Here is an 87,568-nt window from a genome sequence, read left to right as displayed (position 1 = left end):
AGTAGGGCTCGGGGATGCGCCGGAAACGGCGATTACGACGGGGGCGGTATGGGGGATCAAATCTTCACTAATTGGCTTTGGCGCTCGCTATGTGCAGATGACGGCCAAACCGATGGTCAACGTCGTGCCCTTATATAACCAGAAGCAATTCGCTACGGAGCTTCATATGAAAGGGCGAATCCGGATGTGGTGGGTGCTCAAAGCCGGCATACGGTTAGTTGTCCGTGCGGCGAAGGTAAAAGGCGGGCTCCGCACATGGGTACAATTGGTGCTGAAAACGAGGGCGAGATTTAAACCCGCATCCTAGAAATCACGTACATAACAGAATTCTTCTAAGGGCATTCTACAAATGAACCATGTTAATGTTTTGTCGATTGCGCCGCATGCAGCGGTTAAAACAAGCCAAGGAGGAATTGCACATGTCCGAACATCCGATTGAAGGCCTCATGAAAGTCGCCATGGAAAACATAAAGGAAATGGTCGATGTGAATACGATTGTCGGCGACCCCGTTGAAACGCCGGATGGCAGCGTAATTATGCCGATCAGCAAAGTGGGATTCGGTTTTGCGGCGGGAGGCAGCGAATTTGTGACTGACTCCGAAATTGAGATTGAAGGTTCGTCTGTCAATCGCGTGGATTCGCTGAACGCCAAGGTAGCTCTGCCCTTCGGCGGCGGCAGCGGCGGCGGTGTGTCGATTACGCCGATTGCGTTTCTTGTGGTCGGTAAACAGGGCGTGAAGGTTGTTCCGCTTGACAATCAAACGCACATTTTGGAGCGTCTCATCGACTCCGCCCCGCAAGTCGTTGACAAGATTCAAAGCATGATGAAAGGTATGGGCGCGAAGACGCCTTCCGCTGCTACCAACATAACAAATGTCGAGAATCAAAATTTCATTGTCTAAATATGGTCTCGTTCGAGCTGCCCTTAGTGGGCAGCTTTTTTTTATTTATGAATGCTCTCACCGTGCCCCCAAATATTCGCTGTCCGACATATCCCTTGTCCGCGCGCATATACTTGTACAAAGTTTTGTACAGGCAATGGACCAAAGTTCGCAGGCGTAGGGGGATTCCAATGAAATCGAAATGGTTATATTTGCTCGTGTGCTGTTCACTGCTCGGGATGCTGCTGGCACCGGGAACGTACGAGAAGGCGGAAGCGGCTCCGCCGGGCATCTCCACGAACGCGGTCGGTGCTTCCCTCGTAGATGTGGCTTCCGGGCGGGTTTTGTATAGCGTCAAAGGGGACACGCCTATGCGCATTGCTTCTTTGACGAAAATTATGACTGCCATCATCGCGATTGAAGAGGGCAATCTGGACGATATGGTCACGGTGAGCCGCAACGCCGCAGGCAAAGAAGGCTCCTCCATTTATCTCAAGCTAGGCGAAAAAATGCGGCTGCATGATATGCTGTACGGTTTGATGCTCCGTTCCGGCAATGATGCGGCGACGGCGATCGCTGAGCACATCGGCGGCAGTGTGGACGGCTTCGTCTATTTGATGAATGAGAAAGCGAAGATGCTGGGCATGGATCATTCGCATTTTACGAATCCGTCGGGTCTGGACGAAGGGGAGGGGCACCGTTCCTCGCCGAACGATATGGCCAAGCTGACGGCGTATGCGCTGAAAAACAGCGTCTTTCAGGAAATTGTCTCCACGAAGCTGAAAAAAGTGCCCAATCCGAACGAAGCCTGGGACTATTCATGGCTGAATAAAAACAAGATGCTCTCGCTCTTCGAAGGCGCTGACGGCGTGAAAACCGGGTACACGAAGCTTGCCAAGCGCTGTCTGGTGTCCTCCGCTACGCGCGGCGGCCAGCAATTAGTCGTCGTAACGCTGAACGATGGTGATGACTGGGCCGATCACGGCCGGCTCTTGCAATACGGTTTCACCTACTTCCCGCTGAAAACGGTTGTGAAGAAAGGTGACCCGATTGAAGGAACGAATTTCGTCGCCGGCAATACATTCATGTATCCGCTCGCAGAAGGGGAGACGGAAAAGCTGACATTCCGTACAACGCTTACGGATCCGCTGTCCACGAACTATCGCTTGGCGGAGCGCGGAACGGTGCAATTTTCCCTTGGCGGGAAGCCAATTCAATCCATCCCATTGTATGAGAAAGGCAGCCCCTTGTTGGAAAAGCCGTCCCAATCCTCGTTTTCTTTTCAACCAAGCCAGCCCTACAAGGAAAAATGGTACACCCAGTACGGCTTTGCGATACGCGCACTCATCGAGCATTTATTCAGTATTTCCGGTTCTCCGTGGGCGGACTGATTCCGCTGCCGGAAAGCTGTGAGAAGGAGGAATATCCATGGTCAATTGGATTTGGCTATTTTTCATCGTGGTCGGCTTCGGGTTTGCTGCAATCAACGGCGATGTGGAGGCCGTTACGCAGGCTGCCTTCGACGGGGCCAAGAGCGGCGTAACCGTCTGCTTCGGTCTGATTTCCGTCCTCGTCTTCTGGATGGGGATGATGCGAATCGCCGAAGACGCCGGCATTCTCAGCAAAATGGCCCGGCTGCTGCAGCCGGTTGTACGCTTTTTGTTTCCGAGCGTTCCGAAAAATCATCCCGCGATCGGCTACATCATGTCCAATATGAGCGCGAACATTCTCGGGCTTGGCAACGCGGCGACTCCGATGGGGATTAAAGCGATGCAGGAGCTGCAGAAGCTGAATCCGGACAAGGATACGGCAAGCACGGCGATGTGCACGCTGCTGGCGCTCAATACGTCCAGTATTACGTTGATTCCGACGACGCTGATCGCGATCCGAATGAATTTTAATTCCATGAATCCTGCGGAAATTGTTGGGACGACGCTGATGGCGACGATCATTTCGACGGCTGCCGCAATTTTTGTGGATCGCTGGTACCGGCGTTCCCGTTCGCCCATCCCTCCGCTGAAAGGATGATCTCCTATGTATGGCATCGTTTCCCTCATTTCGGCCTGGGCGATTCCCGTTATGATCGTATTCATTCCGTTGTATGCCGCGTATCGTAAAGTACCAGTCTACGAATCGTTCGTAGAAGGTGCCAAGGACGGCTTCGATACAGCGGTCAAAATCATTCCCCATCTCGTCGGCATGATGGTGGCGATCTCCGTCTTTCGCGCTTCGGGCGCGATGGATTTCGTGATCGGTTGGATGCGGCCGTTCTTTGAACGCATCGGTGTACCGACGGAGGTGCTGCCGCTCGCGATTCTCCGCCCCATTACAGGGGCGGGCTCGTTGGCGTTCACCACCGATCTTATTGAACAATTCGGCCCGGATTCGATGATCGGGCGCATCGCGTCCACCGTGCAAGGCAGCACGGATACGACGTTGTACGTGATAACCGTCTATTTTGGAGCCATCGGCATTCGAAAAGCGGGCTACGCCCTCAAGGTCGGCCTGATCTCGGACGCCGTCGGATTTATTGCTTCCATCGTCATCTGCTATCTCGTTTTCGGGACCTGACCGCCTTACCCTTGTGATTTGCCGTTAAGTCCGTTATCATAAGCATGAGGTGAAAGCGGACAATGGAAAGACTGCAAAAAGTATTAGCGGAAGCGGGGATTGCTTCCCGCCGCAAATGTGAAGAAATCATCTTGGCGGGGCGTGTCCAGGTGAACGGAGAAGTGGTCACGACGCTGGGTGTGAAAGTAAATACAGAGGAAGATGAGATTAAAGTAGACGGCCGGGCGATTGGGCAGCAGCAGAAAATATATGTGATGCTGAACAAGCCGAAGGGCGTGATCACGAGTGCGACGGATCCGGGCGGCCGCAAAGTGGTGACCGACTATTTGCCGGGGATCAAGGAACGGGTGTATCCGGTCGGTCGGCTCGATTACGATACGGAAGGGCTGCTTCTGCTCACGAACGACGGGGAGTTTGCGCATTTGCTGACCCATCCGAAGCATCACGTGCCCAAGACGTATTTGGCGACAGTCAAAGGTGTTCCGCACGGCTCGTTATTAGACAAGCTCAAAATGGGCATACAGTTAGAAGACGGCATGACAGCGCCTGCCGAAGTGGAATATGCGGACGTGAATCCGGATAAGAAGGAATCGGTTATTCAGATTACGATTTACGAAGGTCGCAACCGTCAAGTCAGACGGATGTTCGAAGCGATTTCGTTTCCTGTCGTCAAGCTGAAGCGCGTTAAGTTCGGTCCGATCTTCCTGACGGGGCTTCCGAGAGCCAAGTATCGGCATCTGACGCCGAAAGAAGTCGAAGAGCTGAGAAACGAGGCGCTCAAGTCACATAACGTTCAAAAAGGCCAATAAGAATTGGCCTTCTTTTCGTTATAATAAGGGTATAAAATCATGGAAAAAATAACATTGTCCAAAAAGTGAAGGTGATTCTTTCGTGGGTCGGCATAAGAAATGGGTACAGATCGGGATTTTTGCCGTCGTGCTCATTATTGGCGTGTTTACGATTATTACAAATTTATCCGCTTCCAGCGGCAAGAAGTATCCCCAAGAGGGGGATAAGGCGCTCAACTTCTCCTTGGTTGGCTTGGACGGGAAGACGCATGAATTGTCGGAATATAAAGGTCAGCCGGTGCTGATTAATTTCTGGGGGACGTTCTGTCCGCCGTGCAAAGAAGAAATGCCGGATCTCCAGAAACAGTACGACAAATGGGCCTCCAAAGGCGTCGTTTTCCTGGAAGTGAATATCGACAAAAATAAAGTGACGGTTCAAGGCTTTATGGATCAATACAAGCTGAATCTACCGGTGCTGCTCGATGCGAACGAGGAGGTTCGGAGAGCTTACGGCGTCATGGACTATCCGACAACGTTTTTTATCGGGAAAGATGGCAAGGTCGCTGTGAAAAAAATCGGCCAAATGACCGAAAGCTTTATTGAGGAAACGTTAACCGGCCTGGTCGGCAAATCTTAATTCGCAAGTTCGTTTAAGGCAGGGAGGTCAACATGTTTTACAATACAAAATGCGACTGTGGGCATCAGAACCCGACAGGTACAACGCTTTGCGAATCTTGCGGGAACCCGCTGATTGATGCGGACGGACGTGATATTCTGGAGATGCGGTATGACGGCATGGCTCGCCGCTCCCAGAAATCCAATCCGTCCATGCTGGATAAAGTCTGGAATTTCTTTTCTTCGGTAAAAATAGCGGTATGGATCATCGTGTTTACGCTTCTCGCTTCAGCTGTCGGCACGATCTATCCGCAAGAGAATACGTTTCTGGATATGGACCCGGTCCAGTATTATGCGGACAATTACGGGACACTCGGCAAAATTTATTACGCCCTCGGCCTCTCGCATACATTCAGTTCGTGGTGGTTCATTACGCTGCTCTTCATGATCGGGACGTCGCTCGTCATTTGCTCGCTCGACCGCGTGCTTCCGCTGTACCGGGCGCTGTCCAAACAGCAAATTCGCAAGCACATGAACTTCCTGACCCGGCAGAATGTGGCGCTTACGACAGAACTTCCGGCTGGCAGCGACGAAGCGGGTTGGACAAGCAAGATGGGCGATGTGCTGAAGAAAAAACATTACCGCGTACATACGGACGGTTCGGCGCTGCTCGCCGAGAAATATCGATTCAGCCGTTGGGGCCCTTACATCAACCACATCGGACTTATCATTTTCCTGATCGGCGTTCTGATGCGCAGTATCCCGGGGTGGCACATGGATCAGTACATGGGCATTCTGGAGGGCGAGACAAAGCCGATTCCGCATACGTCCTACTACATCAAGAACGAGAAGTTTACGCTCACCTTGTACGATGACAACGAATTGCCGGAAAGCATTAAGGAGAAAGGGCAAATCGTTCCGAAAACGTACGAAACGCAAGCCGTGTTGTACCACTGTACGGCAAATTGCGACGATGCGACGAAGGAGCCGGTGCTCGAAGAAGTGCACCGTTCCGATATTTTGGTCAATCATCCGTTAGATTACAAAGGCTTGCAAGCGTATCAATTTAATTATAAGGTATCTCCGCTCCTGATTTCGGTGAAACCGACGCTGAGCAATCCGGCGACGGGGGAGAGCTACGGTTCGTTCGATCTTCCGATGACGAATCCGAAAGACGAATATCAGGTGGGACCTTATAAGCTCAAGCTGAAAGGCTACTATCCCGAGTTCGGAATCGAGAATGGACAGCCGATATCCAAATCCAACGAGCCGAATGCACCGGCGTTTATTTTCAGCATCACAGGCCCTGGATTGGCGGACAAAGGCGAGCCATACATGTACTTCCCTCGCCAGATCGATCAAGAGACATTTTCCCAAGATACGATTAATGGGGAGATGAGTAAAAAGCTGAAAATCGCCGTCGGCTCCATGGAAGGCGTGAAATTCGCGAATTATACGACGTACCTGAACATTCGCGTCGATAAAGCGATGCCGTACATCTGGGTTGGCGCTGCGATCTTTATGATCGGTGTCATTATGGGCTTCTACTGGCAGCACCGCCGTATCTGGATTCGCATTGACGACGGCAAGTTGACCCTGGGTGGGCATACGAATAAAAACTGGTTCGGCTTCCGCAGTGAGGTCGCCGCAGCCTTGAAGAAAAACGAGATTGAGATTTCACCGAAATCATTAGCAAATGGAGGAACCCAGAGGTGAACGTAAACTCTGTCAGCAGTACGTTTTTATTAATCGCATTTTTTGTTTACTTGCTTGCTTTCTTCTTGTTCGTTCTGGCGATTACCGGCAAACGCTGGAGCAATCGCGATCCGGAAAAACATACAAAGCAGTGGGGATTTGTCGCCTTTCTTACCTCCGTGGTCGGTTTTGCCTGCCACGTCACGTTCTTCTTTACCCGATGGGCGGAAGGCGGACACATTCCAACGTCCAACATGTATGAATTCATGACGTTCCTTGGTATGATGATCATGTGTGCGTTCCTGATTGTTTATCTGATTTATCGTACGCCGGTGCTTGGCGTGTTCGCGCTGCCGGTCGGCTTTATCATTATCGCTTACGCTTCCGTGTTTCCAAGTGAAGTGCAACCGCTCATTCCGGCGTTGCAAAGCTACTGGCTCAAAATTCACGTAACGACAGCGGCCACAGGCGAAGCGTTCTTCGCAGTAGGCTTCGCAGGAGGTTTGATGTACCTGCTTCGCTCCGTGAGTTATGAAGGAACGTCGAAGACGGACAAACGTGAGCAAAGAGGGCTGGAGCTAACCCTTTTCTTCATACTCATGCTGGTTGCTTTTATCGCTTCCATTTTTACATTCAACGGCAGCGGCTACAAGGCACTTTTCGTCAAAGAAGTCATCTCGACGGATACGCAGGGCGCGCAAGTGACGAACCAAGTGAACGAGACGTATGTATTGCCCCCAATCGTTCAGCCTTACGATATGAAAGTGGTGGAAATGAAGCCTTTCCTCGGTATGAAGGAGCCGCTCTTCACAGCGCCGTCCTGGATGGAAGGGGCAAGTGCAGGACGTAAGCTGAACACGGTCATCTGGTCGGTGCTCGGTGGTCTTGTTCTGTACGGCCTTGCTAGGCTGGTAACCCGAAAACCGCTGGGAGCTTCCATCGGATCGGCGGTTAAAGGCATGGATCCGGATGATCTGGATGAAATCTCTTATCGAGCTATTGCGATTGGTTATCCGATCTTTACGCTGGGCGCTTTGATCTTTGCCATGATTTGGGCACAGGAGGCGTGGGGCCGGTTCTGGGGCTGGGACCCCAAAGAAGTATGGGCACTCATTACGTGGTTGTTCTATGCGGTCTTCCTGCATTTACGTCTATCCAAAGGCTGGCAGGGCAAGAAATCGGCTTGGCTGTCCGTTATCGGTTTTATCGTCGTAATGTTTACACTTGTCGGGGTGAACCTTGTCATTGCGGGGCTCCACTCCTATGCAGGCGTTTAAGTAACCTAAACGGTTCGGATATTTTATGGAGAAGGATGTGACGAGTGATGGAAATGAAACCTAGTATTCTCGTTGTGGATGATGAGGAACGGATTCGCCGCTTGCTTCGTATGTACCTGGAAAAAGAAGGCTATGCGATCGAGGAAGCCGAAGACGGCGAAACCGCGCTGCGCATGGCGACGGATACTGATTTCGACCTTGTCCTGCTGGATGTCATGCTGCCGGGCATCGACGGCATCGAAGTGTGCTCACGGCTGCGCCAGGTGAAATCGACGCCGGTCATTATGCTGACGGCGAAAGGCGAAGAAACGAACCGCGTCAGCGGTTTTGAAGTCGGGGCCGACGATTATGTCGTTAAGCCGTTCTCGCCGCGCGAAGTGATCTATCGCGTGAAAGCAATTCTTCGCCGCTCCTCGGCGACGGCGTACTTGTCGAAGGATGCGAGCTCGAGCAACAACATCGTGTTCCCGAATCTTGTGATCGAGCACGATGCGCATCGCGTGACTGCGGCCGGACAGGAAGTGGCGCTGACGCCGAAGGAGTACGAGCTGCTGCACTATTTGGCGGTGTCGCCGGATAAAGTGTTCTCTCGCGAAGAACTGCTCAAGGATGTATGGAACTACGAATTCTTCGGCGATCTGCGGACCGTCGATACGCACGTCAAGCGTTTGCGTGAAAAGCTAAACAAAGTATCCCCGGATGCCGCCGCCATGATTACGACTGTGTGGGGCGTAGGCTATAAGCTCGAGGTGCCGAAATAGTGTTTATTCTTAGAAGCGTAGTAGGTAAACTGTGGTTGACCATTATTGGCCTGGTTGGAGTCGTTTTGCTCATACTGGGCTTTTTTCTTGTCAATTATTTGGAAAATTATTTCTCGCAGGCCAAAGATCAGCAGGAAAGCTTGCGCGCCATGGCGTCGAAGTTTTCGGCCGAAGCGACGCAGCATATGTACAATGAGCAGTTCTATGAGCTGAGCAACGAACTGCTCAGTTTCCAGGATGCCCGCCTGCTGGTCGTGAATCTGGAAGGCAAAGAGATGATTATCCCCGATACGCCAGGGAGTACGTTAATCGATTTCCACGTTTCGGATTTTTTTACGCAGGCTGAGCTGCAGGAGGTGTACTCCGGCAAAACGCTTAAGAAGACGGTGAATTCGGCGACGAAACGGTTCGGCAGCGGCACGGAGTATCTCGTCGTCGCTGTACCGCTGTATAACCTCCAGGGCGTACCAGCAGGCGCGACGTTGGTCTATCAATCGCTGCAGTCTTTAGAAGCGACGCAGAACTACATGCTCAAGTTGTTTGTGTATGTGTCTATCGTCGGGTTTCTGATGACGACTTCCTTTGCCTTTTTCCTTTTTTCCCGCATCACGCGACCGCTCCAGCAGTTGAAAAAAGCCGCGGACTTCATCACGATGGGGGAATACGGCACGCGCGTGCCGATTACGTCGAAGGACGAAATCGGTGAGCTGGCGAAGACGTTCAATCATATGGGCGAGAAAATGCAAGACAGCATTAACGCCTTGAGCGAAGAGAAGGAGCACTTGTCGAGCATTCTCCGCAGTATGACCGACGCGGTCATCACGGTCGACAGCAACGGCTCCGTCATGCTCAGCAATCCGCAAGGCGAGAAGATCGTTGAAGAGTGGAGCGTAATCGAATGGGACGACGCCGACGGCGAGCCGCCGCGTTATCCGAAGCCGGATCCGTCTTTGGGCGATTGGGGGCTGACCAGCTACCGCAATCCGTACTTGACGCCGATCCCTGTGCCGCTGATTCCGCTCTTCGAAGCGGTGGTTGAGTCTTCATCAGAATGCGCGACCAAGCTTCATGTGCAAAATAGCGTATGGTCCGTTGCGATGACGCCGCTCTATTCGTCCCAGGACCATGTGCGCGGCGCCGTCGCCGTTCTCCGGAATGTAACGGAGGAAGAGCGGCTCGATAAGCTGCGCAAAGATTTCGTGGCGAACGTCTCGCATGAGCTGCGTACGCCGATTTCGATGCTGCAGGGTTACAGCGAAGCCCTGCTGGATGACATTCCGACGACGCCGGAGGAGCGCGTCGAGCTCGTGCAGGTCATCCACGACGAGTCGCTTCGCATGGGGCGCCTCGTCGGGGACCTGCTCGACCTGGCCCGGATGGAAGCGGGCCAGATCGAGCTTTCCCTCAGGGAGGTCGAGCTCGACTCCCTGATGCGGCGCATGCACCGGAAATTCTCAGTGCTGGCGAAAGACCGCGGCATTCTGCTGAGCGCAGAATTGCCGGAAGAGCCGCTCATCCTGCAGCGCGCGGATGAGGATCGTTTGGAGCAGGTGTTCACCAACCTGCTCGACAATGCGTTCCGGCATACGGCCGCTGGGGCGCGTATTGCCTTAACGGCACAGTCGGCGGTCTACAAGGACCGGCCTTCCATCCGCGTCGATATCAGCGACGAGGGGAAGGGGATTCCGGCCGACGACCTGCCTTACATTTTTGAGCGCTTCTACAAGGCGGACAAAGCGCGCACGCGCGGCACGACGGGCGGCACAGGCCTCGGCCTCGCCATCGTCAAAAACATCATCGACGCGCACAACGGCAGCGTCACGGTGCACAGCGTGCTCGGCCAGGGTACGACGTTCACGATTTACTTGCCAAGCGAAGCAGGATAGCCGTTCGCTTCGGAGCAACACCGCATTTCGACATAAAGAAAAGGCGTTTGCCGAGATTCCTCTCAGCAAACGCCTTTATTTGTAGAATATTCAGTTAAAATCTTGTTGCTCGTGAAACAATTTGAGCCTAGTCGTCTTTTGATCACGAAGCAAGTCAAGAAGCGAATTCGGCATCGAATCTTGCGTTCACCTTTCGAAGTGCGGTGCTCATGTAGGTTTTGCCTACACTCCGCGCCTCCTTCTTCAGATTCTCGCAACCTTCTCGGTGCTGAAAACCCAACTTTTTGAACTTTCTATTTGATTTGCTTATAAAGTAAGAGCGCGAACATTCACGATTTCAGCTTGCTCCACGAGGGATTCCAGCACCTCGGCAGGAGCTGCTTTATCCACAGTCAGTACCATGATCGCAGAGCCACCGATCACTTTACGGCCTACTTGCATCGTTGCAATGTTAACGTTATTGCTGCCGAGCAGCGTACCTACGCGGCCAATGATGCCTGGTTTATCGTTATGGGAAATCAAGAGCAGATTGCCTTCGGCTGCGAAGTCGACCGGATATTGATCGATGCGCACGATGCGCTCGCCAAAGCCGGCAAGCAGCGTACCTGCAAGTGTTTTCTCTTCTTGTTTGGTTTTCACCGTTACCGTCACCAGGTTGGTGAAGGAGCTCGAAGCGTTCGATTGTTGAACGACGATGTTCACGCCGCGTGTTTTAGCAAGGTGCATCGCGTTAATAATGTTGATCGACTCGAGTTGGTTCTGGAACAGGCCTTTGACGATGTAACGAGTCAGCGGGCTTGTATCGACGTCTGTCAACTCGCCGGCATAGTTAATGACGATTTCGGAAACAGCGCCTTGCGCGATTTGTCCGAGCATGGAACCGATCTTCTCGCCAAGACCGAAGTATGGCTGCAGCTTGTTCATGACGTTCGCCGGTACAGGCGGCATGTTAACCGCATTTTTGAACGGCTCGTTGCGCAGGATGTGAAGCACTTCTTCGGATACGTCAATCGCCACGTTTTCTTGGGCTTCAATCGTGGAAGCACCAAGGTGAGGCGTAACGATTACTTTCGGATTGTTCAGGAACGGATGATCTTTTTGTGGGGGCTCAACTTCGAACACGTCGAACGCTGCGCCGGCTACAGTGCCTTCTTCAATCGCTTCGATCAACGCCATCTCGTCGATGATTCCGCCGCGTGCGCAGTTGATGATGCGAATACCTTTTTTCATCAAGTCAAATTGTGGTTTGGAGATCAGATGGCGCGTTTCCGGTGTCAGCGGCGTGTGAACCGTAATGAAGTCCGCTTGCGCTGCGATTTCATTGACGGTACCGAGCTTCACACCCATTTTCTCAGCGCGTTCTTCGGTGAGGAACGGATCGTAGCCGATGACATTCATGCCGAATACTTTCGCGCGTTTCGCCACTTCGCTGCCGATACGGCCCATCCCAAGGATACCGAGCGTTTTGTTGCGAAGCTCAACCCCGATGAATTTGCGGTCCCATTCGCCGCCGACCGTTTTCTTGTAAGCTTGCGGGATCATACGGGCTGTGGACATCATCATGGCAAAAGTCAGCTCGCAAGTCGCGATCGTATTGCCATCCGGTGCGTTGATGACGATAATGCCGCGTTTGGTTGCCGCTTCAAGGTCGATGTTGTCAACGCCGACGCCTGCGCGGCCGATGACTTTCAGCTTGGAAGCTGCGTTCATGATCTTCTCGGTCACTTTCGTTTGGCTGCGAACGAGCAGGGCGTCGAATTCGCCAATGATGGCAACGAGTTCATCCTCGGAGAGTCCGGGCTGTTTCACTACTTCAACATCGGCAGCATCGTAAAGCATTTGAATTCCCATGTCACTAATTGGATCGGATACTAAAACTTTGTACATGATTTCGTTTCCTCCTTAGAATTGAACATAAAAAAACTCCCAACCCGCGGATACAGACATTACGCCTATAGCCAAAGGGACGAGAGATTGCTTTCGTGGTACCACCCTAATTCGCTGCCCATTCGCACGGGAAGCCTCAGTTGGTCTTGCGACCTGGGACGATAACGTGTCCCTACGACGATTGCATCTACTTCCGTTCAATGCAATAACTCTGGAGTGCTCCGCAAAATGTTCACTGCCGATTCCCACCAACCATCGGCTCTCTGTAAGCTACTTAGCTTGCTTGGCTCCGTCAACGCTTTAACTTGCTATAGAATTTTCATTAGATTACCATGCGTATGAAGTGGTGTCAATACATGTCGAACGGAATTCACACCGAAGTCATAATTGTCTAAAAGTAATCTTTAAATCGTGCTTGCCCTTAATCTTAATGCATCAAACAAGAGAAATCAATAACCGATTGGTTGAATTTTCGCCTCTTTTTACGGTATGGTAGAAAGGAAGCGAGCGATCGGGCTTTGCAGGTCAGAGGAGGGGTAACTATGGACGTGAAGAGCATACATCCGGCGGAATTTCTGAAAGCTTTGGATAATCAAACCATTGATCATGTGGGCATTATTGATGTGAGGGAGCAGCACGAGTGGGAGTACTACCACCTGGAGGAAGCGAAGCTTGTGCCGATGGGGCAAATCCCTTATCGGATGGGCGAGCTGCCGGAGAACAAACCGATTTATGTGGTGTGCGCGCATGGCGTTCGCAGCTACCGTGTGGCGGAATATTTACTCGAGAACGGCTTTGAAGACGTCATCAACGTCGACGGCGGTATGGCGGCACTGGCTTTGTTGCGGGGCTTTCAGTACGATTAACGGCAAAGAGCAGCTTGTCCGGACGTGTCCGAACGAGCTGCTCTTTCTGTTAATTGACACTTAGGAAAAATGGCAATTGCGGAAGCGTTTCGTTTCCATACCATTTTGCTTTGCTTTTAACGAAGTCGCCTGCTCTGACGGCATTTGTACTTAGCAGCAGGTCCATCGTCTGATTGACGTCGTTCACATTTAGCTTCTTGGCCTGGCCATTGGCGATAAACTCATCAATGCGAGCAGTCAAATCCTGCGGATAGAAAGGAACAAACGACTTACTATTCAGAAGCTTTGCTGAAATGTACACATTTTTTACATTCAAATTCATGGCCCGCCATTGATCCAGATTCGCTGTGTTCACCGGATCGAAGTATTCGATGTCGGGATCCAGCGTGCCGTTCCAAGCCAGAATGGCTTCAAAGTAATTTTTCTGTGCCGTCAAACTCTGGGTCTTGGCTTCCAGGAAGTAGGGATCTTTTTGAATCGTGTCCAAGAGCTGCGCTTGACTCATGCCATTGGCTTTGGATTGAAAGCTGCCAAGGGCGTCGGAGAACAGCTTCAAGCTTTTTAAATAACCTTGCAACGACTGAACGAGCAGGGGCGACGAAGCGGGCATCGTTTTGCCTTGCAGAGCCGCGTATTTCTCGTCGGCAATCTTGCTCAGCTCCTTAAGCACCGCAGCGCTGTCCGTGGCGGCGTTGCCCGCCTCGATTTGACTCATCTGTTCGAACCATTTATTCTGAAATTCCCTAAAGGGTAAAAAGATGGTATGGTAATAAGATACGAGCACTTGCTGATCGTAGGCGCCGATTTCCGGTGCCGCCGCTTTGTCGGCGTGAATGATTTTATCATATTTTTCATCGGATTTGAGTTGACCTAGCTTCAGCCCGTAGAAGAAGGCCCCCAGGATACAGACCAGCATAAAGATAAACATGAGTGCGAATAAATAATCGGTGCGGGTAAGACGCTTATCCATAATTCAAGCTCCTTGTTGTCTCTTTTATATTTACCTAGTATAGGCGATCCGGAATTAAAAAGGAATATGTGAGGAAATGAGGCGGCTTCCTTGAAAAAATTCGATTTTAAAAACTTCCGCATCGGGAAAGTCGATCTGAACGAGTTAAACGATCGCGTCCTGCTGCTTAATCTTTACTTTACACAGCTGCTTACCCTTATTATCGGACTGGCATTGGTATTTTTTCAGAGCAATTTGAAGTTATTTTCGATGTTTACCGTCACGGGCGGCTGGAAAATTGTGATCTGGGGCTTGTTGTTCGGCATCGCCGTGCTCGGGTTCGACTTGCTCATCTCCCGTTGGGTTCCGAAAGAAGTTGCGGATGACGGCGGCATTAATCAAATGCTTTTCGGCAACCGTCCAATTTGGCACATTGCTCTGATTTCTTTCATTGTGGCCATGTGCGAGGAAATTTTGTTTCGCGGGGCGATCCAGCACGCTTGGGGACCCTACTGGACGAGTATTTTGTTCGCCGCTATCCATGTTCGCTATTTGCAGCACTGGCTTATGACGGGGATGGTTTTCTGCATTTCTTATGGCTTAGGTTGGATTTATATTCATACAGGAAGCCTATGGACACCGATTATTGCCCATTTTATTATTGATATGGTGATGGGTTGTATACTTCGGTTCAGCAAGGAGGAAGAGCAAGCTTCATGAAGGAAAGTGAATTCCAACGCACACCGCTGCGATCGAGAGCGCAGCAAGAGGCGTCGAAGGATGAGACATATTTACCGCCTCGCGGGACTGTGCATCCTTCCGAGAGAGGCAAATGGACGGTACGTTTTTATTTGGCCCTCGTTTGGCTTTTTGTTGCTTTAGTTGCCGGGCTAACCTTTTGGGGGATCAAGAACTATTATTAGAAATCGAGGTGCTTGCCATGGGAGAGGGAATGGCATCGATAAGAAAGTTCAAATTTCAGCTGCTGCTTGTCAGCGTGATGATGGCGGTCAGTCTATTGCTTGTGGCCAAGCCGTCTTACGCGCTCAGCTATGGGTATTTGGCCTATCCGCAAGGCAATGTCGGACTGGTGCAGCCCGAGATTGGGATAAGTCTGGAACTCAGCGAAGGCATCACGCCGGAAAGCTATCAATTTTATTTGAATAATAAAGCAGTCAGTGCGCACTATGACCCCGTATCGGTCAAATTTACATATACACCGCCAGCGGACTTAGCTCCGGGCGATTACAACGCCCAGCTCGTGCTCAACTACAGCGGTTATCAGCCGGTTTCCATCAGTTGGAAGTTCACTGTTGCTATGGACGCCGTCAAGCAGACGACGACTGTGACCAAAGAGCAGGAAGAAGGGCTGCGCGCTATTAACGATTACCGGACCAAATTGGGGCTCTCCACGATAAAATGGAGCGATACGCTGGCGACTGCCGCGCAAAAGCATGCCCAGTATCTGGCCCTCAACAAGATCGACCCGATTCGGACGAGCGTCTCCCTACATGACGAGGATCCGGCGCTTCCCGGCTATATAGGCAAAACGCTTCGCGAACGGGTACAATTCATCGGCTACGCGCGCTCCAGCAGCGAGGACGTCGCGTACACCGAGTCCTCGTTGGTCGAGGCGATCGACAGTCTTTTCGATGCACCTTATCACCGTTCACCTTTCCTGGTGCCGACATTAATCGAGATCGGTCTCTATAAAGAAGGCAACTACGACGTCGTCGAGTTCGGATTCGCCGAGAATGCATCGCCGGAGCTGATCGTTTCCCCGGGTCCTAATGATGTCTACGTGCCGATTGCCTTTGACGGCCATGAGACGCCGGATCCGATTCGCATGCATAAGGACGCATCCTACCCTGTCGGATATCCCATCATGGCTGCGCTGTACGGCTCCGATATTAAGAGCGTCAGAGCGGAGCAAGCCACTTTGAAGGACGAGAAAGGCGCAACAATTCCTTTGTTAACGAACGATGCCGGCAACGACGATCATTTGGACAATGAAGTGATTTTGCTGCCTTCGAGCCCCTTAGCGCCCGACACCACCTATAAAGTGGACATTTCGCTGAAAGCGACGATGGAAAACGGTGACGAGAAAACATTCACCAAAGCCTGGTCGTTTCACACAGAACCGCTGAAAGGAATAGGCGTACGGAAACTGCATCAAAATGCGATCGAATATAAGCTGTTAATGGGCAATATGGGCATGAACCGCTCGCATACGGTTTCGATCGGATTGAATGGCAACACGTATACGCTGGATCAGATCTCGTATCCGCTCACGCAAACCCCTTCACTGATAGACGGCTCATCGTATCTATACATTCGTGATTTGGCCGCGGCGCTCGGCGCCACCGTCAGTTGGGATGATGCGGCGAAGGCAGCGATATATGTAAAAAAGGGGACAACGATCAAGTTTTTCACGACACGCGATGCCTACAGCGTGAACGGCGTTGAACATTTGACGACTACGCCGGCAAAGCTTGTGAACGAACAGACGATGATGCCGGTTCGACTTCTGTCTGAAGCGCTCGGGGCGAACGTTACGTTCGACGACACTACGAAAACGGTTCATATCGCCTACTAAAACGAGAAAAGAGACTTGCCCTGACGGCCGATACGGCTGCAGGGCGAGTCTCTTTTGCAAATTAGCGCATTTCCAGCTCGATCGCACCCGGGTCGATGAAGGAGTAGCCTTTTTCTTCAAGCTTGGTCAGCAGCTCATCCAGTGCCGATACGGTCCAAGGCAGTTCATGCATCAAAATGTTGCTGCCGCTGTGAAGCTGTTGCATGACGTTCTCAATCACTTTTTTCGGGTCGTTATTTTTATTCGTCATTTCCCAATCCAGCGAGCCGTTGGACCAGGTCATGTAGAGCATCTTTTCGGATTTGATCTTGGCTTTCAAATAATCGTTGCCGGAGCCGAATGGCGGGCGGAAGAACTGCGGCGTAACGCCGATCAGGCTTTTGACGATGGCTTGCACGTCGTCAACCTGCTTGTCGATTTTCTCATTCGTCATGTCTTTCAAATTATCGTGATCCCACGCGTGGTTGCCGATATAATTGCCGTTGTCATACACGAGCTTGACGAGCTCCGGCTTTTGCTTGATGCGGTACCCGTTCATAAAGAAGATCGCTTTCGCCTTGTGTTTATGCAAAATATCGATCAAGGACTGGTTCATCTCCAGTTCCTTCGGGCCGTCATCAAACGTCAGCAAAATGACTTTTTTGTTGCCTGCGGGATCGTTCGGCACGATGTCATAATTTTTGTTCATATGATACGTCTTCGGCACTTCGGCAGCCTCAGATGGCGTCGGCGAGGGGGAAGGCGTAGGTGTCGCCGTAGGCGTCGGGCTTGGTGTGGCTGTAGGCAGCGTCGTGGCGGTAGCCGCGGCTGTGGCCGGTGCAGGAGATACCGTGGAAGTCGTTTGAGCAGGATCGGCCGAGCAGGCAGCCAGCACAAACGTAAGCGTTAGAAGCATAATCGCTGCTTTAGATTTCATTTTTGCGTCTTCTCCTCAAATACAGTAAATAGTAACGCTCTTTATCGTACCACACTTCATGGAGAAATTCTCTGCGACTGGCTTCCCATGTTTTCCTAGCAGGTCATCGCGTATGGCTCCTCTACATCCCGCACAACCTATGAAGGATTCCTAATACGTATCATGGAGGGAGAGCCAATGAAACTAGGTACATTTTTGCTCGGCGGAATTGCCGGCGCTGCTGCCGTCGTGTATTTGAACCGGAAAAGCAAATCCATGCTGTTTTCCGCATTCAGCTCATCCAACAATTCGATGGGCAGGATGATGGACAAAGTGGATAAAGCGAAGGATTCCTTTATGAGCAAGTCTCATGAAGCCAACAGTGCGAAGGCGTTTAATTCTGCGCCGCCGGCTTCCGGCGGACTCGATCAAGTGGAAAAAATCGTGAAAGACGATGCCCATTTAAAATCGACTGTCAACGAAATTTTGAATGAAAACAAGATGAACAGCACGGCTTTTCAATAAGGTTGCTCTAAGCCCAGCAGTCCGGCTGTTCGCACAGCCGGCTGTATTTTTTAGTTTATACATAACTTGCACGTGCATTTGCCAGCAATTAGTGATAACATGATAGGTAACAAGGAGGAAGAAGGGATGCCCGTCCATTTCTGACTTCTTGGTTCACATTTTCATCTTACCGACATATTCTGTTAATAAGATGACCATGCTTTCGATGCATGCTTTCCCGCTGGAAAGCTCAAAGGAGGATCCTATCATGAAAATAGAACGCTTAAGTCAGGATAAGATACGGATTTTCCTAACATTCGATGACTTAACTGAACGCGGAATTCAAAAGGACGATATGTGGAGAGAAATTCCGAAAGTGCACGATTTATTCAGCGAAATGATGGATCAAGCTTATTCCGAGCTCGGATTTGACCCGTCCGGCCCGCTTGCGGTAGAAGTGTTTGCGCTTCCTGCCCAAGGAATGGTTGTTATTGTGACCAGAGGAAAGCTTGATTTGTATGCGAGCTCCGACGCGTACGACGATCAGGAAGCGGAAGAAGTGTACGAAATGGAAGTGACGCTTGAGCAAAGCGATCTGATTTCATATGCGTTCAAAGATTTTGAAGATCTGCTGCGTGTTTCCAAAGTAATCAATCCCCTTTTGATGGAGGGCGGGACCCTTTATTCCTACAAAGGGAAATATATTTTACAGCTCGAGCCGGTTGAGCTTGAAGAAACCAAATATCAGGCGCTGATTGCGGTCCTGTCTGAATTTGGGGAAGCGGCTTCCGTCACGCAAGCTGTACTAGAGGAATATGGCAAAACGATTATTGCGGATGACGCCGTCAAAGTGCTTTGCCGCCATTTCAAATAAGTACGATCTTTTTAATCCAGAATGGAACAAGCATCTGTCAAAAACGTCCGTTTTTGCAGGTGCTTGTTTCTGTTTCCAGCAATCCGGATGATAAAGCTTCAGTCAAATGCATAGCAAAGTGGGAAGCGAACGTTTATAATAGGGATACATCTGTCAACAAAGGGGGAAGGGCTGATGCATATAATGCCAATTGTCTTGGCAGCCGTAGCCCCGGGACTCGCACTGCTCTCGTATTTTTACTTGAAAGACCGCTATGCGCCGGAACCGATTCACCTGGTGATTCGCATGTTTGTTTTCGGCGTGCTGCTTGTTTATCCGACCATGGTTCTCCAGCAGGCGCTAATCCAAGAATTTGGCGAAGGCACGCTAGTTTCGTCCTTTTTCTTATCCGGCGGCGTTGAGGAGTTTTTGAAATGGCTGATCCTGTACCACATTATTTTACGGCATGAAGCCTTTGACGAACCTTATGACGGGATCGTGTACGCCGTTGCGGTCAGTCTTGGTTTTGCAACGCTCGAGAATATCATTTACGCGTTCCTGAACGCTTCTTCATTTTCTGCCTTATTGATGAGGGCGCTTTTGCCGGTTTCCGGTCATGCACTGTTTGGTGTAATGATGGGCTATTACATGGGCAAGGCCAAGTTTTCGCCAAATCACAGATACCGGTATCTGTGGTTTTCCATGCTGCTGCCGATGCTTTGGCATGGCGGCTTTGACTACATTTTGCTCGTGTTCAAGACCAGTTGGGTCTGGGTCATGCTCCCGTTTATGGCGCTTCTCTGGATTCGATCCTTGTGGAGGGTGAACCGGGCCAATTCGTATTCGCCGCTTCACACTGTAACGGTGGACGAGAAGATTAAGATGAACGAAATTGGGTCATAATGACACTTGAGAGGTAAATCCTGTCAATCAATTCGCAGGCTGCCGGAAAGGTGGAATTTATGACGACGCTGTCACCCCGTGTAAAAGTGAAGATTCGCTGCCGCATGTGCGGAGAGAAATTTGTGCTGCGCGGCAAAAGAGAAAAAGACAAAATCGAAACCGGTTTTCGGCAATGCATTTGCAGCAACGAGCACGATTTTGAAATTGAGACGGACGTGTAGCAAGAGGCTATTCTTTCAGAATAGACCTCTTTTTTTGTCTCCTTTTCTGCATAATCCTGTCTCCCCGCGCAAAAACTAAGCGCAAGATTAGGGTTGGAAAGGAGCAGCAGTGTGTATAAAAGACTAAGTATCGTCATGTTTCCATTTTTGGTTATTGCTCTGATCGGGGCGTGCGTCTGGGGGTATCTGGAGCACCAGGAGAAGAACACCATTCTAATTAAAGCCGAGAACCAGTACCAGCGGGCTTTTCACGATCTCTCCTTTCACATGGATAAATTACATACGGAGCTCGGCAATACGCTGGCGGTGAACGAGACGTCCTCCTCCTCTTACCGGAAGGGACTGGTCAACGTCTGGCGCCTGACCAGCCAGGCGCAGAGCGATATTACCCAGCTGCCGCTGATGCTTCTGCCTTTTAACAAAACCGAGGACTTTCTGGCGAACATGGCGAATTTCTCGTACAAAATGTCCGTGCGGGATATGACCAAACAGCCGTTGACGCAGGACGAAGTCAAAACGCTGAACACGCTTTATAACCATTCGTCGGAGATTACACAACAAATTCGCGGTGTTCAAGAGAAAGTAATCGCGAACAATCTTCGCTGGATGGATGTGGAGTCGGCCCTCGCTTCTGAGAATGAGGTGCACGATAATGCGATCATCGACGGTTTTACCATTGTGGACAAAAAGGTTGGCGCCTACGACGAGCTGAATTGGGGAACATCAGGTGTGACGGTGTTTTCCAAGCATGATGTGAAAATGCTCTCCGGTAACGAGATGACGGCCGATCAGATTAAGCAAAAAGCGATCCAGTTCCTCGGTGTCCCCGATTCACCTAGCATCAAAGTCGTTCAAAACGGCGGTAACGCCCCGGAGCATCAAAGTTATAGCGTCGTCGTGCCAAGTCCGGATAAAGCGCAAGCGGATATTCAACTCGATTTTACGAAAAAGGGCGGTCATCTCGTGTACTTCATGAAGTCGCGCGACGTGCCGACGGCGAAATTCAACTTGCGTCAAGCGCGCGACGTGGCGAACGAGTTTTTGGACCAGCACGAGTATAAGAATATGAGCGCGGTCAGCTACGACCAGTATCAGAACCTGGCAACGATTCATTTTGCAAAACGTGAAAAAGATGTGACGATCTATCCGGAGCAGCTCACCGTGAAGGTGGCGCTGGATAACCTGGAAGTGATGGGCTTGCAAGCGACGGAGTACATCTATAGTCAGAAAAAACGCGAGATCGGCCAACCGAAAATGACGGCGGATGAAGCGCGAAAACAACTTAGCGCCAATATGAAAGTGTCGGGTCAGACGCTGGCCGTGATTAAAAATGATTTGGATGAAGAAGTGCTGTGCTACGAATTCATCGGCACAATGAATAAGAACATTTACCGTATCTTTATTAATGCGGATATGGGCCTTGAGGAAAAAATTGAAACGATCCGGCAGGAGCAAGCTCAGGCCGCGCAGGATCAGAAAAAGTCGATGTAAAGAAGCGGGGGGATGCCCCTGCTTCTTTTTTTAGTGCGAGTCGAAGTCCGCTCGTGATATAATCGAGTCATATTATGTCGCGGGGGTGCGAATTTTGCTGCCTAATGTCAACCAGATTTTACATATGCAAATGAATTCCATTGATGATGAAGAAGCCAAAGTGGAATATAAAGCGAGAATTACCGATGTGACAGCTGAATCCATTCTGATCGAAGTTCCGATCAACGAGAAGACGGGCCGATTGAAGAAGCTGTTCCAGGGCGATGAAATCAGCGCGTTTTACTTGTCGCAAGACGGGGTCAAGCACTACTTCTCAACGGTTGTGACCTCTTTCCGCGAGGATGTGATCCGTCAGGTGGAGCTTCGCAAGCCGGAGCCAGATGCGATTACGCAAGTGCAGCGCCGCAATTTCTTGCGGGTGTTGGCCGAGCTGGAGATTGCGGTAAAAGTGTCCGAGCAGCTCCAATTTATTGGCATTACCGAAGATGTCGGAGGCGGCGGGATTTCCTTTATCTGTGAAGGAAATATCCCCGTCGGGCTCGGCGCCAGTGTGTCCTGTTGGCTGCTTGCTCCGTTCAAAAACGGCTTGATCGAGCACATCCCATTCGTTGGTGAGGTCGTGCGCGTGAAGGCGCTAGAGACCGGCAAGCAGCTTGTAATGGTGCGTTTCTCGGACATCGCGGATCGCGAGCGGCAAAAGCTGATTCGCTTCTGCTTCGAGCGGCAGATGGATTTCCGCAAGCGCTAAGGTTTGACGCTTCACGGGAAGGGTATACTGCTATGCATAATGACGATGCTGGCAGGTGAAGAGCAATGTCGCAAGATGCGGATGAGAAGTCGAAAACGTACGAGCGGATGTTTGTGCAATTCTCGGCAAAGGTCGAGAAGGTGATCATTCGAACTGCAATCGCTTGTTTGGCGCTGCTGATTCTCGTGCAGGCGCTGCTGCAAAATACATACATCAGAAGACATGTGACCCGCGTAGACCCGTTGGAAGGGCAGCCTTATTTGCCCGCGCCGGCCCCTTCCAGGAAGGAACCTTAAGGGGCGGCACTCCTTCATGGGCCAAACCCAGGTTTTGCATATAGACGGGTAGTGTGGTATAATTTTTAAGGAACTAGCAGGCAAGTGCCTGCTTTTTTTACTTAAGTTTGTAAGCAGGTAGTCTGCAATTCGTTAGGGAGGAACAGCAGCTTGGATAAGTTCAATATTGCCATAGATGGTCCAGCTGGAGCCGGTAAGAGCACCATCGCGAGGCTAGTCGCCGGAGCGCTTGGTTTTGTTTACGTGGATACAGGGGCCATGTATCGGGCAGTAACGTGGAAAGTGCAGCATGAGGGGCTGTTACCCGAGCAAGAAGATGAAGTAGCCAAGCTTGTGAATCGGATGGACATCAAGTTGATTCCGGGCGAAGGCGGGCAACAGGTATTTGTGGACGGCACCGATGTGACGAAAGAAATTCGTTCGGCGGCTGTGACGACCCACGTTTCCCTGATCGCAAGCTATGCGGCCGTGCGCCAATCGCTTGTCGCGCTGCAGCAGCAGATGACGAAGTCCAAAGGCGTTGTCATGGACGGCCGGGACATCGGTACGCACGTCATACCGGATGCCGAAATTAAGGTATTCTTAACCGCAAGCGTATCGAAGCGGGCGGAGCGCCGGTTTAAGGAGCTGCAGGAAAGCGGTACTGGCACCATGACGTTGAGCGAGTTGGAGCAGGATATTGCGCGCCGGGACCAACTGGATGAAGCCAGAGAAATTTCGCCGCTGCGCCGTGCCCATGACGCTGTGTTGATGGACAGCACTTCCATGACGATCGAAGAAGTTGTCGAGGAAATCCTTGGACTTTGCAAGGACAAAGTCGGAGGTGGCAAATAAGTGCTTTACCGCATCGGAAGATTCTTGTTTCGTCTGTTTTTCGGCTTGTTTTTTCGATTGCGTGCAATCGGTGTGGAGAATGTTCCTGCACAGGGCGCAGTCGTGCTGTGCGGTAATCATACAAGCTTGCTGGATCCTCCTATTTTAGGTACGCCGCTTCGGCGGATGGTACATTTTATGGCCAAGGCCGAGCTGTTCGATATTCCTCTGTTCGGAACTTTGATTACGAAAGTCGGCGCTTTCCCTGTGAAGCGCGGCGGCGTTAGCCGAGAATCGATCCGATTGGCTGTACAATTGCTTAAAGACGGCAATATGCTTGGCGTATTCCCTGAAGGCAGCCGCAGTAATGCGGGCGGCATGGGGAAGAAAGGCGCGGCTAGCCTAGCGCTGAAAGCCGGAGCAGCGGTCGTGCCAGTTGCGATTATCGGCAACTACAGCATTTTTCGCCGGATGACGATCGTATATGGCAAACCGCTTGATTTGAGCGCGTATGCCGGGGCAAGCTCGGAAGATTTGGAACAGGCGACGGACGTCATTATGAAAGAGATTCGTCGTTTACATGCCAGTTACAAGTAACAGGTACGGGGATGTATGGAATCGAGCCCTTGGAATTATACTATCCATATAACGTTAGGAACGTCCCATTGTTTGAAACAGAGTAGATGTCTTCCATTTGCTTTGTGACTTATAAATTCTTTTATTTAAGTTTTGGTAGTCAATTGAGGAGGGTAATCCATGTCAGAAGAAGTAAAAGTTCAAGATCAAACGCAAGAATCTCAAGAGGCGGTTTCTCAAGCAGATGCCGAGCAAGCGCTGAACAACGTGCCTGTACTGAAAAGAGGCGCAACGGTTAAAGGTAAAATCGTGAAAGTGGACGCCGATCAGGCTTTGGTTGACATCGGTTATAAATATGATGGCGTTATCGCGGTTCGCGAGTTGGCTTCCGCTGAGCTTGGACAAGAAGTGGAACTGAAAGTAGTTTCGATCAACGACGCGAAAGAAACGCTTGTTCTTTCTGCGAAAAAGGTTGTCGACAACTCCAAAGCGTGGGAAACGCTGCAAGGCCAACTGGACAGCAAAGAAATTATTGAAGCGGCTGTTACAGAAGTGGTTAAAGGCGGTCTGGTCGTGGACATCGGTGTTCGCGGTTTCGTGCCGGCTTCCATGGTTGAACGTCAATTCGTCGAAGATTTCTCCGACTATAAAGGCCGTACATTGCGTCTTCGCGTGAAAGAAATCGACCGCGAGAAAAACAAAGTTATCCTTTCCCAAAAAGATGTGTTGGATGAAGAATACGAAGCAAACAAAAAGAAAATCATCGAAGGTCTCTCCGTTGGTCAAGTACTCGACGGAACGGTTCAACGTCTGACGCAATTCGGCGCATTTGTTGACATCGGCGGCATCGACGGTCTGGTACATATTTCCGAGTTGGCATGGCATCATGTAGCTCAGGCGTCCGACGTTGTCAAAGAAGGCGACAAAGTCAAAGTACAAGTGCTGAAGCTGGATCCTGCCAACGATAAGATCTCTTTGAGCATTAAAGCTACGCAAGAAGGTCCTTGGGCGCGCGTTGAGCGTGAGTTCAACAGCGGAGACATCGTTACAGGAACGGTTAAACGCTTGGCGGCTTTCGGGGCATTCGTTGAAATTGCTCCTGGCATTGAAGGCTTGGTGCATATTTCTCAAATCGCGCACCGTCACATCGGCACACCTCATGAAGTGCTGAAAGAAGGCCAAGAAGTTCAAGTGAAAATCTTGGAAATCAATGCTGGCGAGAAACGCGTAAGCCTGAGCATCAAAGAAACGGAAGAGGCCCCAGAAGCTCCTGCAGCACCGGCGGCTTCCGCGAAACCGGAAAGAGAAAGACAACCGAGAGGCGATCGTGATCGCGGGAACAGCGCGAGCCACCAAAAAGAAATCGCCGGCAACGAAAACGTATCGCTTAACAACCAAGGTATGTCTTTGACACTTGGCGAGCGTTTCGGCGACAAATTGTCCAAATTCAAAAACTAATCGGATTCCTATTGCTGAGGAGGACATCGATATGCGCATCTCACGCAAAATGGAGCATGTCCATTACGCGCTGGAGCTTGGTCAATCCCGCCGGCAAGGCTTAGCGGACATCAAGCTTGTGCATAACTGTCTCCCCGAGTCATCTATGGATTCCATCGCATTAGCTACGACAATCGGCGATCTCGTTATGAGATCGCCGATTTTAATTAATGCGATGACCGGCGGGGCTCATGAGACAGCACGCATTAATCGGGAACTGGCCATTCTCGCTCGGGAAAAAGGGCTTCCGATGGCTGTCGGTTCCCAAATGTCGGCCATCAAGAATAGCGAAGTTGCGTCGAGCTATCAGGTTGTGAGGCAGGAAAACCCGAACGGCGTTATTTTCGGAAATTTGGGAAGCGAGGCGACTGTCGAACAAGCGCTTCGGGCGGTCGATATGATCGAAGCTAACGCTTTGCAGATTCATTTGAATGTGATGCAGGAACTGATCATGCCGGAGGGCGATCGCAGTTTTGAAGGTATGTTGAGAAGGATTGAAGCGATTGTTCGTCATGTGTCCGTTCCTGTTATCGTCAAGGAAGTCGGGTTCGGCATATCACGCGACAACGCTAAGCAGTTGCAGGAGATCGGCGTTCGTATCGTGGACGTTGGAGGCTATGGGGGCACGAACTTCGCTGCCATCGAAAATGCTAGACGGCCGGCCGCTTCGGCACTGGAGTGGCTGAACGATTGGGGGACGCCGACCAGTATGAGCTTATTGGAGACGCTGTCCGTGTATCCGCGCGGAGCCGTTATTGCCTCCGGCGGGATTACGAACGCATTGGAAGCCGTGAAGGCATTAGCCCTTGGGGCTTCGGCGGTGGGCATGGCAGGCGTCTTTCTAGGCGTTCTACAGAAGGAAGGCACGGAGGCGCTTCATCGGTTGGCTGATGACCTGCATCAAGGACTCATACTCATTATGACCGCATTAGGCGCAAGCACGGTCGAAGCTTTAAGCGACTGTCCCGTCGTGATTGGCGGGGAAACCGCCGGATGGTGCGAAGCGCGAGGGATCGATATATCCCCATATGCCAGACGTGGAAATCGGAGTAAATAAACAATTTCTTGCCATACTAAGGATCAGTAAGGGCTTCCTTCCGAAGTGGAACGAAGCCTGAAGATCCGAGGGAGCGGAGAGAGCGGACTGTGCCGCTTCCGGAGGTAGGGTGGTTGGATTATGAATTCCGGTTATTTGTCGTTCATTTTAATGAGCATCACGTTGATCTTGTTGGCCAGCGGCTGGAAAACGCTGTATGTCGGCGGTGTTTCTCATCAACGCTTGCTTCTTTTTTTTGCCTCATGGATCGTTAGCGCAAGATTAACCGTGACGGTGGAGAATGTCCATGTCAGGCTGGTGTATGCGCTGATTGCAGCCTTGAGCTTCCTCATTTTATATAGGACGCAAGGAATTGTTCACAAAGTGCATCTGCTCTCCATTGGATTATTGCTAGGTTCTTTACATTTTTTGCTGCAGCAGCTCCTGGAAATGGACCCGATTCTGATTATCCGTAACCCGGCATGGGAATCGGCTGCCATCATTGCGGTCGTTGCCGTCGCGGTGCAGCGAAATTGCTGGGAGCAATTCGCTGCCATTTCATTGGGTTATGTGATCGGTGATCTGTACCAGGCAGGCATTCGCGAGATCGACGGGTATCACCGATTAGGCTACGCAGCCTTTCAGGATCAATGGTGGTTGTCCATATTCCTTGCGCGCACACTTACGATTGTACTGCAAGCGGCTTATACGGGCTGCAGATCCTTATTACGTAGTCTATTTGAACGAAACGGAGGCAGATAGCATGATGGATTGGTTTCTTGCGCACCGGTATACCGTTGGGATTGTCATTGGCGTTGTGCTGGGGATAGCGGCGAGATTAAATATGCTGCGGACGGATTATCGGCAGTATCCGACCTATCCGCATGGGAAAATCATTCATATTTCTCTTGGTGTTATCGCGGCCGGTTTGGGTGCTGTAGCCGTACCGGCACTGCTGGAGAAAAACTATACGGCTGTGACGTTCCTTACCCTTGCGGCGCAGCAGTTCCGCGATGTACGCAATATGGAGCGTCAAAGTTTGAGCAAGGTTGATGAGCAAGAGCTCGTCCCCAGAGGTGCTACCTATATCGAGGGCATCGCCATGGTGTTTGAAGGGCGCAACTATCTCGTCATTTTGACGGCATTCTTGGCATCGCTGTTCAGCATTGTGTTCCCTTGGTACTGGGGAATTGCCGCAGGCGCAGCTTCGATCCTGGTGTCGAATCATTTTAAATCCGGCAGCAATCTGGCGGAAGTGGCCGACATCGAGCCTGTACCTATTCGGCTTGAGGGGCCTGACGTTTATGTTGGACCTGTATATATAATGAATGTCGGTCTGGAAGACAGCCGCCAGAAAATCATGCAGCACGGTCAAGGCTTTCTCCTGAAGCCGAAAAACCGCAACGCCCGCGTCACCTTGTCGCATGTCGGCCAGCGGCAGGCGATTATGCACGACATCTCTACGCTCTTTGGCGCGTATCGCGATGAAGGAGAGCCGTCCCTGCGGCAAATGGCGAAGCTCGACATGGACTCGGGAACGGTTGGTCTTCTTCTGCTGCTGCAGGAAAAAGATGAAGCGAAAACGCTTACGGCGCTGCATCGCATTCCCGTGCTGGAAAGCGCTGTGCGTATGCCGTCCGAAGCTGGCGTTAATGCAAGGAAAGGAAGCTGAAGCCCTATGGCACAGATTATGGCGATCGTGACGATGGAGAAGGATCGGGTAGGAGGCGGGGCGCCGATTTTCGTCGTAGATAAGGAAGAGGAACTTCAGCGGCTCTCCTTTCTGCTTGAGAAAACGCTCGATGCCAACGCTCACGATTTGAAAAACGGTACAATGATTCTGGTGAAACACTGATTTTACCAAAAGTGATTAGCCAAGTCGTTCCTTTTTTGTTATGATGTAAGTTGCGTAATTTTCCATGACTGCATGGAAGTCGAAGGAGTGAAGGAAATTGGCTAGACCTGTACTTGCTATAGTAGGCCGACCGAATGTCGGCAAATCCACCATTTTCAATCGAATCGTAGGGGATCGGCTTGCGATTGTAGAAGATAAACCAGGGGTGACTCGCGATCGTCTTTACGGCGTTGGCGAATGGTTAGATACATCCTTCTCCGTCATCGATACCGGTGGTATTGAAATTGAGGGAGAAGACGCGATTATGAAATCCGTGCGCGTTCAAGCGGAACTTGCGATTGAAGAAGCGGACGTCATTGTGTTCATGGTCGACGCCAAGGCAGGCGTTACTCCATCGGACGAAGAGGTCGCCCAACTGTTGTTCCGATCGAAGAAACCTGTTGTCCTCGCCGTGAACAAAGTGGATAATTTGGCACGTCAGGACGATATTTATGAGTTCTATTCCTTGGGCTTCGGAGATCCGGTCGCGATTTCGGGCTCGCATGGCATCGGCATCGGCGACTTGCTTGAAGCAGTATGCCATCTGTTCCCGGACAAAAAGGACGAGGAGTATGGCGACGAGGTCATCAAGTTCGCGTTGATTGGCCGTCCGAACGTCGGCAAATCGTCCATGACCAATGCGATTCTTGGCGAGGAACGCGTCATTGTCAGCGAGGTGGCGGGCACGACGCGCGATGCGATTGATACGCCGTTTGAACGCGACGGACAGAAGTTCGTCATCATCGATACGGCTGGCATGCGCAAGCGCGGCAAAGTGTATGAGAATACGGAAAAGTACAGCGTAATGCGCGCCATGAAGGCCATTGAGCGCGCAGACGTCATCCTGGTTGTTATCGACGGCAAAGACGGCATCATTGATCAGGACAAGCATATTGCCGGCTATGCGCACGAAGCAGGAAAAGCTGTCATCATCGTTGTTAACAAATGGGATATTGTGGAAAAAGACGATAAAACGATGCAGCAGTTCACCCAAACGATCCGCGATCATTTCTTGTTCCTCAGCTATGCGCCGGTCGTATTCGTCTCGGCCAAGACGACGCAGCGCCTGCACAAGCTGCTGCCGGTTATTATTCAGGTGGCGGAGAATCATGCGCTTCGCGTGCAAACGCATTTGCTGAACGATGTCATCTCCGATGCGGTTGCTTTTACGCCGCCGCCAACGGATAAAGGCAAGCGCCTGCGAATCAATTACGCGACGCAAGTTGCCGTGAAGCCGCCGGTGTTCGTGCTGTTCGTGAACGAGCCGGAGCTCATGCATTTCTCATACGAGCGTTATCTCGATAACAAAATTCGCGCTGCCTTCGGCTTCGAAGGGACGCCGATTCGTATTTTGAGTCGCAGAAAATCATCGGATAAAGAATAGGAGCTGTTGCACAATGCTATCCATCCTTGCCATTGTTGCAAGTTATTTGCTGGGTTCCGTCAGTTTTAGTTACTTATTTGGCAAATGGTTCAAAGGCATCGATATTCGCAAGCACGGGAGCGGCAACGCAGGCGCGACCAATACGCTACGTGTGCTTGGCAAAGGGCCGGCGATACTGGTGCTCCTTTTGGACGGCTTTAAGGGCGTCGCCGCAGTGCTGCTCGGCGTATGGGCCGCATCGGGGCCGGATCATATATGGATCCGCGTCCTCTGCGGTCTCGCAGCGATTATCGGCCATAACTGGCCGGTGTATTTCGGGTTCCGGGGAGGCAAAGGGATTGCGACAACGATCGGCGTAATGGCGACCTTGGCGTTCCTTCCGACCCTGATTGCCGGCATCACGGCGATTGTAATTATTGCAGTCACTCGATTCGTCTCGCTCGGTTCCCTCATTCTTACAGCTCTTTTACCTTTCTTGCTCTGGGGAATGGACCGGCCGATACCAATCGTGTGGATTAGCATTCTGCTTTGCGTGTTTGCCTTCATTCGTCACCGTACGAATATTGTCAAGCTGATTCAGGGGAAAGAGAACAAGCTGGGTCAGAAAAGAGCTTAATGCGTCAGGAGGAAACCTATGTTAAAGAAAGTTTCGGTTCTTGTAGCGGGAAGCTGGGGGACGGCGCTTGCTTCCGTCTTGGCGGAGAACGGACGGCATGTGCTGCTCTGGGCTCGGAGCGAAGAGCAAGTGCAGGAAATTAACGATAAACATACGAATCATCGTTACGTCAAAGACGTAGTACTGTCGCCGCTTATCAAGGCGACCTCTTCGTTGCAGGAAGCCGTGGAGGATGCCGACGCGGTCATCATGGTTGTGCCTTCTTCGGGCATGCGGGACGTAGCTTCGCAGATTCGCCCGTTTCTCAAAGCGGACGCGCTGCTGATTCACGCGACGAAAGGGTTTGAGGCGGGCTCGCTCAAACGCATGAGCGAAGTGATGGCGGAGGAACTGCCGGAGTGCGATCCGACACGTTTTGTCGTGCTGTCCGGACCGAGTCATGCGGAGGAAGTCGTGCTGAAGCGGCCGACGACCGTCGTCGTGGCGGCACAGGATTTGCAGGCTGCGGAGGCTGCGCAGGACCTGTTCATTAACGGGTATTTCCGTGTGTACACGAATGCGGATGTCACCGGTGTCGAGGTCGCCGGCGCGCTGAAAAATATTATCGGGCTCGGCGCCGGCCTCACCGACGGCCTGAACTTTGGGGACAACGCCAAAGCGGCGCTCGTCACGCGAGGCCTCGCGGAAATCGCGCGCCTTGGCACCGCGATGGGCGCGAATCCGCTGACGTTTGCGGGCCTGGCGGGGATTGGCGACCTCATCGCCACTTGCACAAGCAAACATAGCCGCAACTGGCGGGCGGGCAACCAGATCGCGCAGGGTATCCCGCTGAGCCAAGTGCTTAACGATATGGGCATGGTCGTTGAAGGTGTAAAAACAACGAAAGCGGCATATGAACTGGCGAATCGTTTTGAGGTGGAGATGCCGATCACCCGAGAATTACATAACGTGCTTTTTGAGGATAAATCACCGCGGCTGGCGGCGATGGATCTGATGGGCCGCGTGCGCACGCATGAAATGGAAGAACTTCCGAGCGACACGCTCACAAATGGATGGAAGTAGCCTACACCAGATCTTCTCCGCATTCATACTATACCTTATAAGTGGTTGTCATTTATAGGGAGGCGGATGAAGTGGCGAATAAGGACTTGTCGAAAGACGTTCTCAATGTGGTGAAGAAAAAAACGGGGAAATCCGTGACCTCGAAGGATATTGAAAGATTGGCGAGCGGCGTGAAGCCGTCGACGATGCAGAGCGAGACGCAATTGCGTCAATTAATCAAGCAAGTGTCGGGCCTCGTCAATGTCAAAGTATCCGAAGAAACGGTGAACGATATTGTGCAGGCTGTGAAGAGCAGCAAGCTCGATACGAACAACATGCAGCAATTGATGAACATGATGCTCGGCAAGAACAAGTAAGCATAAGGGAAGCTAGCTTCCCTTATGCTTTTTTTCTTGTTGTGTGCTATACTTACAGGTGATCTATTTTTACAATGGTTACATAAGGAGTTAAGACGATGTCAAGTATGGACAAAATGTGGGCCTCGTTAGTGGCCATGGGACTCATGGTGGTCGCCTGCGTGCTCATTACTTACGCAAGAACGAGAACAACCGGCGTATGGCGCGGGATTTTATCTTTTATCGCCTTTATTCTGTTCGTTCCGATTATAATCCTAATGCTGCTGTCGATGTTCTAGCGGGAGGGATAAGCGAAATGTTGGTATTGAAGACGCGCAAAGGTCAGAAGGAAGTTGCGGTTGATACGGGCCTGACCCTGCTTGACCATGCGCTGAAGGAAAATGTGGAATGGGGCTTCTCCTGTACGCGAGGAACCTGTGCGCGCTGCCGCTGCTATGTGGCGGAAGGCCGTGAGCTGCTGGCGTTGCCGACGGAAGCAGAGGAGGATCGGCTGGAGCCCGAAGAGCTTGAACAGGGCTTTCGATTGGCGTGCCAATGCGTTGTGAGACAAGAGGGGAACATTTCCGTGACCCATAAACCTTATTTTTAAAAAGATAGTTTGAAAGGTGTGGGCATTGTGGATTTGCTGGAGCCTATTCTCCCTGCGATCTCGGTCATTTGTACAAGGCTGCAGCGCGATCATGGCCTGCCATGGTTAATCGGGGGAAGCTGCGGGCTGCTGATGCAGCATGTGGATATCGGCAGACGTCCAAGAGACTTGGACATTTATATCGATGAGGCAGCCGTTATGCCGGTGCACGAGCGTTTAAAGGCGTTTGCAACGGATACGCCTTGCTTCAACGAGTCGCCGATCTACGCCTCCAAGCTAAGCCATTATGCGATTGAAGGCACGGCTGTTGAAGTGGTCGGCGATTTTCAAGTGAAGGCGCTGTCTTCGCGCTATCAGGTGGAAGTTTCGTACTTGGCCGGGCATCTCGCGCGGCGAATCCAGCTCAGCGGCGTAGAGATCGGCCTTATGCCTCTCGCACATGAGCTGCTCTTTAATGTGCTGCGCGAACGTCCGGACCGCTATGAGCCTATCGCGAAGTCGATGATGGCAGAACCGGAGAAACATCGGCCTGCGTTGGACGCGCTGCTGCAAAGGAATGCGTGGAGCCACGAATTTATGGAACATTTGGAGCGAGTGTTGGGGGCGAAGGTGTAGCCATCGGCACTTTGCGGAGAAGGTGAACGAATGAAAGAGACAGAGGTGCACTTCTTACCCGACGACAAGCGTATCAGCGTGAGAGCTGGAACGACGCTGTTGGATGCGGGGCGCAGAGCTCGCGTAAATATTCGGACGCGCTGCGACGGCAAGGCCGCTTGCTTGATGTGCAAGGTTCAGGTGCACGATCAAAGCGGCCTCGCACCGATGAATGTGAACGAGCGGCTGAAGCTCGGCACGCTGGCGGACGACGGAACGCGTCTGGCGTGCCAGGCGCGCGTGATCGGTCCCGTACAGGCCATCGTACCGGAAGACCCGCTGAAAGCGGCCATACGTGCGCAGCTTGCGCGGCAAGCGATGGATGACGACCTATTTTAACAAGAAAAAGTAAGGATGGACGCATGTTGAAAAGGAGATTAAGCAGAAAATGGCCTGGGCTCGTTCTGACTTTGCTGGTCATGCTCGCGATAAGCGGGTGTATGTACCCGCAGGAGCTTCGCAAAGAGAACCAGATCAATCCCGGTGAATTTATAACGGTGGTTCAGCAGGCGATCGATACGTATCATAGCAAAACCGGCGTGCTTCCGATCAAAAACAGCGAGATGAATACGCCTTTATATGAAAAATATGTCATTGATTTCGGCAAGCTGCAAAAATCAAATCTACTAAGCACGGTGCCGGCCAATAGCTTTGAGAGCGGCGGTATTTTCATGTATGTGCTGGTGGATCCCGAGACGAAGCCGACAGTGAAGCTTATGGATCTATCGGCCTACCAAAGCGTCGACGACGTGCAGCAGAAGATGAACGATTACATCGTGAAGCACGGCGGCAATCAACCCGAGGGCGTTGCGATCAACGAGTTGTTCAATTACGTAGATGTGACGAAGCTCGGTCTGAAGGCGAAAGAGATCAAGTCTGTCTACAATCGGAAAAACCTTATCTCGTATATCGTCAATAAACAGACGGGCGAGGTGTCCATCGACTATGCCATGGATATTAACCAGGCAGTGCAAAGCGGCAGCTTGGCGAATACATTGAAGCCCGATGAAGATTTGCGCCATATTTTGGTAGAACAATCCTATTTTGTGCCGATTCGCAGCACGGCGTACGTCTGGAAGAACAACCAGCCGATGCCGATGGCGCAGCCTTAAATGAAGATAGAGAACCTTCTATGCTCCTTCTGGAGCAGGAAGGTTTTTTTCTTGCGGGGAGAATAACGGTTCTGCGACAATCATATATTCATTCAATGTGGTGAGTTTTTGGTTCAGGTGAACGTCTGCCTGCGTGTGTGCTTCATAAAAATATGAGCGAAAAAAAAGTTGGTTCGCATCTATCATATTTCTATCGAAAGTACATATATTTCTTACTAGTCCAAATGAATGTACGAGTAGTCAATTGTTACCGTCTCTAGCGTCAGTTGACGACCAAACTGTAGGAGGGATTCTCTTGGAGAAAGTGGATATCTTTAAGGACATTGCAGAACGCACAGGAGGGGATATTTACCTGGGGGTTGTCGGCGCAGTCCGCACAGGCAAATCAACCTTTATCAAACGTTTTGTGGAATCTGTAGTGCTTCCTAACATTCAAAGCGAAGCGGATAGGATCCGGGCTACCGATGAACTCCCGCAGAGCGCTGCTGGCCGCACGATCATGACCACGGAGCCGAAATTCGTTCCGAATACGGCGGTGCAAATCTCTGTGGCGGAGGGGCTGAACGTAAACGTTCGCCTTGTGGATTGTGTCGGTTATGCAGTCGATGGCGCCAAAGGCTATGAAGACGAGAACGGACCTCGCATGATTAATACGCCATGGTTCGATGAGCCGATTCCGTTTCAAGAGGCGGCGGAAATCGGTACGCGCAAAGTCATTCAAGAGCATTCAACATTAGGCGTCGTCGTTACGACAGACGGCACGATTTCGGATATTCCGCGCTCTTCCTACGTGCTTGCGGAAGAACGCGTCATTAATGAACTGAAAGAAGTCGGTAAACCGTTCATTGTGATAATCAACTCGCAAAAGCCAAACAGTGAGCCGGCGCTGGAACTTCGCAGCGAGCTGCAAAGCCGTTACGACGTGCCTGTGGTGACGATGAGTGTCGCGAGCGCAGGGGAAGAGGAAATGGTTTCTGTGCTTCGTGAGGTGCTCTACGAGTTCCCTGTGCACGAAGTGAATGTGAATCTGCCGAGCTGGGTCATGGTGCTGGAAGAGAAGCACTGGCTGCGCTCGCAATTCGAAGCTTCCGTGCGGGATACGGTTCAAGATATTCGTCGTCTGCGCGACGTGGACCGTGTGGTCAGCCAGTTCGCCGACTACGAATTCATCGATAAAGCGGCACTTGCCGGGCTCAACATGGGGCAAGGGGTTGCCGAAATTGACCTCTTTGCGCCGGATGAACTGTACGACCGCATTCTGATGGAGGTTGTCGGCGTCGAGATTCGCGGCAAGGATCATCTCCTCCAGTTGATGCAGGACTTTACGCACGCGAAGCGGGAGTATGATCAGTTCGCCGAGGCGCTTGAAATGGTCAAGACGACAGGCTACGGCATCGCGCCGCCTACGCTTGCGGAAATGGCGCTGGATGAGCCGGAGCTTATCCGTCAAGGCTCTAGATTCGGCGTGAGACTGCGGGCGACGGCACCTTCCATTCATATGATCCGCGTCGATGTCGAGTCGGAGTTCTCGCCAATCATCGGCACCGAGAAGCAAAGTGAAGAGCTTGTGCGCTACTTGATGCAGGACTTTGAAGACAACCCGCTGAAAATCTGGGAGTCGGATATCTTCGGCAGATCCTTGCACTCCATCGTGCGCGAGGGCATTCAAGGGAAGCTGGCCCAAATGCCGGACAATGCCAGATACAAGCTGCAGGAAACACTCGGACGCATCATCAACGAAGGTTCCGGCGGACTTATCGCGATTATTCTTTAACCCTAGATCGATTAAAAACACTCGAAAGAGTGTTTTTTGTCGTAAAATAGCAGATTTGCACACAGATTATGGAATTTGATACTTGAAATTGACTACTAAGTATATTACTATGAATTTATTCGTCTGCTTTCAAGAAGTTATTTTACTAGCAAAATCAACGTTTTTTCTGAGGTTGATGTATAATTTCCGAAGAAACGGTGAAAACAGGAAGTAACAGGAAGCGAGATTTATCTTAGGGGGAGGTGAATGGCATGAATAAATCTGAATTGATTAATAAGGTTGCTGAAACCTCTGAGCTTTCCAAGAAAGATGCAACGAAAGCGGTTGATGCTGTTTTCGACGCAATTTCCGAAGCACTGCAAAGCGGGGACAAAGTACAACTGGTTGGATTCGGAAACTTCGAAGTTCGTGAACGTTCCGCTCGTAAAGGACGTAACCCACAGACTGGTGATGAAATCGAAATCCCGGCTAGCAAAATCCCTGCGTTTAAACCAGGTAAAGCACTGAAAGACGGTATCCAATAAGTAGCGGGTACTTCGCGATATTTCTGTTACATAAGCATAAAGCCGTAATCGCTTTCGAGCGGTTGCGGCTTTTTTGAGCTTTGGTGGAAATTTCTTTACAATTTCATGAACTGATTTTATAATTACAACAGATTGCATCTGACGGGGTATGGCGCAGCCTGGTAGCGCGCACCCTTGGGGTGGGTGAGGTCGCACGTTCGAATCGTGTTACTCCGATTAGAAGAAGACATCGTATGGGCGATGTCTTTTTCTTTGGTTCAAGAAGCGAACATCAAAGAGAAAGATATGGGGGAAGAACATTGATTAGTGGAAAGCGACTAGACTATGTAAAATCATTAGACTGGACGATGTATGGCACGATCGCTTCGATTTTTCTAATTTGGCGGATCGGAACGGTCGGCAACTGGAGCACCGAATGCTGGTTGCTGTTGATGATCTGCTTGCTTGGCGTTCGGAGGGATCAAATTGATGTGGATTGGAAGCGTTTTTTTCTGTTTGGCATTCCGCTGCTCGGCGTCTTTTATTACTTCTACGGCACAGGCAACGGCTTCTGGTGGAAAATAGCGAACTGGATGTTTGAAAATAACCGTCACCCATGGCATTGGGATGCGTACATGAACGCGATTCCGCTGAATACCGGCGGTTGGGCCAGATGGATCGCCAATCCGTTTCTGGATCGCGCGATGGTTTGGATTTATAACTACGGTTTCGTACTCTCGCTCTGGATTTGTATCGTCCGAAGCTTCTGGACGCGCAGCATCAAAAAAATGCTGTCGTATGCACTTTCAGGCCATATGCTGCAATTTCCGCTCATTTTACCGTTCTACAACTTGATTCTGCTGCACGAGGTTTGGTATGTGAACAAGCAGCCTGATCTGCTGCACCGGGTGTTTGCGGATGAGAATTCGCTGTTGGTCGCGGTGATGAATTGTTTTCCAAGCATGCATACGTCGATTTCTTTTGCGATGCTGCTGCTCGCCCTGCGGGAGAAGGACCGCATTTTCAAGACGATGATGGTGACTTACTGTGCGGCGATCATTTTTTCAACGCTGTACCTGCAAATCCACTGGCTTATCGATGTATTCGCGGGCATGCTCTTTGCTTACGGGACTGTTAAGTTGTCCGATTTGCTGATCCGTGTGGCCACGAACAGGGCGTTGCCGGCCAAATTCAAGCAGTTTTACGCAGCCAAACAGCCTAGCTCATCGGCCAAAGCTTCGATGTAAGGCGTCATTTCACAAGATCGGGTTGACTTTGGGCGCCTTTTTTTGGCATCATTAGCATAAGCGGTTGTGTGAGGGAAGAACGGAGGATGGCTATGGAACAATCGAATAAAACCAATCAAATGAATGCGAACGGCAACGAATATTTCGTGATCAAAGCCAAGGACAACGGCGTGCATGTCATCGGCCTGACGCGCGGGCAGGATACACGGTTTCACCATACCGAGAAGTTGGATAAAGGAGAAGTGATGATCGCTCAGTTCACCGAGCATACTTCCGCAGTCAAGGTTAGAGGCAAGGCTGTCATTATGACGAAATACGGCATTGTGGATACGGAAGAATAATAATCGCAGGTTAAGCGGACAAAGCAGGCATAGCCTGCTTTTTTTCTTTGTACAATGGTGTATAGGGCTTGTATGCGGGCGCACCCTGCGAACGAGAACAAGGAGGTAGGGACATGAAGTGGACCATGCGTATTGTTCTGACGATCGGAATTTCCACGGCGATGGCGCTGGGGCTTTCCTTGCTGTCCAACATGGAGCTAAATACGGAGAGCAGCTCCCCATATACGTGGTCGAGCCACCGCGGCGGCCAGTTGACGGATAAGAATTTGGCGGATATGCTCGTGCAGGTTCCGCTGCAGATGCGAATACGCAGAGTCGAACTCAGTATGTCGCGGCTCTCTCTCGACCTCAGCCTTCCAAAAAACGCAGATACCGTCACGGTCTATCGCGATCTGTATACGCTCTCGCAGGCGATGCTGAATCAGACGAAAAACGTCGATCAGGTGTTCGTGCGCGTGATGGATTATTCCGGCGGCTCCGACGCGGCGTCTTCTCAGCTTGTGCTTGCCATGGTTGCTCAGCGCGAGTTTGGAAAAGATATGGAGAAGCGTGCCGGCGACCTCAGTCTCATTCAACTCGAGCAGGAGCTGCAAAATCGGTTCCGGATCACCTACACCTCCAAATGGCAGCAAAAATATCCGCTATAATTATGTGCTTCCGTTTCCGTGTTATGATATAATGATTTGAATTGAGGTAATCGAGCATAGACGAAGATATTTGGCATACGGCTACGGAGGCTTTTGCATGAATTCTTATCGGATCCCAGAGATCGCCAAGCAGTACACGGAATATGACATGATTCAAATTCACACGGATTTGCCGGAGTTTCCTGAAATGCGTACGCGTCTGCTGTACGCCTTCTTGAACGAATACAGCAAACTTCGTGCATCCAGCGAGCTTTTTACTTTAGCGGCATCTCTTGTCCAATTAGGTCTGGATACACACGACATGGTCACGGTGACCAACGACGTCAAGGAGAAGAAAGCCGCGAGATCACGGCAGCTGAAAGTACTGGCCGGGGATTATTTCAGTTCGCGGTTCTACAACCTGCTGGCGGGAGCGGGTCAAATTGAAATGATTAAGCAGCTTTCCGGCGCCATCTGTGAAGTAAACCGTGTCAAGATGAACGTGTATACGAAAATGAAGCAGCTTAAATTGACGGCAGAAGATTACCTTCACCATATGGTGGAAATCAAATCTCAGCTGTTTTTGTCTTTTTCAGAAATTTTGACCGAAGCGCACGGACATGCTTGGCCGCAAATTATGCGCAGCTATGCAAGATGTGAGCAACTGCTCGAAGAAATTTTTCGTTCGGAATCGATTGCCAATTTCAAAGGCAGCTGGGGCTTCTGGCATATTCTTCAGCACGGTGCCAAGGACGAGCGCAAGCAATTGCAGCAGGATCAGCTCGATCCAGCGAAGGTTCGGACGCTGTTGAACAAGCATCAAATTACTTCACAGCTTGTTGAACTGCTGCGCGTGCAGACGGAGCAATTCCATGCCGCAGTAAAGCTGCTTGCGTCGGATAAGCTTATTAGTGAACTCTTTCACATAAGCGAGCCGTTCCAGCGTATCACGGGGAAACAGCCGAAAGTACTGGAAGAAATTTGAGGAGAGTCCGATATGACTGCAACGAAATCGAATGTGAGTACGAAGAAAAAATCGAAGGAAGAGTTTGTACACGGCGTTTTCGAGAGTATCGCGCCTAAGTACGACTTGATGAACAGTATTCTTAGCTTTCGCAGACACAAAGCGTGGCGCAAGTTTACAATGCGCAAGATGAATGTGAAGCCGGGGCAAACGGCGATCGATTTGTGCTGCGGCACGTGCGACTGGACCATTTCTCTGGCACAGGCCAGCGGTACGGGCCGAATGATCGGGCTTGACTTCAGCCAGAACATGCTGGATGTCGGCGCTCGTAAAATCAAGGAGCTGCATTTGGAGAAGCAGATCGAACTCGTCCAAGGCAATGCGATGCAACTGCCGTACGAAGATAACACGTTCGACTACGCGACCATCGGGTTTGCGCTGCGGAACGTGCCGGACCTCGAGCAGGTCATTCGCGAGATGAGGCGTGTTGTGAAGCCGGGGGGGCTCGTCGTCTCCCTTGAATTGTCCAAGCCGACGTGGCAGCCGTTTAAGTCGATTTATTATTTTTATTTTCAGCAGGTGCTGCCGTTTTTGGGGAAAATTCTCGTAAAACGCTACGAGCAGTATAAATGGCTGCCGGAATCGTTGGTCAGCTTCCCCGATCATAAGCAGCTTGCGGCGATTTTTGCCAAGAACGGGCTTGATCACGTACAAGCTTATCCGTTGACAGGCGGGGTCGCGGCGCTGCATATCGGCACAAAAGGCATAACAGAATCAGGAGTGTAGTCAGCTATGTTTACGAAACTAAAAATATTTTTGGAAATGATCAAGTTTGAGCACAGCGTATTTGCGCTGCCTTTTGCGTTCATGGGGGCGATCCTGGGGTCGGTCGTGCTGAAGGACCAGCTGCCAAGCTGGGCGCAGATCGGCTGGATTACCCTCGCAATGGTAGGTGCCCGAACTGCTGCAATGTCGCTCAATCGAGTCATCGACCAAGCGATCGACAAGAAAAATCCGCGGACAGCGGGCCGGGCGATTCCAGCCGGACTCATCAGCGTGCCGCAAGTTATCATTTATATCGTTATCTCCTTTTTGTTGTTGTTCTGGGCGACGTCGCATCTCAGCTCGCTATCGATGAAACTGCTCCCGATTGCGGTGTTTTTCCTTGTGTTCTATTCGTATACCAAAAGATTTACTTGGACCTGCCACTTCGTTCTTGGCTTGACGCTCGGCCTTGCGCCGCTTGGCGGCTGGATTGCCGTAACAGGTCAGTTCACATGGTCGTCCGTCATCTTCTACTTGACTGTCGTGTGCTGGAGCACTGGCTTTGACTTGATCTATGCCTGCCAGGACGCAGACTTTGACCGCAAGGAAGGTCTGTACTCGCTGCCGAGCCGTTTCGGCATCAAAGCGGCTCTGAATACGGCGCGCGTCTTGCACGCTCTGACAGCCGTTGGCTTGGTGACGTTGTTTTTCATGACGCATCTGAGCTGGTTCTATTTGCTCGGTCTTGTCATCGCCTATGTCATTTTGTACAAAGAACACCGTCTTGTCTCGCCGCAGGACTTGTCCAAGCTGAACACCGCATTCTTTACGATGAACGGTATTTTAAGTCTTGTGATGTTTGCTTTCACGCTGCTTGATGTGTTGGTGAGTCCACACCTATGAGCGGAAATTGGGTAATTGGTTTAACGGGAGCGAGCGGTGCGCAATACGGCGTGCGGCTCGTTCAAGTGCTGTTGGACATGGCCTTTGACGTTCATCTCATCGTTACAGATGCAGGCTGGCGAGTGCTTCAGGACGAGCTGGATTGGTCGGCCAGCAAGCGGGCGGATGAATTGGAGAAGCATTTTGGAGGAAGAAAAGGCAAGTACGAATATCATCCGATTGCGAATATCGGCGCGACGGTAGCAAGCGGTTCGTTTCGCACGAAAGGCATGGTCGTGATTCCGTGCTCGATGGGCACGCTTGCGGGAGTCGCGCGCGGCGCGTCGGATAATTTGCTGGAACGTACGGCCGACGTGATGTTAAAAGAAGGCAGAAAACTAATTATGGTGCCAAGGGAAACGCCGCTGCACGCCATTCATTTGGAAAATATGCTGACGCTCGCCAGAATGGGTGTTCGCATGATTCCGGCGATGCCGGCTTTCTACAATCGTCCGGCGTCCTTGGAGGACATGATTGATTTTATGGTAGGCAAAGTCATGGACAGCATGGACATTGAGCATTCCTTGTACCGCAGATGGGGAGAGAACAATGAGCAACCTAGACCCTAAAATTCGCATTGGCCGCATCAATTACACGAATGTATGGCCGATCTATTACTATTTTCCGCAGCTGATGAACATCCCGGAAGTGGACATTATCGAACAGGTGCCCAGTTCCTTGAATAAAGCGATGGCCGAAGGCAGCATTGACATGGGCCCGATCTCGTCCTTCTCGTTCGGCGAACATTTCGAAGAGTATGTGCTGTATCCGGATCTATCTGTCAGCGCGTTCGGTGAAGTCAACTCGATTCTCCTGTTTCATGAGAAGCCGCTGCGCGAGATTGTAAACGGACATATTGTGCTGCCTTCTACGTCCGCGACGTCGATTAATCTGCTGAAAATTATCGTTGAGAAATTTTACGGTGGCAAACCGACCTATTCGACGCAGAAGCCGAATCTGGACGAAATGATGAAGAATGCGGACGGCGCGCTGTTGATCGGGGATGATGCGATTAAGGAAAGCTGGCGGGATCCAAGGTATATGATTACGGATCTTGGGCAAGAATGGGCGAAATGGACAGGACAATGGATGACGTTCGCGGTATGGGCGATCCGCAAGGAAGTGATTCGCAAGCATCCTGCACTGATTGCCGACATCTACGCGGCCTTCAAAAAAAGCAAGGAAATGGCTCACGCGAACCCGGATAGTATGATCCGCGAAGCGCAGGAGAAGGTTGGCGGGACGCCTCAGTATTGGCATCATTATTTTCATTCGTTATGCTACGATTTTGCGGCTGAACAGCGTGCCGGGCTCTCCAAATATTATCAGTATGCCTATGAGCTTGGTTTTCTGCCGAAGCCGGTCAATATCGGTTTATGGGAAGAGAATAACGTAACACGGGTGACGGAATGAAAAATTTAATGGACATATATGCAAGAAAAAGGAAAGACGTCGCAGCTATTGAAAAAGAGCTGGAGGAGAGCGTATACAGCGATCACCCCCTGCTCAGGGAAACCTCCACGCACCTGCTCAAGGCGGGCGGCAAGCGAATTCGTCCGGTGTTCGTGCTGCTCGCCGGCGAGTTCGGTACATACAAACTGCAGACGATGAAGCTTGTCGCAGTGCCGCTGGAGCTGATTCACATGGCCTCGCTTGTGCATGATGATGTGATCGACGATGCCAATACGCGCCGCGGACAGCTGACGGTGCGCTCAAAGTGGGACAACCGCATCGCGATGTTTACCGGCGATTATATTTTCGCCAAGGCGCTTAGTGTGATCACGGATATTCCCAAGCCGGCGGTTCATAAAATCATGTCCAAGGCGATCGTGGAAATGTCCATCGGCGAGATGGAGCAGATCCGCTTTTTTTTCAACACGGATCAGACGGTTCGCGACTATTTGCTCCGAATTCGGCGGAAAACGGCGCTCCTTATCGCGATTTCGTGCCAGCTTGGCGCGATGGCGGCGGACAGCCCAGACTGGATAAGTAATAAATTGTACACATTTGGCTATAATATTGGTATGACTTTCCAGATCAGGGACGATATTCTGGATCTGATCGGAACCGAGAAACAGATCGGCAAGCCGCCCGGCAGCGATGTAAAGCAAGGCAACATTACACTGCCAGTCCTGCTGGCGATGAAGGACCCGAATCTGCGTCCGCACATATTGACAGAATTGGATCGAATACATAAACTGGATGGACAAACGGATGTCAGCCTATTCCTGGACATCATCCGAGGCAGCGCCGGTATCGACGAGGCGGATCGGTTATCGCAGCGGTACCTCGATAAAGCGATTGCGGCACTCGACAAGCTGCCGAATATTCAAGCGAAAAAAGATCTCATCGAAGTCGCTCACTTTATCGGTAATCGATCTTATTAACGAGAAGGAGGTAGACCTAAGGATGGAACAAACCTTTTTGATGGTCAAACCGGATGGCGTTCAGCGCGGTTTAATCGGTGAAATTGTCAAGCGTTTCGAACAGAAAGGCTTTCAGCTCGTCGGAAGCAAATTGATGCTGATTACGCGAGAGCAGGCGGAGTATCATTATGCGGAGCACAAAGGCAAAGATTTTTTTGAAATGCTCGTCAATTTCATTACGTCGGGTCCAGTCTTCGCCATGGTCTGGGAAGGCGATCAAGTCATTCAGCTGTCCAGAACGATGATCGGCAAAACGAATGCGCTGGAGGCGACACCAGGCACGATTCGCGGAGATTTCGCGGTACATACGAGATTAAACCTGATTCATGGCTCCGATTCGCCGGAAAGCGCGGAGCGGGAAATCAATAATTTCTTCCGGCCGGAGGAAATCATGAAATACGAGAAAAACGTGCAGCCTTGGATCTAAACGGGCGCAGCTGGGACCTTTCCACTTGGGAAGGTTCTTTTCATTTTCTATGAAGGAAATTGCAAGGCCTCCACAGAATGTATGCAGTAGACTATGTTCAAAGTGGAGGACGACATGGAAGATCAGGATTTTTTAAGTTTTATTAAAAAGATTAAGGACCACACGTCCATCGATCTTGCCCTTTACAAAGAAGCGCAAATGAAACGCCGATTAACGACACTGCGAATGAAACGCGGATATACGACGTTCGTTGCCTTTTTTGATGCGATGATGAAAGACAAGGAATTGTTCTACGAGTTTCTGGATCGCATGACGATCAACGTCTCAGAATTCTGGCGCAATCCGAACCGCTGGGAAATCGTGGAGCAGAAATTCGTGCCGGAAATGCTGCGCAAGAACAGAAGGCTCAAAGTATGGAGCGCAGCGTGCTCCACCGGCGAAGAGCCGTATACGTTGGCGATGATCTTAGCGGAGCAGGGAGCTTTGCAGGAAGCGACGCTGCATGCAACGGATATTGACGACGGGGCGTTAGAGAAGGCACGCAAAGGGTTGTACCTGGACCGTTCGGTCAGAGACGTGCCGGAGAAGTATGTGAAGAAATATTTTCGCCAGGAGCAGCTCATGTTCCATGTGTCGGATGAATTGAAGAGAGCCGTCAAATTCAAGAAGCAGAACTTGCTGGTCGACACCTTTGACACCGGGTACGATTTGATCGTGTGCCGGAACGTGATCATTTATTTTACGGAAGAAGCCAAGCATGTTTTGTATCAAAAGTTTGCCAAAGCGCTTAAGCCGGGCGGCTTGCTGTTTGTTGGCTCGACCGAGCAAATTTTCTCGCCTGCACAGTACGACCTCGAAGCGGCAGATACGTTCTTTTATCGTAAGAAGGGGGTATAAGAACTTCCAAAATTTCCAATACTAAGATGTAGAACGTTGCGGCAGACAAACCATTGCATATCTTATTGCTGCAAGGGTACAGCTTAGGGGGCTAACATGGATAAACGCAAGGTGATTACGGCTTATCGTAGAGGCATGCTGTCGATTCAGGAATGTGCGCAAATTCTCGGCGTCGATACGTCCCAAATTGCGGGTTTGATGAGCGATCCGCAGCTGAGTGAACTGCCAAGATTGATCCATAAGCAGCCGATGCACGGCTAATCTTGGCTTCGAACGAGAAGATGACACGCTTTGGCAAGGGGGAAATTCCCTGATGCCGGGGCGTGTTTTTGCATTTGTGTTGTTGCCAAACCTGAGTACCTATACTATAATGGAAAAAATAATCGCGCGTCAAAGCGCTAAAGTGCTGCGTGTCATTGATGCCACAGGGCAGAACGTTCTACGATACGAAGAAGATTTCGTACTATTTTTAGGAGGTCATTCATAGTGAGATACTTAACAGCCGGGGAAACCCATGGACCGCAGCTTACTGCGATCATTGAAGGGTTTCCAAGCAATGTCACCCTTAACTTTGAAGAATTGAACCATCAATTACATAGACGTCAGCTAGGATATGGCCGCGGCCGTCGCATGCAGATTGAAAAAGATACCGCGCAAATCGTCGGGGGCGTGCGTCACGGCAAAACGACCGGCGCTCCTATCGCGCTGGTTGTTGTCAATAACGACTGGAAACATTGGACAACTGTTATGGGCATTGAGTCCGTGGAAGAGGACAACGAAGGCAAACGCCGCGTGAACCGTCCGCGCCCTGGACATGCCGATCTGAACGGCGGTCTCAAATATAATCAGAAAGATTTGCGCAACATTCTGGAGAGATCCAGTGCGCGCGAGACGACGATGCGTGTAGCGACAGGCGCAGTTGCCCGCCAATTGCTCGCTGAGTTCGGAATTAAAGTCGCTGGACAAGTCATCCGCATCGGCGACGTGGAAGCGAAGCGTCAAGAACTGCCGCTCGACGAACTGATTGCCGTGACAGAGGCATCCCCGGTTCGCGTTGTGGATAAGGAAGCGGAAGCGCAAATGATCGCTGCCATCGATGCAGCCAAAGAGGACGGCGATACCCTGGGCGGTATCGTGGAAGTGATCATTGAAGGCGTCCCTGTTGGCCTTGGCAGCCACGTGCAATGGGATCGCAAGCTGGACGGGAAAATCGCGCAAGCGGTGCTTTCGATTCAAGCATTCAAAGGCGTGGAATTCGGGATCGGTTTCGAAGCGGCGGAGCGCAGAGGCTCTAATGTCCACGACGAAATTCTATATTCGGCAGACAAAGGCTTCAGCCGCAGAACGAATCGCGCAGGCGGCTTTGAAGGCGGTATGACGACTGGCGAGCAAATTATCGTGCGCGGCGTCATGAAGCCGATCTCTACGCTGTACAAGCCGCTGCAAAGCGTCGACATCGACACGAAAGAAGTGTTCACGGCGCAAGTGGAACGCTCCGATACATGTGCGGTGCCTGCGGCGAGCGTGATTATGGAAAACGTTATCGCCTGGGAAGTGGCGAATGCGTTCCTGGACAAGTTCGGCGGCGACTCCATTGAGGAAATCCGTGCGAACCTGAACAACTTCCTAGCCCAAGTGGAGAGCTACTAATATGAGAGAACTGACCGTAGAGCTAGGCGAGCGCTCTTATCCTATTTATATCGGCCAAGGGATCCTGGCCCAGATTACGGCACTGTTCGACCGTGCGAAGCTCAGCCGCAAGTCGCCGCTCCTGATCGTCACCGATGAATCGGTGGCGGCGCTTCACCTGGAGCGCGTGCTGTCGCTGCTCCAAGCTGGCGGCTATGCCGCCACTGCCTGCGTCGTGCCCGCAGGCGAAACATCCAAATCCCTCGCGCAGCTCGAGGGAATCGTCACCGCCGCCCTCCAGGCCGGCCTCGATCGCAGTTCTGCGATCGTTGCGCTTGGCGGGGGCGTGGTCGGCGACCTCGCCGGCTTCGCGGCGGCGAGCTTTATGCGCGGGATCCGCTTCGTACAGATCCCGACCACGATCCTTGCCCACGACAGTTCCGTCGGCGGCAAGGTCGCGGTAAACCACCCGATGGCCAAGAACATCATCGGGGCGTTTCACCAGCCGGAGCTGGTCCTGTTCGACATCGACCTGCTGCTCACACTGCCGCCGCGCGATGTGAAGGCAGGGCTGTCGGAAGTGATCAAGCACGGCTTGATCTGGGATGCCGCTTTCACGCAGTGGTGCGATGAAAACGCAGCGAAGCTCCTGGCTTTGGACCCGGAGGCGCTTAGCTACGCGCTGTATATCGGCTGCGAGGTCAAAGCCAAAGTCGTCTCGCAGGACGAACGGGAAAACGACCTGCGCGCGATTTTGAACCTCGGACACACGATTGGCCACGCGCTGGAAGCGGTCGCAGGCTACGGCGAGCTGCTGCATGGCGAAGCGATCGCGATCGGCATGGTCGGCGCAGCGAAGCTGGCGCAGCAGTTCGGGTACAGTGAAGAAATTCATACTGTAACCAAGCGTATTTTTGAAAAATTCGGGTTGCCGGTGACGATTCCGCCGCATCTCGATACAGATGAGATCATGAGCGCAATGATGCATGACAAGAAGTTCAAGGAAGGCACGATGGTGTACATCATTCCGACGGAAATCGGCAAAGTCGAGATCCGCAAGGACGTCACCGCCGTTCAGGTCAGACAAATTGTCGACATGCTAAAAGGGGAGAGCTGACACATGTTTGTTAGGGGAATTCGCGGCGCGACGACCGTCGAGCATAACGAGGCAGACGAAATTTTACAGGCAACCGGGGAACTGCTGCAAGCCATAGTTGAAGCGAATGATTTCCGTCCGGAAGATATTGCTTCCGTCTTTATTACGGTGACAGCGGACATTACCGCGATCTTTCCGGCCGTTGCCATCCGTTCCTTAGTCGGGTGGGAGCTGGTGCCGCTGATGTGTTCGCTCGAAGTGCCGGTAGCCGGTGCTCTGCCGAAATGCATTCGTTTGATGGTGCAAGTGAATACAACCAAAACGCAAGCTGAAATCAATCATATTTATTTAAAAGAGGCCAAAGCGCTTCGTCCGGATATTGTGAAATTGACAAATGAAGCCGCTCGGTAGTATAGTGAATTTAGATGAGTGCAGGTAAGTAGAGCAGAGTTTAGTGAAGTAGAGCAGAGCTGAGTTGAGAAGAGAAAAAGCACATATCCGCCTTATGCCGGTCTAGCGTCCAAGTTGACGTTCGTCTGTTTGCATATTTCGTTTGATTCGCTTTTTTTCAGCATCTTCCTCATCGTCTACTGAAACTAAAGTCAACCTCTACCCTGGGTAGAGGTTTTTTTGTATTCAATTAGAGTTTGGAGCACCGAATGAGGCAGCTCGCAAACTGAGAGGGGATGTTTCCATGTATACACCTGAACTGCAAGAAGTGATTCGTTTGTCCCGTAGTTATAATCTGATTCCAGTTGTGCGCCACTTATTAGCCGATACCGAAACACCGATCCGTGTATTCCAACATCTATACCAAGAACCGCGCGCTTTCCTACTGGAGAGCGTGGAGGGCGGCGTGAAATGGGCGCGTTATTCCTTTATCGGCACCGATCCGTTCTTGATGATCACGTCGAAGCATGGAAAAACGACGGTAGCGTCCCATGACGGCGACAAAGTCACCGACGAGAAGCCGATTGACGTTCTGAAAGCCTACCTTCGGTCCTACTCCAGCCCTCAATTGCCGGGAATGCCTCGCTTTACAGGCGGTGCTGTCGGATTCTTCGGATACGATCTGCTGCAATACTACGAGAAGCTGCCTGCCCATCAGGTGGATGATCTGCAAATGAACGATATTCAATTCATGTTCTGCGATCAAGTCATCGTGTTCGACCATTTCAAACAGCAGATGATGGTCATTGCGAACGTGCACGTTCCGAAATTTGCGACAGATGCCGACATTGCCGAAGCGTATCAAGCCACTTGCGACAAAATCGACGCGACGATCGAAAAAATCAAACGTCCGTTGAGTGTGGATACGATGACGCACAATCCGATTGTGAAGGAGCCGGAGCTCGGCGAAATTCGCTCCAACATGACGAAGGAAAAGTACATCGCCAATGTGAACAAAGCGAAGGAATACATTCGCGCGGGCGACATTTTCCAGGTCGTGTTGTCTCAACGATTTGAAATCGAGACGACGGTTTCGCCGCTGCAGGTGTATCGCGTGCTGCGCACAATGAATCCTTCTCCGTACATGTACGTGCTCAAAATGGACGACGAGGTCGTCGTCGGCACTTCGCCGGAGCTGCTCGTACGCGTCGAAGAAGACAAAGTCGAGACGCGGCCGATTGCCGGTACGAGACCGAGAGGGAAGACGCCTGAGCAGGATCTTGCGCTGGAGCAAGAGCTGCTCGCCGATGAGAAGGAAAGAGCCGAGCATTTGATGCTCGTCGATCTAGGGCGAAATGACATCGGACGCGTCTCCGAATTCGGTACCGTCAAATGCGACACATTCATGGACATTGAGCGCTACTCGCATGTCATGCATATCGTGTCCAACGTGTCCGGCAAAATTGCGAAGGATAAAGACTTCTTCGATGCCTTCCTCTCCTGCTTGCCGGCGGGAACGGTGTCCGGCGCACCGAAGCTTCGCGCCATGGAAATTATTGCGGAGCTGGAGCCGGAAGCACGCGGCGCTTATGCCGGGGCGATCGGGTACTTGGGCTTCTCGGGGAACCTCGATACGTGCATTACGATTCGGACGATTATTTTCAAGAACGGCAAAGCGTACGTGCAAGCGGGCGCAGGCGTGGTCTGGGATTCCGTGCCGGAGAACGAGTATCAGGAGACGGTGAACAAGGCGACGGGGATGCTGAAATCCATTCGGATGGCGGAAGCGATGTTCAGTCCGGAGCCAAGACCTGTCAGCGACATCAACAAAGATTACTTTGTAAACTCATAGGAAGAAAGGAGATTGACTACGATGAGCGGATTGATTACGATGCAGCAAGCTCTGGGAAAAGTAATTAATGGCAGCCACCTGACACGCGAGGAGGCGCGCGGCGTGATGTCCGAAATTATGGAAGGCGCAGCGACCCCGGCGCAGATCGGCAGCTTACTGACGGCGCTTCGGTTCAAAGGTGAAACCCTGGATGAGATCACCGGATTCGCCGAGACGATGCGGAGCAAAGCGGCGCAAATGAACGTGCTGCAGAGCGATTTGCTGGATACCTGCGGCACCGGCGGGGACGGAGCGGAGACGTTCAACATCTCGACAACGGCGGCCATTATCGCAGCGGCCGGCGGCATTCGTGTAGCGAAGCACGGCAATCGGGCGATGTCGAGCAAAAGCGGCAGTGCCGACGTGTTGGAAGCGCTGGGCGTCAATATTACGCTGACCGGCGAGCAAGCGGCCAAATGTTTGGAACGCACGGGCATTTGCTTCATGTTCGCCCAATCGTTCCACCAATCGATGAAGTACGTGGCGGCGCCTCGGCGCGAGCTCGGCTTCCGGACGGTGTTCAACCTGATCGGGCCGCTGACGAACCCGGCTGGCGCCGACCGTCAAGTGTTGGGTGTGTTCGATCGGGAGAAAACGGAACTGATCGCACAGTCGCTGCAAGCGCTGGGTCTCAAACGCGCTCTGGTCGTTGCTAGTGAAGACGGGCTTGATGAATTCAGTATTTCGGCGCCGACCAAAGTGACCGAACTCAAAAACGATACGATCGCTACGTACTCGATTACTCCGGACGACCTGGGTTTACGCGCACACAGTATCAAAGATGTCGCTGGCGGCGATGCGCCGTTGAACGCGGAAATCATTCGTCACATTTTCGCCGGGGAGAAAGGGCCTCATCGTGACATTGTGCTGGCTAACGCAGCGGCTTGCTTCTATGTGACGGGGCTGGTCGGTACGATGCAGCAGGGCGTCAAGCTCGCTGCGAATGTGATCGATTCGGGCAAAGCGGAAAGCAAATTGAACGAACTTATTCAATATACAGGAGAACTGAGCCATGTTTCTTGATAAAATTGTTGCCACTAAACGCCTGGAAGTCGAGGCGATGCAGAACTTTTCCATTGCGGAAGCGGAGAAGGAAATCGCTCAGCTTCCGCCTTGCCTAGGCTTTGAACGCTCCTTGTCTTCCGGCCGGAACCGTGCCATGGGCCTGATTGCGGAAGTGAAGAAAGCGTCGCCGTCCAAAGGCTTGATTCGCCCGGATTTCGAACCCGTTGAGCTTGCCAAGTCGTACGCGGCGGCGGGAACCGACTGCATCTCCGTGCTGACGGATGTGGACTATTTTCAAGGCAGCAACGCTTATTTGCAGGCAGTTCGCCAAGCGGTAAGCGTGCCGTTGCTGCGGAAAGATTTTACAATTGATCCGAAGCAGATTTATGAGGCCCGCTTGCTCGGGGCGGATGCGATTCTTCTCATTGCGGCGATCCTCACGACGGAGCAAATGAAAGCCTATCTCGCGCTGGCTCGCGACCTCGGCATGGATGCGCTCGTTGAGGTGCATGACCGCGAAGAATTGGAACGCGCGCTGGAACTGAACACGACGTTCATCGGCATCAACAACCGGAACCTTAAAACTTTCGTGACCGACCTCGCGACCACGGAAGAGCTGACTCAATTGATTCCGGAAGGTGTGACAGTCGTCAGTGAAAGCGGCATTTCTTCCGTCGAGGATCTGGCCTTCGTTCAGAAAGCCGGTGCGAAAGCTGTGCTGATCGGCGAGCACTTTATGCGCCAACCGGTTGTCGGCGACGCGATTGAGGCATTGATGGGGCCGCGTGTGAACGCAGCAAAGTAACGGAAAAGAGGCGACGAACATGACTGTGACGACAGCGCCAACGGTAAAAATTTGTGGACTTCAAAGCGTTGAAGTGTTAAAATCAATCGTACATTTGCCGATAGCTCATATCGGTTTTGTTTTTGCACTCAGCAAGCGCCGGGTGACGCCGGAGAAGGCGGCAGAGCTGATTGAGGTGCTGCATGAACAGGGCGTTAACGGGCAAGAGAGGCCGCTGGCTGTCGGTGTTTTTGTGAATCCGGCCGAGGATGAGTTGCAGGGCATTTTGTCGGTTGCACCGCTGGACGTTGTGCAGCTTCATGGTCAGGAGACGCCGGTGTTTTGCCAGTGGGTTCGGGATACGTTTGGCGTAAAAGTGTTTAAATCCGTGTCCATATCGAAGACGGAAGCGAATCCTCCAACGCCAGAGGCCGTTGCCGCTCAGCTTGATCCGTATATCGGATCGGTTGACGCCGTGCTGTTAGATACATTTGACCCGGTATACGGCGGGGGTTCTGGCACGACTTTTGCCTGGGACTGCATCCCTGTGTATCAAGCTTGGGCGCGTGAAGTCGGCGTTGCTTTGCTTGTTGCAGGCGGGCTTAAGCCGGAAAACGTAGATCAATTAATCGAGACGTATCGTCCGGATGGCGTCGATGTATCAAGCGGCGTGGAGACGGACGGAGTTAAAGATATTGCTAAAATTACAGCATTTGTGGAAAGGGTGACTCGGAAGTGACGCAAGTACCTGACCAGCATGGCAGATTCGGCAAGTTCGGCGGCCGTTATGTCCCTGAGACACTAATGAACGCGCTGATTGAGCTCGAAGAAGCTTATGCCAAATATAAAGATGACCCTGATTTTATTGCGGAAGTCCGCTATTTGCAGCGGCAATATTCCGGCAGACCGACCCCACTGTATTACGCGGAGCGTTTGACGGAGCTTTTGGGCGGCGCTAAAATTTATTTGAAGCGGGAAGATTTGAACCATACCGGTGCGCACAAAATCAACAACACCATCGGACAAGCGGTGCTAGCGAAACGGATGGGCAAGAAGAAAGTGATTGCCGAGACGGGTGCCGGGCAGCATGGCGTCGCTTCTGCGACGGTTGCAGCCCTCATGGGATTGGAATGCAAAGTGTTCATGGGCGAAGAGGATACGAAGCGTCAACAGCTTAACGTGTTCCGCATGAAGCTGCTAGGCTCGGAAGTGATTCCGGTTACGTCCGGCACGCGTACGCTCAAAGACGCGTGCAATGAGACGCTGCGTTACTGGGTAAGCCATGTGCAGGATACGTATTATATCCTGGGTTCGGTCACAGGCCCGCATCCGTATCCGATGATGGTGCGGGATTTTCAGCGCGTTATCGGCGACGAGTCCCGGGAGCAAATCCTGGAAGCGGAAGGCCGACTGCCGGATGCTGTTGTCGCTTGCGTAGGCGGCGGCAGCAACGCGATGGGCATTTTCTATCCATTCGTGCAGGATGAAGGCGTGAAGCTGATCGGCGTCGAAGCGGCTGGACGCGGTGTCGAAACCGAGGAGCATGCAGCGACGATGACGAAGGGAACGCAGGGCGTTTTCCAAGGCTCGCTCAGCTACTTGCTGCAGGATGAGTACGGCCAAGTGCTGCCGGCGCATTCAATCTCCGCAGGGTTGGATTACCCGGGCATTGGGCCCGAACATGCGTACCTCAAAGACATTGAGCGTGCGACGTACTTCCCGATTACGGATCAGGAAGCGCTGGATGCGTTACAATTGCTGAGCCGTACGGAAGGCATTATTCCTGCGCTGGAGAGCGCGCATGCGATTGCGCAGACGTTGAAGCTGGCTCCGACGATGGCGAAGGACCAGATTATCGTGGTTTCCTTGTCCGGACGCGGCGATAAAGACGTAGAATCGATTATCGGCTACTTGGGCAAGGAGGAGGAATAAGCGATGAACCGTATCGACAGCCGCTTTGCAGAACTGAAAGAGCGCGGAGAAACTGCGCTGATTCCTTTTTTGACCATTGGTGATCCTTCGATTGAAGCGTCTTTGGAGCTCATTCTGGAGATGGAAAAAGCAGGTGCCGATCTCATTGAGCTTGGCGTGCCTTACTCCGACCCGCTTGCTGACGGACCGGTGATTCAGCGCTCTTCCGAGCGTGCGCTGCAGCGCAAAATCTCGATCTTCGACGTCATCGGCGTCGCTCGTGAAGCGCGAAGCCGTGGCTCCAAGCTGCCTTTCATCCTCTTTACGTACTATAATCCGGTGCTGCAAATCGGCCTGGAGCGCATCTTCAAGACGATGCAGGAAAATGAAATCAGCGGCATTATCATTCCGGATCTTCCGCTGGAGGAAGACAGCGAGGCGCGCGCGGTTGCCGAACGATACGGCGTGCACTTGATCCCGCTCGTAGCGCCGACGTCTAATGAGCGCGTGAAACGCATCGCGGCAGGCGCTCGCGGCTTTGTGTACTGCGTGTCCTCGCTGGGCGTAACCGGCGAGCGTGCGGAGTTTTTCGGCGGCATTGAAGATTTCCTGTCCACCGTACGCGAAGCGGCGACCGTGCCGATCGTCGTCGGCTTCGGGATCTCGAATCGCGAACAGGTGAAGCGTTTTGAGACGCTGTGCGACGGCGTCGTCGTGGGCAGCGCGATTGTAAGAACGATTGAGGGTGCGCTTTCGCACCTCACTTCGGACGCTGCGCATCCGGAAGGCCTGGGACAAATTCGTCAATTTGTAGGACAATTAAAAGGTTCGGACAACATTTAATGAGGTGACTTCATGCAACCGAAACAGTCGATTATCCATTTACCCGTCTATCAACCTGGCAAGCCGATTGAAGAAGTCAAGCGCGAGCTTGGCCTCACGGAAGTGATTAAGCTTGCTTCCAATGAAAATCCATTTGGCTCGTCTCCGCGCGTCAAAGCCGCGATCGAAGCCGAAATCGCCAACATCTCCCTGTATCCCGATGGCGGCGCTGTGCATTTAACGGAAGGTGTGGCGAAGGAGCTTGGCGTGGAAACGAACCAGCTTATTTTCGGTGCAGGCTCGGACGAAGTCATTTTGATGCTGGCGCGCGCTTTCCTTGTGCCTGGCGACGAGTCCGTGATGGCTTCACACACGTTCCCGCAGTATAAGCACAACTGTGAAATCGAAGGCGCGATTTCGATTGAGGTGCCGCTCAAAGACGGTACGCACGACCTGGATGCGATGGCTGCTGCGATTACGGAAAAGACGAAAATCGTGTGGATCTGCAACCCGAACAACCCGACCGGCACGATGAACACGGATGCGGAAATCAAAGCGTTCCTGGCGAAAGTGCCTGCCAGCGTTATCGTTGTCCTTGATGAGGCTTACTGCGAGTACAACACGACGGGAGAATTCCCGAACAGCATCGAGCTGATCGGGCAATACAAGAATGTGATTTCGCTGCGGACGTTCTCCAAAATCTACGGATTGGCGTCGCTTCGTATCGGCTACGGTATCGGGCATCCGGATGTGATCCGCTCGATCAATCAAGTGCGCGAGCCGTTTAATACAACTCGCTTTGCACAGGCTGCCGCGCTGGTATCGATTCAAGATAAAGAGTTCATCGCCAACTGCCGCGAAGCGAACACAGCCGGTCTTAAATACTTGAACGAACAGTTCCAAGAGCTCGGTTTAACCGCATTCCCGGCTCATGGCAACTTCATCATGGTTGATGTCCGGCGCCCGGCCGCTGAGGTGTTTAACGGCTTGCTGCGCCGCGGCTTGATCGTGCGCGGAGGCCATATGCTCGGCTTCCCGACATCGCTCCGCGTAACCATCGGTTCTCGCGAGCAGAATGAAAAATTCATCGCCGCACTGAAAGAAGTGCTGGCTGAAGTGCCTGTTGAGGCCTAATTCCATTTACAAAGGTTGATTTCATGACGAAGATAGCGATTTTCGGTGTAGGGCTGATCGGTGGATCACTGGCCTTATGTTATAAAGGAAAGCCTGGGTATACGGTCGTCGGTCATTCGCCAAACCCGAAGTCCGTGGAGAAGCTGCTTAAGCGCGGCGTCGTGGATATTGCCACGACGTCGATGGCGGAAGCTGCACAGGACGCAGATTATCTATTCCTGTGCGTGCCGGTAGGCATGTTGGAGGATTATGTGAAGCAGCTTGTGGAGCTGCCGCTGAAGCCAGGCTGCATCATTACAGATGTTGGGAGTACGAAAGCGTCCGTGACGGAAAGCGCCGCAGCTGTAGTGAGAGAAGGCGTTTATTTCATCGGCGGTCATCCGATGGCGGGTTCGGAGCGGCATGGTGTAGAAGCTGCATCATCCCATTTATTCGAGAATGCTTTCTATGTGCTAACACCGGCAGAAGGCACGCCGGAGCTCGAAGTAGATCGTTTGACAGCTTTCCTCAGTGAGACCAAAGCGCAGGTCGTTCGAGTCGATGCTCGCGAGCACGATGAAATCGTCGGCGCGATCAGCCATCTGCCGCATATTATTGCTGTCGCCTTAGTGAATCAAGTCCGCGTGTATAATGAAACGAATCCGCTCTACCAAAATCTCGCGGCAGGCGGGTTCCGCGATATTACGCGAATCGCAGCCAGCGAACCGAGCATCTGGCGTGACATTCTCGTGAACAATCGCGAGGTGCTGCTGAAGCTGCTCCAAGACTGGAACGGCGAGATTGCGCGTTTTATTCAATTGATTGAGCAAAGCGACGGAGAGGGAATTGCCGAACAATTCCGTCTCTCCGGTGAATTTCGCGGTAAGCTGCCTGAGCGTCGCAAAGGCATGCTCACGTCCTTATATGATATTTATGTCGATGTACCGGATCATCCGGGAATTATTGGCTCTATTGCAACACTGCTGGGGAATGCCCGGATTAACCTCAGCAATCTTCAAATTATTGAAAGCCGTGAAGATGTTCCGGGCATACTTCGCTTGTCCTTCCGCAATCAGGAGGAAGCGGATCGGGCTTCCGAACTTCTCGGCGAGCAATATGCAGTTCACGTATAAATGACATTCGAAATAAACCGGCATGCGCAGGTAAGAGCTACTTATCCGCGGCATGGCGGTTTATTTCATTTTCTTAATAAAAGACGTATTCTCAGGTCTTAAGTCGCATGCTATAATAAATCGCTATCCGTTTTTTTAACTTTTAAAAGTCATGGGGCGAATGATGTGAAAGCAAGGATTTTGTGGATCGGCATGCTTACCTTTGTCATTGTTATTATGAATTTTACCCCGATTGTCGCCAGTGAAAAGGAAGTTTATTATTCCAAGCAAGTGGCTGTACTGGTGTACCATCACCTTGACCCGGATGTGCAAGGATCGGTGACAATTACGCCGAAACTATTTGAACGTCAACTGGAAGCGCTCCAACGCGACGGTTTTATGTTCATTTCGTTCGATCAGTTCAAACGCTTTAAAACTCAAGGTGCTGATGTACCGGACAATGCTGTGTTGGTTACGTTCGATGACGGTTACGAAAGTTTCGCGACCTACGCGTATCCAGTTCTCAAAAAAATGCGGATTCCTGCCGTGAATTTTGTGATCACCAAAGATCTTGATGATCCAACCGCTCCGAAACTTCACGCCTTGTCGAAAGAAGAAATCAAGCGTATCCGGTCGGATTTCCCCAAGATTGAATTTCAAGGCCATTCGGATTCCCTTCATCAAATGCAGGACGGCAAGCCATTCTTGACGAACAAGTTGGTCTTACAAGGTGTTCCGGAGACAGAAGATCAGTTCAAATCCAGAATTTCGCAGGATACGCTGACGATGATTACGAAGCTGACCGAGCTGAATGCAGCCAGGGAAGTAAATGGTTACGCTTATCCGTACGGCAGCTACGATGCGCAGACGATCGCACTGCTGCAGCAGGCAGGGATTAAATTCGGCTTTACAACAACGAACGGCATCACGGATTTTGCAGGAGACCCGATGCAAATTCCGCGAATTAACGCGGGGAGCCCTTATATACGTCCTTATTCGATTTGCAATTTAATTAAACGAGCAGCGAGAAATGAAGGAAACAATCCTCAAGCCGCTCGTCATTTCCATGCTTCGTAAACGTTTTCAAAAAAATGTTGACAAAATGAAACCGTATACATATAATAAAAGTACAGTATGGTTTCTCTCCACTCCTATCCGATAATCGCACCATAAGTGCAACCGCCGATTCGGCGGTTTTTTTTTGTCTTTAGTTGCATATATATGATCTGATGCAGCGAATGTGAAATTTATTGGGCAATTTGTCGAAAGCAGCAGGATTTTTGCCGTCAAGCTCGAACTATTACTAAGCCACATCTCTGCTTAAAAATGCATTCATACTTTTTTTACAAATAGATCGCAACTTTTCACTCCAATCTCAGTCTAACCAATATGAGCAGTTGGAGTGGTACCCCGGAACCGCTAGGAGGGTCGCCACGTAATGACCGATTCCCAATTGATCCGCGAAATCAAGGATGGAAATGTTCAGCTGTATAACGAACTTATGCGTCGTTACGAGCGGAAAATCCTTGCCTTTATTTTTCACATGTTAAAAAGTACGGCGATGGAAGGGATCGCAGAAGATCTCTGTAATGAAACTTTCTATAAAGCGTATCGCAGCTTGCATTCGTTCCGTGAGATTGAAGCTTCTTTCTCCACGTGGCTGTATACGATTGCGCGAAATACCGTGCTCAGCGAATTGCGTAAGAACAAGAGTGTTCAGGTATCGCTGGAGCAAAGCGGTCTTACGCCGCACGCATCCTTGGATGCGATGCCAGAGCAAACAATGCTGCGCAATGAGAAGGTCTCAATGGTGCGCGAGGCGATCAACAGTCTGCCGGAGAAACAGCGGTCCGCTTTAATTTTACGGGAATATGATCAAATGGATTATCAGGAAATTGCGAATATACTCGGCCAAACGGTTAGCTCGGTCAAATCGTTGTTGTTCCGGGCAAGGGCTTCCGTGAAATTGCACCTGGACCCTTATATCAGTGAACCGATATTCGAAGAATCGAAGGGATGACTACGATGACATGTAATGAGATTCAGGAGTTATTTGGGGTGTATTGGGACTTGCCGAATGATGACCTGCGTCGGAAAGCTGTTGATGCGCACTTGCTGAAATGTACGGCATGCGCGGAAGAATTTCAAATGTGGGAAGAAAGCATGGTGCTTATTCGCACTGCCGCGGACGAGCAGGAGCTTGCGAGCTATGAGCCTGTGATCTCCGGCAAAGTCATGGATCGTATATATGAAGACGAATCTTGGCGCATTCCCGTGTCCGAGCGACTCTATAACATATCTTATAAATTAAGACGGAATTTAACGGTTGTGATTGCTTTCTGTTTGGCTCTTTTTATTTTCAGTTTCTTATTTGCCATTGTGTATGAAGGCTCTCCGCAGACGACGATGGCGTCGGCTGACAATTCACTCTTTGATTTGCAAGCGCCGCAAGCACTCAAATCGCCAAACACGGAGTCGATGAATGGGCATAAGCTCGGCGACGCGGTTGCCAGCCTGAATCCCAGCTTTATGGAGCCGCTTCGGTTTCATGTAGGGCCAATTCATTCTTATCCGCATTATTTGCTGGTTATTTCACTCTTGGGGCTTACAGCGACGATTATCATTATGAACTGGTTATCACGTACGAAACATTAATGCTCCGGCGCGGGGCATTTTTCATTTATATCGAATGCGAATGGAGTGTTAGACAGGATGACAATGCTTGGGTTTGTGCGGCACGGAAGTACGGAATGGAATCAGCTCGGCAAATTGCAGGGGCAATTGGACACGGATTTGACGGAAGTAGGCCGCGAGGAGGCCAGAAAACTTGGCCGACGCCTTGCCGGGGAACAGTGGGACGGCATCATCTGCAGTGATTTGAAGCGGGCGAGCGAAACCGCGCAAATTATTGCCGTTGAATCCGGCATTGCGCTGCTTCACGAAGATCGCAGGTTGAGAGAGCGCAGCTATGGACAAGCAGAGGGGACGACGGTTGAAGAGCGTGAAGCACGCTGGGGTGTCGATTGGAAGAAGCTGGACATTGGACAGGAAACGGATCAGGAGCTGTGGGCCAGATGGATCGAGCTTGAGCAAGAACTGCTGCAGGCCTATCCTGACGGCAAGCTGCTACTAGTCTCGCACGGCGGATTCATCGTTCAAATTTTACGCGAGCTGAAAATGGAACCTGAGTCATTCCTGAAGAACACTTCGCTTACGATCTTGCTGCGCGGAGAAGCCGGCTGGGAATTGCAGCTTTATAACTGCCTGGCGCATCTCCAAAATGAATAGATTATCTTGAACATGGCCTATGAGAGGCCATGTTTTTTTGGTTTATCCGGAATATTTTTGGGAAATCATCCCATAATGGTTACTAGAAAGAGCGGAGCCTCGCAGCTTCGGAAGGAGGGGATACAGGGTGGAAATGAACTTGGCGGATATGCTCAGTTATGCAGATATTCATGAATTGGGCCGCATTGCCCATACGTACGAATGCGAATGCAACGGCCATTCCAAGCATGAATTGATTCAATCGATTCTGAGCACGGCGCTGCGCAAGGAAATTTTTGAAAAACACATCCAGGGGCTGAGCCTGGAAGACATCCGGTTTCTCAATTCTTTACTCTCCGATCCTCGCAACGCTTTCAGCATGGAAGAGCTGGTCGCTAGAGTTCAGCAGTCCCGATTTCAAAAGGAGGCGTCCGAGACCTGGAACCCGCGCGATATGATCGTGAAATTCAAGCGGTTAGGCTGGTTGTTTAATGGCTACTCCCAACAAACCAAATATTTGTTCCATGTGCCCAAGGATATGAAACGCCGGTTCGCGGATGTGTTAGCGGCGAAATTCAAGGGAGAGCTGCATACGACACAGGAGCCTTCCGTCTATCGGGACGAGCAATTGCTTTTGGTGGAAGACATCTCTCATTTTCTCACGCTTGTTTCTCAGGCGCAGCAAATTCCGCTGACAGCCGAGGGCTTCATGTACAAGCGGCAGCTGCAGCAAATACTAGGCGTTTTGTCCGTACAGGAAGACATGGTTGGCAAAGGAGCTTGGCGCTTTGGTTACGGACGAATGTTCAAAGAGTATCCAAATCGCTTTTCTCTCATTTATGATTATTGCTATTATCGGCAATGGATCAGTGAGCACGATTATCAGCTTCGGATTACGGAGGAAGGACAAGCGCGTTTAATAGAAGGAAAAAAGGAGAGTCCGGTAGACGTCTACCGCTTCTGGCTGCGCTTGTACAAAAATCCGATTCCCAACATTCAAAGCATGGTGGCCTGGATTGAGCGGCTATGCGGCTCTTGGGTGACGGTGGCTTCCTTGGTTGACTTACTAAGTCAATTGGTCAAACCTTACTATTACGACAGCTCCGCTTCGATTGTAGAGCAGCGCTTGCTTCAAATGCTGATGCATCAAGGTTTGGTTCGCATCGGAGAAGATGAGTCGCAGGGCGCCGTCGTGCAAGTTACCAAGCTTGGATCACGAATCATTCAGGGGACAAGCATCTCGGAAGAAGATAAAGTCGTGCTTTTCTGATCGCTTCACCTACATCTGGGTAAAGGCACATTCAAGGGCAATCGGGCTTTTGAAGGAAGCGCCCGCTGTGCAAATGAATATGATGTAATAGGAGCAGCTAATGGGGAGGCATACAGCAACCTATCCAAACACAAATATTTTTGCGAAAAAGAAGCTCCTGACAAACCGCGGACAACATTTGGAGGTAGGTCTCATGGGAAAAATGAATGTATCTAACGATGCGCTGCTGGCACTTTTCGCGGAAATGATTTGGGATCAGGCCATACGCAAACATAGAGAAGAAAATTTGTATAAAGAAATTGACCGTGCGTTAGCGAAGGGAGATCAGCCTTCTTTCCTGGCGCTCACTTCCGAGCTAAGGCTGCTGCAATCGCTTGGCTAGGGAAATGGACGACGCACAATGTCAAATGCGAGACATGTGAATGAGCATTCACGTGTCTTTTTGTTGTACATGCGCCCTTTTCATTGACAGCCACGCAAGTTCGCTTTAAAGTACAAGTTGATCGAGTCCTACATACTCAACTTTGTTTTGGTAAAGAATAGGGAGGGCGACACCTTGAAGTTTCATGAAGTCGATGCCGTACAATGGCCGGAGTTAAAACCGTATTTAGATACTTGTCTGCTTCCTGTGACAGGCTTAGCGGGGAGCGAGGGTCCGCTTGGCGCAACGCAAGCGCTGGAGCGCCTTCAGGATGCGTTGGATATGATAGAAGCTCCTTATAAAGGCCGAGTGGTAACCTATCCGACGCTTCATTACATAACGGGCGTGAACGCGAACGAGCAGGCTGAAGCACTTGCGGAACAAATAAAAGCGAGCGGATTCAAACATGTCATCGTGTTGACGCTGCTTACAGAGGCAGCGGAATGGGAGACCGAGCATATCGATTTGCTGATTGCGCTGGACTGGACACAGTGGGTAAGTGAGGCGGAACTGGTGAGATCAAGCATTTCTCAGCATATTCAGCGCCTCTGGTATCCGGTGGATTAACTTTAACAATCCGTGTATTAATGGAAAAAAAATGCGCAAGATAAGGGGAGTAATGGATGAAAGTGGCTTTCACAAAGTTGTGACAATTTCGTTAAACTTTGTCTGAAAGCGCAAAATTCACAGGTTGAAAAGGAGTTCCGAATTCTTGACGACCTAGTAGTCGTAGGCTATTATTAGTAATGTCCTAGTAATATGTAGTGTAATGTCGAACGACACGTGATAGAGGTAACTGATGTCCGAGAGGGTTCGGGCTTCAGCCAATGTAGGAGGGTAGACCTGAGAATGAGTGATCATAACAATCACAAAGAAGAACAGCATGGGAAGAAACCCGGGACCAAACGCGAAATGTCTCGTCGACAATTTCTTTCTTACACCCTAGGCGGCGCTGGCGGATTCATGGCTGCTGGTATCATCGTGCCGATGGTACGGTTTGCGATTGATCCAGTCCTTCAGAAGTCGAAGGCAGCGGATTGGGTGAAGGTTGTCGAAGAAAGCAAGATCACAAATGCACCGCAAGCCTTTACATTCCAAGTTCATCAAGTGGATGGCTGGTATGAAAGCGATGCTGAATTGGTAGCGTGGATCTCCAAGGGCAGTGACGGTAAGATCTTCGCACTAAATCCAACATGTAAGCACCTTGGATGTACGGTCAACTGGAACGATAACCCTGCTTACAAAGACCAGTATTTCTGCCCATGTCACGGAGCGCACTATACGCAAGATGGCAAGAACCTTGCCGTAGCTCCAAAGCCGTTGGACGAATATACGACAAAGGTAGAGAACGGTTTCGTTTATGTTGGACAACTGCATGCTAACACAAGAGTATAAGGGGGCGTCACAGTCAGATGTTTAAAAATGTATACAACTGGATTGACGAACGTCTTGATATTACGCCTATGTGGAGGGATGTAGCAGATCACGAGGTGCCTGAGCACGTTAACCCTGCTCACCATTTCTCCGCTTTCGTGTACTGCTTTGGCGGACTGACGTTTTTCATCACAGTGATCCAAATTCTTTCAGGTATGTTTTTGACGATGTATTACACACCTGATATTATCAACGCTTACGCAAGTGTTGACTACTTACAACATAAAGTCGCTTTCGGTGTTATCGTGCGCGGTATGCACCACTGGGGAGCGAGTTTGGTTATCGTAATGATGTTCTTACATACTCTGCGCGTGTTCTTTACAGGTTCTTACAAAGCTCCTCGTGAAATGAACTGGGTTGTGGGAATGCTCATTTTCTTCGTTATGTTAGGTCTTGGCTTTACGGGATACCTGCTGCCTTGGGATAACAAAGCATATTTTGCTACCCAAGTAGGGATGAAGATTGCTGCATCCGTACCTTTCATTGGTCCGTATATCGAGACATTGCTGCAAGGGGGAAGCATCGTAGGTGCGCAAACGCTGACTCGTTTCTTCGCGATCCACGTATTCTTCTTACCTGGCGTACTGCTCGCTTTGCTTGCCGGACACTTCTTTATGATTCGCAAACAAGGTATTTCCGGACCGCTATAATTTAGGGAGGGGCGAATAGCGTGGCGCATGGTCATAAGTCTGATGAAAAAATCGTTTACGTTGGGGACTCCCGCGTAAGAAAAAAAACGCAAGAGGAACGCCTTAAGCCTACGGATTACTCCGCTTATCCGGGAAAATCCGAAGCCTTCATTCCAAACTTTTTGCTGAAAGAATGGATGGTTGGGGTTGTCGTTCTTGTTGGTATTCTTGTTCTGGTTATGTCTGATCCGGCTCCGCTCGGTTATCCGGCTGATCCGAAAAATACGGCATTCATTCCAATGCCGGACTGGTACTTCTTGTTCATGTATCAATTGCTGAAGTATCCGTATACTTCAGGCGATTACGTTGTACTCGGGGTTGTAGGCGTACCTGGTCTGCTTTTCGGAAGCTTGCTGTTGGCACCGTTCCTGGACACAGGCAAAGAGCGTCGCTTCTATAGAAGACCGATTGCTTCCTCGTTAATGATCTTGTCTCTGATTACTTGTTCTTACCTGACTTATGTGTCCTGGGCGCATTACCAAGTGGAACTGAAAGAGAAAAACATCATTCCTGAGCACATCAAACGTGAAGAAGAGCTGCATGCCGGCAAAACAACGGCAGGCGGCGGTGCCAAGGAAACGAAGAAAGCGGCTGCTATCGTCGCTGCTGACGACCCGGGCGCTGAGATCTACAAAAAAGCAACATGTCTTGCTTGCCATGGCGCGCAATTGAAAGGTATGCCGGCTTCCGGCGTTCCAGCCTTGCTCGGTGTTGGTGATACACATACGAAAGACGACATTATGGGTATTATCAAAAACGGTAAAGGCAACATGCCGTCCATGTATAAGCCGAACATCGATAAAGGTCTGACAGACGCGGACATCGATAAACTGGCGAACTGGTTAGCAATGCAAAAAACTCAATAAAAACATGAAACCTGATCGCGAAAGTGATCAGGTTTTTTTTGAAACAGAAGGAGGCGCGGCATGTCCCTATCGGTCCTGTGGAGCAAACAATTTCTGCTTAGTAAGAAAATGCTATGGCTTTTATTTATTTGCAACGGGCTCGGCACGATTTATGGGTATGAATGGTATTGGGGCCAAATGGTGGATACGATCGCAGATGATCCGATCTGGTACGTCTATTTTGTGCCGGATAGCCCGACGGCCAGCTTGTTTTTTACCATTGCCGTAGGCTATTTGCTTTTGGATGCGTATTCAAAACGGCCGGAATCCAAAATCGCGCGGGCGGTCAGGGCATTCGTTGAAGCGTTTGCGCTGATTACTTCTTTTAAATACGGCATTTGGGCGGTTACGATGATCTGGTGGGGAGCGCTGCAAGGCGTGCCGGTGGAATGGGACGGTTGGATGCTGACGATGTCGCATTTGGCGATGGCGGTAGAAGCGCTGCTCTTTGTCCGTTGGTTCTCTTTCCGGCTTCCGGCGATTGTGTTGGTCGCCATCTGGACGTTCAGCAACGATTTTATGGATTACGAGCGGGGCGTTTTCCCAAGACTTCCGCAAGAACTGCATCCGTATTTGGGAACGATACAATTTTTTACAGTATGCCTCAGTATCATAGGTATTTGGATAGCAGCCACTTGCGTTTTTCTTAGGCGGAAGAAAGAAGTGGAACGCGTAAAAGTTACTTCGTAGTGGTCTAATTGTGGACGAACCTCCATATGATGTGGAAGGAGGGGATGTCCGATGAATTGGAGTCAGAAGAGAAGAGGGGCGGGCCTGCTGCTCTGTCTCGCGTTTATCCTAAGTGTATTCACCGCGTGCGGAGCGGCCGTGTCAACGAATGGACAAGCTGCGAAGCCGGTGGATCCTGTTCAACAAGAACGCATCACATATTTGGACGGGCTGGCTGGTGTCATGTACAATTTGACAATGGATGGACAAGTTGTCGAGGCGCGAGAAAAACTGCTGCAAATTGCCCAAATGATTCCGACGATTCGTTTCGAAGGAATCACCACAGTGGCGGGGATGAACGCTCTGACGGAAACCGTGACGGGGGCAGAACTTGTTTATAATAACATAAAGTATTCGCCGGAAGCAGGGCAGGTGGCGGCAGCCAAAATCCGTTTGGCCATCGATGCGCTTTCTCATAAAAACCAGCCGATGTGGCTGCAATATTATAAGGTGCTGCAAAACGATGTAAGCCAGCTAAGCATGTCAGTCAAGGCGAATAAGCAGGGTGAGGCGCAGCAGGCGCTTGGCAAGCTTGCCCAGCATGTGGATATCGTACATCCTTCCCTTGTGATTAGCCGTGACGAGGCAGCGGTTACGAAGCTTGATTCGTTGCTTGCTTTTATCCAAACCAATGTAATGGCAACGCCAATGAAAACGAATGAATTGACATTAGGACTCGAGCAGTTGAATCGCGTGCTTGATGAGCTGTTTATGAAGCATAAGGACGCCATCGCCATCGTGCCGTTATTGGATCCGAAGCAGCCGATTCTATGGACGTTGGGCATGGGACTAATTATCGTGAGCGTGCTGTCCTATGTGGGCTGGCGCATGTATCAGACTGGCCGAAACATCGTTTCGGTTAAGTCAAAAGCAGCGAGCGAGAGTGAAAAATAAATGCGAAGATTAGAAAGTCCCCGGACGGGCCAAAGCACTGGCTCACGGGGACTTTTTGCTGTTTGATCACGAAGGCGTTTTAAAGCCCTCGCCGATCACATCGTGCACTTCACCGATAATAATGAAGGCGCTCGCGTCAATGGCATGGATGAGCTCGCGAAGGCGTCTTGTCTCATGCCGGTAGACGACGCAGTAGACGACCTCCTTGGTGTTGCCTGAATAAGCGCCGCGGGCGGGGAACAGCGTAACGCCGCGATCCAACTCTTTGGTGATCGAGGCAGCGAGCTCCTGGGCTTTTTCGCTAATGATGGTGAACGCTTTGGCTGCATAAGCCCCCTCCGAGATGTAATCAATAAGCCGTGAGGTGACGAAAACGGCGACGAGCGAATACAGCACTTTCTCCTGGGGCAAATAGATGAGCGAGGAACCGATGACGACGACGTCGATAATGAGAATCACTTGGCCTACACTCCAGCCACGTCGTTTATGCCCAATGCGGGCGACGATGTCGGAGCCGCCGGTCGTTCCCCCGTAGCGAAACACGAGGCCAAGTCCTGTCCCGAGTGTAATACCGGCGTAGAGCGTGGCGAGAAAGTAGTCCTGTGTTGTACGAAAAGGGACAATCCACCCAAACTTGATGCATTGCTCCATCAGCCAAAGGAAGAAAGAGAGCGAGACGACACCGAAAATCGTGTAGGCCATCGGGCCTTTGCCGAAATTACGCCACCCGAGATAAAACAACGGGATGTTCAAGGCGAGCGTCGAGATCGAGGGCGGCACGTTCAGGACATATTTTAATAAAAGCGAAATCCCCGTAATCCCGCCTTCCATCAGCTCGTTTGAGATGACGAAGTAATGCAGGCCAAATGCGTAAATTGCGGTACCGATCCCAATGCCAAGACCGTTCAGAAGCTGGCCGCCAAGCTTGTCTTTGATGAACATACTGCGCCTCCGTAAGCATGAACAGGCAACCTGTCCAAAAAAATTTGTCAACGATTCTCGTTTAGTTTAACATAGGGATGATAACCTTGTACGGTGCGATCAAAATATGGGTCAATGATTTGGGAATCGCACCAAAGATGAAAGAAGGAATGCGAATGTCGGAACGCACGTTAAAAGACCTCCAACAAGAGGTTGATACTTATATTTCCCAGTTCAAGGAAGGATATTTCAGTCCGCTGGCAATGCTGGCCAGAATGTCCGAAGAAGTGGGCGAACTCGCCCGCGAAGTCAATCATACATACGGCGAAAAGCCGAAGAAGAGCTCGGAAGCGGATAATTCGATCGAGCTTGAGCTTGGGGATATTTTGTTTATTACGATCTGTTTTGCGAACTCGTTGGGGATCGATTTGACGGAAGCCCACGAAAAAGTCATGCATAAATTCAACACGCGCGACGCGGGCCGTTGGACTAAAATTAACACCGAAACGTAGTCATCTTCATAAGCTATACCATCCCCGGCAACGGGTAAACCCGCTTTGGCAAAGGAGGATGGGAAGGTGAACGGAGAGAATCAAATTCAAAAAGCATATGAATCGATACTCGGCCACGATTTTGAAAAAGCCATTGAGTGGTTTGAAAAAGCGATTGCTCAGGACCCTTCCAATGCGGATTACCACTACAAGCTGTCGATCACGTATGCGCGCGGCAACAAGCTGGCGAAAGCTGTAGAGCACGCATCCATAGCCGTACAACTGGCGGGAGACAATGAAACATATGCTTATCATCTGCAGATGCTGCATGCCAGAGAGCTTGTAGAGGAAGCGCGCAAGCACCTGAATCCGGAAGCTGCGCATAGCGAGCGGGCGATTTTTTTGCTCAAGGAAGCAATTACGCTTGATCCGCTGGCGATTGGGGCGTATCTTATTTTAGGAGAAGCTTTTGCGCTGCGTGGCGATTATACGAGAGCTTATCAAGCTGCGATGGATGCTGTTCGGCTTGAGCCGCATCACGAGCTTGCGAATCAGCAGGCGGCGCTCTACAAGGGCAAGCTGACATCGAAATAACGACGAACTAATCTAAAGGAGATATAGGTGACATGGAGCATAAAATACGAGTTGCAGTAATCGGAGCCAGCGGCCGCATGGGCCGGGAAGTGGTGAAAACCGTACTGAAAGAATCCGACATGGAGCTCGTTGCGGGGATGGATCGCTCCTCCGGACCTATCGATTTGGGAACAATGGTAGGTCTGGAGCCTTGCGGGGTGACCATGCGCAACGATATTCAGCAAGCTTTGACGGAAGCGAGACCGGACGTCGTCGTCGATTTCACAGGTCCGCATACAGCGGTATCTCACACGAAGCTGGCGATTGAGCTGGGCATTCGTCCTGTCATGGGGACGACTGGTTTTACGCCGGAAGGGATCGCAGAGCTGGACAAGCTGTGCCAGGAGCGTCAAATCGGCGGGGTGATTGCTCCGAACTTTTCGATAGGCGCAATTCTGATGATGAAATTTGCGGCGCAGGCTTCGAAATATTTTCCGCACCTGGAGATTATTGAATATCATGGCGACCAGAAGCTGGATGCGCCGTCTGGCACGTCCGTGAAAACGGCGGAGCTGATTTCGGAAGTGCGCGGTGAACTGCGTCAAGGCAATCCGAAAGAAGAGGAAACGATCGAAGGCGCACGCGGCGGCTATTATAACGGATTTAGAATACATAGCGTGCGGCTGCCCGGGATTTTTGCTCAGCAGGAAGTCGTGATGGCTGAGAAAGGACAAGCCCTTAAGATTCGCCACGATTCTTACGATCGCGAAGCGTATATGCCGGGCGTTGCCCTTGCGATTCGAAAAGTTATGACTTATTCCGGAATGATTTACGGATTTGAGCATTTTATAGATTAATAAAATGAGAGTTCAAAAAGTTGGATTGTCAGCACCGAGAAGGTTGCGTGAAGCTGCAGAAGGAGGAGCGGAGTGTAGGCAAACCTACATGAGCACAGGACTTCGAAGGTGAACGCAAGATTCGATTTCGAATAGTTTTCCTGGTTCGCTTCGTGATCAAAAGACAACTTTTTGAACTACCGCTAAAGGGAGTGGAGCTTCGATGTTAAAGATCGCGTTAATTGCCCATGATCGCAAGAAAGATGAAATGGTGAATTTCGTTACAGCGTATGAGCACGTATTTGCTGGGCATAAATTGTATGGAACAGGTACGACGGGACAGCGGATTATGGATAACACGGATCTGGACGTGCACCGCTTCATGTCGGGCCCGCTGGGCGGCGATCAGCAGATCGGGGCGCTTGTGGCGCAAAACGAGATGGACCTGATCATCTTCCTTCGCGATCCGCTTATGGCGCAGCCGCACGAGCCGGACATTATTGCGCTGCTTCGCTTATGCGATGTGCAGGGGATCCCGTGCGCGACGAATATTGCAACGGCGGAAATTCTCGTGAAAGCGTTGGATCGCGGCGATTTTGCCTGGAGAGAACTCGTACATAAGTATAAACCGGGGATCGATGAATAAGATGAGTGATCACGTAGATATTCTGATCTTTGGCGCGCATGCGGACGATGCGGAAATCGGGATGGGAGCGACGATTAAAAAGCATACCCAGAGGGGCGTTAAAGTTGCGCTGTGCGATTTGACGTATGCCGAGATGTCGTCGAACGGGACGGTGGAATTAAGGCAGGAGGAGGCGGCGAAAGCGGCCGAAATTCTGGGTGTAACGGCACGTACGAACCTCGGCCTGCCGGATCGCGGATTGTTTGTGACGCCTGAAGCAATCGAGCGAATTACGCAGGAAATTCGCAAGTTCCGCCCTCGACTCGTATTCGCCCCTTATTGGCAGGACCGGCACCCGGACCATATCGCCTGCTCGCATTTAGTACAAGAAGCGGTATTTAATGCGAAGCTGCGTAAATATTTGCCGGAGTCGGAGCCTGTAGGCGTTCAGCAGTTATATTTTTATTTTATCAATGATGTGTATGAAGCAGATGTGATGATCGATGTAGCGGATGTCTATGAGGCGAAATTGGCTTCGCTGCATGCGTACCAATCACAATTTATGACCACTGCCGATACAGTCGCGACACCGCTGAATCAAGGCTACGTGGAGCGTGTAGAGGCAAGGGATCGGCTGATGGGCCAGAAGCGAATGCTGACCTATGCGGAAGGCTTCGTTTCCAAGCTGCCCGTGGTGATTGAACAATTTTGAGTGAAAAAAAGAGGTGCGACAAATGACCGATAAATTAAAAATTGGCATTACCTGCTACCCGACGCTCGGAGGATCAGGAGTTGTCGCGACGGAGTTAGGAAAGCTGCTGGCCGAGAAGGGCCATGAAGTTCATTTTATTACGCATAGCATGCCGTTTCGTTTGGGCAAATTTCATAAAAATATTTTTTATCATGAAGTCGAAGTCAGTCAGTATTATGTGTTCCGTTACCCGCCGTACGACTTGTCGCTCGCGAGCAAGCTGGCGCAAGTGGCAAAAATGGAGGAGCTCGATCTGCTGCACGTGCATTATGCGATTCCGCATGCGGTGTGTGCGCTTTTGGCGAAGCAGATGGTCGGCAGCAAGTTGAAAGTCGTCACGACGCTCCACGGAACGGATATTACGGTTCTTGGCCAAGATCAATCGATCTCCGATCTGATTCGTTATGCGATTAATGAAAGTGATGCGGTGACGGCGGTATCCAAGGATCTCATTAAAGAGACGCGGGAACTGCTCGCGATTGACCGCGACATTGATTTGGCTTACAACTTTGTCGATAAACGGGTGTATTACCCGCGGGACATTTCCAAGCTGAGAGGCGAGTTCGCCAGACCGGATGAGAAAATTCTCATCCATATCTCGAACTTCCGCCCGGTGAAGCGGGTGCAGGATGTCGTCGATATTTTCGCCAAGGTCGTCAAGGAAATTCCGTCCCGTCTGATGTTTGTCGGGGAGGGTCCGGATCTGTCCAAAATGATCGCGAAGGTCAAAGAGATGGGGCTTAGCGATAAGGTGCTCTTCTGTGGGAAGCAGGACGATGTGGCGCAGGTTATTTCACTGGCGGACGTCATGCTGCTGCCGTCCGAGAAAGAAAGCTTCGGACTCGTCGCGCTTGAAGCTATGGCTTGCGGTGTGCCGACGATCGGCTCGAATGCCGGCGGGATTCCGGAGCTGATCACTCACGGGGAGACGGGCTACTTGGCAGAGGTAGGCGATACGGATACGATGGCGGAATATGCTATTCAACTGCTTCGCAATCAATCGCTGTATGAGCGTGTGGCGCAAAATTGCTTGAACCGTGCGCGATTCACATTCTGCAACGATATTACGACCCAGCAGTATGAAGAAATTTATTATCGCGTCTTGGGCAGAACGCTTCCTGAATCGCACCGGATTTCGGCTTCGACTTGTCAATAAGCGTTCGGCCGGTTAGGAGAGATATGGAAGTAAGTAGTGGAAAAATAAACGATCCCGGCGCGGCGGATATTCTTCGCAAGCTGTCGGAGGCCGGGTATGAGGCGTATTTGGTCGGCGGCTGTGTACGCGACGCTTTGCTGGGGAAACCGATCAAGGACATTGACATCGCGACTTCCGCGCTGCCGGAACAGGTGATGCGTTGTTTCCCCCGTACGGTACCGACGGGGCTGCAGCATGGGACTGTGACGGTCGTGCTGAAGGAAGGCACCTATGAAGTGACGACGTTTCGTAAGGAAGCCGCGTATGAAGGCTTCCGGCGCCCGACGTCGGTGGCGTATATCTCCGACTTGACGGAGGATCTCAAGCGCCGCGATTTTACGATGAACGCGATGGCGATGGACGTGGACGGCACGGTCATGGATCCCTTCGCCGGGCAAGCGGATCTCGCGGCAGGCGTGCTGCGCTGCGTAGGCGCCGCCGAGGAGCGATTCAGCGAGGATGCGCTGCGTATGCTGCGCTGCGTGCGATTCGCCTCCACGTACGGCCTTGACGTGGAGGCGGCGACGTGGCAGGCGTTGCTGGCGAACGCCCCGCTGCTGCGCCACATCGCGATGGAGCGCGTGCGCAGCGAGCTGCAGCGCATGGTCGACGGCCCGGCGCCTGAACGGGCCGTGCGGCTGCTCTTGGCGAGCGGCCTAACGGCGCACTTCAAAAGGCAGCTCCCGCTGCCTTTTGAACGCTGGCTCGCCTGGGACAGCGCGCTGGACGCCGTAAGCGCGCTGGACGCGCAGCATGACCGCTGGGCCATGCTGCTGCTGCTCCTGGAGACGCCGGCGGACACCGTCCGCAAGGCGCTCCAGGAGCTCACGTTCTCCCGCGCCGACGGCTTAGCCGTCGCGGGTGTGCTCGCGCTGCGCGAGGCGTTGGCCGCCGCGCAGGCGGGCCTGGCAGACCCGGCTCCGCTGGAGCGGGTCTGGAAGCTTGGCGCGGTGCGGCACGGCGAAGCCACCGCCCGCGCCTTGCTGCGGCTGCTGCGCGTGCTGCCGCAGCCGGTGGACCAGCGCGGCGAGCTCGCGCGCTGGCTCGTGTCCGCCGCGCCGGAGCTGGCGCGGCACGGCGAGGACTGGCTGAAGCAGATCCCCTGCTTCAGCCTGAAACAGCTCGCCATCACCGGCCAGGATGTGGCGGAGGCGCTTTCCAAGCAGCCGGGCCCCTGGATGGGCCAGCTGCTGCAGGATTTGCTCGAGCGCACAGCGCTCGGGGAGCTAACAAATGTGCGCGAGGCGTTGATTGAAGCCGCGAAAGCTGCCGCTGCTGCGAAGTAGCGGCGGCTTGCGGCTTTTTGCATATACGCAATGCGTCGGCGACACCGCGCGCCCAGGATTCGAGCGCTGGGAAAGTTGCTGCGGGCTTGGCAAGCAGGGCGTATCGTGCCAATGGCAGAGGCAAATGTGCACGGCGCCACAGTCTGCCAGCTGCCTCACCTGCATTTCCTACAGCAAAATAAGCCAAAAGCGGTTGATTTGCCATGAAGACCTGCATTTCATACAGTATTTTTTCTCGAAATTGCCCCTAAACGGCTATTTCTTGGACGGACTGTTTAAAAGAGATGTACGTTTTGTAGATTTCCGTGAAACAGCTGCTTTTTTCTAGCATTTGATGTAGTTTTTGCAGGTAAGTACGCGGGGCATGAAGGTGGAGCCGTCGTAATGTTGAGTAAGTGGCTTGCGGAAGCACGCATCAGCCCAAAGACGCAACCAATCAAGGAGGTCTATCGTTGAACGACCGCATCTTAGCTTTATTTGAGGAATCGCCGGATGCCTATGTGTCCGGGGCCGAAATCAGCCGCAGATTGGGCGTGAGCCGTACGGCGATTTGGAAGCATATTGAAGAGCTGCGCAGCAGCGGTTATACGTTTGAGGCTTCGCCGCGCAAGGGTTACCGGCTGCTAAGCAAGCCGGCCAAATGGCAGCTGACGGAGCTGCTGGCGGGACTCAAGACGAAAGTGCTCGGCCGGAAGGTTCATCTCTTTGACGAGGTGGATTCGACGCAGACGATTGCCCATAAGCTGGTCGCTTCCGGCGCAGAGGAAGGTACGCTGGTGCTGGCTGAAATGCAAACCGCCGGCCGCGGCCGTATGGGACGAGCGTGGCATTCGCCGGCAGGCAAAGGCATCTGGATGAGCCTAGTGCTGAAGCCGCGCATTCCGGTCTATTTCATGCCGCAGTTGACACTGCTGTGCGCCGTTGCCTTGTGCCGGGCGATTGGGCAAACATGCGCGGTGGATGTTGGCATCAAATGGCCGAACGATCTGCTAATCGGCGGCAAAAAGATCAGCGGCATTCTGCTGGAGAGCAGCGGAGAAGATGAGCGCTTGAAGTATGTCATAGCGGGGATTGGCATCTCCGCGAATCTTCTTGTTGAAGATTACCCAGAAGCCTTGCGACCGATTGCGACTTCACTGGCGATTGCATCGGGCAGCCTCATTTCTAGGGAAAAGCTCGTGCAGACGTTTTTATTCGAGTTTGAGGAGTTGTACGCACTCTATCTGGAGAAAGGCTTCGCTCCGATCCGTCTGCTTTGGGAAGCGCAAAGTGTGACGCTGCACCGTCCGATTCGGACCATGACGCCGCAAGGGCCGATTGAAGGAATAGCGGAAGGCCTTGACGACTCTGGCGCGTTAACGGTGCTTACTCCGGCAGGCGAAAGGATCAAAGTATTCTCCGGTGATATTGAGCTGCGATAGATCAGGCCATGTTGCTTGCTCTTCTCCATCGGCACCCTAATCGAAAATCTTGGATAGATTAGGGTGTTCGCTTGCCGAAATTTTTGGTATAATAGCGAGATAAGGCGGTATCCTGAGAAGGAACTGCACTTAGCGCAAGTCAGGACATCTGAATGTTGATGTGCTCATCGTAATGTTGGATTCTGCTCTGAGCCTGTAAGGACCGAGACAGAAGGATCATTGGATTCTTTCTGCATGCGTTCCTTTTAGCTCACGGCTAAAAGGTTTTTTTATTTTATAGGGAAGCTGGTGTTACCATGGAGCAACGGAAGAAGCCGCTAACTACCGCAAAAATGAGGAAGATGAAAGAAGACGGCGTGCCGATCACGATGGTGACGGCGTATGATTATCCGTCCGCGAAGCTCGCTGAAGAAGCGGGCGTAGACGTTATTCTAGTCGGTGACTCGCTGGGCAATGTTGTATTGGGTTACGACTCGACACTGCCGGTGACGATCGACGACATGGTGTACCACACGCGCGCGGCGGTAAGAGGAGCGGGGAATACGTTCGTAGTCGCTGATTTGCCGTTTCTGACCTACCATGGCAGTATAGACGCGACAATGGAAGCAGTCGGACGTTTGATGCGCGAAGGCGGCGCCAAAGCTGTGAAGCTGGAAGGCGGTGCGGAGATCGCGCACACGGTGAAAGCCATCACACAGGCAGGCGTGCCTGTCGTCGGGCATTTAGGGCTTACTCCGCAATCCGTACATCAAATCGGCGGTTTCCGCGTGCAAGGCCGCAATTCAGAGCAGGCGAAGAAGCTGCTAACCGATGCGAAAGCGATTGAGGAAGCAGGCGCGTTCATGGTCGTGCTGGAGCTGATGACCGATGAATTGGCGGCGTGGATTACGAAGCAATTGTCGATCCCTACCATCGGCATCGGAGCAGGCGTGAATTGCGACGGTCAAGTGCTCGTTTTCCATGATTTGCTCCAGTATGGTTCTGACAGTGCTCCCAGAAAGTTTGTCAAGACGTACGCCAATATCGGGGAAACTATCCGTAACGGGATTGGGGAATATGTGAAAGAAGTGAAGGCGCGCACATTCCCGGCGCAGGAGAATACGTTCCATATGGACAATGACGTCGTTCAATATTTATACGGAGACAAGGAGTGATGGCCATGGCAGCTGTTCATACAGTCACAGTCGTGCATACGATTGCCGAGCTGCGCGCGCGAATCAAGACGTTCCGCCGCAGCAGTGAGCAAACGGTCGGCTTCGTGCCGACGATGGGATATTTGCATGAAGGACACGCCAGTCTGCTTAAAAAAGCTTGCGCCCAGAGCGGACTCGTGGTGCTCAGCATTTTTGTCAATCCGCTGCAATTCGGGCCAAACGAAGATTTCGAGCGCTATCCACGCAATCCGGAGCGCGATCTGGCGGTTGCGGAAGCGGCGGGAGCGGATCTTGTTTTTATGCCGTCGGTTGAAGAGATGTACCCGCAGCCTATACGCACAACGGTTAGCGTAAGCGGTGTGACGGAGCGGCTCTGCGGGGCGTCCAGACCGGGGCATTTTGACGGCGTGGCGACGGTCGTCTCCAAACTCTTGCATATCGTGCAGCCGGATCAAGCGTTTTTCGGCATGAAGGATGCACAGCAGGTTGCGGTGATCGAGCAAATGGTGCAGGATTTGAACTTGGATGTCGAGATCGTACGCTGTCCGACGCTGCGGGAGGAAGACGGGCTCGCGATGAGCTCGCGGAACGTGTACTTGACTCAGGATGAGCGCGAACAAGCATTGGTGCTCTCTCAAGCGCTTAACAAAGCGGAAGCTTACATCGCAAAGCAAGCGGTAATCTCCTCAAAGGCGCTTGTCGACCTTGTCTCAAGCCACATCCGTACGGCGCCTCTCGCGGATATCGATTACGTCGAGGCTCTCACGTATCCAACCTTGCAGCCTTTTGAAACCAGCCCATTATCTGATACGATTGTTATTGCCGTGGCTGTCAAGTTCGGAAAAACGCGCCTAATCGATAACCTTATTACACAAGTCAGGAAGTGACCTAACATGTTTCGCACGATGATGAAAGCCAAGCTCCACCGCGCGACCGTAACGGAAGCGAATTTGAACTATATCGGATCCATTACAATTGACGAGGATTTGCTCGATCTGGTTGATATGCTGCCGAATGAAAAGGTGCAGATCGTCAACAACAACAACGGGGCCCGGCTTGAAACGTATATTATTCCCGGCCCTCGCGGCTCCGGCGTCATCTGCTTGAACGGCGCGGCGGCGCGTCTGGTGCAGACCGGGGACACCGTTATAATCGTGTCATATGTCATGCTGACGAATGAAGAGGCGAAGTCGCATAAACCAACCGTGGCCATCATGGGCGAAAACAATAAAGTCGTGCAACTGCTAAAAGAAGAGGAACATTCTACCGTTGTTTAAAGAGGAAGTTCAAAAAGTCGTCTTTTGATCACGAAGCAAATCAGGAAGCGAATTCGGCATCGAATCTTGCGTTCAGCTTCGAAGGAAGGTAGCCATGTAGGTTTTGCCTACACTCCGCTCCTCCTTCTTCAGTTTCTCGCAACCTTCTCGGTGCTGAAAACCCGACTTTTTGAACCCGCATTAAAAAGGCCCGCCATGCATGAAATCCCCCCTGTTTACACAGAATGAGGGTAAGCTTTTGAAGCAAAGGTGGGGATGCCAAAATGTTTAAGCATTTATTTTCCACAATGAATGAGGTGCTGGAGGAAATCCAGCGGGAGTACCCGAACAGCGATGTGGAGAAAAAGGCGGAGCTCGACGAACAGCTGCAAGTGCTCAAAACGATGAGCGATGAATTTATCGAGTCCTGGCTTCTTTTTGAGGAGAAGCTGGGAAAGTTCTATGGCGCGGTGCCAAGCAGCACCCAAACTTTACATGACGAGCTGATGGATCTGGATCTCGCCGGCAAGCAAACGGAGGAGTTCCTGCGCGGGCAAGGCTTTTATAAGCTGTCTATGTACGATCAGGCTATTGAAGAGTTTGAGGTGCTGATTCGCCGTCAGCCGGATTTTTTGCTCGCCCGCATTTATTTGGCCATGGGCCATTTGCGGAAGGGAGAGTTTGGCGATGCGTACCAGCATTTCAAATTCCTGCTCCCGCTTACCGAAAACGCCAAGATGAAAGCTATATCCTATGGCGCGATGGGCTGCATTCAGGTGCAGAATCATAATATGGAGAAAGCGTTCGAATATTTTCAAAAAGCTTATCACTCGGATCCTTCCCTGGTAGAGCCGCTCATCAATCTGGATGAGTCGCAAGCGTAAAACGTAAGCGGGGTATTCCCTTTTCCTTGCGAGATTTGGTATGCTAAGGAGAGTAGCAGGACGAAGGGATTGAAGATACACGCTATGAAATTTGCAGTCTTGGATTTTGAAACGACCGGAAGCCAGTCCTCGGATGAGATCATTCAAGTCGGGCTTGTTATTATAGATGAATTTGAAATTACGCAGAGGTATACTTCTCTGGTTAACCCAGGGACCAGTATACCTTCTTCCATTACAACGCTTACCGGCATTACGGACGAGATGGTAGCGGACGCGCCGAAACTGGAGCAAGTGATGGCGGATATGTTTCCGCTTCTGTTTGATTGTGTATTGGTGGCACATCATGCTGCATTTGATTTTGCTTTTTTGCAGCGGGCGCTCACGAAAACGGGGTACCCTGCGTTCAGCGGCCGCGTGCTGGATACGATCGATATGCTGCGCATTCTCTTTCCTTCGATTAACAGCCTCCAGCTGGGGATGGTGGCGAGCCTGTTCGGCATCGACCATGAACGGCCGCATCAGGCGGACAGCGATGCCGAGGCGACGGCAGAGCTGTGGATCATTTGCCTGCAGAGGATGCTCAGCATGCCGCTACTAACCGTGCAGCGAATTGCGCATATTTTCGAAGATGTCGGTACGGACCTCGGCTGGTTTCTGAGTGAAATTTGCCGTTACAAAGAATCGATTACGAGTCTGGATACCGAAAGCCATCGTTATTTCCGCCAGTTTACGTTGAATGTAGGCGACTGGGGCGAAGAGGAAGAAATCCGTACCGAGGAGGAAGTAACCGAAGGATTGGGTACTTCGTTTAAGGAATTTCAGGAAGGCCTCAAGGCGGCGCTGCGCGATCAATTTGAGATCTTTGAGGATCGGGCGTCCCAGGACCTCATGATTCAGGAAGTCGAGAAGGCGCTCGAGAACGAGCAGCATCTCATGATTGAAGCAGGTACCGGAACGGGCAAATCGCTCGGCTATTTGATTCCGGCGCTCTATTACGGCGTGAAATATGAAAAGAAAGTGGTCGTATCAACGCATACGATCAATTTGCAGGAGCAGCTGCGGGAGCGGGATGTTCCGCTGCTCAAGAGTATTTTCCCGTTCGCCTTCCGGGCTTCGGTGCTAAAGGGGCGGAGCCGATATTTATGCCTGCGCAAGTTCGAGACCAAGTTGACGACGCGGGATTATGAGAACGGCAAGGAAGATCCGATCACCGCGGCGCAAATGGTGGTGTGGCTCAGCGAAACGGAGCACGGTGACGAAGAAGAATTGAACTTTGGCAATAAAGGGGCTCAGTTCTGGTACAGCGTGGCCAGCGACTCGGATTCCTGTTTGAATCGCAAATGTCCGTGGTACAAGAAATGCTTCTATCATAGAGCCCGCAATGACGCGAACAGCGCCGATGTGGTCATTACGAATCATTCCCTTCTATTTACCGATATGAAGGCTGAGAACCGCCTTCTACCCGCTTACAAGCACCTTGTAATCGACGAGGCGCATCATTTTGAAGAAGTGGCTTCCAAGCATCTTGGGATTGAGCTGAATTCGTCCGCTTTTTATCATTCGCTCGTCTGGTTGTACAAAGATAGCCGCAGCGGTCAACTGCCCTTGCTAAAGTTCCGTCTGCAAAAATCCGACGAACATGCGGAGAGGGTAAAACTATGGGTTCAGACGATCGATGCGCTGCTGCCCAAAATTCTCACGGTCAAGGACGATTGGGAGCGCTTGAGCGAAGCACTCGTGGAGATCGCTTCGGCAAGCAGCGATCCTTCTCAGCTTGAAACCTCAACGTATGTGGTGAGATTGAAACCGGAAACGCTTCCTGAAGGTTGGCGCGAGCTGATGATTATGGAAGACAACATTTACTTGACGATGAACGATCTGCTTAGGTCGCTTGACAAGATGCTGGCGGAAGTCAAAGAGAAGCAGGAAGATCTGGGTGTGCAAGGGCTTGTGACCGACCTGAACGGTTCGGTGAAGGAACTGTACGAGCACCGGGATGCGCTGCATTTCTTTATGCACATGGCTGACAGTGGATATGTGTATTGGATGGAGGCGAGCACATTTGCCAAGGCGAAATCGCTGCAATTGCTTTCGGTGCCGATCGATGTCAGCAGCCAGCTGCAGCAGCATTTTTTTGAGCTCAAGGACAGCATCGTGATGACGTCGGCGACACTTTCGGTCAATAAATCGTTCCAGTATTCCGCCGAACAGTTGGGGCTCACGATGCCGGAGGGGGAAGAGGAAGGCAAGCTCAAGACCGTACAGCTGCCGTCCCCATTCAATTACCGCGAGCAGGCGCTCGTCGTTATTCCGCGCGATTTTCCTACGATTAAAGGTGCGGGAGATCCCGTCTTTATTGGGGCGCTGATTGAGTCGCTCAGCCAAGTGGCTCGCATCACAGGCGGTCGTATGCTTGTGCTGTGCACGTCGAACCGGATGCTGAAGCTAGTGCATGCGGGTATGAAGGAGGAGCTGACGCCGGACGGCATTAATGTTTTGGGGCAGGGCGTTGACAGCAACAACCGCAGCAAGCTGACGCGCATGTTCCAGGACAACAACAAGAGCGTGCTGTTGGGTACGAGCTCATTCTGGGAAGGCGTGGACATCCCTGGCGATGCGCTGAGCTGTCTGGCTATCATCCGGCTGCCGTTCCAGCCGCCAAATCATCCGCTTGTCGAAGCGAAGTCGGAGCATTTGAAGAAGAAAGGCGAAAATCCGTTTATGAAATTTTCCGTGCCGCAGGCGGTCATTCGGTTCAAGCAAGGCTTCGGACGCCTCGTTCGCCGAGCATCGGATAAAGGAATCGTTATTATATACGATACGCGAGTCATCGATACGTATTACGGCAAACACTTTCTCTACTCCCTGCCCGGCCCCAAGATTGAGCACATGACGAGGGAGCAAATGCTGCCGAGGATCGAAGAGTGGATGGGAGGGGCGAGAGGATGAAAACGCAAAAGATTTCCGAAGCCGTCGTACGGCGGCTGCCGATTTATTTGAGGTATCTCAATGAGCTCGCGATGAAAAATATTTCGACGGTATCGTCGCAGGATTTGGGCCAGAAGCTGGACCTTAATCCTGCCCAAATCCGTAAGGATCTCGCGTATTTCGGCGAGTTTGGCAAAAAAGGCATCGGCTACGATATCAGCTATTTGATCGAGAAAATCAGGCAGATCCTGAAGTTGGACCGGCATATTCCGGTTGCTTTGGTCGGCGCCGGCAACTTGGGCCGTGCGCTGTGCAATTATAATACGTATTTGCGCAACGATATGAAGATTGTCGCGGTATTTGATGCGATGCCGGGGAAAGCCGGCGAGGTGATCAACAACCTCGTCGTACAGGGAATGGGCGACATGCAGGAGGTCATTTCCCGACTAGGCGTCCGAATTGGCATCATTACCGTACCCGCTGAGGAAGCGCAAAATGTCGCCAATCAGTTCGTGGCTTGTGGAATCGAGGCGATACTGAACTTCGCCCCGGTGATCATTAAAGTGCCTAGCGAGGTGCGGGTGCATTATGCGGATTTTACAACGGAGTTGCAAAGCTTAGCCTATTACTTGGATTAAAAAGAGCCGCCCCCCGGTTTAGCGCCGGAAGGGCGGCTTTTCTTCGGCTGGCTGCCTAGAACAGATTAAACAGCACCGAATAGATCAAGTAGGAAAGCACAATGGAAATCGGAATGGTAATCACCCAAGTGATGAGCATCCGCCCTACAGTCCCCCACTGCACATCATGGAACCGCATGACACTGCCTGTCCCAATGATAGCGGAAGAAATAACATGCGTCGTGGACAGCGGTTTGCCGACATGCGTGGAGAATTGAATGACCAGCGAGGACGTGAGGTCCGAGGCAAAACCGTTAATCGGCTCAATCTTTACAATTTTGCCGGATATGGTTTTGATGATCCGCCAGCCGCCTATGGATGTGCCAAGGCCCATGGCAAGTGCGGCGGCGAGCTTGACCCACAGCGGTACGTCCAGAGTGTCCTGCATGTCTGCGGCGACGAGACCGAAGACGATAATTCCCATTGCTTTCTGTGCATCATTTCCCCCGTGGGAATAAGACAGCAGGCCGGCCGAGACGACTTGCAGACCACGAAAAATCCGATTGAGCTTGGAGCGCGACGTATTGCCCGACAGGATGATAATGTATTTGATGAGCGCCATAATAACAAAGCCTAATCCAAAGGCAATGATGGGAGACAGAATCAAGATAATAATGATTTGCGTGAAACCGCTCCAATTGACGGAATGAAATCCGGCTCCTGCGATGACCGCACCGGCCAAAGCGCCGAGCAGCGTATGCGAGGAAGATGACGGAATCGATAAATACCAGGTCAGCAGATTCCAAATGATCGCGGCTAGCAATGCGGCGATGACAATTTCCACGCCGTTCTCGATTTTAGACGGGTCTGCGATGCTGCCGCCTACCGTTTTGGCAACTTTAGATGAAACGACGGCGCCGATAAAGTTCAGGGAAGCCGCCATGATAATGGCGACGCGCGGACTAAGGGCTCGCGTAGAAATCGACGTTGCGATCGCGTTGGCTGTATCGTGGAAGCCGTTGATAAAATCAAACAGCAAAGCGAGCACGACGATGATGATCAAATAGGTTATCATGATTTCCTCCTAAACGTTTCCCCGAAAGAAAACTTTCTTCGCTATTCCAGGGAGTCTGGCCGACGGAAATCGTTGATTGTCGGACAAACTCATCGTTGACGCGAGTCTTCCTAAGAGTAACGAAGCACTACACTATCCAAAATATTAGCGACGTCTTCGCAAGCATCTGTCGTTTCTTCAAGACGCTCGTAAATTTCTTTGAGTTTGAAATCTTCGTACGGATCTTTTCTCGTGATGAAAATTTGACGAATTCCTTCCCGCATCAGGCGATCTCCGTCGTTTTCGAGCGAGTTGATTGCAACGGTGTGCTCGGGAATTTGCATATATTTTTTCTTGGCCAGCAGCTTGAACGCATCCAGCATATGTTGGCAGGAATCCACGATGACCGCGGAAAAATCCTTCATATAATTGTCGGTGTGGGAAACGGCTAAATAATCGAAACGGGCGATGGTAGCTTCAATGCCGTCCGTTACATCATCTACTTTTGAGGCAAGCTCAATAATATCCTCGCGGTCGATCGGGGTGATGAACACTTTGTTGAGGCCTTTGAAAATTTCGTGGGTAATGGAGTCGCCCGCATGTTCAAGGTCGTGAATGGCGTTCACATACTCGACAGGCGGTTTGTCGCCCATCATCGCGGTGCGAAACATTTGAGCCGTTTGCAAAGCGTTCTCCGCGGCGCGAATGAGCAGCTGCAAGAAATCGACTTCGTTCTTTTTCGTAAATAACGTTGTCATGAAGACCCTCCTAAATATTCCTATATGAGGCAAATTCACCTGATTTTATGTGATTTTTGACTCGATATGTACAAGTTTTTAAACGAATTTGTTGTGCAAAGGACCAAATTGTAGAAAAAACTCACAAAATTAAAAGTATCATAATTGACGGCACCAAAGCAACGAAAATTACGTGACATTTTACAATTTCTTAATAGATGGACTTTCCTTGATTTTACAAGCTCCACGAGGTAAAGTTGATGGGTGAACCTTGTATTTAGAATGAGCATAGAGAGGGATTTTTAGTATGAAAAAAACAATCATTACAAATGGAATTTTCATTACTCATCATGAAGATAAGCCTGTCTCTGTTAAAGGGTTTATGGTAATAGAAGACAGCCGCATTACATATGTCGGTGAGCAAAGTCCGGGTCCGCTGGAAACGTATGATGAAGTGATCGATGGCACGAATAAATTGTATATGCCAGGTCTTGTGAATACGCATGGTCATGCGGCGATGTCTTTGCTGCGCGGTTATGGGGACGATTTGGCGCTGCAAATCTGGCTGGAACAAAAAATGTGGCCGATGGAAGCGAAATTTACAGCAAACGACGTCAAATGGGGCACTCAGCTGGCGATCTTGGAAATGATCAAAGGCGGCACTACGACGTTTGTGGATATGTATGATCATATGAATGAGGTGGCGCAGGCCGTAGAAGCTTCCGGCATGCGCGGCGTGCTGGCTCGCGGTGTCATCGGCTTATGTCCGCCGGATGTGCAGACAGCGAAGCTGATTGAAGCAACGGAATTCGCCCGCTCCTGGCATGGCGCAGCAGAAGGCCGCATCACGACGATGATGTCCCCGCATGCACCTTATACCTGTCCGCCGGATTACATTGAGCGGATCGTGGGCGCAGCGCATGATCTTAATTTGCCGATCCATACGCATATGTCCGAAACGCGCCGCGAGGTTGAAGCGAATGTGGAGCAATACGGGGCGCGACCGGTTGCGCATCTAGAGAAGCTCGGCGTATTCACGCGGCCGACGCTTGTCGCGCACGGTGTTCACCTCACCGACGAAGAGATCGAGGTACTTGCGAAGTATGACGTTCGCGTCTCTCATAATCCGGGCAGCAACTTGAAGTTGGCGAGCGGTGTGGCGCGGGTGCCGGAGCTTTTGAAAGCTGGGGTTAAGGTATCCTTGGGAACAGACAGCGCCGCGTCCAACAACAACCTGGATATGTTCGAAGAAATGCGGCTGACGGCGCTTATTCATAAAGGCGTCTCGGGCGACCCGCTTGCGATTCCCGCGGCGCAGGCGCTGCATATCGGCACGAAGATGGGAGCGGAATCGATCTGGCTGGAGGACGTGGGCACACTCGAAGCCGGGATGAAAGCTGATTTCGTTGCACTCGACATCGATCAACCGCACTTCCTGCCGAAGACGGATTTCGTTTCCCATATCGTGTACTCGGCTTGCGCGAAAGATGTGGTCGACGTCTGTGTCGACGGGAAGTGGGTTGTCCGCAAAGGAGAGTGTTTGACCCTGGACGAAGAAAGAATCAAGCGTGAGTTTGCGGCATGCTTCGACACGCTGGTAAAGGGCTAGAAGATGCGCGGCGAACGAATGAAAACGAAGCGATGGCGATGGCGGTGGATCGTGCTTGGCGTATTTATTGTCGCGACGCTGGGCATCGTGCTCAGCCGCTTTTATCTTAATTTGCAGGGCAAACATTGGGATGAGAAACGGGTTGCCGTCGAGAAGGCATTTGCAGGCAGCATGATGACCGAAGCGACGAACGTGGATTTTTTCTATGGGGATGAGCCCGTCCAGATTGTATATGGCGAAAACAAGCTGAACCAGCCGATGATCGTATGGATCTCTGAAGGCGGCGTTCACGCCGAGATGACGAGCGAAGGGTTCACGAAAGAGCAGGCCCGAAGTGCCGTACTGAAAAAAGCGCCGAATGCATCTATTGAGCGTATCATGCCCGGTAAGTTAGGCAGTGAATATGTATGGGAAGTGTTTTATAAGCAAAAGGAAAATGACCATACGCGGTATTACTACGATTATTACAAATTCAAGGACGGCGCGTTCTTGGATACGTTTAGGCTCAGTCTGCAGTAGCAGGCTGAGTTTTTCTATTTTCGGCAGTTTCCACCGATTGCATAAGGTACTTGATAGATCAAAGTGATATACTCTTTGTATAGCAGATGAACGCCGACAACGCGGACTGCCCGCGAGAAAATAACTTAATTTATGAACAGAAAGGTGGGCGCTAACGGATGAAACTGCGTCTTTTGCCTGTTATTTTGAGTGTTATCATTTCAGCTGGTGTTTTATTCGGAGGCTGGTTCGCCTATACAAGCTTTGCGATGGAAAATCCTTTATCTAACAAAATCGACGCCGTGCCTGGCGTAGCGAGTTCGACCATGAATTTATCGTCGAATCAAGTTGACATTGAACTGACGCTGAATGCGGATGCAAATTTACGTGCGGTTGTGCAGCAAATTAAGAAGGACGGGGCTTCGATTGTTGGAAAACGCACCGTCAATATCAAAGTGAAAGACAATACCTCGGCGAGCCTTGATGCTTGGTGGTCGAAAGCGCTGTTTGAAGTCGCGCAGGCGATGGAGACGAAGCACTATGCGGATATTCCGGTGGCGCTGCAGAAATATGCGACTGATATGCCGAATCTTAAGGTCGACAGCGAGATGGACGATGAGAATGTGTATATTCGTTTGACTGACGGTGAAGCAACCAAATTCATTATGCTGCCTAGAGTAACCCAAATGGGGGTGTGGCCGAATGAGTAAAATGATGAAAGAAATCGGCATCGGCATCGTTCCGGTGCTGCTTATTTTCCTGGCATTTCTCGGGGTGAATGTGATCCCGATTCTGTTTGTTTGCGCCCTTGGCGTCACGTTGTTTTACGTTATTAGAAACCGCGGCGGAGCGGGTATCGCTGCAGGAGGCGGAGATCGGAAGAGCAAGAGCCGGACGCCGTCTTTCCTGACTTTTGAAGAGATTGGCGGGCAGGATCGGGCAAAGAAAGAGCTTGTTGAAGCGCTCGATTTTCTGATCAAGCATGAAGAAATCAAAAAGCTGGGCATTCGTCCCCTGAAAGGTTTGCTGTTGACTGGTCCTCCGGGCACGGGGAAAACGCTGATGGCGAAAGCCGCAGCGCACTATACGAATTCCGTCTACCTAGCAGCTTCCGGTTCCGAGTTTGTTGAGATGTATGTCGGTGTGGGCGCCAGCCGTGTTCGGGATATGTTTAAAGAAGCGAGAACAAAGGCGACGAAAGAAGGCAAGAACAGCGCGATCATCTTCATTGACGAGATCGATGTTATCGGCGGTAAACGCGACGGCGGCCAACAGCGCGAGTATGATCAGACGCTGAACCAGCTCCTGACGGAGATGGACGGTATTCATACCAACGATGCGCCGCGCATACTGATTATAGCTGCAACGAACCGTAAAGAGATGCTGGATAGCGCCTTGCTGCGTCCGGGTCGTTTTGATCGTCACATTGAAGTGGATTTGCCAGATAAAAAAGGGCGCCTTGCCATTCTCGACATTCATGCTAAGAACAAGCCGCTTGCAGATGGCGTATCGCTCGAGAAGGTGGCGGATCAGACATTCGGCTTCTCCGGCGCGCAGCTTGAAGGTGTGCTGAACGAAGCGGCGATCTATGCGTTGCGGGAAGATAAAACGGCAATCGAGCAGACGCATCTGGCATCCGCGATCGACAAAGTGATGATGGGCGAGCGTACGGATAAAGAGGCGGCGGCCGGAGAGAAAGAACGTGTTGCCTACCACGAGCTTGGGCATGCCATAATCGCCGAGCTTGTGCGCCCTGGCTCCGTGTCGCAAGTGACCGTCAGTCCGCGGGGCAAAGCGCTCGGCTATGTGCGCCACAACCCGCCGGGCGATAAATATTTGTACACCAAATCGTACATTGAAGAACAGATCATGATCGCGCTTGGCGGCGCGGCGGCGGAAGAGATCATATATGGCGGGCGTTCCACGGGTTCCCGTAACGATTTTGAACAGGCGCTTTCGATGGTGCGCAATATGATGGATTCCGGCCTGACGTCGCTTGGCATTATCGATCGCGATATGGTTACGAAGGAAGAACTCATGAAGGAAAATACGGCGATTCTCGACGGCCTTATGGAGCGGACAAAAGCGATGCTGAGTGTCCAACGAAAAGTTTTTGAACAAGCTTTTGACGTTTTGATGAACGAAGAAGTGATTTCCGGCGAAACTTTTCGCGCTTTGTTTGGCGC

99 protein-coding genes, 1 tRNA gene and 1 other annotated feature (1 of these 101 running past the window's edge) are annotated in these 87,568 nt (G+C 51.4%); of the genes, 94 read left to right on the top strand and 6 right to left on the bottom strand.

The window, feature by feature from the left end:
- The 11 genes from EJQ19_RS07515 to EJQ19_RS07465 all read left to right on the top strand — a co-directional run.
- Positions 1 to 307 (top strand): DUF2953 domain-containing protein (locus EJQ19_RS07515; RefSeq protein WP_164716368.1); only part of this gene is annotated, 307 nt, incomplete at its 5' end.
- 112 nt (positions 308 to 419) lie between these two features.
- Positions 420 to 902, top strand: a complete 483-nt coding sequence (ytfJ, locus tag EJQ19_RS07510; RefSeq protein WP_126140586.1) for a GerW family sporulation protein — start codon at positions 420 to 422, stop codon at positions 900 to 902.
- A 170-nt stretch (positions 903 to 1,072) separates the two neighbouring features.
- Entirely contained in the window at positions 1,073 to 2,272 is a 1,200-nt protein-coding gene (locus tag EJQ19_RS07505; protein WP_126140585.1) for a D-alanyl-D-alanine carboxypeptidase family protein, read from the top strand.
- Between the two features lie 37 nt (positions 2,273 to 2,309).
- Complete coding sequence (locus EJQ19_RS07500; protein ID WP_126140584.1) at positions 2,310 to 2,909, top strand: nucleoside recognition domain-containing protein; 600 nt, start codon at positions 2,310 to 2,312, stop codon at positions 2,907 to 2,909.
- 6 nt (positions 2,910 to 2,915) lie between these two features.
- Positions 2,916 to 3,452 carry a spore maturation protein gene (locus EJQ19_RS07495; RefSeq protein ID WP_126140583.1) on the top strand — a complete coding sequence of 179 codons (537 nt, stop codon included), beginning with the start codon at positions 2,916 to 2,918 and terminating at the stop codon, positions 3,450 to 3,452.
- Positions 3,453 to 3,514: 62 nt separating this feature from the next.
- Complete coding sequence (locus tag EJQ19_RS07490; protein ID WP_126140582.1) at positions 3,515 to 4,261, top strand: pseudouridine synthase; 747 nt, start codon at positions 3,515 to 3,517, stop codon at positions 4,259 to 4,261.
- A gap of 82 nt (positions 4,262 to 4,343) precedes the next feature.
- Positions 4,344 to 4,877 (top strand): redoxin domain-containing protein, encoded by a 534-nt coding sequence (locus tag EJQ19_RS07485; protein ID WP_126140581.1) that lies wholly within the window; start codon positions 4,344 to 4,346, stop codon positions 4,875 to 4,877.
- 32 nt (positions 4,878 to 4,909) lie between these two features.
- Entirely contained in the window at positions 4,910 to 6,571 is a 1,662-nt protein-coding gene (gene resB / locus EJQ19_RS07480; protein ID WP_126140580.1) for a cytochrome c biogenesis protein ResB, read from the top strand.
- Entirely contained in the window at positions 6,568 to 7,827 is a 1,260-nt protein-coding gene (ccsA, locus tag EJQ19_RS07475) for a cytochrome c biogenesis protein CcsA (RefSeq protein ID WP_126140579.1), read from the top strand. Before resB ends, ccsA begins: the two co-directional genes overlap by 4 nt.
- A gap of 47 nt (positions 7,828 to 7,874) precedes the next feature.
- Positions 7,875 to 8,588, top strand: coding sequence for a response regulator transcription factor (locus tag EJQ19_RS07470; RefSeq protein ID WP_126140578.1), 714 nt, complete (start codon positions 7,875 to 7,877; stop codon positions 8,586 to 8,588).
- Positions 8,588 to 10,474 (top strand): sensor histidine kinase, encoded by a 1,887-nt coding sequence (locus EJQ19_RS07465; RefSeq protein ID WP_126140577.1) that lies wholly within the window; start codon positions 8,588 to 8,590, stop codon positions 10,472 to 10,474. Before EJQ19_RS07470 ends, EJQ19_RS07465 begins: the two co-directional genes overlap by 1 nt.
- Positions 10,475 to 10,780: 306 nt before the next feature.
- Here the strand turns inward: EJQ19_RS07465 and serA are convergent, their stop codons facing one another.
- Positions 10,781 to 12,361, bottom strand: a complete 1,581-nt coding sequence (serA, locus tag EJQ19_RS07460) for a phosphoglycerate dehydrogenase (protein WP_126140576.1) — start codon at positions 12,359 to 12,361, stop codon at positions 10,781 to 10,783.
- A gap of 72 nt (positions 12,362 to 12,433) precedes the next feature.
- Positions 12,434 to 12,666 (bottom strand) — a binding site (T-box leader).
- A gap of 237 nt (positions 12,667 to 12,903) precedes the next feature.
- Here serA and EJQ19_RS07455 point away from each other — a divergent pair.
- Positions 12,904 to 13,227 (top strand): rhodanese-like domain-containing protein, encoded by a 324-nt coding sequence (locus EJQ19_RS07455; RefSeq protein ID WP_126140575.1) that lies wholly within the window; start codon positions 12,904 to 12,906, stop codon positions 13,225 to 13,227.
- Between the two features lie 49 nt (positions 13,228 to 13,276).
- Here EJQ19_RS07455 and EJQ19_RS07450 read toward each other — a convergent pair whose 3' ends face one another.
- Positions 13,277 to 14,197 (bottom strand): hypothetical protein, encoded by a 921-nt coding sequence (locus EJQ19_RS07450; protein WP_126140574.1) that lies wholly within the window; start codon positions 14,195 to 14,197, stop codon positions 13,277 to 13,279.
- Between the two features lie 90 nt (positions 14,198 to 14,287).
- Here EJQ19_RS07450 and EJQ19_RS07445 point away from each other — a divergent pair, with 90 nt between their 5' ends.
- From EJQ19_RS07445 to EJQ19_RS07440, 3 genes are read left to right on the top strand one after another with little or no spacing between them, the layout of a single operon-like run.
- Positions 14,288 to 14,896, top strand: coding sequence for a CPBP family intramembrane glutamic endopeptidase (locus EJQ19_RS07445; protein ID WP_126140573.1), 609 nt, complete (start codon positions 14,288 to 14,290; stop codon positions 14,894 to 14,896).
- Positions 14,893 to 15,099, top strand: a complete 207-nt coding sequence (locus tag EJQ19_RS31750; protein WP_164716367.1) for a hypothetical protein — start codon at positions 14,893 to 14,895, stop codon at positions 15,097 to 15,099. The genes EJQ19_RS07445 and EJQ19_RS31750 overlap by 4 nt, the downstream gene beginning before the upstream one ends.
- Before the next feature lie 29 nt (positions 15,100 to 15,128).
- Positions 15,129 to 16,772 carry a stalk domain-containing protein gene (locus tag EJQ19_RS07440; protein WP_164716366.1) on the top strand — a complete coding sequence of 548 codons (1,644 nt, stop codon included), beginning with the start codon at positions 15,129 to 15,131 and terminating at the stop codon, positions 16,770 to 16,772.
- Positions 16,773 to 16,833: 61 nt separating this feature from the next.
- Here the strand turns inward: EJQ19_RS07440 and EJQ19_RS07435 are convergent, their stop codons facing one another.
- Positions 16,834 to 17,688 carry a polysaccharide deacetylase family protein gene (locus tag EJQ19_RS07435; protein ID WP_126140571.1) on the bottom strand — a complete coding sequence of 285 codons (855 nt, stop codon included), beginning with the start codon at positions 17,686 to 17,688 and terminating at the stop codon, positions 16,834 to 16,836.
- Positions 17,689 to 17,865: 177 nt separating this feature from the next.
- Here EJQ19_RS07435 and EJQ19_RS07430 point away from each other — a divergent pair, with 177 nt between their 5' ends.
- From EJQ19_RS07430 to EJQ19_RS07145, 61 genes are all read left to right on the top strand, one after another.
- Positions 17,866 to 18,192: a hypothetical protein gene (locus EJQ19_RS07430; RefSeq protein ID WP_126140570.1), complete on the top strand. Its 327-nt coding sequence runs from the start codon at positions 17,866 to 17,868 to the stop codon at positions 18,190 to 18,192.
- A gap of 247 nt (positions 18,193 to 18,439) precedes the next feature.
- Positions 18,440 to 19,045 (top strand): genetic competence negative regulator, encoded by a 606-nt coding sequence (locus EJQ19_RS07425; protein ID WP_126140569.1) that lies wholly within the window; start codon positions 18,440 to 18,442, stop codon positions 19,043 to 19,045.
- Between the two features lie 174 nt (positions 19,046 to 19,219).
- Positions 19,220 to 19,927 carry a glutamic-type intramembrane protease PrsW gene (gene prsW / locus EJQ19_RS07420; protein WP_126140568.1) on the top strand — a complete coding sequence of 236 codons (708 nt, stop codon included), beginning with the start codon at positions 19,220 to 19,222 and terminating at the stop codon, positions 19,925 to 19,927.
- A 59-nt stretch (positions 19,928 to 19,986) separates the two neighbouring features.
- Positions 19,987 to 20,148, top strand: coding sequence for a hypothetical protein (locus EJQ19_RS31745; protein WP_164716365.1), 162 nt, complete (start codon positions 19,987 to 19,989; stop codon positions 20,146 to 20,148).
- A 111-nt stretch (positions 20,149 to 20,259) separates the two neighbouring features.
- Positions 20,260 to 21,639 (top strand): germination protein YpeB, encoded by a 1,380-nt coding sequence (ypeB, locus tag EJQ19_RS07415; RefSeq protein WP_126140567.1) that lies wholly within the window; start codon positions 20,260 to 20,262, stop codon positions 21,637 to 21,639.
- An 85-nt stretch (positions 21,640 to 21,724) separates the two neighbouring features.
- Positions 21,725 to 22,387: a flagellar brake protein gene (locus tag EJQ19_RS07410; RefSeq protein WP_338143324.1), complete on the top strand. Its 663-nt coding sequence runs from the start codon at positions 21,725 to 21,727 to the stop codon at positions 22,385 to 22,387.
- Positions 22,388 to 22,452: 65 nt separating this feature from the next.
- Complete coding sequence (locus tag EJQ19_RS07405; protein ID WP_126140565.1) at positions 22,453 to 22,683, top strand: hypothetical protein; 231 nt, start codon at positions 22,453 to 22,455, stop codon at positions 22,681 to 22,683.
- Positions 22,684 to 22,833: 150 nt separating this feature from the next.
- Positions 22,834 to 23,517, top strand: coding sequence for a (d)CMP kinase (gene cmk / locus EJQ19_RS07400; RefSeq protein ID WP_126140564.1), 684 nt, complete (start codon positions 22,834 to 22,836; stop codon positions 23,515 to 23,517).
- Positions 23,518 to 24,093 carry a lysophospholipid acyltransferase family protein gene (locus EJQ19_RS07395; RefSeq protein WP_126140563.1) on the top strand — a complete coding sequence of 192 codons (576 nt, stop codon included), beginning with the start codon at positions 23,518 to 23,520 and terminating at the stop codon, positions 24,091 to 24,093. It abuts the gene before it with no gap.
- 159 nt (positions 24,094 to 24,252) lie between these two features.
- The gene (gene rpsA / locus EJQ19_RS07390) at positions 24,253 to 25,530 is read left to right on the top strand and encodes a 30S ribosomal protein S1 (protein ID WP_126140562.1); all 1,278 of its coding nucleotides are present in this window, start codon (positions 24,253 to 24,255) and stop codon (positions 25,528 to 25,530) included.
- 31 nt (positions 25,531 to 25,561) lie between these two features.
- On the top strand, positions 25,562 to 26,626 hold the full coding sequence (gene fni / locus EJQ19_RS07385; RefSeq protein ID WP_126140561.1) for a type 2 isopentenyl-diphosphate Delta-isomerase: 1,065 nt from the start codon (positions 25,562 to 25,564) through the stop codon (positions 26,624 to 26,626).
- Between the two features lie 120 nt (positions 26,627 to 26,746).
- Complete coding sequence (locus EJQ19_RS07380) at positions 26,747 to 27,367, top strand: YphA family membrane protein (RefSeq protein WP_126140560.1); 621 nt, start codon at positions 26,747 to 26,749, stop codon at positions 27,365 to 27,367.
- Position 27,368: 1 nt separating this feature from the next.
- Positions 27,369 to 28,277: a YIEGIA family protein gene (locus tag EJQ19_RS07375; RefSeq protein WP_126140559.1), complete on the top strand. Its 909-nt coding sequence runs from the start codon at positions 27,369 to 27,371 to the stop codon at positions 28,275 to 28,277.
- A 6-nt stretch (positions 28,278 to 28,283) separates the two neighbouring features.
- Complete coding sequence (locus tag EJQ19_RS31740; RefSeq protein WP_164716364.1) at positions 28,284 to 28,460, top strand: capping complex subunit for YIEGIA; 177 nt, start codon at positions 28,284 to 28,286, stop codon at positions 28,458 to 28,460.
- Positions 28,461 to 28,557: 97 nt separating this feature from the next.
- Positions 28,558 to 29,883 carry a ribosome biogenesis GTPase Der gene (der, locus tag EJQ19_RS07370; protein ID WP_126140558.1) on the top strand — a complete coding sequence of 442 codons (1,326 nt, stop codon included), beginning with the start codon at positions 28,558 to 28,560 and terminating at the stop codon, positions 29,881 to 29,883.
- 13 nt (positions 29,884 to 29,896) lie between these two features.
- The gene (gene plsY / locus EJQ19_RS07365; protein WP_126140557.1) at positions 29,897 to 30,499 is read left to right on the top strand and encodes a glycerol-3-phosphate 1-O-acyltransferase PlsY; all 603 of its coding nucleotides are present in this window, start codon (positions 29,897 to 29,899) and stop codon (positions 30,497 to 30,499) included.
- 18 nt (positions 30,500 to 30,517) lie between these two features.
- The gene (locus EJQ19_RS07360) at positions 30,518 to 31,561 is read left to right on the top strand and encodes an NAD(P)H-dependent glycerol-3-phosphate dehydrogenase (protein WP_126140556.1); all 1,044 of its coding nucleotides are present in this window, start codon (positions 30,518 to 30,520) and stop codon (positions 31,559 to 31,561) included.
- Between the two features lie 71 nt (positions 31,562 to 31,632).
- Positions 31,633 to 31,917: a stage VI sporulation protein F gene (locus tag EJQ19_RS07355; protein ID WP_126140555.1), complete on the top strand. Its 285-nt coding sequence runs from the start codon at positions 31,633 to 31,635 to the stop codon at positions 31,915 to 31,917.
- A gap of 98 nt (positions 31,918 to 32,015) precedes the next feature.
- A complete protein-coding gene (locus tag EJQ19_RS07350) occupies positions 32,016 to 32,195 on the top strand; it encodes a DUF2768 family protein (RefSeq protein ID WP_126140554.1) in 180 nt (59 codons plus the stop codon).
- A gap of 17 nt (positions 32,196 to 32,212) precedes the next feature.
- Complete coding sequence (locus EJQ19_RS07345) at positions 32,213 to 32,506, top strand: 2Fe-2S iron-sulfur cluster-binding protein (RefSeq protein ID WP_126140553.1); 294 nt, start codon at positions 32,213 to 32,215, stop codon at positions 32,504 to 32,506.
- A 27-nt stretch (positions 32,507 to 32,533) separates the two neighbouring features.
- A complete protein-coding gene (locus EJQ19_RS07340; protein ID WP_126140552.1) occupies positions 32,534 to 33,121 on the top strand; it encodes a nucleotidyltransferase family protein in 588 nt (195 codons plus the stop codon).
- 30 nt (positions 33,122 to 33,151) lie between these two features.
- Complete coding sequence (locus tag EJQ19_RS07335; protein ID WP_126140551.1) at positions 33,152 to 33,499, top strand: 2Fe-2S iron-sulfur cluster-binding protein; 348 nt, start codon at positions 33,152 to 33,154, stop codon at positions 33,497 to 33,499.
- Positions 33,500 to 33,522: 23 nt separating this feature from the next.
- Positions 33,523 to 34,272: a hypothetical protein gene (locus EJQ19_RS07330; RefSeq protein ID WP_126140550.1), complete on the top strand. Its 750-nt coding sequence runs from the start codon at positions 33,523 to 33,525 to the stop codon at positions 34,270 to 34,272.
- Positions 34,273 to 34,567: 295 nt separating this feature from the next.
- On the top strand, positions 34,568 to 36,046 hold the full coding sequence (gene spoIVA / locus EJQ19_RS07325) for a stage IV sporulation protein A (protein ID WP_126140549.1): 1,479 nt from the start codon (positions 34,568 to 34,570) through the stop codon (positions 36,044 to 36,046).
- Between the two features lie 251 nt (positions 36,047 to 36,297).
- Positions 36,298 to 36,570: an HU family DNA-binding protein gene (locus EJQ19_RS07320; RefSeq protein WP_126140548.1), complete on the top strand. Its 273-nt coding sequence runs from the start codon at positions 36,298 to 36,300 to the stop codon at positions 36,568 to 36,570.
- 142 nt (positions 36,571 to 36,712) lie between these two features.
- Positions 36,713 to 36,786 (top strand) — tRNA-Pro (locus tag EJQ19_RS07315).
- A gap of 83 nt (positions 36,787 to 36,869) precedes the next feature.
- On the top strand, positions 36,870 to 37,796 hold the full coding sequence (locus tag EJQ19_RS07310) for a phosphatase PAP2 family protein (protein WP_241242783.1): 927 nt from the start codon (positions 36,870 to 36,872) through the stop codon (positions 37,794 to 37,796).
- A gap of 119 nt (positions 37,797 to 37,915) precedes the next feature.
- A complete protein-coding gene (mtrB, locus tag EJQ19_RS07305; protein ID WP_126140594.1) occupies positions 37,916 to 38,137 on the top strand; it encodes a trp RNA-binding attenuation protein MtrB in 222 nt (73 codons plus the stop codon).
- 113 nt (positions 38,138 to 38,250) lie between these two features.
- Positions 38,251 to 38,784 carry a hypothetical protein gene (locus tag EJQ19_RS07300; protein WP_126140547.1) on the top strand — a complete coding sequence of 178 codons (534 nt, stop codon included), beginning with the start codon at positions 38,251 to 38,253 and terminating at the stop codon, positions 38,782 to 38,784.
- A gap of 97 nt (positions 38,785 to 38,881) precedes the next feature.
- Complete coding sequence (locus tag EJQ19_RS07295; RefSeq protein ID WP_126140546.1) at positions 38,882 to 39,748, top strand: heptaprenyl diphosphate synthase component 1; 867 nt, start codon at positions 38,882 to 38,884, stop codon at positions 39,746 to 39,748.
- A 12-nt stretch (positions 39,749 to 39,760) separates the two neighbouring features.
- Positions 39,761 to 40,513, top strand: a complete 753-nt coding sequence (locus EJQ19_RS07290; protein WP_126140545.1) for a demethylmenaquinone methyltransferase — start codon at positions 39,761 to 39,763, stop codon at positions 40,511 to 40,513.
- A 6-nt stretch (positions 40,514 to 40,519) separates the two neighbouring features.
- Positions 40,520 to 41,395 (top strand): UbiA-like polyprenyltransferase, encoded by an 876-nt coding sequence (locus EJQ19_RS07285; protein ID WP_126140544.1) that lies wholly within the window; start codon positions 40,520 to 40,522, stop codon positions 41,393 to 41,395.
- A complete protein-coding gene (locus EJQ19_RS07280; protein WP_126140543.1) occupies positions 41,392 to 42,003 on the top strand; it encodes a UbiX family flavin prenyltransferase in 612 nt (203 codons plus the stop codon). Before EJQ19_RS07285 ends, EJQ19_RS07280 begins: the two co-directional genes overlap by 4 nt.
- Positions 41,984 to 42,847, top strand: coding sequence for a menaquinone biosynthetic enzyme MqnA/MqnD family protein (locus EJQ19_RS07275; protein WP_126140542.1), 864 nt, complete (start codon positions 41,984 to 41,986; stop codon positions 42,845 to 42,847). Before EJQ19_RS07280 ends, EJQ19_RS07275 begins: the two co-directional genes overlap by 20 nt.
- The gene (locus tag EJQ19_RS07270; RefSeq protein WP_126140541.1) at positions 42,844 to 43,821 is read left to right on the top strand and encodes a polyprenyl synthetase family protein; all 978 of its coding nucleotides are present in this window, start codon (positions 42,844 to 42,846) and stop codon (positions 43,819 to 43,821) included. The genes EJQ19_RS07275 and EJQ19_RS07270 overlap by 4 nt, the downstream gene beginning before the upstream one ends.
- Before the next feature lie 22 nt (positions 43,822 to 43,843).
- The gene (gene ndk / locus EJQ19_RS07265) at positions 43,844 to 44,287 is read left to right on the top strand and encodes a nucleoside-diphosphate kinase (protein ID WP_126140540.1); all 444 of its coding nucleotides are present in this window, start codon (positions 43,844 to 43,846) and stop codon (positions 44,285 to 44,287) included.
- 114 nt (positions 44,288 to 44,401) lie between these two features.
- Positions 44,402 to 45,184, top strand: a complete 783-nt coding sequence (locus EJQ19_RS07260; RefSeq protein ID WP_126140539.1) for a CheR family methyltransferase — start codon at positions 44,402 to 44,404, stop codon at positions 45,182 to 45,184.
- Positions 45,185 to 45,280: 96 nt separating this feature from the next.
- Positions 45,281 to 45,445 carry a hypothetical protein gene (locus tag EJQ19_RS31735; RefSeq protein ID WP_164716362.1) on the top strand — a complete coding sequence of 55 codons (165 nt, stop codon included), beginning with the start codon at positions 45,281 to 45,283 and terminating at the stop codon, positions 45,443 to 45,445.
- A gap of 225 nt (positions 45,446 to 45,670) precedes the next feature.
- Positions 45,671 to 46,834, top strand: a complete 1,164-nt coding sequence (gene aroC / locus EJQ19_RS07255) for a chorismate synthase (protein ID WP_126140538.1) — start codon at positions 45,671 to 45,673, stop codon at positions 46,832 to 46,834.
- Position 46,835: 1 nt separating this feature from the next.
- Positions 46,836 to 47,930 (top strand): 3-dehydroquinate synthase, encoded by a 1,095-nt coding sequence (gene aroB / locus EJQ19_RS07250; RefSeq protein ID WP_126140537.1) that lies wholly within the window; start codon positions 46,836 to 46,838, stop codon positions 47,928 to 47,930.
- Between the two features lie 3 nt (positions 47,931 to 47,933).
- Positions 47,934 to 48,320: a chorismate mutase gene (gene aroH / locus EJQ19_RS07245; protein ID WP_126140536.1), complete on the top strand. Its 387-nt coding sequence runs from the start codon at positions 47,934 to 47,936 to the stop codon at positions 48,318 to 48,320.
- 283 nt (positions 48,321 to 48,603) lie between these two features.
- Positions 48,604 to 50,151 (top strand): anthranilate synthase component I, encoded by a 1,548-nt coding sequence (gene trpE / locus EJQ19_RS07240; RefSeq protein ID WP_126140535.1) that lies wholly within the window; start codon positions 48,604 to 48,606, stop codon positions 50,149 to 50,151.
- Between the two features lie 21 nt (positions 50,152 to 50,172).
- Positions 50,173 to 51,213: an anthranilate phosphoribosyltransferase gene (gene trpD, locus EJQ19_RS07235; protein ID WP_126140534.1), complete on the top strand. Its 1,041-nt coding sequence runs from the start codon at positions 50,173 to 50,175 to the stop codon at positions 51,211 to 51,213.
- Entirely contained in the window at positions 51,203 to 52,000 is a 798-nt protein-coding gene (gene trpC, locus EJQ19_RS07230; protein WP_126140533.1) for an indole-3-glycerol phosphate synthase TrpC, read from the top strand. Before trpD ends, trpC begins: the two co-directional genes overlap by 11 nt.
- Before the next feature lie 19 nt (positions 52,001 to 52,019).
- A complete protein-coding gene (locus EJQ19_RS07225; RefSeq protein WP_126140532.1) occupies positions 52,020 to 52,718 on the top strand; it encodes a phosphoribosylanthranilate isomerase in 699 nt (232 codons plus the stop codon).
- Positions 52,715 to 53,911 carry a tryptophan synthase subunit beta gene (trpB, locus tag EJQ19_RS07220; protein WP_126140531.1) on the top strand — a complete coding sequence of 399 codons (1,197 nt, stop codon included), beginning with the start codon at positions 52,715 to 52,717 and terminating at the stop codon, positions 53,909 to 53,911. The genes EJQ19_RS07225 and trpB overlap by 4 nt, the downstream gene beginning before the upstream one ends.
- Before the next feature lie 3 nt (positions 53,912 to 53,914).
- The gene (trpA, locus tag EJQ19_RS07215) at positions 53,915 to 54,733 is read left to right on the top strand and encodes a tryptophan synthase subunit alpha (protein ID WP_126140530.1); all 819 of its coding nucleotides are present in this window, start codon (positions 53,915 to 53,917) and stop codon (positions 54,731 to 54,733) included.
- Between the two features lie 12 nt (positions 54,734 to 54,745).
- Entirely contained in the window at positions 54,746 to 55,846 is a 1,101-nt protein-coding gene (hisC, locus tag EJQ19_RS07210) for a histidinol-phosphate transaminase (RefSeq protein ID WP_126140529.1), read from the top strand.
- 23 nt (positions 55,847 to 55,869) lie between these two features.
- Positions 55,870 to 56,958, top strand: coding sequence for a prephenate dehydrogenase (locus EJQ19_RS07205; RefSeq protein ID WP_126140528.1), 1,089 nt, complete (start codon positions 55,870 to 55,872; stop codon positions 56,956 to 56,958).
- Between the two features lie 165 nt (positions 56,959 to 57,123).
- Positions 57,124 to 58,014 (top strand): polysaccharide deacetylase family protein, encoded by an 891-nt coding sequence (locus tag EJQ19_RS07200; protein ID WP_126140527.1) that lies wholly within the window; start codon positions 57,124 to 57,126, stop codon positions 58,012 to 58,014.
- Positions 58,015 to 58,375: 361 nt separating this feature from the next.
- Entirely contained in the window at positions 58,376 to 58,957 is a 582-nt protein-coding gene (locus EJQ19_RS07195; protein WP_126140526.1) for an RNA polymerase sigma factor, read from the top strand.
- A 5-nt stretch (positions 58,958 to 58,962) separates the two neighbouring features.
- Positions 58,963 to 59,592, top strand: coding sequence for an anti-sigma factor family protein (locus tag EJQ19_RS07190; protein WP_126140525.1), 630 nt, complete (start codon positions 58,963 to 58,965; stop codon positions 59,590 to 59,592).
- Between the two features lie 57 nt (positions 59,593 to 59,649).
- On the top strand, positions 59,650 to 60,225 hold the full coding sequence (locus EJQ19_RS07185; protein WP_126140524.1) for a histidine phosphatase family protein: 576 nt from the start codon (positions 59,650 to 59,652) through the stop codon (positions 60,223 to 60,225).
- A gap of 133 nt (positions 60,226 to 60,358) precedes the next feature.
- Positions 60,359 to 61,474, top strand: a complete 1,116-nt coding sequence (locus EJQ19_RS07180; protein WP_126140593.1) for a hypothetical protein — start codon at positions 60,359 to 60,361, stop codon at positions 61,472 to 61,474.
- 193 nt (positions 61,475 to 61,667) lie between these two features.
- Positions 61,668 to 61,856, top strand: a complete 189-nt coding sequence (locus EJQ19_RS07175; RefSeq protein ID WP_126140523.1) for an IDEAL domain-containing protein — start codon at positions 61,668 to 61,670, stop codon at positions 61,854 to 61,856.
- Positions 61,857 to 62,030: 174 nt separating this feature from the next.
- Positions 62,031 to 62,462, top strand: coding sequence for a DUF2487 family protein (locus tag EJQ19_RS07170; protein WP_126140522.1), 432 nt, complete (start codon positions 62,031 to 62,033; stop codon positions 62,460 to 62,462).
- 282 nt (positions 62,463 to 62,744) lie between these two features.
- Positions 62,745 to 63,290, top strand: coding sequence for a QcrA and Rieske domain-containing protein (locus tag EJQ19_RS07165; protein WP_126140521.1), 546 nt, complete (start codon positions 62,745 to 62,747; stop codon positions 63,288 to 63,290).
- Between the two features lie 17 nt (positions 63,291 to 63,307).
- Complete coding sequence (gene qcrB / locus EJQ19_RS07160) at positions 63,308 to 63,979, top strand: menaquinol-cytochrome c reductase cytochrome b subunit (RefSeq protein WP_126140520.1); 672 nt, start codon at positions 63,308 to 63,310, stop codon at positions 63,977 to 63,979.
- A 20-nt stretch (positions 63,980 to 63,999) separates the two neighbouring features.
- The gene (locus EJQ19_RS07155; protein ID WP_126140519.1) at positions 64,000 to 64,884 is read left to right on the top strand and encodes a c-type cytochrome; all 885 of its coding nucleotides are present in this window, start codon (positions 64,000 to 64,002) and stop codon (positions 64,882 to 64,884) included.
- A gap of 60 nt (positions 64,885 to 64,944) precedes the next feature.
- On the top strand, positions 64,945 to 65,613 hold the full coding sequence (locus EJQ19_RS07150; protein WP_126140518.1) for a DUF1405 domain-containing protein: 669 nt from the start codon (positions 64,945 to 64,947) through the stop codon (positions 65,611 to 65,613).
- 51 nt (positions 65,614 to 65,664) lie between these two features.
- Positions 65,665 to 66,546, top strand: a complete 882-nt coding sequence (locus EJQ19_RS07145; protein ID WP_126140517.1) for a sporulation protein YpjB — start codon at positions 65,665 to 65,667, stop codon at positions 66,544 to 66,546.
- 66 nt (positions 66,547 to 66,612) lie between these two features.
- Here EJQ19_RS07145 and EJQ19_RS07140 read toward each other — a convergent pair whose 3' ends face one another.
- Positions 66,613 to 67,488, bottom strand: coding sequence for a YitT family protein (locus EJQ19_RS07140; protein ID WP_126140516.1), 876 nt, complete (start codon positions 67,486 to 67,488; stop codon positions 66,613 to 66,615).
- 155 nt (positions 67,489 to 67,643) lie between these two features.
- Between EJQ19_RS07140 and EJQ19_RS07135 the strand changes: the two genes are divergently transcribed.
- The 14 genes from EJQ19_RS07135 to EJQ19_RS07070 all read left to right on the top strand — a co-directional run bounded on the left by EJQ19_RS07135 (position 67,644) and on the right by EJQ19_RS07070 (position 81,505).
- On the top strand, positions 67,644 to 67,979 hold the full coding sequence (locus tag EJQ19_RS07135; RefSeq protein WP_126140515.1) for a nucleotide pyrophosphohydrolase: 336 nt from the start codon (positions 67,644 to 67,646) through the stop codon (positions 67,977 to 67,979).
- Positions 67,980 to 68,045: 66 nt separating this feature from the next.
- Positions 68,046 to 68,552, top strand: coding sequence for a tetratricopeptide repeat protein (locus tag EJQ19_RS07130; protein ID WP_126140514.1), 507 nt, complete (start codon positions 68,046 to 68,048; stop codon positions 68,550 to 68,552).
- A gap of 32 nt (positions 68,553 to 68,584) precedes the next feature.
- The gene (dapB, locus tag EJQ19_RS07125) at positions 68,585 to 69,388 is read left to right on the top strand and encodes a 4-hydroxy-tetrahydrodipicolinate reductase (RefSeq protein ID WP_126140513.1); all 804 of its coding nucleotides are present in this window, start codon (positions 68,585 to 68,587) and stop codon (positions 69,386 to 69,388) included.
- 202 nt (positions 69,389 to 69,590) lie between these two features.
- Positions 69,591 to 70,013: a methylglyoxal synthase gene (locus EJQ19_RS07120; protein ID WP_126140512.1), complete on the top strand. Its 423-nt coding sequence runs from the start codon at positions 69,591 to 69,593 to the stop codon at positions 70,011 to 70,013.
- 1 nt (position 70,014) lies between these two features.
- The gene (gene bshB1 / locus EJQ19_RS07115; protein ID WP_126140511.1) at positions 70,015 to 70,704 is read left to right on the top strand and encodes a bacillithiol biosynthesis deacetylase BshB1; all 690 of its coding nucleotides are present in this window, start codon (positions 70,015 to 70,017) and stop codon (positions 70,702 to 70,704) included.
- A 22-nt stretch (positions 70,705 to 70,726) separates the two neighbouring features.
- Positions 70,727 to 71,899 (top strand): N-acetyl-alpha-D-glucosaminyl L-malate synthase BshA, encoded by a 1,173-nt coding sequence (gene bshA, locus EJQ19_RS07110; protein ID WP_126140510.1) that lies wholly within the window; start codon positions 70,727 to 70,729, stop codon positions 71,897 to 71,899.
- Between the two features lie 23 nt (positions 71,900 to 71,922).
- Positions 71,923 to 73,224: a CCA tRNA nucleotidyltransferase gene (locus EJQ19_RS07105; protein WP_126140509.1), complete on the top strand. Its 1,302-nt coding sequence runs from the start codon at positions 71,923 to 71,925 to the stop codon at positions 73,222 to 73,224.
- A gap of 452 nt (positions 73,225 to 73,676) precedes the next feature.
- The gene (locus tag EJQ19_RS07100) at positions 73,677 to 74,645 is read left to right on the top strand and encodes a biotin--[acetyl-CoA-carboxylase] ligase (protein ID WP_126140508.1); all 969 of its coding nucleotides are present in this window, start codon (positions 73,677 to 73,679) and stop codon (positions 74,643 to 74,645) included.
- A 296-nt stretch (positions 74,646 to 74,941) separates the two neighbouring features.
- A complete protein-coding gene (gene panB / locus EJQ19_RS07095; RefSeq protein WP_126140507.1) occupies positions 74,942 to 75,799 on the top strand; it encodes a 3-methyl-2-oxobutanoate hydroxymethyltransferase in 858 nt (285 codons plus the stop codon).
- Between the two features lie 5 nt (positions 75,800 to 75,804).
- On the top strand, positions 75,805 to 76,686 hold the full coding sequence (gene panC / locus EJQ19_RS07090; RefSeq protein ID WP_126140506.1) for a pantoate--beta-alanine ligase: 882 nt from the start codon (positions 75,805 to 75,807) through the stop codon (positions 76,684 to 76,686).
- A gap of 6 nt (positions 76,687 to 76,692) precedes the next feature.
- Positions 76,693 to 77,076 (top strand): aspartate 1-decarboxylase, encoded by a 384-nt coding sequence (gene panD / locus EJQ19_RS07085; RefSeq protein WP_126140505.1) that lies wholly within the window; start codon positions 76,693 to 76,695, stop codon positions 77,074 to 77,076.
- Positions 77,077 to 77,339: 263 nt separating this feature from the next.
- Positions 77,340 to 77,939 carry a tetratricopeptide repeat protein gene (locus EJQ19_RS07080; protein ID WP_126140504.1) on the top strand — a complete coding sequence of 200 codons (600 nt, stop codon included), beginning with the start codon at positions 77,340 to 77,342 and terminating at the stop codon, positions 77,937 to 77,939.
- A gap of 84 nt (positions 77,940 to 78,023) precedes the next feature.
- On the top strand, positions 78,024 to 80,888 hold the full coding sequence (dinG, locus tag EJQ19_RS07075; protein ID WP_126140503.1) for an ATP-dependent DNA helicase DinG: 2,865 nt from the start codon (positions 78,024 to 78,026) through the stop codon (positions 80,886 to 80,888).
- Positions 80,885 to 81,505, top strand: a complete 621-nt coding sequence (locus EJQ19_RS07070) for a redox-sensing transcriptional repressor Rex (protein ID WP_126140502.1) — start codon at positions 80,885 to 80,887, stop codon at positions 81,503 to 81,505. The genes dinG and EJQ19_RS07070 overlap by 4 nt, the downstream gene beginning before the upstream one ends.
- A gap of 55 nt (positions 81,506 to 81,560) precedes the next feature.
- Here the strand turns inward: EJQ19_RS07070 and EJQ19_RS07065 are convergent, their stop codons facing one another.
- Together EJQ19_RS07065 and EJQ19_RS07060 are read right to left on the bottom strand one after the other, a co-directional pair.
- Positions 81,561 to 82,559 (bottom strand): inorganic phosphate transporter, encoded by a 999-nt coding sequence (locus EJQ19_RS07065; RefSeq protein WP_126140501.1) that lies wholly within the window; start codon positions 82,557 to 82,559, stop codon positions 81,561 to 81,563.
- Positions 82,560 to 82,669: 110 nt separating this feature from the next.
- Positions 82,670 to 83,296: a DUF47 domain-containing protein gene (locus EJQ19_RS07060; protein WP_126140500.1), complete on the bottom strand. Its 627-nt coding sequence runs from the start codon at positions 83,294 to 83,296 to the stop codon at positions 82,670 to 82,672.
- A gap of 286 nt (positions 83,297 to 83,582) precedes the next feature.
- Here EJQ19_RS07060 and EJQ19_RS07055 point away from each other — a divergent pair, with 286 nt between their 5' ends.
- The 4 genes from EJQ19_RS07055 to EJQ19_RS07040 form a co-directional block, all read left to right on the top strand.
- Positions 83,583 to 84,884 (top strand): amidohydrolase, encoded by a 1,302-nt coding sequence (locus EJQ19_RS07055; protein ID WP_126140499.1) that lies wholly within the window; start codon positions 83,583 to 83,585, stop codon positions 84,882 to 84,884.
- A gap of 18 nt (positions 84,885 to 84,902) precedes the next feature.
- Positions 84,903 to 85,403 carry a cell wall elongation regulator TseB-like domain-containing protein gene (locus EJQ19_RS07050; RefSeq protein WP_126140498.1) on the top strand — a complete coding sequence of 167 codons (501 nt, stop codon included), beginning with the start codon at positions 84,903 to 84,905 and terminating at the stop codon, positions 85,401 to 85,403.
- Positions 85,404 to 85,561: 158 nt separating this feature from the next.
- The gene (locus EJQ19_RS07045) at positions 85,562 to 86,092 is read left to right on the top strand and encodes a hypothetical protein (RefSeq protein ID WP_126140497.1); all 531 of its coding nucleotides are present in this window, start codon (positions 85,562 to 85,564) and stop codon (positions 86,090 to 86,092) included.
- Positions 86,085 to 87,568: the 5' portion of an AAA family ATPase gene (locus tag EJQ19_RS07040; RefSeq protein ID WP_126140496.1), read on the top strand. 22 nt of this gene lie beyond the right edge of the window; 1,484 of the gene's 1,506 nt are visible here — the first part of the coding sequence; the start codon lies at positions 86,085 to 86,087; its stop codon lies off the right edge, out of view. The genes EJQ19_RS07045 and EJQ19_RS07040 overlap by 8 nt, the downstream gene beginning before the upstream one ends.

This window comes from Paenibacillus whitsoniae, assembly GCF_003955665.1.
GTDB lineage: Bacteria > Bacillota > Bacilli > Paenibacillales > NBRC-103111 > Paenibacillus_E > Paenibacillus_E whitsoniae.
The sequence above is the reverse complement of the archived record's forward strand: the minus strand, read 5'-3'. Positions and strand labels throughout refer to the sequence as shown.

Excerpts from the sequence above, each read along its gene's own strand:
- EJQ19_RS07455 (WP_126140575.1), top strand. The coding sequence starts at position 12,904 with ATGGACGTGAAGAGCATACATCCGGCGGAATTTCTGAAAGCTTTGGAT.
- EJQ19_RS07495 (WP_126140583.1), top strand. The coding sequence starts at position 2,916 with ATGTATGGCATCGTTTCCCTCATTTCGGCCTGGGCGATTCCCGTTATG.
- EJQ19_RS07380 (WP_126140560.1), top strand. The coding sequence starts at position 26,747 with ATGAATTCCGGTTATTTGTCGTTCATTTTAATGAGCATCACGTTGATC.
- EJQ19_RS07140 (WP_126140516.1), bottom strand. The coding sequence starts at position 67,488 with ATGTTCATCAAAGACAAGCTTGGCGGCCAGCTTCTGAACGGTCTTGGC.
- prsW (WP_126140568.1), top strand. The coding sequence starts at position 19,220 with ATGCATATAATGCCAATTGTCTTGGCAGCCGTAGCCCCGGGACTCGCA.
- EJQ19_RS07335 (WP_126140551.1), top strand. The coding sequence starts at position 33,152 with ATGAAAGAGACAGAGGTGCACTTCTTACCCGACGACAAGCGTATCAGC.
- EJQ19_RS31740 (WP_164716364.1), top strand. The coding sequence starts at position 28,284 with ATGGCACAGATTATGGCGATCGTGACGATGGAGAAGGATCGGGTAGGA.
- EJQ19_RS07375 (WP_126140559.1), top strand. The coding sequence starts at position 27,369 with ATGATGGATTGGTTTCTTGCGCACCGGTATACCGTTGGGATTGTCATT.
- EJQ19_RS07185 (WP_126140524.1), top strand. The coding sequence starts at position 59,650 with ATGACAATGCTTGGGTTTGTGCGGCACGGAAGTACGGAATGGAATCAG.
- panB (WP_126140507.1), top strand. The coding sequence starts at position 74,942 with ATGGAGCAACGGAAGAAGCCGCTAACTACCGCAAAAATGAGGAAGATG.
- bshA (WP_126140510.1), top strand. The coding sequence starts at position 70,727 with ATGACCGATAAATTAAAAATTGGCATTACCTGCTACCCGACGCTCGGA.
- EJQ19_RS07330 (WP_126140550.1), top strand. The coding sequence starts at position 33,523 with ATGTTGAAAAGGAGATTAAGCAGAAAATGGCCTGGGCTCGTTCTGACT.
- EJQ19_RS07295 (WP_126140546.1), top strand. The coding sequence starts at position 38,882 with ATGAATTCTTATCGGATCCCAGAGATCGCCAAGCAGTACACGGAATAT.
- rpsA (WP_126140562.1), top strand. The coding sequence starts at position 24,253 with ATGTCAGAAGAAGTAAAAGTTCAAGATCAAACGCAAGAATCTCAAGAG.
- EJQ19_RS07290 (WP_126140545.1), top strand. The coding sequence starts at position 39,761 with ATGACTGCAACGAAATCGAATGTGAGTACGAAGAAAAAATCGAAGGAA.
- aroH (WP_126140536.1), top strand. The coding sequence starts at position 47,934 with ATGTTTGTTAGGGGAATTCGCGGCGCGACGACCGTCGAGCATAACGAG.
- ytfJ (WP_126140586.1), top strand. The coding sequence starts at position 420 with ATGTCCGAACATCCGATTGAAGGCCTCATGAAAGTCGCCATGGAAAAC.
- EJQ19_RS07070 (WP_126140502.1), top strand. The coding sequence starts at position 80,885 with ATGAAAACGCAAAAGATTTCCGAAGCCGTCGTACGGCGGCTGCCGATT.
- EJQ19_RS07145 (WP_126140517.1), top strand. The coding sequence starts at position 65,665 with ATGAATTGGAGTCAGAAGAGAAGAGGGGCGGGCCTGCTGCTCTGTCTC.
- EJQ19_RS07490 (WP_126140582.1), top strand. The coding sequence starts at position 3,515 with ATGGAAAGACTGCAAAAAGTATTAGCGGAAGCGGGGATTGCTTCCCGC.
- EJQ19_RS07165 (WP_126140521.1), top strand. The coding sequence starts at position 62,745 with ATGAGTGATCATAACAATCACAAAGAAGAACAGCATGGGAAGAAACCC.
- EJQ19_RS07270 (WP_126140541.1), top strand. The coding sequence starts at position 42,844 with ATGAAAAATTTAATGGACATATATGCAAGAAAAAGGAAAGACGTCGCA.
- dapB (WP_126140513.1), top strand. The coding sequence starts at position 68,585 with ATGGAGCATAAAATACGAGTTGCAGTAATCGGAGCCAGCGGCCGCATG.
- dinG (WP_126140503.1), top strand. The coding sequence starts at position 78,024 with ATGAAATTTGCAGTCTTGGATTTTGAAACGACCGGAAGCCAGTCCTCG.
- qcrB (WP_126140520.1), top strand. The coding sequence starts at position 63,308 with ATGTTTAAAAATGTATACAACTGGATTGACGAACGTCTTGATATTACG.
- EJQ19_RS07500 (WP_126140584.1), top strand. The coding sequence starts at position 2,310 with ATGGTCAATTGGATTTGGCTATTTTTCATCGTGGTCGGCTTCGGGTTT.
- EJQ19_RS07065 (WP_126140501.1), bottom strand. The coding sequence starts at position 82,559 with ATGATAACCTATTTGATCATCATCGTCGTGCTCGCTTTGCTGTTTGAT.
- trpC (WP_126140533.1), top strand. The coding sequence starts at position 51,203 with ATGTTTCTTGATAAAATTGTTGCCACTAAACGCCTGGAAGTCGAGGCG.
- EJQ19_RS07435 (WP_126140571.1), bottom strand. The coding sequence starts at position 17,688 with ATGAAATCTAAAGCAGCGATTATGCTTCTAACGCTTACGTTTGTGCTG.
- serA (WP_126140576.1), bottom strand. The coding sequence starts at position 12,361 with ATGTACAAAGTTTTAGTATCCGATCCAATTAGTGACATGGGAATTCAA.
- EJQ19_RS07430 (WP_126140570.1), top strand. The coding sequence starts at position 17,866 with ATGAAACTAGGTACATTTTTGCTCGGCGGAATTGCCGGCGCTGCTGCC.
- EJQ19_RS07080 (WP_126140504.1), top strand. The coding sequence starts at position 77,340 with ATGTTTAAGCATTTATTTTCCACAATGAATGAGGTGCTGGAGGAAATC.
- EJQ19_RS07350 (WP_126140554.1), top strand. The coding sequence starts at position 32,016 with ATGTCAAGTATGGACAAAATGTGGGCCTCGTTAGTGGCCATGGGACTC.
- EJQ19_RS31745 (WP_164716365.1), top strand. The coding sequence starts at position 19,987 with ATGACGACGCTGTCACCCCGTGTAAAAGTGAAGATTCGCTGCCGCATG.
- EJQ19_RS07150 (WP_126140518.1), top strand. The coding sequence starts at position 64,945 with ATGTCCCTATCGGTCCTGTGGAGCAAACAATTTCTGCTTAGTAAGAAA.
- EJQ19_RS07320 (WP_126140548.1), top strand. The coding sequence starts at position 36,298 with ATGAATAAATCTGAATTGATTAATAAGGTTGCTGAAACCTCTGAGCTT.
- EJQ19_RS07450 (WP_126140574.1), bottom strand. The coding sequence starts at position 14,197 with ATGGATAAGCGTCTTACCCGCACCGATTATTTATTCGCACTCATGTTT.
- EJQ19_RS07300 (WP_126140547.1), top strand. The coding sequence starts at position 38,251 with ATGAAGTGGACCATGCGTATTGTTCTGACGATCGGAATTTCCACGGCG.
- fni (WP_126140561.1), top strand. The coding sequence starts at position 25,562 with ATGCGCATCTCACGCAAAATGGAGCATGTCCATTACGCGCTGGAGCTT.
- hisC (WP_126140529.1), top strand. The coding sequence starts at position 54,746 with ATGCAACCGAAACAGTCGATTATCCATTTACCCGTCTATCAACCTGGC.
- EJQ19_RS07425 (WP_126140569.1), top strand. The coding sequence starts at position 18,440 with ATGAAAATAGAACGCTTAAGTCAGGATAAGATACGGATTTTCCTAACA.
- EJQ19_RS31735 (WP_164716362.1), top strand. The coding sequence starts at position 45,281 with ATGGATAAACGCAAGGTGATTACGGCTTATCGTAGAGGCATGCTGTCG.
- EJQ19_RS07180 (WP_126140593.1), top strand. The coding sequence starts at position 60,359 with ATGAACTTGGCGGATATGCTCAGTTATGCAGATATTCATGAATTGGGC.
- EJQ19_RS07055 (WP_126140499.1), top strand. The coding sequence starts at position 83,583 with ATGAAAAAAACAATCATTACAAATGGAATTTTCATTACTCATCATGAA.
- EJQ19_RS07190 (WP_126140525.1), top strand. The coding sequence starts at position 58,963 with ATGACATGTAATGAGATTCAGGAGTTATTTGGGGTGTATTGGGACTTG.
- EJQ19_RS07225 (WP_126140532.1), top strand. The coding sequence starts at position 52,020 with ATGACTGTGACGACAGCGCCAACGGTAAAAATTTGTGGACTTCAAAGC.
- ndk (WP_126140540.1), top strand. The coding sequence starts at position 43,844 with ATGGAACAAACCTTTTTGATGGTCAAACCGGATGGCGTTCAGCGCGGT.
- EJQ19_RS31750 (WP_164716367.1), top strand. The coding sequence starts at position 14,893 with ATGAAGGAAAGTGAATTCCAACGCACACCGCTGCGATCGAGAGCGCAG.
- EJQ19_RS07280 (WP_126140543.1), top strand. The coding sequence starts at position 41,392 with ATGAGCGGAAATTGGGTAATTGGTTTAACGGGAGCGAGCGGTGCGCAA.
- EJQ19_RS07060 (WP_126140500.1), bottom strand. The coding sequence starts at position 83,296 with ATGACAACGTTATTTACGAAAAAGAACGAAGTCGATTTCTTGCAGCTG.
- panD (WP_126140505.1), top strand. The coding sequence starts at position 76,693 with ATGTTTCGCACGATGATGAAAGCCAAGCTCCACCGCGCGACCGTAACG.
- bshB1 (WP_126140511.1), top strand. The coding sequence starts at position 70,015 with ATGAGTGATCACGTAGATATTCTGATCTTTGGCGCGCATGCGGACGAT.
- mtrB (WP_126140594.1), top strand. The coding sequence starts at position 37,916 with ATGAATGCGAACGGCAACGAATATTTCGTGATCAAAGCCAAGGACAAC.
- EJQ19_RS07405 (WP_126140565.1), top strand. The coding sequence starts at position 22,453 with ATGTCGCAAGATGCGGATGAGAAGTCGAAAACGTACGAGCGGATGTTT.
- EJQ19_RS07205 (WP_126140528.1), top strand. The coding sequence starts at position 55,870 with ATGACGAAGATAGCGATTTTCGGTGTAGGGCTGATCGGTGGATCACTG.
- trpE (WP_126140535.1), top strand. The coding sequence starts at position 48,604 with ATGTATACACCTGAACTGCAAGAAGTGATTCGTTTGTCCCGTAGTTAT.
- EJQ19_RS07360 (WP_126140556.1), top strand. The coding sequence starts at position 30,518 with ATGTTAAAGAAAGTTTCGGTTCTTGTAGCGGGAAGCTGGGGGACGGCG.
- trpA (WP_126140530.1), top strand. The coding sequence starts at position 53,915 with ATGAACCGTATCGACAGCCGCTTTGCAGAACTGAAAGAGCGCGGAGAA.
- plsY (WP_126140557.1), top strand. The coding sequence starts at position 29,897 with ATGCTATCCATCCTTGCCATTGTTGCAAGTTATTTGCTGGGTTCCGTC.
- EJQ19_RS07120 (WP_126140512.1), top strand. The coding sequence starts at position 69,591 with ATGTTAAAGATCGCGTTAATTGCCCATGATCGCAAGAAAGATGAAATG.
- EJQ19_RS07050 (WP_126140498.1), top strand. The coding sequence starts at position 84,903 with ATGAAAACGAAGCGATGGCGATGGCGGTGGATCGTGCTTGGCGTATTT.
- EJQ19_RS07505 (WP_126140585.1), top strand. The coding sequence starts at position 1,073 with ATGAAATCGAAATGGTTATATTTGCTCGTGTGCTGTTCACTGCTCGGG.
- EJQ19_RS07105 (WP_126140509.1), top strand. The coding sequence starts at position 71,923 with ATGGAAGTAAGTAGTGGAAAAATAAACGATCCCGGCGCGGCGGATATT.
- EJQ19_RS07345 (WP_126140553.1), top strand. The coding sequence starts at position 32,213 with ATGTTGGTATTGAAGACGCGCAAAGGTCAGAAGGAAGTTGCGGTTGAT.
- trpD (WP_126140534.1), top strand. The coding sequence starts at position 50,173 with ATGAGCGGATTGATTACGATGCAGCAAGCTCTGGGAAAAGTAATTAAT.
- EJQ19_RS07045 (WP_126140497.1), top strand. The coding sequence starts at position 85,562 with ATGAAACTGCGTCTTTTGCCTGTTATTTTGAGTGTTATCATTTCAGCT.
- EJQ19_RS07175 (WP_126140523.1), top strand. The coding sequence starts at position 61,668 with ATGGGAAAAATGAATGTATCTAACGATGCGCTGCTGGCACTTTTCGCG.
- EJQ19_RS07285 (WP_126140544.1), top strand. The coding sequence starts at position 40,520 with ATGTTTACGAAACTAAAAATATTTTTGGAAATGATCAAGTTTGAGCAC.
- EJQ19_RS07275 (WP_126140542.1), top strand. The coding sequence starts at position 41,984 with ATGAGCAACCTAGACCCTAAAATTCGCATTGGCCGCATCAATTACACG.
- panC (WP_126140506.1), top strand. The coding sequence starts at position 75,805 with ATGGCAGCTGTTCATACAGTCACAGTCGTGCATACGATTGCCGAGCTG.
- EJQ19_RS07260 (WP_126140539.1), top strand. The coding sequence starts at position 44,402 with ATGGAAGATCAGGATTTTTTAAGTTTTATTAAAAAGATTAAGGACCAC.
- EJQ19_RS07440 (WP_164716366.1), top strand. The coding sequence starts at position 15,129 with ATGGCATCGATAAGAAAGTTCAAATTTCAGCTGCTGCTTGTCAGCGTG.
- EJQ19_RS07135 (WP_126140515.1), top strand. The coding sequence starts at position 67,644 with ATGTCGGAACGCACGTTAAAAGACCTCCAACAAGAGGTTGATACTTAT.
- EJQ19_RS07470 (WP_126140578.1), top strand. The coding sequence starts at position 7,875 with ATGGAAATGAAACCTAGTATTCTCGTTGTGGATGATGAGGAACGGATT.
- EJQ19_RS07195 (WP_126140526.1), top strand. The coding sequence starts at position 58,376 with ATGACCGATTCCCAATTGATCCGCGAAATCAAGGATGGAAATGTTCAG.
- aroB (WP_126140537.1), top strand. The coding sequence starts at position 46,836 with ATGAGAGAACTGACCGTAGAGCTAGGCGAGCGCTCTTATCCTATTTAT.
- resB (WP_126140580.1), top strand. The coding sequence starts at position 4,910 with ATGTTTTACAATACAAAATGCGACTGTGGGCATCAGAACCCGACAGGT.